This is a genomic window from Pseudoalteromonas luteoviolacea (assembly GCF_018100925.1).
GTDB lineage: Bacteria > Pseudomonadota > Gammaproteobacteria > Enterobacterales > Alteromonadaceae > Pseudoalteromonas > Pseudoalteromonas obscura.
In genome coordinates, this window is the sequence record NZ_JAGJEH010000007.1 from 346028 (window position 1) to 436240 (window position 90213).

Consider the following 90213-nt stretch of genomic DNA (forward strand, 5'->3'; position numbering starts at 1 on the left):
CCAGCGAACACAATGCCTACTTATAGAGCAGGACGGACAAGAGGTCCTTATTGAGATGGACTCAATATTAACGCTCACATCCTTAACCCAAAACCCTTTTTTTAAATCGATTAACTTTAAAACTGAAAATTAATCAGGCTGTAGTGACAAAGACATGAATACACTGAGCGGGTTGTCCCTGTATAAACCAAATCGCTCACACCTTTCAAACCCAAGTGATTCATATAACTTAATTGACTCTTCTTGTTTCACCCCAGTTTCCAGACGGATCAAGGGGATTTGAGCATCGCCAGCATAGTGTAAAAGGATCTGCATAATACGTTTTGACAAGCCTTTACCACGAAAGCTTGGTTTAACATACAAACGCTTTATTTCACCATATAAAGTTTTATCAAACTGTTTGACAATGGCACCACATGCCACAATCTCTGATTCATTTTTCAAACCCACCGCTCGAACATTAGGCTGGTTTAACTCCGCAAGTGCCAGCGACTGATCGCTCGCGATTGGATAAAGGGTATTCATTAAGCGATCTATTTCTGAAAATAAATCTTGTACGTTAGGATCATCAGACGTTAGCTCTACTAGCTGCATAGGGTCCCTTTTACATTGTTATTTTGTCGCTCGCAAACTTTGCGAATACACCATTATTGGCTGCATACATTATTATCACAACAAGTCATGAGTCGAGCTCTGTGGTATTCCAGCCCCGATAAAATTAAAGGCCGTCGCTCATGTAAACAATTCAGTGTAATCTAATTTGACGCAAGTATAACGGAAAATAGTTTAAATGTTATTAAAATGCGATTTATCGCGGGAAATGGGTACAAAACAACTCAAAACGTCCAAAAAGTCGCCTTAGTTAGATAGGCAGATTTTGGCTATGTTTAGTCAACTGAATAGGCTGCATTGCTCTGGCATATTTTAACCCTGCTTGCACAAAGGCATTTCTATCCTGCTCACTGTGGTAATGATAAGCCCACAACCTGTTAAGCTGTGAGTAAGAGTACTCTCGTATTAAATCTTCTATCCCGCTATGACTGGGATTACCTTTTACAGCACAATCATGCAAGATGACTTCGCCGTCAGAACTGACATGCGTTAATAACTCTGGAATAGGACGAGTGTCTCCTGAATAGAATACAATGCTAGGTATATGCAGTGCAAAAGCAGAGTTTGGCGCGTGGTGGCGAACAGGGTAGGTCCAGAGCTTAACCCCCAGATGCCAAAAAGATTCAGACACCGGGTGTAAAACAAAGGTATGCCATACGTCGACTTTGGCTTCTGCTAACTTTGTGTATCTGAGCATCGCACACAGCTGCTGCACTAAAAATACTGGCACATATAGTCTGACTTTGTGCTCAGAAATGGCTGCCTTAAAATATAGTTGCTCTAAACCACCAATATGGTCGTAATGTAAGTGAGTGATAAAAACAGCGCTTGGCAAGCTATCTGGAAATGCCTTTTCATATCGACATAATGTATCGTGGCCACAGTCTATTAGCAGCCAAGGCACTGAGCGACATTGCAACACACAAGCAGAATTCCCCAGCTCTGCAGAGCTTGCGTCACCCACTCCTAAAAATAATGCAGTATCTGGAAAACTCTGTGTATCAAAGGGCTGTGCTAAGGGCGGTGAAACGGGCATGTCTTGCAACATTCTCAACCTCTTTTGTCTGCAGCTCTTACCCAAAGCTACTCGCACATATTGACAATGTCATGACATCAAATTGGCGAATTTGTTAAATTAAAAACTAAAAAGTGGTCAAAAATACAATTTAGTCATTACTTTATAAATAAAAAGCACTAAAAATCATATAGTTAAAATTATTGAATTTCTGGCCCTATCTTTGCTCTCTATACTGCTCAATTTACAATTAAAAGACTCATCAGATGAAAAGAATCATTACTCCTATCGTGGCCGGTTTGCTACTCAGCGGTTGTGTTGTGCATGTTAGCGGCAATGCGCATGACGATTTAGTACAGCAAACCCAAACGCTTTCACTCCCTGCTCATAAATTAAGCCGCATAGCCATTGATAACAATGCGGGAAATATTGTAGTTAAGGGTGTTAAAAGCGCGACATCCATTTCATTAACAGCCAATATTTTCACTACATCTGATAGAAGCTACACGTTATCTTTGGATAAACAGGGTGATGCTGCAAAACTGATTGCCAAACATGACGCTAAGATAAAAGTGTTTTGGTATACAGAGCACAGCCCAAAAATCGACATCGAAGTCACTGTACCTGAACATTTCCTCGTCAATGTACAAGATGACTCGGGCCATATCTCGATTTCTAATGTTGAGGCTGTGACAATCGATGATAACTCAGGTCACATTGAGTTAACCAAAATCCGAGGCCAAATTGAGATTGATGATGACTCAGGCAGTATTTCAATTTCGAACGTACTTGGTAACATCCGAATTGAAGACCAATCAGGCGACATTGCCATCGATTCAGGAAAATCCGTAGAAATTGAGGATGACTCAGGCGATATCACTCTTCACAATATTCTTGGCGCAATACAATTAAAAGATGGTTCCGGTAAAATTGAAATACGTGGTGGCAAGTCTGTAAAAATTGAAGATAATTCAGGTGATATCACGCTTAGTGATGTTGTGGGTGCCATTACGGTAAACGATGGCTCAGGTGAAATTGAGATCAACGGTGGCTTATCGGTTGACCTAAATGATGACTCTGGTGATATTCGAGTAGCCAATATTGCAGGAGATGTAAACATCATTGATGGATCGGGTGATATTTCAGTAGCCCGAACACAGGGCCAAGTTGTTATTGAAGACGACTCAGGCGATATCGAAGTACGCGATGCTCACCAATTGGATATTAAAGAAGATGGTGCTGGTGAAGTAAAAATTTCCAATGTAAAGCAAGTGCACAATATCAATAGCAATGGTTGAGCCAATACCTATCTAGACAGCTGTGCTAGCTGTATGCTCGTATAAGAAGCATACAGCTCACTGACAATATAAAAAATTCTTATATCGAAACAACAGTCCAATAAATTGATATGAGTGCTTATGCAAAAGGTGCCAAAAGCATGCAAAAAATGCATATCAATTACGCGTTGTTAATAATAATTACCTATATCCCCACTCTTCAAGTTCTCATAATATAGCTCTTTTGCTTTTTAGTCCTATGGGATCACGGTGTTTAAGCTTCTTATATCTACGTGTTTATTTTCTCTTTCAATTGCCAGCTTTGATACACAATCATCGGAGCACTTTGAGCAATATAAGTCTCAAGCAGAAGCCAAAGGCAGGAAAGATAGACATGCATTGCTTGAACAGGCGTATACATTACTTGCAGATCCCAATTTAACAGCAGAACAGCGCACCTATGTACTGCACCGCAGCGCACTTCACTTTGTCAGAACCAATCAATTTTCAAAAGCAGCAGCCCGCCTCGAAGAGTTTTCGGCTCATTTGGCGCAATTTCCCAATACCGTTTTTCTTGGGAAATACCACTGGGTAGCAGGGGACCTAGCCGTCCTTGTGGGAAATAGTAAGGACGCTAAGTATCACTTTGAACAAGCGATATCTCAGTTTTCCCAAACCAAAGACGTGCGCATGCAAAGCCATACTCATCGAATGCTCGCCAATGTTTTATCTGAGCAACGAGATTATTTCCAAGCCTTATCTCACGTGTTTCAGGCAAAAGATAAAGCCAACCGTATTAATAACGTACATTTATTTAGCGCCGCCCTAAGCACAGAGGCGCGTATATATCGTGACTTTAATCAATTCGACAAAGCACTGGATGTATTAAATCAACAACTAGAGTTTCAAACAGGGCAACCTAATGTCAGTTTGACACACATTTCATCAACCTATTACAGCCTCGCACGTATCTACGAAAAGCTATTTGATCACCCAGCAGCAATCGACGCATTAAATAAAGCCTACGATATCGACACCAAACTTGATGACAAAAACTATATGGGTGTCGCAAAACTGCACATTGCAGAGCAATACATTGCCCTCAAAGATCTGGCCGCTGCCCGCAAAGCTATCAATGAAGCAAGCACGCTTTTCGAACAAGTTGAAAATGCCAAGAACATAGCTAAGACAAATGCCATAAAGGGCCAAATTGCACTGGCTGATAACAACTATACCAAGGCAATAAAATTGATAACACAGTCGCTTGCACAATTAAATGAGCAAGACAACGTGAGCGTATTCAAAAGATATCAAGTATATCTAGGTCAAGCATTGGCACATGTTCGGCCCAAAGAAGCTATCGAGTTGCTGCTAAAGCTACACGATACGACTAACAATGAAGTTAACTTGCAAATACTGCAGAGCCTTGCTGTTGCGCATAAGTATCTGGGCGAGTTTGAACAAGCGTTGTCTTATCAAGAACGTGCTTTCACAATGAAAACACAGATTGATAAAATCGCCATTTCCACTCGCTTGGAAGCCAAAAAACTCAACAGCGAAATAGGTCTAAAGCGACTTGAAGTCAACGAGTTGCAAGCAGGGCTTGCCAAACAACAAGAAGATACAAAAACACGTACAGTTGTTCTTGCTGCCGCAATTATTGTATTGATTAACTTTATATTGCTGTTTTACCTATATCACTTGAAACGTCGTCGAGTAATGGAAAAAGAAGCTGAGTTACTGAGTCAAAGTTTAAGCCTCAAGCAACAGCTACTTGCTGATGTATCCCATGAATTGCGCACACCTTTAACAGTTTTAAAGCTGAATATTGAAGCGCTGGAATACAACCTAACCGAAGACCCAAAAACCACCTATCAGGTGTTACAACGTAGGTTAGATATGCTCAATACGCTGATTGCAGATATTTACGAATTAGCCCAAGCAGATACCAATAACTTACGCCTTGAGTTTGAAACTTGCCAAGCACGTTCACTGTTCGATGACCTTGCCGTTGCCATAGCGCCTATTTTGGACAACTCTGATATCAATGTCGTATATGTCAACCAGTTACCTGACTCCTTACACATTGACTGTGACACGAGTCGATTAAATCAAGTTTTCAATAACCTAGCGAGAAACAGCGTACACTATACAGACCAGCCTGGAGAGATTAAAATCAGTGTTTTCCAGCAGCAGCAAACTGTGGTTTGTCACTTCGAAGACAGTGCACCGGGCGTAAGCACAGAAGCACTTGGCAAGCTGTTTGATCGCTTGTATCGCTGTGACAAGTCTCGCAGTCGAGACCTAGGAGGTTCTGGTCTTGGTTTGTCCATCTGTGAAAAAATCATCGAATTACACCAAGGCAGCATTGAAGCCAAACACAGTGAGTTGGGTGGCATCATCATTCAATTTACCTTACCTATAAAATCATAACTCGCTCACAGGCCGCCAAACTAATTTTTATCATCTCTATTGCCTGTAATTCAGGCCCGCAGAACGACGTTGACTGCTTGTCAACGTTAGGCACGGCTAATCAATTTGTCATTTAACGTCTATATTTTGAATATGCTTTGATTTGACCGGCACCAACCAATCATTTTTTTTGATTGGTCTGATTAATTCAATCAAATATACAAATCACCAATCCGACGACATAATAGCTCCATCAACTTTCGAGGAGAATATAAAATGCTAAATAATATTGAAGGCCAAAACGTTCCAACTGTCACTTTTCCTGTTCGTGTAGGTGAAGAGTTTCAGCAAATTACATCAGATGAATTATTCAAAGGCAAAACTGTTATTGTCTTTTCACTACCTGGTGCGTTCACGCCAACATGTTCTTCAACCCACTTGCCTAGATATAATGAACTGGCAAATGTATTTAAACAAAATGGCGTAGACGACATTGTATGTATGTCAGTAAACGACACTTTTGTAATGAATGCTTGGGCAAAAGACCAAGAAGCTGACAATGTCACTCTTATTCCTGATGGCAATGGTGAGTTTACAGATGGTATGGGCATGCTAGTCGATAAAAGCGACCTTGGCTTCGGTAAGCGTAGCTGGAGATACTCTATGCTTGTTAAAAATGGCGTAATCGAAAAAATGTTCATCGAACCTGATTTGCCGGGCGACCCATTTGAAGTATCTGATGCAGACACCATGCTTGAATATATTAACCCTGAACAAAAAAAACCTGAGCCAGTTTCAATTATCACAAAGCCAGGTTGTCCATTCTGTGCTAAAGCAAAGGCATTGCTCAGTGAAAAGGGTTTAGCGTACGAAGAGCTAGTGCTTGGTCAACAGGCGAGCTTAACCAGCCTAAAAGCTTTGTCCGGTCGTGAAACTGTGCCTCAAGTATTTATTGGCGGAGCACATATTGGCGGCTCAGATGACTTAACAGCCTATTTTGAAAATAACTAACAACCAGCACTGTAAAGGGGCATGACAGCCCCTGAATACTACTTTTCCAATCTTTAGTGAGGTAATAATGAAACAGCTTGAAACAGATGTCGTTGTGATTGGTGCAGGTACAGCTGGCCTTAGTGCTTATCGGAATGCTAAGCAATTTACACCCAATGTGCTGATGATTGAATCAGGTAAGTATGGGACAACTTGCGCACGTGTTGGTTGTATGCCAAGTAAACTGTTAATAGCTGCAGCGGAAGCTGCCCACAACATAGAACAAGCCCCGCAATTTGGTGTAATGAGCGAGCCTGCCAAAATTGACGGCCGAGCCGTGATGGCACGAGTACGTAGTGAAAGAGATAGATTTGTTGGCTTTGTTGTGGACGCAGTCGAAGAGTTACCCGCTGAAGATCGGATTATTGGACATGCCAAATTCTTAGATGATCAGCGTGTTCAAATTGACGACCACACAGTGATCACTGCAAAACGCTTTGTTGTTGCTACAGGCTCCCGACCCAATATCCCGAAGCCTTTTTTAGCTTTTGGCGACCGACTTATCATTAATGATGACGTTTTTGATTGGCAGGACTTACCTGAGTCAGTCGCAGTATTTGGACCCGGTGTTATAGGCTTAGAACTCGGCCAAGCACTTCATAGACTAGGCGTAAAAGTGAAGCTATTTGGAGTTGGTGGAAATATAGGCCCGCTTACTGATCCCGTGATCCGAGACTATGCAAACACAGTGTTTGCAGAAGAGTTCTACGTAGATACTGATGCTAAAGTATCGGATATGAAAGTAGTCAATAACAAAGCACAACTCACTTATATAGATAGACAAGACCAAGCGCAAACGGAGCAATTTGACTATGTGCTAGCGGCAACGGGTAGAGTACCCAATGTAGATTTACTAGGCCTTGAAAATACATCTTTAGAATTAGAAGATCATGGCGTGCCCCTAGCAGATCCGCATACCATGCAATGTGGAAGTAGCCATATATTCATCGCCGGAGATGCAAGCGATCAAATCCCACTGTTACACGAAGCAGCCGATCAAGGTACGATTGCAGGTGTTAACGCTGGGCGTTATCCAGATATACGTAACGGTTTAAGACGTACACCAATTGCGGCAGTATTTAGCGACCCACAAATAGGAATGGTAGGTGATAACTATGCACAACTTACTGCTAATTACGGCGAGTGTGGATGTTACGAAATAGGTGAAGTCAGCTTTGAAAACCAAGGCCGAAGCCGCGTTATGTTGAAAAATAAAGGCCATATGCGGGTCTATGCAGAGCAGGGGACCGGCCTATTTTTAGGTGCCGAGTTTGTAGGACCTGCGGCAGAGCACATCGCCCATTTACTTGCGTGGGCTATTCAGAACAAGATGACCGTACCACAGATGCTCGATATGCCATACTATCATCCAGTGATCGAAGAGGGAGTCCGAACAGCATTGCGTAACGTCAATGCAAAATTGAAATTTGGCCCAGACATAATTAAACACTGTTTAGAGTGTGGTCCGGGTGCATAGACACATATAGTTGTAACAGCAGAGTGAGTGAAAACTCACTCTGCTTTGCTGTAGAAGTATTCTGGATCGAAAATTTCTGGCTGGCGGCGCTTAATGGTTTTAAGTGCGTCATTCATTTTATCTACAACATGTTGATCTACCGCTTTGTTACACGCAAACCCTAAATAAGACGAGCTCAAAGGCATCACTATTCGATAGTGTTTTGGATTAATGCCAGCTCGCTTAAATTGGTATCTCGCAATGACGTCTCCATAAGCAATGAGATCTATGCGTTTTAATTTTAGCATTTGCACCAACTCGAACCCCGACGCCAAAAACACTAAACTTTCCTTATCAATACCAGCTTGGCGTAACAATTGGTGACCAATATCATTTTTCACTACGCCTATTTTTAAATTGCCAATATTTTTTAAGTTTGAGAGCTTATAGCTAGTCTCTTTATGACCAATGATTGCAACATGATTGTCCATTGTCGGACCAATAAACTGAAATAGCTTGGCACGCTCTTCTGTATACGTCATAGAAAATATGCAGGCATTGCGATTTGACAGAGTCATTTGGTATGCCCTCGGCCAAGGTAATAACATCACTTCATTGTCGTCAAATTTCCATCCTAAATCTTGGTAAATAAGCTTGAGCGCCTTAATTGAGATCCCTTCAACTTGACCATTCACATGGTAGTTGAATGGAGGATAGTCTTCTGTAAACCAAACAAGTTTCGGCTCTTTAGCCAATGCGCCGTGCGCCAACATCACTACAAATAAAGTAAAAGCGAATCTAAACATCATATGGTTTCCTAATTCTACTTTAAGTGTAGATGCTAACGCTCAGTTTGTAAGGCAAGAGTAATTTGATTATTCCCCTCATGGAACAATATGGTTGGTCTATGGATGCGTGTTGGCTGTGTAATTGCGATGTACTTTTCTTAACAAGTTTTTGTATGATTGCGATTTAATGACGCTGCTTACCCGCTAAAAAAAACTCTACTTTTCCACAGCGCTTACATGCAAACATATCAAGTTGCTCTTTGTTGATGAAGAACTCAGCAAGATTGCCTAACAAGCCCCCAACTCATACTCTAATATTTAAAACCTAACCCTGACAAATGGACTCTAGAGAATATAGCAAAAAGAGATTAATCACTAATACTTTCAAACACTTGGCTTTACCTGTATTGACTACTCAAAGCTTAATCCTAGATTGACGTACACAGATAAAAAAAGCAGCTTACGCTGCTTATATAATATTAAACTTCAATTATGCTTTCTTAATCGCTTTTTTCAGCTTTTTGATTTTTGCTTCATGCTTAGCAATTTTTTTAATACGCTGCTGCACTTCTTTCTTTAGCTTTTTAACTTCAACTTTTTTCGCCATTATTATCTCCTTTAAGTGTTTTTTGCTTAACTTTGTGTTTGCTCACAAACCTTTTAATGAACTTTCTTATTTCACGAGATGAGCTCGTTTCAAGCTCATTACAAAGCGCGACAAACTCATCTCGCTGGGCTTTGTTTATTCGCACAAGTAACTGCGCATCTTTATTTTTTGCCATACCCGAACCTTTTTTGTATATACAAACGTATATACAAATCCAAATAGTGTCAATGAATATATTGGATAAAAAAACACCCAACCTGCGCCATGTCCTAATATGACCTAATCTTGTCGAAAACACGTATCTACGCCTGATTTCAAAACCTTTATATTTTTAGGAGTTCCAATAATCAACACAGATAAAAACCATGACAAAAGCACTTATTATTATTGATACTCAAGACTCGTTTTATGAAACAGATTACTGGCAAGACAAAGACTTTGACGCATTTAAAAACAACCTAACGTGTTTAATCAACCACTTCACCGCTACAGAGCAACCAATTGTCAAAGTCCTGCACAGCAGAGAAGATGCGATAGGTAGCCCGTTCAACCCAAGCTCTGGGCTTGTAAAACCAATGGATTTTCTACCACAACAATTTTCTAAGGTTTTTTATAAATCGGTTCACAACGCTTTTACAGACACTGGGCTTGAAAATTGGCTGAGACGCAATCAGATTGATACGCTCGTCATTACTGGGATCAGAACTGAGCAATGTTGTGAGACCACAACCAGAGTAGCATTTGATTTAGGGTTCAAAGTGGAATTTGTCACTGATGCAACACTGACATTTGACATGATCTGTCCTACAACTGATATTCAGTACTCCTCTTCTGATATACAGGCAAAGACAAACTTAGTGCTAGCCAATCGATTTGCATCGATCCGCAAACACAGTGACTATTAACTGTTTTCTTGTACAAAACAAGTAAATTCCATGCTTGTTTTTATCACATATTTCTTATCACGCCGATACGCTTTATGATACGGCGTGACTTTAAGCAATGGTGAACAACCGTGAATATCTATTTTGTTTTCGTAGCAGACACACTCCCTCTCGATTTTGCTGGGCCCTTGCAAGCATTTCTAGAAGCTCGGCGATTAGGTGTATCCTTTGATATAAAATATGTCAGCGCTTCAGACCAACTGGTGTGTGATGGCGGATTGCAACTACAAAACTTAGCACCTCTACCTGAACAACTAGAAGCTGACGACATTATAGTCATTCCGGGTTGCCACCATGCTTTTGAGGCATACTCTACAGAATCGTCACTTCAAACCATACAATGGTTGAAAAATACAATAACTCATCAAGCAATTTTAACAATATGCTCCGGCGCAGTGCTTGTAGCCAAAGCTGGGTTATTATCGCATCGTACTTATACCACTCACTTTCACCTCATAGATAAAATGCGCCAAGCATTTCCTGAATGTGTCGCGCTCGAAAACCGCATTTTTGTTGAAGACAGTAATATTATCAGCAGTGCGGGGATCAGTTCAGGTATTGATATGGCTATCTATTTTATTTCGACTCGATTCGGTGAGCATATTGGCGCACAGGTAGCACAGGAAATGCTTGTGTACTTTCGTCGCACAGGCCAAGACCCACAATTGAGTAGTTGGCTGCAATATCGTAACCATATGCACCGAAGCATCCACAAAGTCCAAGATGCCATTTGCAGCAACGTAGACAGACATTACTCTCTTGAACAACTTGCTACGATTGCCAGCCTATCTCAACGACAATTAAGCCGCTTATTCTCACTCCATTTAGGGATCACACCACGAGAGTACTTACTGCACATCAAAGTCGGGCATGCGAAACAACTATTAAAGCACAGTAATCAAAGTATTGAAGTTGTTGCACAACATTGCGGCTACTCAAGTGGCAGGCAGTTTAGACGTGCGTTTACGCAGGTTACACACCTTAGCCCACAGCAATTTCGTCAACAACATGCTTGTTGAGCTGCCTTCAAGTTTGTGAGTAAAAAACAACCATGCAATGACGAGTGGACCATAAATAGGATTTATATTATCTTTATGAGCGTCTAGACTCAAAGAAACTGTAACCTACGGAGTGTGTATGAGTGATTTATTACTCTATATCCAATTACGTTTAGAACCTGGCTGCATGGGGCCACAAGGTAAAGACCATATTGAAGCTTTTTGTCAAAAAGAAAACGCAGGCCCGTGGCAAAACCAGTTTGCGACTGTCTGTGTAGTGCCTAGGTATGATAAAACCTTACCCGAATGGGAATATAGAGTAAAAAACAAACTGTTAAGTGCAGAGCAAGCATCCAAGTTTATCTCCATGCATGCTACTACTAAATCTGAGCTGGAAGATAACATCGAATCGTATATGGCTGAAGAAATAGATGCGTATATGGATGGAAAGTTATAGTACCCAGTAGCCTCTCGAATTCCGCTAGAAGGGGTGTATTACACAGGGCTCAGGGTTACTATCTTACATTATTTTTTCCAACATATTTGGTATACATGTTAAATACTTCAGCATCCATGCGCACACTGAGCACTTCTAAACAGGTTATCTTTTTATCCACCGCAATGTACAGGCTCGCTAGTAGTAGTGTGGCGGTAAATAACTGATTTTGCCAACCATTAAGCAACCATTGCTGTGCCCATACTAAGGTAAACTCACTTGATAACGGATATAAATAATAAATAGGCCACTGAAAGCCGTCAGGTCCCTTTGACCCCATCACATCACACAATATGTGTAGGTGAAAACAAATAAATGATAGTGTCCAAACCACATGCTTTTGTGCGCTCGCAAGCCATGCACATATCGAAGCCAAAACAATACTTGTAGCCAAGTTATGCGTTACAACATGATGTAATTGACCATACCAATTAGAGGTACCGGTGAGCAGATCAACCGCAAGCCCTAAACCATCCACATCGGCTACAACCCCAGAAACAGTAACTAAAGTACGCTCTCTTCGGTATTTCAGTAATGTTGTAGAAATGGTCCAACTTAGTAAGAAATGTGTTCCTGGTGCCACGCTGCGCTCTCAAATTTAAATGCTACATGTGCTCAGCTAGAGGAATGCAGCAAAGGTCACTGATATTTTCCTCAGTAACCTTACTCACTCAAATTGAATGCTCGCTTAACAACTTTAATAGCCAAAGAAAACCGCGTTTCAACACTTTGCGTTACATGCAAATACGCCCTAACGCGATTAAATTCGAGCTTTAATAAGATGCTTGTAGGCTACCATGTAATCAGTGTAAACCCCCTGTACAGCCTCGCTTAGAATCCATATTTTGCATAAAAATTGTTACTTCAGCTACAACAAAACCAAACTTTTTGATATATGAACGGTTCATCAAACTGCAATTGTCAAAGGCCCACATCCAGTCATCAAAGACAACTCGATATGTCGTGTCATCAACTGGTAAGTCCATTTCGTATTGCCATCTTAAAGCATTTCCATAAATAGTGCCCATCGCGGTAGTCGCGATATCAGGTGCACTTCCTATATAGCCATTGCCACTTTTACTAATAGTCCAAACTCGGTGTTTGACTCCGTCCCCATATCCATAGTTAAACCTCTCATCTAGTACCAAACGGCCATCACCATCAACAGAGCCGTTTATATCGACTTTAAATCGCTGCACCAATTCGCCGTTACGATTTTGCACTATGCCCCACGCATGGACTCGACCATCAAAAAAATTGTACACATCTATTTTGGGGGTCATACTTTGATATTCATCACTTTGTACTGCACTTTGACACCCAGACAACAACAGTACCGAAATTAGTAAAAAGACCTTATTCATGATTTCCCTCCAATCAGTTTTGCACGCATGGCAGGCTCAGATGTTTTTTCTCCCAGCCAAATATCAAAAAACCACTTAGTAAAATTCTGATCTTTTATTTCACCCAATAGTTTGTTGTTATCGTAAAACAGTGTAGAGCCGTCCTCCCTCCTTACGCCAAAGAGTGAGTAATTATCTGAGACATTGGGAAATATTTGCTCCATTTGGCCTAGCCACTGTTGTCCAAGTTGTTTGTTATCAAACCCTTGTTTTTCCATCTCTTGTAATGACCTTTTGGCAATCTCATGGCCATTTAAGTCTCGTAAATAGGTGAGCTTCAATACAAATGGTTGCTGGCTGTCAAACCGCCCGGTAGCGGAGTAAAGTCGAATATCATAAATGTCCCAAAACAAATAAGTCATTCGTGCAGTTTTACCAACTTGCTTCATATTCTTAGTTAAATTTAACGCATCCACTTCATTGCTGTTAGCAATACCGCACACAAGTAGTAACAAAGCCATTAGGCCATATCTAAACTGTTTCATTTTTAATCCATCATTGTTGTTCAACAGTTTGTACGTTTGTGGCGAGCAGATTGTTCACAAAACCCTTTTTATAGTGAACGCGCTTTATCTCAAATTGGGATCAGGTTTTTACTAATTGCGGGAAAGGTGCATACCGTATAAGCGTGTGATCAAGTAGAGTTGCTCAAACTATAAAATTGGCAAAACTGGGTGACAAACCACTGTAACTTTGGGTCACATTGACGCGTTTTATGCCAGTATAATTTGACTCGGTAATTTGGGATCTCTACTGGTGGTTTATGAATCGTCAAACCACTCGCTTTGGCCACATGTTCTGCGTATTTCGCAGGTAGCGTCAATAGCCAATCAGTGTCAGCTAATAGCGAAGGGGTATTTAACATATGCGGCGTAGCGAGTACCACTTTGCGAGACTTTTTGGACTGTGCCAATGTGTGATCCACAATGCCTCGAGTTTCGTTCCACGGAGCAATTAAGACATGAGGCTTAGACATGAATGTTGCCAAAGGAAGCTTCTGAGGCAAAGACTGTGAGGCGCAACTTAACGTCACGTACTCCCCCTCAAACCATTTCAACTGAGCAAGGCTTTCAGATGTCTCTTGTTGATGCTCAAAACCACATACAATATCTAGCTTTTGTTCTTTGAGCGCTTGAACTGGAATACGCTCTTCGAGTTGGATGATCTGTATCGACAGGTGACGAAACTGATTGAGTAAGTTGCGCAAAAATGGTTTTAGGCACCAAGCAGTATAATCTGTCGCTGCGAGCGTTATGCGCTCGACTAAGTGTGGTTCAAAAGGCTTTGCGTCTTGTAGCCCTAGAGTGATGGCTTCAAATGCAGGCATAACATCTGCTGCCAATCTATTGGCATACTCTGTCGCAAGCATTTTATTGTTTTCTCGAACAAATAAATCGTCTTTTAGGCGTGCCCTGAGTCGGGTCAACGCATGGCTACACGCTGACTGACTCATATGCAAAATATTTGCGGTTTCTGTAACCGAGCCTGTTTCATAAAGTACAACAAACAGCTTCAACAAGTTTAAATCTATATTTGGTATATTACTCATGCATTTAATACATACATCAAGTGCAAACTATGCACTTTATTCATGTGTAACTTAACAGTACACTTCTGTATATCTAAGTCAAACAGGAATTACCAAAGATGAGCCTAACTATTCGCCCCGCTCAGATCCAAGACGCAGCAACCATCTTGCACTTTATCAATGAGCTAGCTATCTACGAAAAAGAACCGGATGCTGTCAAAAACACTGTTCAAGACATTGAAAAAAAGCTGTTTGGTGATGATGTCCGAGCACATGCTGTAATTTGTGAACAAGGCGATGAAGCGATTGGTTTCGCGGTTTACTTCTTCAATTATTCAACCTGGTTAGGTAAATATGGCCTCTACCTTGAAGATTTGTACGTCGCCCAAGATAAACGTGGTGCAGGTGCCGGAAAAGCGCTTATGAAACACTTAGCTAAACTGGCTGTGCAAAAAGAGTGTGGACGCTTCGAATGGGTTGTACTTGACTGGAATAAGCCAGCCATCGACTTTTATCAAAGCATTGGCGCAGAGCCACAAGATGAATGGATCATTTACCGCTTAACCGGTCAAGCGTTAAAAGACTTTGCTGAGCAACCGTAAACACCAATTAATCAATATATTTATTTTGCATTGCTTTGAGCTCCGGTGGCAAAGCAATGCCTTCACGCTCAGCAATCGTGAACATGGCTCGCTGAATAAAACCGCCATAAATATTCCCGGCATTATCGGTGATCTGCCAATCTTCAATGTCGTCTATCTGGCAAACATAATTGTGTGCCATCTTACCGGTATGGGTGATCGGTGGTGTTACCAAAAATACGCTGACCTCATCACCTTTGATCCCCTCAACATGTGCACCTAAGTGCTCAACAACGCCTCCATCGCTTTCAAAGCCCAATTTTACAAACGCGTCATTGGGATATCTTAAAAATAATGCTCTAAATTCGTCTAACGACGCTTTTGCCAGCGCAATAGCCTCTAGTACAAGGGGATCATTTGGATCGGTCTCGAGTGGCGGAAAGTCCTGAGACTCTGAACTGTACCGATTGTGTAACCAAAAACCTGCGAGTATAATGACAATTATTAAACCCCAGTACATATTTTCTCCTAGCCACCTCATGTCCATATATTAAGTGCGAATTTTTAACACAAACTAAGACAAATCATAGACCAATAACACCTAACTTGGATTAAATTTGCAGCAAATAGGGGGGAGGGTGGTGATGATTAAGCTAAATAACTCACTACGTTTTGCTATCAAAAACACATTACACCCGGTTCAAACGGGTACAGAACGAAAAGACCTGAATGTATAGAAACAATTGGTCAACATCCCATATGTAAACAAATGCAAAAAACAGAATTTTCACAGTCATTTACAATAAAAATATTAATTATATTAAAAACGCCTTAGGCTGTTCTTTTTTGTTCTCGTTTAGCTTGCTTTCGGCGCATACTATTGCCAAGTAAATCTTCTCTGCTCACCAAAAATCCACAAATACTACTTACTACAATGTAAATACCATACATGGACCCTATGTAAACCCAATCATTTTCACTGGTCAAAAGTGATAGATTAGTACCATCATTCACAAACATCACATTAATAATAGAAAATACAAAAACAGCGCGATAGTACAATGCGTGCCCTAAATGGCTGGCAAAAGCAGCTACAAGCAAGGAAAATAAGGCTAAATAGAAACCAATAACCGAATTGGCACCAGGTTGATAACTTGGGTAGAGGGCAATTATCGAAATCAATACCGAGATCCATCCCGATAGGTGATAAATCATTTTCAGTTCCTTTGAATTAAAATGTTATTTTTTGTAAACCAAGGTATTTGGCGATTATGGTAGATGTAATGCAAATTCGCAACTCCTTTGAGGTGACATACATGTTGGTTAATTCATTAAAATTTCTGATACACGACTTTTTAATGCAGGAATTGCATTTATCTCAAACCATGGGTTTTGCTTTAACCAATATAAATTACGTGGACTCGGATGCGGTATCGGCATTTGCTCAGGCATGTAACTCGCCCACTCTCTAACTGTGTCTGTTACATTGGTAAAGCCTTCTAAATGGTATGCTTGCGCATACTGTCCAATCACTATCGAAAACTCAATATTGTGAAACTCAGCGAGTAATCTTTTTCGCCATGTTATTGCACAGATTTTAGGTGGAGCTTTATCTCCAGATTTGCCTTTCCCCGGATAGCAGAACGCCATCGGGACAATAGCAAACACGGACGGATCATAAAATTGCAGCTCGCTTACGCCCAGCCATGCCCGCAGCTTTTTACCACTGGCATCATTAAACGGCTTTCCAGTTTTATGGACACTCATACTTGGGGCTTGGCCTGCAATGAGTATTTTTGCTCTCGCATTTCCCTGCACGACAGGCGAGGGATCATGTTCAAACTGTTCAGTGCACAAGCGGCATTGCGCTATTTCGTTTAATAAGCTCATAAAAATATCTTGTGATGCTACGGGTCTAGACTCAATTCAATCGTCAGTAAAAATAGACCGATAGAACCAAATAAAAATTCACCGAATTAAAAAACTTTTTTAAATACAAAGCTTCCGCTGCCAATATAGAATAAATTAGTTTTCAAAACAAAGACTGTATTACCAATAAATTAATTTCACTTCTTTTTTGTAGCCAAAGTTTTAACAGTTTTCTTTCGAACCTAGATAGTTGTACATTAGACGCATTTAGCAATGATAACTACTGTCATTTACAACACTATTCGTAGATAATCATCGATCTGATAAAAAACTTTAGGAACATTATGTCACAAGCCGATAATGCTTTGACTTTTCAGTACAGGCTGAGTGTTTTGTCCCGATTTTGCGCGGCAATTTTGGGCGGTTACTTTTTTACTGCTTACAGTATTTCTTTGTTAAGTCTGCTACTTCCCACAAGCAAAGTAGATGCCGTTTTGTACAGCGTATGCTTGAGCATCTTAATTTACAGCTGTGTATTCATCGCCGTATTTTCCGTCCGCTCACTCATACATATCTGGACTGCACTTGTTGTTAGCATAGGTACTATAGCATTGCTCATCGGCTATATTCAGGGGGGATCATGAAAGATAGTTTTTTCCGATCAATGACTTGGCTACATACATGGGTTGGCCTTTTGATGTGCTGGTTGTTATTTTTAATATTTTTTGCTGGCACGATTAGTTTTTTCCGCCATGAAATTAGCCTGTGGAATCAACCAGCTGTGCACAATATCGAAAATAACAAAGTACAGCAAAGTGCATTGATCGATGCGGGGTTAGAATATTTAGGGAAAACAGCACCTGATGCCAACCGTTGGTGGATTGGTCTACCATCACCTAGGCAACCTGAAGTGCAAGTGTCACATAGACATAGTCAACCAGATGGTCAGCGTGATAAATGGATCGATGAACGGTTAGATCCAAATACGCTTAATCAAGTTGATGGCCTCGTCGATACCCGAGGTGGTAACTTCTTTTACCGGTTACACTTTGACTTACACTATATGGACCGTAAATTGGCACGCTGGCTAGTATGTCTTGCTTCCTTATTTATGCTAATAGCGCTTATTTCAGGCATTGTCATTCACAAGCGTATCTTTAAAGATATGTTCCAGTTTAGGCCTCAAAAAGGCGTCAGAGCATGGCTAGATGCACACAACTTATCTTCTGTTCTTGCACTTCCTTTTCATCTCATGATCACCTATACGGGACTAGTGACATTAATATTCATGCTCTTTCCCGACCCTGCAAACACCTTATATGAAGATGGTGTTAAAGGGTTCAGAGCTGATTTTTACCCTGAGCGTCAGCGCACAGAAGCGACAGAGCAACAGTTATCCACTCCAGCCTTTGACAGTGCTTTCGCGCATTTTCATCTTAATTGGCCAGAGCAAAAAATTAAGCGCGTCATCGTTGACCATCCAAGTAATATGAGCGCAACTATCAAAATATATGGCGACAATGGTACTCTGATCCGCGATGAACACCCATACTGGCAATACTCTGGTACAACAGGAGAACTGCTAAAAACGGCACGACTAGACCCCAGTAGTGGGGAAGTTTTATACGGTGGCATGATTGCAGTTCATAGCGGGAGACTTGCTCACCCTGGCTTGCGGTGGCTTTACTTCATCTGTGGTATCGCTGGCTGCATTATGATTGCATCTGGCTGTATTATGTGGGCAAAACGCATCAGAGAACGTCTAAAACCAGAGCAATCTCCCAGCTTTGGTCTAAAGCTTGTCGAAGCTCTAAATCTTGGTACCATCATGGGATTGCCTTTAGCTACTGCTGGTTTCTTTTATGCAAATAGACTCTTGCCATCAGGCATTTCAGATCGTGCGGAAAAAGAAATACTGGTCTTCTTTATCGTGTGGCTAGCATCTGCAATTGTTGCGGGGATCCGAAGAAATAAACTTGCCTGGCAAGGCTTCGCATATCTTAATGCCGTAACTTGGCTACTACTGCCTATTTGTAATGCCCTCACCACTGATGGAAATTTAATGACGTACATCGTGGAGGATAAATGGATCCTAGCGAGCTTTGATCTAGCATTTTTGGCTACCGCTGCAGCTTTTGCTCTACAAGGTAAAAAGCTCTCATCTAAATCATCTAAAGCAAGTGCAGTGAAGGTAAAGCCAGTTCAAAAGCATACTTTAAATAGGGAGCAAAAAGCATGATTTATGGCTTGGCGACACTATTATGTTTCGGTGCGTTTTACGCATTTGCAATGGCCAAAACCCCTCATTACAAAAGCGTATTTGGCTCTAGGCCAAGCCAAAAACAAACTCAACAGTTTAAGTTTGCTGCCTGGATCATTATTTTACTAAGTTTTCTGGTCAATTTAACCCAAGCTATTGGGTACGGTAGCTTAATGTTTTGTGGACAAATGGCGCTTTCAGTTTTGCTTATTGCGCTGTGTGTTACGTACAAACCACTTTGGCTGAGATCACTTTTATACGTACTTCCTACTACAACGGGTGCTTTGGCAATTCTCATTGCTGTTCTGTAACCTATTTCAGCGGCTGCAGCATGGAGCTGACAGCCGCAGAGATCACTATTTTACTAGCTCACCCGCCAATTAGAGATAAAATACCACTTGCGCTCGACTCCAATTGCCTTTTAAGTTAGTAAAAAACTGATCTGGCATAATAAACAAGTCCACTAAGCTAGTAAAATTCTGATCTCTAAGCAGTCTTCACCTCCTTGCTGTTAGTAAAAATGTGATCTGTGGCTGTTCTCTTAGTAAAAACATGATCTATCTTCGGCAATTGCTCACTGCATGTTGGTAAAAATATGATCTCGATATGCGTTTAATCGAATCTAGTTCGCTGAAATGCATAACTTTTATAGCTACAGGTAAGAATTTTGATTAAATAACGACCATGAGTTAGTAAAAAATTGATCTATGAGATATCAGCTCACTTTTTTACTAAGTATTGCCCTATAAGTTAGTTAAACTCTGATCTCATCGAGCTCAACTTAGTAAAAAATTGATCTCTTCAATATGATCCATACATCATAGAGGTGCGAGCAACGTTATTAGAGGACGATAATAACGCTTGATAGTAACGTGATAACAAAATTTACAGTAATCAAATTCAGTGCGTAAAATAATGATCTGAGCTGAGTATACTCAAAGAGGTGTCATAGCTACAATTAATGTAAATACGACACCTTTCCTGCGGTCAGTCCTCGTTTTTAGACCAATCCAACTGCATATCCCACTTAAATTGCTTATCTTCTCGCAGAGGAGCCTGTGAATCATCCACTTGCTCGAGTACATTTTTCGCTTTCACCATGGTTGCATCACGGCCAAATAGAAAGCTCTGCTCTTTGACTATTGTTAGATATGCTTTATTTAATGCCAATGCTCGCTCCTTTGAGGGAGTGATAAGTTCGTATAAGTTAACTGCTTTTTGCACTTTTTCTTTATCAACTTTACCACCTGTAAACCACTTTTTGAGCATTTCTTGGTTTTGTCGGAATTCATCACCCCCTCCTACGCGAGACATATAAGTGAGAAACTCACCTTGCTCTTCGCCAATGTTGGGAACATCTTGTTGTGTTTTTAAGTTGATGTAGCCCCACCCAGCAGCTCCTTCAACTTTACGTGCAAATGAAAATGTTTGGTCATAAGTTGAACCAACAGTCTTATGGCATCCATTGCAAAAAGCCAACTCCTGAGCATGTTGAGGACGCAGCTCACCTTGGCTGTCTTCAATATACCCATTGATCGTCCAGCCAAACGTATTGTTCACGCCCTTGTCACCCAAATATAGCGTGATAGGTAACTTTTCAAACTCTTTTTCTTTTGCTTCTCGATAATATGAGGCAGCAATCTCTTGATTCGTTTTAAAGTTATGCTTTTTCATATAGCGCAACTCTTTTAACCTCGGCGCATTATAAATATTACCTCGTTTATCAACCCCTAAGTACCGAACCGTATGCAACAATTCCGTGCCTTCGGGATAGAGCATGTGCGCCAATGGCGCGTCTGCATCTCCAACATAGTGAGCTTGTTTTTTTATTAGAACTATCTCTGTCAACTGCCCATCATTATTAAGGTCTTGTCCAATATGCTGTTCTGAAATAGCAGGGACAGAGATCTCATTAAGACCTTTTAGTGCCAGCTCGGTTAAGCTTAGGTTTGCCAAGTATACATCTTTGTTATATTGGCCTTTTAAGGTTTGAAAATTACGAGGCAGCCGTATCATTACGTCGCCAGTAGACCCATTTGTAGGCCAAAATGTACTGGGAAAAGGCTTATAGTTAAACGCAACCCAACCGCTGCCGTCACGCGCAAAGCCAAGCTCATCAAATGCTTTTTCTGGAAATGCCAAATTTTCAAGAGGTGTAATTTCACCGCGCCAATCACTACGCTTAGCCATTTTTTCGATAAATGGCGTATAGTTGTCTTGTTCAATCCAGTTAGTAATTTCTTGATCTGAGATAGTTTTGATAAGGTCTGAACGATCGATAAATAAGTTTTTCCAGTGGTTTGTTAAACCCAGATCTGAAAATTCGTAATCTCCTTGCAGATCACCATCATTCATAACATTTGGGCGCTGTTTTTGTCCGTGATATGACTGATGACAGGCGTAACACGGGTTATTTACACCCTCTGTTTTGGTATAGCACTGCGGTGGGATCACAGATTCCGGATTGTATACTTCATCGTGTTCAATATACGCCATCGCCGGAATATCATCACCCGGCTGGTATGGAGCACCTTGGCTCGCTAACACATCTTCTGTTGGTAAAATTTTGCTCTGCTCAGGTGCGTCAGTACACCCAGCTAATAAAACTAAGGTTGCCAGTGTTGAAATAAGTAATGGGTATTGCATTTGTATGACTTCCATTTTTAATGCTAAAAAAAGCGGTGCGCAGCACCGCCTCAGTAACTAATTGTTATTTTGATTTAGGGTCATACATCCACAATGTGTTGTTGTACTTCCAAGATGAACTGTGATCTTCTCCGATAAGAATACGACCGTCACGCATAACAACAACATTGTCAGGCTGCGCTAATTGACTTGCATCACAACGCTCAGAAGCATCCAGCGATGAACGATAAGTTGAGCCCATCACAACAGGTTCAATACGGGTTAAGCTATAGTTGTTATCAATGTGCGCGCGATATACACCACCGCAATCTTTTACACGAGCAGACAATTGAATGTCGCCTTGGCCATCAATCATGGTGTTATCGATATCTGCGATACCTATATATAAGTAGGCTTTTTCTACTACTTCACCTGCGATCACATCTTGACCAGTCACAGCTTCAAGCACACGATCATGGTTTATTGCCAAACCTTCAAGCTTACGCCATTCTGCGGTTGCGCCCTTAAGACGTGCCGCTTGGCGTGACTCTAAAAATGCCACACGGTCATCCATAGGTTTACCGGCTGTTACAGGTGATCCGCCTAGCGCTTCAGTAGGGTAGGTTGCATTGCCATTCGCCCAAGCCTCTACATCTTCCATGGAAATATAGTTGGTTTTACCATCTACATAGCTTTCAGGCGTAATGCCATCATACTCAACTATCCAATCTAAAATAGCTGCGTTAGTACCCGTTGCAATCTCTATCCACTCAATGTCAAACCCTGTAACAGCTGGATCTGATAAGCCTTTATCTTGCATAAGCTTTGCGCCATATAAAGTACCAGAGCTAAGATCTTCAGCGGTATCGGCAACAAATTTGAACAGCACACCACCGGTATCATCTTGAGAGGAGTAAACAGTGCGTCTATCAGGCATGACAACTGCATTTTCATGCTCATATCGCCCAATCGTATAATGTTTTTCAACAACAGGCTTATCTGCCATCGGAGATTTTACTTCTGCAATGTAGCCATAACGATATGGGTTCGGTGATTCAGGTGCTAAAAACTCTCTAAATTGAGTCAAACGGGTGCTTACAACCGGTGCATTCCACTCTGGAGCTGTGGTTGTATCAACAGCCGAATTGACAATCCACTCTTCTGAGGTCAGCGGAGTTCCCCAAGGAGATACTGAGCCAAAACAGTTTGCCGCTGTGCCTTTTACTGAGTCGAAGTCGATCATCATGGCCTGCTCAACGCTCCATTGGCCATTTTCGCTCTTGCTCATTTTCAAACGGCTCATGCCGCCTGGGTAATCTTCCCAGTTGGTGAACAAATAACCTGAGTTTTCTGATTCATAGATAAAACCATTAAAATCTGGCATGTCATTTTTAATGATTTCGTTGCCTGAGGTCATACCGTAGATTACACCGAGTCCACCCGCTAAACTGTTTGTTCCTAGGTCATTAAATGTGTCACCACTTTGACCTAAGATTTGGTATTGGCCTATTGCAGTTACAACTGTTTGTTCCTCAAATTCAGTTGCATGAAGTGGAGCATCAACTAAATTGCGAGGCAGTTTATTGAAGTTAACACCAGTAAGTACGCCCACTGTTCCTGTATTAAATGGACGATTGTTAAAGCTATCTACCGCCGTGTTTTCATCGCTAGGGTGTTGCGCGTTAAAAAATAGGTCACCTTGCTCAGTTAAGAAAATCCCCGTTACTTCCGAGCCTCTAGGTACAGTCGCGATCCGCACTAGACCGGTACCGCCATTGATACCATCAGCACCATTAACGCCGTCAATTCCATCTACGCCGTCTGTGCCTTTTTCTCCATCAGCACCGTCAGTGCCATTGGCTCCATCAACGCCATTCTCGCCATTAATACCATTAGTGCCATCCTTACCATTAGTGCCATCAGCTCCATTGATCCCGTTTGAACCATTTTCACCAGCAGGCCCTGCGGTCCCTTGTTCACCTTGAATACCTTGTTGACCTTGAACTCCTGGTGCACCATCATCTCCACTACATGCCGTTAGTGCCAAAGTGACGGCTGAGGCAATTAACGAATAGGCTATGCGCTTCATTTTTATTACTCCGATTTATTTGTTGCTACATTGGGTTTTTAATAGGCGCACATAGCCTGACCGGAAGTAATGACATTTAAGTTGATGAAAGATGAAACTTTTTGGTCATAAACAAGACAATATCAAGATTACTGTAAAGGGGCTTTACACTGTCAAACATCCTCATGCTGCATAAATATTAACTCATCAATCGCATAGCCAGAGTCTTTGGCAGTCTTTTTAAAGTCCTCCAAAACCCTTTGAGGTACATGAGGTGTACGCGACAATAACCATAGATACTCCCTATCATAACTAGTTACATAAGCGTACTGATAGTGAGCGTGGTCTAGCTTAAATACAATATAGCTACCATAGAAAGGCCCCCAAAATGATACTTTCAGATGACCGATGTCTTGTGAAGATACAAACTTGGCTACCCCTTTAGCTTGTTTCCAAGTACTTGTATCCGTGACATAGCCTCGGTTAATAACCGCTACGCTGCCATCTTCATTTAACGTATAGGTTGCAGTCACATTTTGCATTCCTCGCTCAAAACGATGATCGAGCCTAGCAATTTCATACCATGTACCTTGGTAACGCAGTAGATCAAAATTATTGACGGGCGTGATACCTTTGGGGACACCCGTACAAGCCGTCAATATTAGTAATAAACCAATAACACCTATTTTCGACAATTGAGTTAATTTCAAAGCGCTATCCTCCTAAATTGTTGAGTGGGCTGATACAATCCCTACCTTGGTCAATACGGCCATTTAGCGCCGGGCGATCTGCTGGCTGGTAAAATTTTAAGTCTTTGAAATAACGTTACAGTCCATGAAAATACTAACTCACGGTTTTGGGGCAGCAAAAGGGGTTTTGGCCGTCTATGTTGAACGCCGTCCAAACCTAGAAAAATACATAAATCTACAGGATGTCATTCCACTACAGCAGGGGGAGATAGACTATATCAATCAAGAATGCGGTAATGGTTGGCGCAAGCTATTCAATGTTTACGGCAAGTTTATTGCCCAGTTGCAGCATCCAGATCATCATTTTACTAACCAGAGCAAAGGTACTGGAACATGGCAACATTATCGTGACAATGCCTTGTTACAAAGCCATAGCCAAGAGGCATTACTGTTTTCTCCCCCAAATTTAGAGCGAAACAGCTATCAATGGCATATTATCGCAGGCCGAACTTACGCCAAGCGGTTATTAAGAGATCACGATTTTACCCACTCAATGGTATGGATAGACGAAGAGTTTGCGATTGACCGCATAAATAAAGTTATCGTATGTCCGTATTTTGACTATCGTCAGCTTAGCAACATAAAAATCACCAAGCTGGTTGAGCTTATTCAAGACCATTCAAGCTGAACAATCACGCTTATTAAGGATGAAAGCGCTAAAGCCTAGCGCTTTAAAGTACGATATAGGCGAATCAAAACCGGCATATTTAGCAAGCTCGTCCAGGCGCGCTGTATCTATTGGATAAAACTCATTTATAAAATTGCTGCGCATAGTAGTAACACCTACTTCAGATAACCCCAAGTGCTTTTGGCAGTAATTTAGCTGTGCTTCTCGCTCGAATGAGGTCTCCGGCAACGTAAGATCGGCCAAAAAAAGTGCTCCGGCAGTGCCCAAGTTTGCACATATTTGCTCGAACAAATTCATTTTACTACCGTCGTCTTTAACAAAGTGCATAACCAATAAACACAGAGCCACATCCGCTTGGTACTGGCCTTGCAACAAAGGGCCATGATGGATGGTGACTCTGTCGCTCAGTCCTAAGTTGGTAAAATGCTGATCTGCGATGGCCAACATATCGGCCGAAACATCTTGTACAATAAAATGCCAAGTGGGATTGTATTGAGCCAGCTCAATTACTTCTTTACCTGTGCCCGCGCCCACAATCAAGATAGTTGCATTTTGCTCAAGCATTACGCCCAGCTGTGCCGCAGTCGTGTGATGCAGTAATTCATACCCAGGCACCAGCTTTCCAATTCGTTGATCATAACTCAGTGCTTCATCACCGGTAAATGTCGGCATCTCTTTCCCCTTTAACTTTCCTTAGTGCTGACGGTTGAATATCCGCCCGATTGTTTTTTAATTCGAATTTGCGTAGCAACACGCTCCGTCATTTGTGCAACATGGGATATCACGCCAACTTTTCGCCCTTGAGATTGCAACGCATCTAATGCATCCAAAGCGACACTCAGAGTTTCCGGATCAAGTGTGCCAAACCCTTCATCGATAAACAAAGAGTTAATTTGCACTTGATTGGAGGACAGCGAAGCCAGACCCAACGCTAAGGCCAAAGACACCAAAAATGATTCCCCCCCTGACAATGTGTTCACACTGCGTTGCTCATCAGCCATATCTCTGTCAATAATCGCTATTTCAAGTGATTGTCCAATCACAGTGAGGCGATAGCGACGTGATAGGCTAGTTAAATGGTGATTTGCATAATGTAAGAGTATTTTCAGGGTTTGGGTTTGCGCTAAGTTACGCATTGTCTTACCAGTCGCGTCACCGAGCAAGCGATTGAGTAAATGCCAGTGCTCATAATCAGTTTGCATTTGATTCAAGGTGCTTTGCTGCGCCTGTAATTTATCTATGTTGTCTTGGTGTGTTTGTAAAGCCACAGAAACAGTCACAATATGCGCTTGCAACTCAGTTTGCTGACCATTTAATTTCTCTACGGCAGCGGTCAAATCAACCTCTGTTAGACTCGGTTGTGCTTGCTCTGCATGCTCACTCAAGTTTTGTCTTACGTGATCTAACTGGGAACGAGTGCCATTTCGTTGCTGTTCTAATTGTTGTGATTGGGTTAGTAACGCTTGCCATTGTAATGACTGCCACCCAAGCAATTCATCAACCAATGCAATATCCAATATTGGATATTGGTTTTGTGTCTCTTTGAGCCACTCATCAAAGCGGGCCTGATTTTTTTCAAGTTCGACTTGATACTCTTCGCACTGCTGCTGTAAATGCTTTATTCGCAGTGCCTGCTCATCATGTCGCTTGTTCATAGCACTTAGCATGTCTTTTTGTGCCTGAACTTGTTGTTGTGCCTGTGTCATACCATCTTGCAGTTGCTGACGCCACTGATCCGAAGTCACTTCAAGGACCAATAATTGACTTCTACTACTTCGCGCCGCTTCAGCCTGTTGTTGGTGTTTAGTGATCTCGGTATTTAAGCCCTGCAACTGAGTTGTAACCTTGTCCAGCAACGTTTGCGTTGTGGTCAGTTGTGGCGCGCATTGCTCTATTGATTTAACAATTTTCGCAGCCTTATCTTGCAGTTCAATAAACGCTGTGACTTGTTCAGACAAAACCTTGATTGCTTCAACAGGCCCCTCTTTGAACTGAGCCAACCAATCAGTATGGTCATATACCTGCGTAACACGTTTGGCTAGTTGCGAACTCAAATCAATCAGTTCGGCCTCTCGCTGCTTCAATGCCGAGTACGATTGCTCAAACGCCTGAAGTTGTTGTTGATGTTGCGTTAAGGTTTCGCGCTGCGTTTGCAATTGCTGTGAACTGCTTTGCAACACTTGCCATTTTTGTTGCTGGACTTTGCTTAGTTCGCTATATAAAGACAGGTTTTTGTCTATATCCTGCAATTGCTCTGCATGGCTATTAAAATCTCTAAGCGACTCGGGAAGTTCGCTTAACAAAGTTTGATTAATCTGCTGCTTTTTGACCAATTGTGCCTTTTGTTGCAGCGCAGCTTGAAGCTGACCATTAACTTGTTCTAGCTGAGAAACAACATCATGGTAACGTGCCTGTGTTTGCTGCCTAGCTTGCTCTGCAGCTTGAAACTGTCCTTCAAAGTCACGGATCAATTGTTGCCAGTGACTATCAATATGATCTACCCGGTAGGGATGCTCTGTGGCACCACAGACCATACACTCTTTTCCGTGCTCAAGCTGACTGCGCAGCGCACTGATATTATCACTGGCACGTAACTTAACCTGATGTAAGTTTTCTTGAGTTAACATCAGCTGTTGCCGTGTTAGTTCATCTTGGTGCTCAGCATCTTTGCGCTGCGTATCCGCACTGTGTTGTTGATGACGCAATCCATCAATTTGAGCCTGTAATTGCAGCGAATCATTATTGAGCTCTGTCTGCTGTGCAAATGCTTGCTGAGCCTTAATCAGTTGAGATTTGTGGAATTGTAACTTTTCATAATCCAACTCATTCAGACGGTGTTGCAACTGATTGACTTCGGCCTGCATTCCCTCAACTTGATTTTCTAACTCAGCACATTGAGGTTGAGATTGCATAACCGCTTGGTTTGCATCTTGGCACTTAGCTTCAAGTGTGCACTTCTCATTCGCTATCGCTTTTAAGTCATCATGAGCACGAAGCGTTTGCTGCAATACTTCGCGAGTTTCAGGCCAAGATGAAGCCAATGTGCCCATTTTTGGAGACTGAGAAATCAAACTCTCTACTAAGGCTTGCTCATGCTCAAGTGCGGTCAATTGTGTTCGCAGCCCGTTTAATTCATTTACATATTGATGTTCTAGCGTAGCTTGCTGAGTAACTTGCGTGCGAAACTGTGCCGCGAGTTTAATATGTTCATTATAGGTTTGATCATATTCAGCCACCTTAGCGATATCTGGCTGGTGCTTCTGCCACAGCGCTTGTGCCTGCGAAAGCTTCTCTGTACACGCGTCAAGTAGGTCATTCTGCGCATTAATTTCACTTTGAATATCAACTGCTGTCAAAGAGACGATGTCGTCCTGCATACGTTGTATGCTCGTTGTCAACTGCACAGCTTGTGCCCGGTTATCTGAAACCTGCTGAGATAACTCCGCCAAATGCGCCCGCTTGAACGATTCACTGTGCTCAGAAATCACAGCCTCTTGTTCAAGCAGTGTTTTATTGAGTGCATCTAATTGCTGCTCTAGTTTTGCCTTGGTTACATACCAAGCTAGTTGCTGTTCAAGGCTTTTTGTCTCTTGGTGTAACTGACCTTGCTTTTCTTTGAACTCACTTAACTGAAGCTGCTTTTGTTGAAGCTCATCATCACTGAGTAATTCAATATCACCTAACTTTTGTTTAAACAAAGATAGTGCTTCAGACTTTTGTTTGTGAAACTCAAAAATCGTTTTCCCCACGCGACTAAACTGCTCAGTCGCGGTGAGACACTCTAATAACTGTGCTCGCTCATCGGCATTGGCCTTTAAAAATGCAGCAAAATCATGCTGCGCCAACAACACCGCGCGCGTAAACTGCTCAAAGCTCAAGCCGATTAATTGCAGCAACTTTTGCTTGGCCACAGATTTTTGTGCAAGTACTTGTTCGCCCGTTGCATCTAATAAAAGCAATTCTGCTTCTTTTATACGGCCATCGACTTTATTGCGTGCCCGAGCAACTTGCCAACGAGCTGTATATTGCTCTGCATCTTGACCGATAAAACCCACTTGAGCAAACCCCGACACAGTTCCTCGGCGTAATAAGTGTCTTGGATCGCTGAGTTTTATTTCGTCCCCATTAAATGACACTTTATTTTTGGAGTCAGACTTTAAGCGCGCTGTTTTACCGTAAAATGCCAAGCAAATGGCATCCAATAAGGTGCTTTTCCCTGCTCCGGTCTCTCCGGTAATGGCAAATAGCCCTGTGTCTTTAAGGGGTGGCGCTGTAAAGTCAATAGAAGCTTCAGGCAGTGAAGCAAGGTTTTTTACCTGTATTGTCAGTATTTTCATGATCCCTCTTGCTCATTGATTGCCACTAACACCGTTTCTAGACATTTTTTTAACTCAACTGGGAGCGATGATTTCCCATCGATCTGCTCTTTATAAGCCAGCTCTAATAAGGTCAAAGGCGCAAGTTCATTCACCTTACTTAAATCTTCAAACAGTAAATCCGCTTCACCTTCCACTGCATTTGAAACACGTTCAATACCACAAAAGTGTACTCGTTTATCAGCAAGAGCCTGCTCAATCTTGAAACGGAACTGGCTGTCCGTTTCATTCGCATTTAAACGCAGTCGCAAATACGGTTTTGGTATTTCACCGTCTTGCGGTAACTCCAAGTTCTGGAGTGCATCGCACAATTCATCTAGCGTTGCCCCTCCTTTTTCAGGTAATAAGATCACTTCTTTGTGCCTTGGCACAAACCGAGAAGTAATACTGCTGATTTGTTTGCCGCTAAACTCAATCAATACGACTTGATGTTTATAGTTTCGCTCGGCAAAGGACATCGGGAATGGGGTACCGCTGTAGCGAATTGTCTCATCATTTGCGACTTTTTGAGCTTTGTGCAAGTGCCCCAATGCAACATAATCAGGTGTGTCGCCAAATACATCCGCATGAATTGAATCAAATCCACCTATGGTAATGTTGCGCTCAGAATCAGAGGAAATATCGCCGCCTTTGGCATGTAGGTGTCCCATTGCTATCACAGGTAGTGTTACATCTTTAAGCTGTTTGTAGGCAGAATCATAGGCGTGTTTTACAGCACGTGCATACCCATTGTCTTCACTGTCAGCCTGTGCCATGTCAGCACTGCGTAGAAATGGCATAGCAACTATATTGACTAGGCCATGGCGTGTTTCAATTAACTTCACAACATTCTGTGGTTGATTTTTGTCAAATCGACCAACCACATAGGTGTCAAATTGCTGTAACAAAGGTTTGGCAGTCTCAATACGGTTAGCGGAGTCGTGATTGCCGGCAATGATCACAATATGCAGATGAGGTAAGCTCAACTTGGCCTGTTTGATAAACGCATACAACTGCTGCTCGGCAGATGCTGGGGGAGTTGCTGTATGATAAATATCACCACTGACTATCAATAGATCAGCGTCGACTTGCACTAGCTCTTGAACAAGCCAGTCTAAAAAAGCCTGATGTTCTTCATATCTATTATGTTCGAAAAATTGTTGGCCGAGGTGCCAGTCTGATGTGTGTACAACCTTCATACAGCGTTCCTTTCCTATTTAGGAACGCTAATATAACATTGCTTGGGGCTAATTATTAATAGCTCAATCGCCACCAAGCAAAAATTAATAGTGGCAACGCCAATAATAGTAACATTGGTGCTCTGTAAAGCTTACTTTGTTTTGCTTCCAATCGTTTTATGGCTGCTCGCTCGTTGCACGCAGCCACCTTGTCTACATAACAATAGCCGTTTTCAATATACGCTTTACAATTTTGTTCGTCAGCAGGTATCGCTACTAACTTCTCTTGTTTTTTTAGTATGTAAAAGTCCATACCGCTCACCACATTTTTTCTATAAACGGGTATTAATCAATGAGCAAAACTAACGCCAGTTTTACCCAAAATAAGGAAGAGCGCGATTTTAATGATAAATAATGCCAAATATCAACAGTAAATCTGGGGTTTTTAAATTTTTTTTCAAAATAGAGACAATAAATATGAAAAATGAGCACTTGGCATACAATAAAAATTGTCATTTTCTCATCACTCTCGACTACTCATCTAGCCTAATAGAAAGAGCTGAACAATTTCTGAACCTAAAGCTCACTCATACAATTTATTACATTTGATCCTAAATATGATGAAGATTATGTGGTTAACCCAACACAAAGCAAAAACGTGATATTATCTCAACAAACCAAAGAGGTCAAAAAGTCGACAAACCACTTGCTAGAATCGACAAAAAATCACAATAATCCTCTTCAACAATTGCAAAATAAAGTAGACTATACGTAAGTGAGTAAACACTATCACTTTAAAGTTAAGGAGTGAGATTTATGAGAACTTGGCTTTTTGCCGGGCTCAGCTTGATTTGGGCTCTGCCAAGTCAAGCACACAAGTTAAAAGTTTCCCTAGCAACGGCAAAAGTATTGCCTGACAGTGGGTACATAAAAATTGAGTATCGATTTCATTTACATGATTTAGAGCATGCTGTTGTTCATTTGTTTAATGACACAAGGAGCATCCATCAGGACAAAAAAATACAACAGCAATTCATTGACTATGTGTACACTCAAACGTCGCTTAGGCGACTAAGCGGACAAGCACTGGCCTTGTCCAAGCCCACATACGAAATAGATAACAAATACTTATGGGTGTATCAAGATGCACAATACACTAAAAGTATTCCATTGAAAGGCTTACAAATGCGCCACGGCGTATTAAGAGACATTTGGCCTCAGCAAATTAACCTAGTTAACTTTAGAGGTATGGGGGCCGTAAAGACGATGTACTTTGATAAAAACGATAATTGGTTAACCGTGCAATTTGAAGGTAAAAAAGATAACAAGAAGTAAAACTGATTCAACGCTATAAATTATGCTGCGTACTCAGATGCCTAAGAACACATCAACTTAAATTTCAGTGCCAATCAATACAAAGCGTTTTTTCGCTTAATATTAGAACGTTCTTAATCAATCACGATTTATCAATAATATGCCTCAATTCAAGGTATTCAGCAGGGGCCGCCCACTCGTCAAAAGGGATAGTGATGTGGCTGTTTGGCTCGAACAATTGTTCATACACAAAATACCACATCAAACATTTACCTTATGCGCTCAATTGCAGCTCACTCACTGACATACTTGCTCATCACGCGCAGCAAATTGAGAATCGCAGCGCAAGAACGCTTCGCCTTGTTGGTCAAAAAATCGTCCATACCAACCAGAGTAGCGGTCCAGTTCAAGCTCTAAAAAACCAAATTTGGCCTGCTCATTTCCGTTGGCTTCAAGCCCATCAATGACAGCTTCAAAGCTTGTATAAGGCAATTCCTCACTCAGGCTCACACCACTATTTCCAACCACAATTTGCGGTGGTCGCCTATATTGTTTGTCAAAACTCAAAGATTGATAGATATGCATATGACCAGATAAAGCGAGCGTAACCTGCTCTGGTAAACGCCCCAAAGGCGTATCTGCTAACGCTCGCTGCAACATAATATTCAACGTATTGTCAGTTGCGACATTGTTGACGCCCCAAAGCGGCCTATGCGTCACTGTCCAAATAGGTTTATTGGGATATTTGCTGGCAAATTTTTGCAGTGATTCATATTGGCTTTGATACTGAGCTGTAAGCGCATTTGAAAACCTGTCGTCACAAGCGTTGGCCGAGTCTTGAACCCAAATATTGTGCTTATCAAGCTTGAGCATATAGGGATCTATCATGGTTATCGCAGAAACCGCTGAACTTAAAGGTTGAGCAAAGTCCCCCTGTGCGGGGCAAGCGCTTTGTACAATACCTTCTTTTAATTCTGAACCTGGACCGAAAAAGTAAAACCAGCCTAGACCCGCGCGACTGCAAAGCTCATGGTTTCCTCTAGCGAACACCCATGGCGCTTTGGTCAAAATAGCCTCAGCAGCACTAAAAAAGTCTGCACGCCAAGCGCGCCAAGTATCCGGTTTCGGACTCCCCTGTGCATTTTGGCTATAGTAGGTTTCTTCTAAACCGCAGGTTTTCCCGCCATATCCACCATCGCCAGCATCGTAGGCATAGACACCTTTACTGATACTGCCACTGGTACCTCGATAATTGTAATCCCCCATATGCAAAATAAGATCAACGTCACGTTTTGCACCTTCTGTTATCAAGGTTTTAAACGGCTCTGCGGGTCCATTTCCATTGCACACATGTGCTTTACACCCTGAATCTCCATACACTTGAATATACTTGGGGTTCAAAGTTATTGCGTCAAACTTTAGCTCTGTGCCACCCACCATATATGCAATGCCTGCCTTCGCGGTTGCTTCACATACAGTGACAGGAAAGTTATCACCTGGATGCAAACCTCGAATGCGCATTTGACTTCGCTCACCACTTTCACTTTCCAATACTGGACAAACCTGATGCTTGGTGTGAATACCCGGTATGATGGCCCGAATATAAATCAAGGTGTCGCCTTGACTACTCGGCGCAAGCATTGAGTACGCCGTGATCACTTCCGCTTTTTTAAGGGGCTTTGGGCTACTACAGCTGGCCAGTATCAACAGCCCACATAATATACTTACGACTCGCATGTTCGTTTTCCTTCTAATTTGCGTCACTAATTCCTTGTTTAGTGTAGTAAAAGTTCTGTAAATGGGTATTACAGATGTTTACCTACACAGGCTATGTGCTACTTTGCTGCTGCAATATCTCGCCACTTAATACCAAACTTTGCCAAGTACTTTTGCAATCGACTGGAATCATTCGCCGTGGATTTTTGAGTCCTGCTCACATCAAATAACACGCGCCCTGCAGCTGCCATACTCGGGCTTTGCAAACAAACGGTGACTACATATTCTAACTGCTGACGGTCAAACGCATCTAAACTGGCAATTTGCCCATCGCTCAAAATATGAATTAAGCAAGATCCGTGCAGAGTAGCGTTGGTCGATTGCCAATCTCTTTGTAATCGACTTATTTCATCGTCTACATCATCTTTACTGATCCTTGAACCGTCAGCGAGTGTGGCAAGACGGATCATCGATGATCCTAGATCTCTAAAATTGCCTTGCCATGTTGCACGTTCACTGTGGGCAAAGTTTAAATACGCCATACGTGCTTCTTTGTTAAATCTGACTCGACGCCCTTGCTCTTGGCTATATTTGTCCAGCTCAAAGTCAATATTGGCATCAATATCTTCACGACGGTCTTTCAATGCTGGTAGCTGGTATGTCCATAAATTTATCCGTGCCAATAAATCTTCTCGAAACGTGCCGCGCTCTACATTTGCTTTTAAATCCCGGTTTGTGCCCGCTATTAATTGAAATTGACTGCTCACTTCTCTATCGCTACCAACAGGGTGAAATTGCTTATTTTCTATTGCCCGTAATAGCATTGCTTGCTCTTCAAGCCCTAGCTCACCGACCTCGTCAAGAAAGAGTAGGCCATTGTCTGCTGCCATTAAAAAACCGTCTCGTGCTTGCTGTGCGCCAGTAAATGCGCCTTTGGTATGCCCAAATAAAGCAGCCATGGCATTCTCTCCCTTAAGCGTTGCACAATTCACCACGACCAAATCACCCCGCAAAGTATTGCGCTGCTTTTTTAGTTGGTAAATTCTTGCTGCCAGTTGGCTTTTCCCAGCACCTGTGGGGCCGGTTAATAAGATAGGCGCACTAGAGCGAATAGCCACTTTTTCAATTTGCGTAATGAGGCGATTAAAAGCAGGGTTTTTTGTCTCTATTCCCCCTTTGAGAAAGCTTTCACCCTGCTGATGCTCAATATCAAAACGCTGAGCTAATTGATCATACTTAGACAAGTCCAAATCAATTGTATGAACCTGGCCAACTGATTTATTTTCATTATTAGGATCTGGGGACGTTTGTACTAATCGTCCGGGAAATTGACGGCTTTCAGTTAATAAATAGCTACAAATTTGCGCAACATGCGTACCGGTAGTAATGTGAAACAAATACTCTCGACTATCTAGGTCAAAGTCGATGGTCTGGCAAAAGTCATAGAGCTTGGCATATACCTCCCCAAAATCCCAAGGATCTTCAAAGTTAGTTTCAACCAGTTGTACCGATGTTTCTGGTGATACGGTCTCAATATCAACAGCAATATTGTTGGCAAGTCGAAAACTCCGTTCACCATGTAATAGGTACAGCTTATTGATAATGAGGTCTTCTTGACTGACTAACGAAATATTAGGCCGCCAGCGTTGCCACCTATCCACTCGCTTACCGACGAAATCTAACTGGGTCCCAAGCAGACTTACCGCTACTACTCCCTTCAAATCACATATCCAAATAGATAAATTAATACCTAAATAGAAACATTAAAACAAAATAAGCACAAGCCTTATTCCAGTTAAAAACTTAATTAAAACAAATTTAAACATTAAAAATCATAAACTTAAAAAAATACCACCGTATTTTTCATATGCTTGGCACACCATTTGATATATCTAGTCTGTAGCTTGATAGCGTGTTTCTAAATAACACCACGGTGCGACTTACTCTGTAAGCACGTATTCCGATATTAACTACTCAAAATGGAAAACACTTAGGTGCGGGGTTCGACTCCCCATTTTTGATAGATAGCTCAATGGTAGAGCCGCGAACATAGTTTTCGTTTGTTGCGGGTTCGAGTCCCGCTCTAATCACCATAAATAAAATACAAATCATCTTTGATTGATACAAATTTACTGGGCTGTAAAGCTCAAAACTTTGCACGTAGCCGCCGCTAACACTCAGGCAAAACTCGCAAGGTAACTCCCGTCGTTGGCAAGCTGGATGCTCCCCAAAGACGCAGTTATCAAGCCAATTAGGTCATAGCTAGCAGGCCGCTACCATGCAGTATAAGGATTAAAAATATGAAATTTATAAAACAACAAATTGTCGCTGAGACGAAACGCGTACTGGTATATAGGAATAAACATTTTGACCGTGTACTTACACCCGGAAAGCACCGTTTTTGGGACTTTAAAAACGAACTAGAGTTTGTAACTTTCAATATCGACACACTTTACTTTACAGCACCTGATGCTGTACGTATGTACCACACATACCCAGCACTACAATCACATATAAGCCACTTTAAACTCACAGAACAAGAAGTTGGCCTACTGTATTTAAATGACACGCTAAAAGGGGTCGTAGCACCGGGCGAAGATCTATATTTTTGGAAAGATGCAGGGGATATCCGGTTAGAGAAAATTGATCTCACAACTCAATTTTACGTCGCAGACAGTACATTAAAACTCATTGAAAAAGCGGGACTAAACCTCGCCTCTAAACTTATTAAAAGCGCTAAAACCAGCGCCTGTAAGCCTATTTACGAGATGACGGTAAAACGCGACCATGTTGGCTTTTTGTTTGCCGATAATCAACTTGTTAAAGAGCTGCCACCAGGTCGCTATGGTGTATGGCAATTTAATCGCGACTATGAATTTAAAAGCTTTGACTGTCGCACAATAACAGCGCGTGACGGTGCAGATATATATGACAAAAATAAAACAATTAAGAGTATGTCACATCAAGTTATTGGAGCGCAGGAAGTAGGGCTGCTGTATGTAAATCAGGTTTTAAAAGGCATCGTCCCTCCCGGCGAACACCTGTACTTATGGAAAGACGCTGGAGATATCCATTTGGAGAGAGTGGATATCAGCGAAAATATATATGTCAATGCAGCCACAATGGCAAACGTAAATAGATTGGGTCTCAATTGCGCAGCAAAACTCTTTAAGAGCGAGACGGCTGTGAGCTGTAACCCTATTGTCGATGTATCAATTGAGAGTGAGCATATCGGGTTGCTCTATGTCGACAATGTGCTAGTTAGAAAGCTGCCGCCTGGTCACTATGGTATGTGGCAGTTTAATCGAGACATTGAACTAAAAGTATTCGACTGTCGTGCCCAAATGCTTGAGGTATCTGGTCAAGAAATCTTAAGCAAAGACAGGGTGAGTCTACGTATAAATCTAACTGCGAGTATACAAGTCACTGATGCAGTTATCGCCTCACAAAGCACTGAGGACGTTATGTCGTTCGCCTACAACATATTGCAGTTGGCACTGAGAGAAGCTGTAGGAACGCAAAACCTAGATGACTTGTTACTCGACAAACTATACATAAACGAAACCCTAAGAGACATTGTTGGAACTCAATTGCAAGCCGTAGGCGTCAAGCTAGTTAATGTTGGCATGAAGGACATCATCTTACCCGGTGAGATGAAATCGATATTAAACCAGGTTGTAGAAGCACAAAAAGCGGCCGAAGCCAATGTTATTAAACGGCGCGAAGAAACAGCAGCGACCCGAAGTTTACACAACACAGCAAAAGTGATGGAGAACAACCCAACATTAATGCGTCTAAAAGAGCTCGAAGCACTTGAAAAGATCGCTGACAAAATAGATAGCCTAACTGTCTATGGCGGGCTGGAAGGGCTGATGAATAACGCCGTGAAACTAAGTCACCAATAAGGGAAAACCAATGTGTAAAGAACAATACGAAGTAATAAAGAACGACAATAATTACCCGATTAAAGCGTGGACAAAAGGCGTGCCATTTGAACCAGCAGCACAACAACAACTAGAAAATATTGCAGCTATGGACATTGTGCATAGCCACATTGCCGTCATGCCTGACGTTCACTTAGGAAAAGGAGCAACCATAGGCAGTGTTATCCCCTCAATTGATGCAGTGATCCCCGCAGCGGTAGGTGTTGATATCGGTTGCGGTATGGTCGCAACGAGAACAACCTTAAAAGCCAGCGACCTACCTGACAATCTCAAGTCGATACGCAGCGCTTTTGAAGCCGCAGTGCCTCATGGTCGCACAGCCAATCGCGGTAAGCGAGACAAAGGTGCATGGGGAAATATCCCCAAACTGGTGGCGAAAGAATGGCAAACGTTGGAAACTCGATTCGACAGAATTTGTCATAAACATCCAGCAATTGCTAAAAGCAACCATGTTAACCACTTGGGTACAATGGGCACAGGTAATCACTTTTTAGAACTCTGTATAGATGAGCATCAATCTGTTTGGATCATGCTGCATTCCGGCAGCCGTGGCGTAGGCAATCGTATTGGTACTTACTTTATTGAACTCGCAAAAAAAGAAATGCAACGTCATCAACAACATTTGCCAGATTTGGATCTTGCTTACTTAAAAGAGGGCAGTGCCTATTTTGATGATTACGTTGAAGCCGTAGAATGGGCACAAGATTTCGCAGCCAAAAACCGCGAGATAATGATGTTTAACGCTCTAAAAGCATTGCGCGAAGAACTACCAATTCCATTTGAGACCATAGATGTTGCAGTTAACTGCCACCACAATTACATTTCCCGCGAGGAACACTTTGGAAAACAATGTTATGTCACTCGTAAAGGGGCTTTACGCGCAGAAAGAGGCGAAATGGGGATAATCCCTGGCAATATGGGGGCACGCTCATACATAGTTAGGGGGCTTGGCAATCCAGATAGCTTCAATAGTTGCAGCCATGGAGCAGGTCGCGTTATGTCACGTACCAAGGCTAAAAAGACCTACAACATCGCAGATCAGGTAGCGGCAACAAAAGGCGTGGAGTGCCGCAAAGACCAAGCGGTCATCGACGAGATCCCGCACGCTTATAAAGATATAGACAAGGTAATGGCTGCACAACAAGATTTAGTAGAAGTCGTGCACACATTAAAACAAGTAGTATGTGTAAAAGGTTAATAATGACTCATAAAAAAACAATAATCATAGACGGTTCAAAAGGCGAGGGCGGTGGGCAAGTTTTAAGAACTTCACTGAGCTTATCTATGTTAAACAATCAGCCCATCGAAATTCGTAACATTCGTGCAGGCCGTAAAAAGCCTGGACTGATGCGACAGCATTTGACCTGTGTACTTGCGGCACAACAGATCAGTAATGCGGCTGTTGAAGGCGCAGAGCTAAATTCACAATATATTAAATTTACCCCAAATGCAGTCGAACCAGGCGAGTATGAATTCAAAATTGGCACAGCGGGCAGTACCGTGCTGGTATGTCAAACCATATTGCTTCCCTTGGTATTAGCAGGAAGGGCATCAAGCTTAAAACTGCATGGCGGCACGCACAATGGCATGTCTCCTTCTTTGACCTTTTTTGAGCATTCATTTTTGCCAGCACTTCAAACTATGGGCATCTCTTGCCAAGTAAAAACCACCAAGTTGGGGTTTTTCCCTGCTGGTGGCGGCTGTTGGCAAATAGATATCGACCCTACAGATACATTATCACCCTGTCTGTTTGAGCAACCCGGATTAGAGTTAGAACAACAACAAAGTCACTGTAAAGCGATGTCAATTGTTGCCGGGGTAAAAAACTCTGTCGCAAAAAGAGAGATCGAAGAAGCGAAAAAGCGACTTGGTTGGAATGCGCCCCATACAGAGATATTAAATTGCGCAGCACACGGGCAAGGCAATAGCTTTCACTTAAGTGTTGGCCATCAAAATCAAGTAGCCATGTTCGAACAAATGGGTGAACTTGGTCTAAGCGCAGAAAAAGTAGCCGAGAGAACCGTCGACGCTCTAAAAGCTTATTTGAACTCGGGCGCCGCAATTGAAGAGCACTTGGCGGATCAATTACTTCTGCCCATGGTACTGGCTGGAAAAGGCAGCTTTACCACCACGCAGCTAAGTAGCCACACCACTACCAATATTGATGTGATCAGCCAAATAACGGGGACCTGTATCAAAACACAACAACTTAACGACAAGCTTTGGAAAGTTTTTTTGGATTAGCTATGAACGTACCAGAATATAGCATCGCACCAGAGATACACCATGACATAATGACACGCATCAAAAGCACTGAACAAGAGCATAACGTAAAGGTCCTTTACGCCATTGAGTCTGGTAGCCGCGCTTGGGGGTTTGCATCTCCTAATAGTGACTATGATGTCCGCTTTATCTATGCCCATCCCAAAGATTGGTATTTGTCAGTGATGCTAGAAGACCAAAGAGACGTGATTGAATACCCCATTGTCGACGATATTGATATTAATGGCTGGGATTTAAGAAAAGCACTAAAACTACTGCGCGTCTCAAACCCAGCGATTGGTGAATGGCTTCAATCACCCATTGTTTATATCAACCATAACCACTTTCAAACACAGGTGATGGCACTTTTTAAACAGTACTATAAAACAGAACGAGGGTTGTATCATTATTTCAATATGGCTAAAAACAACTATCGAGGTTATTTGAAAAATGAATATGTTCCGCGTAAAAAATATCTCTATGTTTTGCGTGCACTATGTGCAGCAAGGTGGATAGAGCGCTTTAAAAGCCCACCCCCCATCGAGTTTACAGCCTTGGTGACAGCTGTTGTAGATGACAGTGCCTTGTTTGACGAGATCCAGAAACTGGTGGTAGAAAAACAGCACACTACAGAAAAAGCACTAGGGCCGCAAATTCCGATACTTAATCAGTTTATTGAAGCCGAGCTCAATCATTTCAATTATCAATTCGATAAGTCAGATGTAGACCAAAACACAGCGGCACTGGATAAGGTCTTTTTGCACATGTTAGATTTTATATAATTGATTAAACCGCACGTTGAGTATGTAATTTTCTACTCAACACTCTGCACTGCATATCCACTTTTAACCACAATGCACCAACAAAATGACACGTTACCACTTTGATGTAGCTCTTTGAAGTATAATAATATTCATCAAATTTAGTTCTGCACACATTAAATCTATCTACACGATACATTTGCATTTAAAATAGGGACTCACGTAAGAGCTCCCTCTTCCATTTACTAAAATAAACAAAATATACGAGTAACAAAAAAATGAAAAAAATAGCACTATTTGCCTTTTTGGCACTGTCGTTTAATGCAAGTGCAGCTTGGTCAGGGCTAAAAGAGATCCACACAATCAAAGCACAAAGCAATGGTGTTTATGTTCAACTGAAAAGCTTCACAAACACAGATAACAGTGTTCAGTGCACATATAACAATGGCTTTTTTTTGGAGTTCAAATCAGCTGAAGAGTATCAAACACGCGTTTCAATGTTATTGGCTGCGTATATGGCTGGTAAACCGGTAAATATTAGCTACAACAGCTGCGCACTTGGCTATCTGAGTGTAGGCAGTGTTTCTTTGAACTAACATTAAGAAAGCAAACGAGCTTGCAAGGATGCCGCTCGCTATCTCACACATAAGAAAACGCCAAGTAATACTAAGTTGTCAGCTAAACTTTTTTACCCTCGTCAAAAATACCTGCCAACAAATTAGTGTGCGCGTCCCACCAGCTGAAACTCCAATCTGATAGTCAATAGGCTTTAAATTAATTTAATAAAAGCAGTAAATTTACCAGCTCGTAATACGACTCATAGTAATGAACTCTATTAATTGAAAGAAAAGTTACGATGAGCGGAATGAATAACTGGCCAGCAGATGCAGACGGCGATGTACTGCGCATATTAGAAGAAAGAGATTTTGACTTCGATAAAACACACAACATTGAGTTTTATATTGAATTTAATAACTGGCCTCTCACTGACAAGCAACAGCGAGAAATCACCGAAAACTTACCAAGTGCAAGCTTTTTAGACTCTGACCAAGAATCAATTGCTGATGGAGACGCGCCCGGATATGTATTGTACACGGCTAACAATATCGTCACTCACGAATTTGTCGGCCAGGAGCAAGCGAGGCTAAGTCGTCTTGTCGAACACTTAAATGGAGTTTGTAATTCATGGGCTGTTTGTAGCCCTTGTAGCTAATTAAAGTAACTCCTTTTTGCACTGACCAATCGCCGCAATTGAACAGATAGGGTGGGTTGGTGCAATTTAATCCCAATAACTGCTTATTCTCGCCCATGTCAGTAAACAACTAACTGTCATTCTATGAGTGCTTTTCAACTATTAAATTACCGACGTCCCGATCTAAACATAGTGTACTACATTCTCCTGACGACACTTTATCTATAAAACTTGACCCAAAAAATAGCAGGCTGTAGAAAAAGTATCTAACTTAACATGAGCGTGAATTCCTCTGTATCTAACTCCACAGTATTTGACTCTGCTCAAACATCGCCACTTAAGGAGTAAAATGACTACCTCAAACATTGTTTTAAAACAGCAAGCACCAATAGTCGAAGAATTCGCAGCGATCAGAGCATTGATTGGCTGGTCTAATCCGCAGCTGAGCACCCTAGCAAACAGTATGCGTGCAACATTATTTTGGGTTTCTGCGTATCGTGACAAGAAGCTAATAGGCACGGGCCGCGTTATCGGTGATGGCTCCATGTACTTCTACATTCAAGACATCATTGTTCACCCCGAACATCAAAATATTGGGCTAGGTTCTCAAATTATGGGGAAAATCGGTACTTATCTGGATAAAAACTGCCAGTCTGGTGCAACGATTGGTTTGCTAGCAGCCCAAGGGAAGGAAGCATTTTACGAAAAGTTTGGCTTTACCGCTCGTGATGGCACAAAACTCGGCTTAGGCATGTGTAAGTTTATATGACGTGGACCCGTCAATTTCAGGGGACAATCACAAGTTAAGTGACGTAGCTGTACAACTTAAAAAAGGAACATTGGGGCTGAACAACAGCCTCCAAAATGAAAAAGCGTTAGCTATTTCATAAACTCTTTGTAAGTTTTACCAATAAACAAATCCTTTTGCTTTAAATTGACTAGATGCTTACATGTTGAAGTAAATATTGGCAACTGGACTACCCCCGTTTCTTGTCCAGTCGGTACTAGAGCCATAAAAGCATTGCGTTTATATGCTTTGCTCGGTTGCCTTTGACGCTTGTTCACAATGGCCTTTGCCAAATATTTGCCTTGCTCTACGGCAAGATAACCAAGCTTTGCTTCTCCGACTTCGGCAATATCACCGAGTGCATAAAAATTGTCTTGTCCAACCACTTCTAAGCGTTCATTGACAACAACAAGCCCTTTATCGTTTAGCAGATGCTTAAAGTGCGGCTGTAAAAATGCATTGTTTGGTTTAGTGCCTGTGGCCATGTATACGACATCCGGCGTTATTTCATGCCCACTGCGTTCATCTTTATAGCTATTCCCACTTTGTTGATAGTTACTTTTCAATTTAATGTGCACACCTAAATTGGCCAATTGCTGGTGGGCTTTACGTTGTGCTTTTTCACTAAAGCCATCGAGAACAGCATGACCTTTGTGCACCAATGTCACATTGACGCCTTCGATCGCATATGCAATTTCACCAGCAAGCTCGACTCCGACAACACCGCCACCTATGATTAAAACCTCTGATGCACTTTTGAGCTTGTCATAGTGGCGTTTTAGCTCACCTTCTCTATCACGTAAAGTAGACGCATCAATGGATTTTGCCAGAGGCAGTGTTGGGTATTTGGATCCTGTTGCAATTACAACTTGTTCAAAACTAATAATTTCGCCGTTTTCAAGTAAAGCAGTGTTATCGCGCAGCACTTGTACTGCGCTTTGCACAAAACTCCCCGCTAAAATATCCCGATAATACCTGCGTGCTAACCCTTTCGCTTTATCTGGGTCAGCCACCTCTCTTAACACTGCATAGGTCACCTCAAAGTAATCTTTTCTATCGACTAATGTTGTTTTGATCCCATTTTTTTGTAACTTTTGCGCTACCGTGACGCCACCAAAGCCTCCACCTATGATCAATACTTGGGTTTTCATATTTACTTTCTCCACTCACTAGACGAGCGATAGCATATACCGTTGCAAATTTGTTTTTAATGCGTAATTAAAATACCCTTATGTGCATATTTGCAACGCAATACTGACTATGGATAAATGGACCGAATTTAAAACAGCGTATCGATTAGCAAAATTGAGAACGCTCAGTGCCACGGCAGAAGACTTAGGCATACATCGCTCGACGGTGATGCGCCACATTGACGCCTTAGAAGCACACATTGGCGTAAAGTTATTCCAACGTAATGACAAAGGCTATATTCCCACTGAGGCGGGGTTGGAGGTAATGCGTTTAGGGGAAATCACCGATGTACAGTTTAAGCAATTTATCGATAAAACAACCAACCCAAGTGCACTGATGGAAGGCGTTCTTAAGATCACCTGTGTCAGTGAACTGTCTGTTTTACTTTTTCCTGTGATCCGGCAATTCCAGACACGATATCCGAATGTGCGCTTTGAAATCCTCGGTGATATTCGCAAATATGATCTAGAGTACGGGGAAGCGGACCTAGCGATCCGAATGGGAGAAAAGCCACAAACACTCGACAATATTGTCATTCCATTTCAGCGGATTGACGTAATTCTATGTGCACACCAAACGTATATCGAAAAACATGGTCTACCAACACCAGGTAATGTATCCCAGCATCAGTTTCTAGCAAACTCAGAACGCATTGCGCACTTGCCATGGAATGAGTGGATCCATACCCACATTCCACACAGTAACATAGTCACCACCAGCAACTCTTATCAAGTACTGGACCATGCACTCCATGCTGGGTGCGGGATCTCCATCGCCACCAAACAAGCTGTGCAAAGTAACAATCTACTCCATGAACTCGCAATCGGCGACCACTGGCAAGTCAACAGCTGGATATTAGTTCACCGTGACATTATTCATATACCTAAGGTAAGAAAGTTCATAGATATGTTGAAATGCGCTTCCCCCTTCGGTGAGACTTAAGTTATACTGATGGGTTGAAGAGACTTTCAAAAACAATTAACTGCGCCTATGTTATTCGTCACCTTCATCTATTTCTTGTAAGAAACCTGCGAGCACATGCCTGTTGTGTGCTAGCTGAGCGACTTTTTCATCCACCTCTCGCAATTGGGCGTTTAGAAGCACTCTCAACTCATCACAAGGCTCAAAAATAGGCCGCTCCCCACGCACACAAGGTAGAAATACTTGGATGGTGCTCAAGGTCATGCCTGCAGAATTTAGTAACTTAACTCTCTCTAATGTTTGCACTTCTCGTTGATCATAATCACGGTATCCGGAAGCGGACCGCCGTGGCTTTAAAAGCCCTTGCTCCTCATAATAGCGTAGCATTCGTATACTCACGCCGGTTAGTTTGGATAACTCACCAATTTTCATACATGGCTCTTGACTCTAACAGCACTGTGAGGGTTTATATTATTGGCTTCCAAAAGCAAATTCAACGGAAGTAAAGTATGAAAAATCAAGATGTTGTACAACAAGTCTTTATCAACGGCCGACGTCAGCCCAATTCAGAAACTAACCCATTAGTATTTGCAGGCTTTGCACACTTCAGTGCCATGCAAGTACGAAATGGCAAGGTTAAAGGGGTGGATTTACACTTAGAACGATTGCGCCTAGCTTCACTGACCCTTTTTGGTAAATCAGTGAGTGACGCTCAACTTCTATCTTACATTCGTGAAGCAATTGCAAATTCCTCCGATGATTGCTCGCTGAGCGTGACCCTTTACTCTGCTCATGGTGAATTTACTACTCGTAGTATGAATACTCATCCCAATGTACTGGTGAACACCAGTGCACCATCAAATGGGCCTCAAGGCCCTTTAAGGCTAACTACTATTCCACACGAAAGACATTTACCAGAAATAAAACATGTAGGGGAAATTGGTAAAACTTACTACCTGCATCAAGCTAAATCGCTCGGATTTGATGATGCATTATTTATCGATAAGCAAGGTCGCATAAGCGAAGGGACAATTTGGAATGTCGCTTTTTGGGATGGCAATCACGTTATTTGGCCAAGCGCCGCAATGCTAAAAGGCACCATGATGAGTATGTTACAACGTCAATTGACCAAGTTAAATGTGCCACAACGCACCACGCAATTAACACTCGATGAGCTCAGTTCATTCACAGGGGCGGTTGTTATGAATTCATGGACACCCGCAGTGAGTGTAAAGGGCATTGACAGTGAATCGTTTGAGCAATCGGATACACTCAAGAACCTGCTACACCGAGCCTACGAAACTGAAATGGCAAAAGCAGTTTAAATATTTATGGGATAATTGCGGTACTAGTGTGTACCGTTTTGCAGCACTTAACATCTGAGCCGTTAGTCTGTCACTTTTTGCCACACTTCTCGATACGCTCGCTCATTCGACAATATCATTTGATTTTGGGTCAACTTGTCGACGTTCACTGTCCACCTATGCACCTTATCTGGTGCATAGGTGGGCGCCTCTATCACCGTCAACTGAGTTACGTGTATGCGCCAACTGCCTGTTGTTTTGTGAAAATGCGCGTCGCCAAACCCGTTTGCAAAACCGCTTTGCTCAACATCGCACTCAATCTTTCCAGACTCTTTAAATAAACATGTTTTTCTATCATGGTGACTCGTACCACGATCAGAATAATGCCAAATGCCCACCAACCGCTCGGCAAGGCTCAACTGCGTATAGTTTGTGTGGGTACACCCAGACAAAACAACGACCATAATTAAACAAAGAGATTTCATTTCAACCCCTTGGCTTTGCCAGCCTATTACCCTCTTATCTCTGTTACCTAAGTTAATTTAGCCTGAGTAGCTAGATAATACCGATGAACCTTTAAACTTATTGGTTAGTTCTTTTTCTATGCCACTCGTTTGTTGGTTCAGCTTCGATTTATTTTTGTACTCGAAATAGTGCTATACGAAAACTCTTTTACAAAGAGTAACAAGCTTGCACAGCCATTTGCACCTTAGGTCATGATTGCAACAGTAGCTATAGATATACTTTTCCCTGTTGAGTAAGCGCATATACACACCTTCAACTTTAGTAGATATGTCTAATGCAGTTATTTAACATGTTGATTTCCCTGTCTTAATAAGACTTTTGGCGCGCCCATGGCGCGCTTTTTTTTACGCTATGCATGACTCTTACCCTTGCCACCTCCTTCTTTTTAAAAAACGCGTCTGTTTATCTTATATCGAACATGTACTCAAGTGGCACTTATACATTTTTCTACTATATTTCTGACTAATAGTAACGATTATCAACTAGGTGGACTATGTTATTTTCATCAAGGACAGAGCGTCAAAAATTACAATCTTTAGAAGCCAAACTTAACGTCTTTTTTGAAAAACAATCTGTATTAGAGCTCAATGACGAGGGGAAAATTACGCAAGTCAGTGAGCATTTTTTGACAGAACTTGGCTGTAAGCAAGCCGATTTAATCGGTCAACATTACAGTCGAATTATAAAGACAAAGCTTGATTTAGATAACCATATTGCTCAGCCAGACCAAGAGCTGCAAGTCCAATATCAACACAATTCCGTATTTTGGTTTCGCGTCTCTGTACACAGCACATTTGATCAGCAAACTCACAATAAACTCACGCTATTGCTGCTGCACAATGTGACTGACTATAAGCGCACCAACATTGAACATTTAGGCCAAATTGAGGCCATTAGTAAATCACAAGCTGTCATCGAGTTTAATATGGACGGTACAATCGTTCATGCCAATGACAACTTCCTACAAGCAATGGGATACACACTGTCAGAAATAGTCGGGCAGCACCACAGTATGTTTGCAGAACCTGAGTACGCCAAAAGTGAGGAGTATCAGTTATTTTGGCAAGCGTTGAATCAAGGTCAATTTAGTACAGGAGAATATAAAAGGCTCGCCAAAGGCGGGAGGGAAGTTTGGATCCACGCATCCTATAACCCCATTTTTGATGCTAATGGTCGCCCATACAAAGTAGTAAAGTACGCTTCAGATATAACACAAACTAAATTGCAAGCGTCGGATTATCAAGGTCAGCTTGAAGCCATCAGAAAGTCCCAAGCTGTTATCGAGTTCAATATGGATGGCACTATCATCTATGCCAATGAAAACTTTTTATCGGCCATGGGGTATACGCTAGATGAAATAAAAGGCCGGCATCACAGTATGTTTGCAGATCCAGAGTATGCTGCAAGTGCCGAATATGCGAATTTTTGGGCTGAATTAAATGCCGGGCGATACTCCGCAGGGGAGTACTTACGCAAAGCTAAGCACGGAAAAGAAATTTGGATTCAGGCATCTTACAACCCGATATTAGATTTAAATGGCCGCCCATTTAAGGTGGTTAAATACGCGTCTGATATCACGGAGCAAAAGCTTCAAGCCGCCAACTATGAAGGACAATTGCAAGCCATTGGCAAATCACAGGCAGTGATTGAATTTAACATGGACGGCACCATAATCAATGCCAATGAAAACTTCTTAAAAACGACTGGCTACACACTGGACGAAATTCAAGGCCAACACCATAGCATGTTTGCTGATCCAGACTACGCCAACAGTCAGGCATATAAACAGTTTTGGCAACAACTCAATCAGGGAAAATTTGACTCAGGTGAGTACCAAAGAGTTGGTAAAAATGGCAAAAAAATCTGGATACAGGCGACTTACAACCCCATATTTGACTCTAATGGCAAGCCCTTCAAAGTTGTTAAATTTGCGACGGATATTACTGCGCAAAAGTTACAAAGTGCCGATTTTGCAGGGCAGTTGGCTGCAATTCACAAGTCACAAGCGGTGATTGAGTTCAATTTAGACGGCACTATCCTTGATGCTAACGAGAATTTTCTTGCAACAACTGGGTACTCCCTAGCAGAGATAAAAGGTAAGCATCACAAAATATTTGCCGAGGCCGAATATGCACGCAGCCAGGAGTATCAAGATTTTTGGCAGCGCCTGCGCCTTGGACAATTTGATAGTGGCGAGTACAAACGTATTGATAAAAATGGTCAGGCTATCTGGATCCAAGCATCCTATAACCCCATTTTTGATGCCGAAGGCAATCCCTTTAAGGTGGTAAAATACGCTACGGATATCACAGCTAGAAAGCGCGCGATTTCGAGTATCAAACACGCCATCATGGCGCTAGCTGAGGGTGAGTTAATGCATACCATAGAGGAAGATTTAGGCACTGAGTTTAATATTTTAAAAAACGCTATGAACGCCCTCATGAATAATTTAAATAGCATGGTGCAAGAAATCACTGAAGCTTCAAATAGCGTATACCAAGGCGCACAGAGTATTGCCAATAGTAACGAAGAATTGAACAAACGTACTGAAAACCAAGGCGCAAGCATCGAAGAAACAGCTTCTACCATGGAAGAGCTAACCGTGACCGTGCAGCAAAACGCCAAAAGCGCCAAAGATGTGTCTGATCACGCCGATGAAGTTATGGTCAAAGCCCAGCAGGGCGGCAGTACTGTTTCAGATGCAGTTGCAGCGATGAATGAGATAGAAGCGTGCAGTAAAAGCATCTCAGATATCATTGGAGTTATTGATGAGATTGCTTTTCAAACTAACCTATTAGCACTCAATGCCTCAGTAGAAGCGGCCAGAGCAGGAGAGGCTGGTAGAGGGTTTGCGGTGGTCGCCAGTGAAGTCCGTAATCTTGCGCAGCGCAGTGCATCCGCAGCCAAAGAAATTAAAGGCCTTATACAAGATAGCTCTCAAGCGGTATCTAAAGGTAGCCAGCTGGTATCGGCATCAGGGGATACTTTTGAGCAGCTGATCCAAGTGGTCAAAGAAGTCAATGTGATGATCACTGAAATAACCGAGGCCAGTCAAGAGCAATCAGAGGGCGTCGCTGCAGTGTCATCTACGATTGCGCAAATGGATAACGAGACGCAGAAAAATATGCATTTAGTCGAACAATCCACGCATTCAAGCCAAGTTATGAGGCAACAAGCTCAAAACTTGTTGCAACAAGTCGCTAGCTTTAAAACACAAGCGACAACTCAGCAAGAGTTGCTCCCAGCGCCAGAGGCTGTAGGAATGCTGCGGCTTGGTGTAGGGAATTGAAACACGTATGAAAATCACAACAGCTTGTTAGGTAATAATGTTTTTATATCAATACTTAACAAGCGGTGGTTTTAAATAGAGCACTCGCGCCCATTTCAGTTAAAATCCACACTGGAGCATTGGGCTGCCACCTATGAAAATCACAGGAACAGCGATAGTTAATTAATATCTGAAAAACCATTTTGGATAAGTTAAAACCACTTAACTTCTATGGCAATAGATTATTTCTTAAGATTAATCCCGACAAAAAGAGGTTGCTCACACTATTACACCTGTGGAACTGATAAAAGCTAATTCGCTAATTCAGATTCAAAATAGCTGGCGATAAAGTCGACAAACGCTCTAATTCTATAAGGTAAATAGTCTGAATTTTTATACACTGCGTACATTGGTAGAGAACTTTTTTGATGGTCTGCGAACAATTCTGTCAACTGATTCATTTTAAAGGACTCTTGAACCATCCATTTCGGCATAGCGGCTATACCACATCCCAATATCGCCATTTTCACTAACATTTCTGGACTATCGCTAGTAACCAACTCTCGTACCACGAATTTCTTTTTATTTATTTGCCAAACATTTGAGGTGGTACTTAAAGAGTAAGTTAGGCAAGTGTGCTTTGATAACTCTTCGGGAACAACAGGAGTACCATTATTTTTTAGATAGTCAGGTGATGCAAAATAACAAACGTCGTGATCCAGCAGCTTTTTGGCTTTCAACCCTGAATCCTTGAGGTAAGAGGCTCGAATAGCGATATCAATATCGTCACGATATAAGTCTACATGCTTGTCGTCGACTGAAATATCTATTTTCACTTCAGGGTTTGCTATCAAGAATTTTCGTATAGGAACCGCTAGTCGCTGAGTAGCAAATGCTGACGGGGCTGATATCTTAAGTGTACCTACAGCAAGGCTTAGCTGTTTGTTAATCAATTGCTCAGTCAGGGTCATTTTCTCAATAAGTTCGTGGCAAAAGCCAAGGTACTGTTTACCAGCACTTGTTAAACTAATCTTACGTGAGTTCCTATGAAATAGAGTAAAACCTAAATCCCCTTCCAACCAAGCTATCTTTTTACTCACGGCTCCTTGTGTCGTATTGAGTTCGATTGCTGTAGCCGTAAAACTCTCTAACCGAGCGACGTGCCGAAACACTTTTATACACGCTAACTTGTCCATCACCATTCCAAATTGGAATATCAGATATCGTAAAACTATCATTTATCTGGCTATTAAGGAATGCTTAAATGCCATTGAAAAATTTATTGGGAGTTTTACATGACGTATATTACTGCTGTTCTTGGCGTTTTTTTCACCTTTGCAAGTTCAATTAAAATATTAGGCTGGCAGAAGTACATATTTGAAACACAGCTGGCTTTCTTTCGAAAGTATGGGTTAACTCGTATACATATGTTTTTGGTTGGTATTATCGAACTGACGGCTGCACTATCATTGTTAGGTTCGTTGGCATACGAACATGCAATATTAAATTGCATTGGCGCTCTATGTATTACTTTAGCGTCAGTTGGCGCGATTTTTTTCCACTTAAAATTCGATACACTGAAAGATGCTATTCCAGCAATGGTAACTTTGTTGCTATCTTCTGCATTAGTTATATCCAACCAAACTCTGCTGTCACAATTTCTCAGTAGCAATTGAAACGATGGCGTTTACTCATGACCAACTATGGGATAATAGATAGGAGGCAGGCTTCTATACATTGAAAAAGAGCGCACAATTGCGCTCTATATAAAGGAGTTTGCTTGCTAACAAATCAGATTAATTAAACAAGCAGCTTTTCTCATCCAGATTTCACTTTGATGCCTTGTTCCGTTACTCGGATTGGAATTTATCACTGGCACTTGCAAATTTATTCAGGTAGGTTATCGCCGCTTTCAAGGCAAGATCTGCATTTTCCGCGTTCTTAACATGGTCTATTTGAATGTCAGGCAAAAACAGCTCTCTTGCACTGCCATCGACATGAAATAGCTTTTCAACCGGGATCACCACATCAAGCTTTGAATTGGGTAATGTATGTCCGGAAATAGCACCTAGTAACTGAGCCATCTGAGTCCCTATCACTGTGGCACGGTTCATACCATGAAGCCCAATCGTTAACCCTTCCCCCATACTACCAGTCCAGCGATTACTCAAAACCACCAAAGGCTTGCCATAAGTAAAGTCACCTCTTGGATAGACAAACTCTTGCCAACGCCTTTTAACGCCATATTGGCGTTCTACAGCAATCAATTCATGCTCTTGATAGGGAAGTCGCTGCGCGATAAACCTGCTCATTATGCCTCTAGCAACATCGCTATTCCCACCACTGGGGGTATTGCGCAAGTCCAATATCAAACCGGCTGATTGTTTGTACTGTGATATTGCCTCATCAAAAGCGCCGATCAATGCATTGTTGTCCAAACTGTTTTCAGGTCTGATATACGCAAACTCGCCTATTAGCTTACTGGTTAATAGTGGCTTTTCCTTCAAAATGCCCGCAACAACCTGCCCAGTGTCTATTGTCAACGTTTGCAAACGTCCTTGCCAGTTCACATCAACAGAGATCTGCTGCTCCCTTGTTCCCGTTAACAATCGATTGAGAACCCAGGTTTGAGCCGCTTTTTGACCTGATACATTGGCTTGTCTGACAGCTTCAAGAACCGGCTTGTTGTCTATTTTCTCTATAATCATACCCGGCCTAAATCCCACTTTATGCGCATAACCAGTATGCGGTAGTGAAGTGATAATTGCTTTGCCGTTACGTAGCTCAGCCCACATTGTCAATGCGGTGGGCATCGGTAGGTAATAGTCACGAGGCCTAGGTCTTATTTCACTATGTTGATCATAGAAAAACTCAAAACAATGGTTAAGCTTCCTCGACAAATCATTGCGTGTTTTTATCTTATTAGTATCTTTTTGCAAACAGGCATTGAACAGCTCTTTATCAACTTGCTTCTTATCGAAATAAGCATAGCGCTCATTTAGCAATGAAATAAATGAGGTTATGTCTTCGTCGATCGCTACTGGCGACAAGTCCTGCTTAGTCGCCTGTGAAAATGCCCCGCAGCTGGACATCAATGAGATAAAAAATACACTGGCTTTAGCGCAAGCTCCCTTGTTAGAAAACAGAATGTTCAATTTAGTTTTTTCCTTCTTCTAGCTGTCTCTCTTTCTCGCTTAAACGCCGCTCCAATTCCATCATCGATATTTTTCCTTCTTGAAAGAGTCTTTCCTGATCTAAAACATAAAGAGCAAACGTCAAATTGGAGATAAACAATCTTGGCCTATAGATTTTTGCTCGTTTCATGACAATCAGTGATTCACTCAACTCCGTCAAAGATTCTTGCGAGAGATTTTTAATGAATAGCTGTTGCGACATCAATGCATCTAGGTAATCGGGGTAGGGCAATGGGTTATTTTTGAAGAAACGAGCCTTTGATTCTTTTGTTTCCTCACCCGCTTCATTACTCTTATAGTAATCCATTACCGCATGACTATAATCAAGACTTTCAGATGCAACAGCCTTAGCCGCATAAAGCAGTTTAATTAGGTCACGACGTTCCCTTTCATCTTCATCGTAATTGCTTATGGCAATCGCCAACAAAACACCAACAAGCGTTGCCACCAGCGTAAGTACAAAATTACTTGCAAGCTCGTTATTCTTTGTAAACTGTTTAAATTTAGGAATGAAAAAAACCGAGCAACACGCAATCAAAATAACCGTTGTGATCAAATACGCCATTTTTTACATCTTTTATAGTTGTTATATTTCCATCTTACATTTGGTACTTTAGCAGCTACAAGTATCAATTTTAAGATAAATCATAAAGATTCCAATTCCTTATGAAGCCACTGACTAAACAGCTCAATACGCTTTAAGCGTGGAGACTGAGGGTCATACATCAGTCGATACTGCGTGCCCGGCATCAGCCCGAACTCATAGGGCTGTACCAGCATACCTTCATTTATATAGTGCGCTGCTTGTTTTGCTGAGCCCAAACACACTCCGTGACCTGCAAGTACAGCGCTCATTGCAACATCAATATTGTTCACTTGTAGTACTTGGCAGGCGCTAATGTCTGGATCAATACCAATATGCTCAAACCACTTAGGCCAATAAGAGATACCAGAATAATCAATTAGCCAACTTTGCTTTAAGCTGGCAGGGCGGCTTGGATCGAGCACGTCAGCAACAGCGGGAGAACATAGAGGAACAATAGGGTCGTTGATTAAAACCTCACAGTGATAATCAGGATATTCACTGTAGCCATAGCGAATCGCGATGTCTATCTCACCTTGGCGTAAATCTTCTACTTCCTTTGAAGTCACAATGCGTAGATCAATATCAGGATATGCAGATGAGAACTTCCACATTCTAGGCACCAATACTAATGACGCAAAAGATTGTGTTGTTGTGATGGTCAACTTACCTGGCAATGGCTCATATTGGATCTTTTTCAGGCCCTCTACAATTAATTCAAAGCCGTTCTGTATCGCTTCGGTTAAAACAGCGCCTTGATAAGTTAGCTGCATACAGCGACCTTGGCGGTAAAACAGTTTGCAACCAATCTGCGCTTCAATTTTACGAATTTGTTGGCTCACAGCAGCCTGTGTCACATTTAATTCCTCGGCTGCTTTGCTATAACTTTGTAGCCTTGCCGCCGCCTCTATCATGCGAAATCCAGATATATTTAGCAACTCTTTATACATAACCTTAACTTATATATATGTTTAGTATTTATCGTTCGTAATAGACAAATTTATAACACATAATTTTTATACCCCACTATAAAAAGCAACAAAAACAATGGAAAAAACAGCAAAAAGTTCAGAATTAAAAACTAACTTGATATCAATATGGTTAAGTAAAATAGGTAAATCACTCCAATTAGAGCACTTATGCAACCACAAATAAAATAACTTTAAATTATGTTAGTGGTAAAATCAGGTACAACCACAAATGATTCATGTGACTTTTTGGTCGGTCCACTATGATCAACTGGATAATTTTTTGCTGTGATCTTTGCAACCTCAATTGACGTACTCTATGTTTAAAGCAGGCAGAGTGTCTTGCTACGGAATACGAGGTAAGAAACGCATGATTAAAGGAATTATTTTTGACTTGGATGGCACATTAGTCACCTCCAACCTAGACTTCGCCATGATGAAAGCGCAGCTGGGTTGCCCTAGAGAAAATGACTTGTTGGAATTCGTCGATACACTGCCCTCACCCTACATGCGTGAAGAAGCAATGGCGCTTATTCATCAACACGAAATGCAAGATGCGCATCAAGCGGAGTTTATTCCCGGTGCGGCGCAGGTCGTTGAGCAGTTGCATCATAGAGGGTTTCCTATGGCCATCGTGACACGTAACTTTGCCAAAGCAGCACAAACAAAATTAGCGCGGTGCAACCTGCCTATAGATATCATTTTAACCCGCGACGATGCGCCAGCGAAACCAGACCCTACAGCATTGAATATGATTGCTCAAAAATGGGGCCTGCCAAGTACAGCCTGTATGTATGTTGGCGATTACCTGTACGATATTGAAGCAGCGCATAATGCGCAGATGATATCCTGCCTTTATATTCCCAATGCGACGCCGGAATATTCTTCAAAAGCAGACATCACGTTCAACAATTGGGAAACACTACTGATGCTGATAGAGCAAAAAAATCTCAAATTCCAGCATCAACTCGCCTAAGATTGTGATTTGCACCGATAATCAAGCCTTTCATATGGACTGAGACCCATTAGGGTATAGCCCAAAGCGTCGAGTCTTGTTAGAATCTTGTGCAATTGAATTTCAAATAACGAGAATTAAGATGGGTAGAGCATTTGAAGTCCGCAAAAACGCCATGGCAAAAACGGCAGCGGCAAAAACTAAGGTAAACTCTAAGTACGGTAAAGAGATCTATGTAGTTGCTAAAAACGGTGGCGCAGATCCTGAAACAAATCTATCCCTTCGTCGTTTGATCGAAAAAGCAAAGAAAGATCAAGTTCCAGCACACGTTATTGAAAAAGCAGTCGAAAAAGCTGCTGGTGGTGCTGGTGAAGACTACTCACCGGCACGTTATGAAGGTTATGGTCCAGGTAACTGTATGGTTATCGTTGACTGCTTAACTGATAACCCTAACCGTACAATCAAAGATGTGCGTCTTCCGTTCACTAAAACAGACTCAAAAATTGGTAGCCCAGGCTGTGTAGCCCACATGTTTGATCACTTCGCCATTTTAGGCTTTGCAGGTGACGACGACGAGGCTGTACTTGAAGCCTTAATGATGGCAGATGTTGACGTGACAGACGTTGAAGTTGAAGATGGGAAAGTATCAGTATTTGCACCAAACACTGAGTACTTCAAAGCAAAAACAGCTCTAACAGAAGCATTTGATGGCATCACTTTTGAAGTTGATGAAATCACTTGGATCCCACAAACTCACGTTGAAATCGAAAACGAAGATGACATTGCTAACTTCGAAAAGTTTATGGGTATGCTAGAAGATTGTGACGACGTGCAAAACGTTTATCACAACGCAATCGTTAAAAAATAAACGACCATAAAATATTTATATATAAGCCGGGTAACTTCCCGGCTTTTTTACGTCTATAAATTATAAGTCAAAGGTACGAGATACTGAAAACGCGATGCGCTCATCAGAAGTGTCTGAGTCTATTGATGTATCCTCAGCCGCAATCGACAAATCGAAGCCCGATAAGCTGGTTGAATAAGCGATTTCATAATGATGGTAGGAGCTATTTGTCTCGTCCCATTTTACGTCCCCGCCCACATAATTAGAAACAGTATAACTTACTGAAATATCGTGGTTTTCAGCAACCTCAAAAGTGTGTGATAACGTAGTAATGGTGTGTTTTTCATCTTGACCAGCGTAGTCCCAGCTGTACCAAAAGTTAAATTCAGTCGTGCCCAGCGCATTGTCAAATCCAAACTTAGTGTAAGCTTCTGGGTAATTTAAATCGCTGGAGTCGTCACCGCCATAATAGCTATAATATGCGATGCCGACATCTAGGCTCACAGCGTCAGTCAATGAGAAGGTACGCCCAAAGTAGACATCAACTTCCGTGTCTGTACCATCGCTAAAGTCGACGTTTGAAGCCCATGAACCTGCATACCAATTCGTCTTTGAATTGCTGTAGTCTAAGCTAGCCTGTAGCGCAAAATCGTTATCCGTTTGGCTGATACCATTGAATGTATAATCGGAAGCACCAGTGATGGTTGAAGACCAATCACCTGCAATAACTGAATTAGAGGCAAACAATACAGACAGCGTACACAATGTGAGTCGCAGATTTTTTTTCATAATTTTTATTTCGAAGTTAATCAAACCCCGAACCTTGTTAGTTTAAAAGTAAAAATGCGCTATCTAGATACTTCATATGCACCAAGTTTAGTGTAACTCACTGGTTAAACAAGCGAATACCCCAAGACAAGATCAGTAAATTAATATTTAAACAGCTAAAATTACCATTACCACAATAAGCAGAAACGACATTTGTGCTTTAATGACGTAATCAACGAGTAAAAAATAACTCGTAAAAAAGCATCATTTTAGTAGGTAACATGTTATTTTTGCTAATTTAATCTTAATATTAGCTCTATTTCAATAGTACCTAATTACCAAACATTACAAAGTTTGTTTAGCAAATATACTATTTTGATATTTACACTTATAAATACACTCCATTTTTAATCTCACACACCATAAATAAAAATTTAACGTCAAAAGTGTTCAGTGTATGAACTGCATTCATATCGCAATAGCACTTATACATATGTCCCACGCTCGCCGTAACTTTTTGCCAAGCCGAGTCGGCCACAAGTTTGGTTATAGGCAAAAGGAACATTGTTTATTTGCTTATGGGAGAAAGGATAAAACCTACCTGAAAGGCCTTAAAAACGGCGTTTTTAATTTTTTTTAAATTTTTCCTTGAAAACAAATTGCCCCGTCCATAGATAGTATTGTGAGGACGCCGACAGGGTCCCAACCAATACAAAATATTATTTATTACGTTTGTTTATCGGTTCAATTGAAAGGTGAACAAACCTTATCGCTCTAAGAGGATATTATTATGAGAAACGTAGATCTTACTCCACTATACCGTTCATTCATTGGCTTTGACCACTTAGCGTCACTGATGGACAGAGCTGCACATAATGGCAAGCAAACTAGCTACCCTCCATACAATATAGAGGCGCTAGACCAAGACAAATATCAAATTACAATGGCTGTTGCAGGCTTTAGCGAAGATGAGCTGCATATAGAATCAGAGAACAACACGCTAAGAATTAAAGGTCAAAAAGCCAATAAAGAAGACCAAACTCAACGCAAATTTATTCACCAAGGTATTGCTGAGCGCAATTTTGAACAAAGCTTTCAGCTCGGTGACCACGTTAGAGTGATTGGCGCAGAATTAGAAAATGGTTTGCTGGTAGTCAGCCTAGAGCGAAAAGTACCGGAAGCCTTAAAACCAAGAAAAATTGAAATAGGTAAAGGCAATCTGATCGAAAACGCCAGTTAAGCTTTACCCAAAAAAACCTATTTGATTATCCCTGATAAAGTCGCTTTATGCGGCTTTTTCTGTATATGTAAACCCCCTTTACAAACCAGTAGACTAGCTACTTCGTTCTTTCTATTTCACACAATTCGTTGCCACTGCATGTATCTTCAGGTTCAGTTTTAATTGCTCCATGCCTATTTGAGTGCTGAGTATCCTTACAATTTTGCTTGTACGCTATAGAATCTTGTGCATTGTCGTAAATATAAACAGCCGATGAAAACGCCGCAGTTGTCGCAGCAACCGCAACGGGAATAAAGAGATCTCCAGGAACAATGGGACTGCGATTAGCAGGATCGTCGCCAAAGATCTGTATGTCAATTTCTGTTTTTTCTCTGACAAAATCACAATGCTCATCAAAGTGCATTGTCTTTTTGGGCGCAACTATGCAGCCAGATAGTCCTATTAGGGCAATCAAACTTATCAAATGCCTACTGTTTTTCACACTTACCTCGATACCAATCAATGTACCCCTAATCTAGCACATTGATTTTTAGTAACTTGTAACAAAGTGTAGGCGAGTTTATGAGCAGGTAACGATCTTGATGGGGTAACTGGTATTTAGTGCAAAAATATGAAATGGCAGGCTAAAACTAAACTCGTAGGTAATGAGAGGCATACATCTACTTACTTTCCATCGGAAAAGCTCTCATAGCCGTCACTGAAAGTTGTTTTTACAATTCAAGTTTATGGCTAATGGCTGTGACTTCTATCACTGTTCTAAGTTGAAAAGCGCTCTGTCATTTGGCTTTAGGTATTGATTCCGGTTTACACAATGTTCATGTGGTTGTGATGTATCTCTATTTCTATTAGTGTATGACTTACGATAGTTTTTTGAAGCTTTATTAGTTGTTCTTTACGTAGGCTATCACCTACCTTATAAGATATCATTAATAAGCGGTTAGTTGTTTACAGTCAACTTATGTAAACGCCTAAAACGTTAATCAAGTAATGTAAACTCGGTATGCAGATTCCTACTTTTACAAATGAAAATATAGAACCAGCATTGCGTAGCAACAAACCCGGTGATAGCTTTCAGCAATTTATAGGTGAACTCTTCGGAAAAGAAAGTCCGGAATTTACATTTTCTTTTAGTACAAGTGGAAAAGATGGTTGTATTGACCATACTATTCTACCTAAAGGAAAACGCGTAGTCATCGAATGTAAAGATACACAGGGAGGTATTAAAGAAATTTCAAGGCACTGGAAAGAATTATCGGATAAGTTAAGCAAATACTTAACTGCGAATGAAAGTGCTAAAAAAGGCCAGTCCCAGTATGAACCTTGGTTTGATCTGGAAAATCCTATAACGGACTTCTATTTCTGCTCATCCTCTGAAGTAGTCAACGATTCCAATCTAAAAAGACTCGAATACGAAATAAGTAGTTTTTTCGGGAGATTGCCCTTAAGGCATCTTCACAAGGTTAAAGTAAAACTTCTTACGTGGAATAATTTGCGCCATCGTATTGAAGCCAACTCAGCCTTGGCATTTCGTTGGTTCCCAAGTTGCCGACCAAATGGGCTTCGTCCGTTTACAACGACTACCAAACAAAGTAACAGCAAAAGTTTTCGCAGCTACCTTGAAGAACATACGCTTCCTTATCTTAAGGCAGAGGATGAGCAGTATCAGCCAAAACATACTCTTAGCAAGTTAGAAGATAGCAATTCTTTCTATGGCTGTATCATCACTGGTGTAGGTGGAGTAGGGAAAACTCGCTACGTATTGGAAGTAGGGCGTTGTGCATTAGATAATGGGTGGGTTGTATTACAAGCAAACAACATAAGTCGCACAAACCCTATTCCTAAATTGCTCCAGAGGATTGATAAAAAAGAAAAAGTTCTAATTTTATTTGACTATATAGAATCGCAAACGTCATTTCGTGACATGATTTCAGATATAAACGAGGCAAATGATCATTATCAACGTTATATTCGTTATGCAGCAAATTGTCGTAGCAACTACTACAGCTCTATTCGTGACCTAGACTATCATCTAAAAATCAATTTAAGCTCTGGAAAGCAAGAAAAGCGATTACAGGATTTCAACAAAAAAATCGTTCGTCATATTCTTAGAATAAATAATATAGAAATCAACCCTGATTTTATTCGTATTTGTAATGAAACTCCTATATTAGCAACATTCCTCGCGTATCTAAAAAACAATGAGCGTTATTTGGACATTAGTGAATTGCGTAAAGATATGAGTTTTACAAGCTGGTTCATAAAACGGATTTCTTGCACGTTTACAAACCAAGAGGTCGAAACGCTTCCATTCTTTATGGCGCAATACCCATTAGATAAATCAAACATCAATAGTATGGTAGAGCAAGATTCACTCAGTCGGTATTTGCGATTACATAAGCAACTGCAAAATGATGGCTGGGCGATACAAACTGAAGATAACGAACACCAAATAGTACATGATTTGTTTGTAGATAAATACCTAAGTATCCAGCTAGATGAAGAAAAAGATCACACGCTATATATTCAACAAACACTTCGACTAGCAGAAACACTCAATACTATAACCTCAGCACTTCAGTCACTGCAACGAATTAGCAGTGAATTAAACAGCACAATTAATTGGCACGAGATAATCGGTAACCGCATGGTCAAAAATCCAGACCAGTGGTATGGCGTTAGAAGACAAATAGCAATAACCCCCCTAATTCCCGCAAATCAAAAAATAGTTTTATTTCTCTATTACGAAGAACATTGGGAGGATGTCTTGCAAGAGGTTGAAGTTCAAAATGGATTAGGGTATCTAGCAGAGCAAATAGTAAAAAATGAACTCGAGTTTAATGAGCTGAATCAAAGAAGAACTTTCGTTTCGATGCTGGAAAAGGCAACTACAAATATCAGCCACAGCAACTATATTTTGAATTGGTCACTTAGACTTGAACCAGAAATATTTAAAGAAAAGGCACAAGAATGGATCAATAAACACCCCACTCGCTTTCAAAGCCACTATCTAATGGTTGCTTGGCTCGCAGTAAACTTACCTGTTGGCGAGATCGTTTCTAGCTTGCAAAAATGGTGTGATGCACATGTTTCCTCCTCAACACAAAGTTTTGTCTTAGATGCTTGGATGATGGCTACGAACAACTTGCATGATGTTAAGAAATACGTTCACAATTGGCTTGAATATCAGAACCACTACCTACTCTCTGAGGCAATGTATATCTATAAGGCTTGGCTTAATGCTGGAGGCGAATTGTCTTTTGTTAAAAAACATTTGCGATGCTGGGTAAATTATGAAGATGAAATTTCTTCACCGCAGCGAATCAAGTTGTTTATTCCCTTAGTGAACGCATATCCAAATTTACTAACTAAATTAGAGCTCCGTGATTATTATCACCATGCCTATTTATGGTTTATACGTCACATTAAACACCCAGAATCAATTCAAATATGGCATTTTATAATTGAAAAGCAACACATTCTTGAAGGATATATCGATAAACAAAAGATGATTGAAGCTGGTCTGGATTACCTGAAAGATAAAAAAAACTTCGAAGATGTCAACTGGGTATATTATTGGGTTTCGGTTATCAATTTTATTCTACATTCACAGATAGGTGACTATCGTTCTAGGCTGGATTACCTCCATAGTACAGGGTTCGAATGGATAGCTGATCCAAGGCGGATGTTTATTGGGGATTGGCCGTCTTTATATATTTACTTGTCAAAAAATACAGATGCGCTTAAAAAAAGCTGGTTTCGTGAACTCGGGTTCAAATATATTATAGGTGTAGACTCAGCTGAATCGCATAAAATAGCAATCTTCTTGTTGCAAAGTTTCAATACGGACGCTCCGAACGATGAATTTGTCGAATGGCTGGACAGCTGGTTTTCTAATAAAAAGCAAGTAAAGACCGGATTTCGATTTTGGATACTAGCTCATAAAGTTTCGCAAGAGGCTCAAAGTAAATCCTCATCATTACAGTGGATTAAGATTCAGCGAGTTTTACGTAAACATAAACCCACACAGCTAGATACGTGGGATTATATTTCAAGCCGTTACCCAGAAAATAAAACCGTGAATGGGCGCATATTGAAGTACCACACAATAAAAGGCGGGCTTAATAGGCCAAAACGAAAAGGGTATATTGTTGACATTGGTGTAAATGCTTTTCTATCTGAAGAGGAAGCTAGTCTTAAACCTCTTTCAAGAACTGAGTCAAAAAGGCTGTTAGGGGAGACTTTGGAGTTCGAAATTATTCGGTTATGCGAGAATACTTTCCAGATAGATCTGTCTAGACGAACAATTATTGAGCGCAACAACAAAAAGCATATTTCAGCGTTGTCTGTGGGAGAACATCTTACTGGCACTGTCAAGGTTTTACTGCCTTATGGAGTAATTATTGAGCTTGGGTTTGTCGATGCGTTGCTACACATTAGCGAAATTCCTCATTTAGGAACTAAAAATGAGTTAGATAAAATATATAAAGCAGGGCAAGAAATCGAGGTGGAGGTGATAAACGTGCAAGCCGACCAGAACCGAGTTGGTGTTTCTACGAGATTTGTAAAACCTCAGTACAAAGGATGAAATAACAGCCAAAAAAGCACAGCTAGCTCATACTACGAGGTTTAGATAGACCGTTCACCGCGGACTATATACGAAAAAGTCGAAAATTTCCTAAATTATGTGTTTTCATTTGATATTGAATGGTATTTTTTATTGAAGACTTACTCCCTCTTTAACATGAAAAAAATAATAACAAAGGACATCAATGAGCCCAAAAACATTAGCGGCATTCTTATTACTCTTCGTAGCACCTAGTAATGCAGCAATCACTCTCTCCATGTCTGTCAATAAAGAGTCAGTTTGTAAAGTCTATGAAGAAGCATACACCTCCAAACTATCTGCTGGCACGAGGCCTACATTCAATACCGATGAAATTCCTTCACATAGCGACGGCAGCACATATACTTCTGACGGCTCAGATGTAATCCCCATTGAATTTTCAAAACCATTCACACATGAAGAAGTAAAGTGGCTAGAGTGGCTTCCTATAACTGATTTTGATCACAGCTTTAAGTGGGGAGGTGTATCAACAAATGTTACGGCAATAGGTAGCATAAAGCCTTCATCAGGTAAGTCCCTAGTTTTCCAAGCCAATACCATCGGTTGGCGCGGGCCATTCCATAGGGTTTGGTTGATTGACGATAATAAACTGTCATCTCTCCTAAAAAGCACACCAAGCAATACTGAAGAAATTCCGATTGAAGGAACCGGGGCCAAGCTAATTTTTCCAAACTTCGAAACAAGGTCCCGTTCTAATCTGACCAATGTATTTAAATTTAAAAAAGACTTCTATACCGTAACCAATGAGCAAGTAGTTAAAGTGACAACTGGTAATCCTGAAGTTGTTTGTCAAGTTGGCTTAGAATCAGAATTCTCTTCAGCTCAGCTTAGTGCTTTAGTAAAAGCAGCCAACTCAGCATTAATGACAAAAGGAATCACGCATATTCCGATGTACTATGGCACGATGGGGAATCCACATCAATATGTTGAAGATGGATTTGAAGAAGCAACCAATAAGCCTTGGCTGATACAGGTTGCTGAAAATGGCAAATGCTTGGCGAACGATAAGATTAATAACTGCGAAAAGAACAGAAAAGTCGAAGCTGTACTGGAAAGTTTCGCAGAAATAGACCCTTGGAGCTTCAGAGAGATCAAAGCTATCCGTCATCACATTGATGGCACAAAACTAGTACTATCACAGTACTACATCGACAAATTTAAAGTTGATGAAGTAATCTCGAAAGGCATGGCAACTCAAGCGATTTACAACTTTTTAGAAAAAACAGTCCTTCTTCATCCATATATTCAAAACGAAGTAGGTAAAGTCAAAGAAGCCCCCAATTCTTACACCTTGGACGAAGACGATGGCACAATACCACGCAATTGGTTCAACAAAACTAATTTAATGTGGGCTGCACACTTTAACGACTATGATGCTGTCATGCGCTTGTTGTCGCAAGGCGAAAGCTTAGCTGATGTTACTAATACCAATGATCACTATCCTTCAATTCAGCTTCTAAATCGCTCAGCCCTAACATACGCTGCAGAAAATGGCAGCATTCCTTTAATTCAGGCCCTTATAAGCAGAGGCGCCGACACTAATATCAAAGACTCAAAAGGGAATGAGATAAAAAGTTATTTCCAAAAAAATAAGCTCTTGGACATAACATGGGAGGAATTAACAAGCTTACCAAAAGCGCCTATCAAAGCCAGTTTTGACTGTAAATTGGCGAGAAGTAAACAAGAGAAAGCAATTTGCAATAGTAAAGGGCTATCACTGTATGACCGACAACTCGGCTTGTTATACAAAAAGGTGAGAGCTTCTAAGCTCTACCCCGAAATCAAAACATTACAGCGAACTTGGCTTAAATCGTTGCGAACAGAGTGCTCAGGTTCGGGCGTTAAATTGCAAAACTGTATGAAAGAAAAGTACCGTTCTCGAATTAAATATCTTGCCAATTTACTTTAGGTAACGAGGTTGTATTTGGCTCTTTTTTGGTTTCATGAAGAGAGCTTCTTTTATTAAGCTGAATATTTCCTAACTTTCAGCCATCTTTGAACGTCCGATTTCACTTTTAAAGCATTTGATTATAGCTAAACTCATATGGCACAAATGGTGAGCCCTTTTGACTCACCATCACGCAACTTCAATTACAGTACTTCTTTACTGCACAGATCCATATTCGCTTGATCTTTTAGCTTCAAGCAATACATAGATGTCTCGTTCACTTCGATCCCATTGATCATAAAGCTTGAGAACCAACCAAAAACCAATGCCAATGCAACAAGTGCATATTTTTTATAGGGAGGGATTGTTGTCATGTTAAATACCTTACTACTTTCTTATCAGCTATCTTTGCTGACCAATAAATCTCTAAATTAGATGTCTATCATCTGAACACAGATTATCTGTGTACAAAGAACCTGTTTGTAGATAGATAAACATCCTAAAAATTAACGATATACGCGTACGTTTCTTACTTGGCCTTTAAACGGGTATGTGTTCTTTGGCGTAGAGCCTATGCTCAATGGCACATCATTTTGATTTGGTAGCACAATGCTTTTGCTACCCATTGACTGACCGTCAATGCTCAACGATAACGTGCTGCCATCTAACTGCATTTCTAGTTTGTGCCATTTGCCATCAGCAAAATTGCCTGCATTGACCCCTTTGCCATTAATACGCGCACTGATCACGCCTTCTTTGTTGACCTGAATGTAATAAGCGTTTTGCGTACCGTAATTGCCTTTAGATAACATGAAACCCGTTTTGGTCGTGCTGAAGTTTTGATATTTGAACTCCAGTTCAATTTTGCTGAATTGGTCAATGTCACCAAGCTCAACGCGCTGATCAACACCATTAAACGTGCCCCGATATTCACCGAAAACCTTGCCGTCTTGGCCGTGACCAGACAGGTCACACACACTGCCTTGAAGTGACCATGCACCAATTAGGCCTTCATCCGTTACTTTTTTCGCACAGCGACGTTGCTGCAACTGACTTGCATACAAGCTTTCAATCTCTGTTTGCTGTTGCACATAGGCCTGTGGCAGGTCAGCAAGACTTGCATCATACCTTTGCTGGCTTTCAAAACCATTGAATCCAGCACCTTTTAGGCCGACTACATAGGGCATAATTACTCGACCATATTTGCTGTCATGGCGCATAAATGCCCATTTATCAATCGCTTCATTTTGCGCTGTATTGGTCACATTCCAAAATACTAAATGCTTGAGGTGGTTAGGCTGTGCGCCGACTGAGCCGCCCATATACCCATAATTCCAGCCGCCTTTGCTGTTTTCTATCAGGTTGCTGTAGGGCATGTTTGCATGCAAATTATGAAAACGTTTTGACGAATGGGTAGAGCCAGAAATTACATTGCCAGCCGCTTTATGCGAAAAGCCAGCGGCATGCCAATGCTCAGCTTGGTCATCAATATTTTGAGCAAGTACATGCGTTGAGGCATTGATATCTAAACTAATGTGGCCCGGGTTACCGGTAAATGCGACGTCTTTTATGGTCATCGCCGCACTATTTACTACAGATACACCTTGGTTCAAGTCGATGAACTCAACGTCTCTTAACCATGCATTGGCGACTCTAGAGAAGCGAATAGCACTCCAGCCGCCGTCATGTACACCGCTTTTATGGTGTTTGAACGCTTCTTGCCAATTACCTTGAATCGTCAAGTTTTCAACACCAATATTTTGTAATAATGGCGCTTTTTTCAACCCCCAGTAGCCATCGCTTGAAACATCATGGTGGATCACCGCCGCAAACGTAACCATATTGCCTTCTAAGGCTGTTATTTGATGAAACTCCTGTGAGCGAAGACCTTTTTTGATCATGCCCCAGTTGCCGTCTAGCTTGTAAGGGGAAAGCGCTTTTGCAATTGTTTCAGGACGAGGGTCGAAACGAGACAACTGAACCCACTGACCAACCTTAAGTAAAGATGCATCACGAACCTGCACTGAGCGCGTAGACTGTCTCGGGTGACTAGAAATAACATCGGTAATAAAACGTTCGCCGCTTGGGGAGGTCACTGCTTCACGTACACCTTTTACTTTAGGATCACGATTTGAATAGTTGTAACCAATTTCAAGTAGGTATGGACTTGTCCACATTTTGTTTGGGTATACCAAATCCAAATGCTGGTCCATTTTTAAAATACTTTGCTTGCTCTCACCACGTAATACCATATTTCCGCGAGATACTTTAATGGTTGCACTATCGCGACTTATTCGACCATTTGCAGTATCGGACTTATCAATACCATCAACGTCGGACAGAGTGTTGAGGTCATAAGTCCCGTTGGGGAAATAAATGACGGCACCTTTACCTCCTTGATCAATATGCTGTTCAGCGGCGGCAATTGCATCACGCACAGCTTGTTTGTCTGAACGACCAGGCGCGACATCGGCACCAAAACCTGTGACGTCAAAAACACGGTAGCCCAGTTCATTCACTTGAGGAATTGACTGATTCGAAAATTGATATCCAGCGTAAGAGAAATTAGCAATGATCTGATCATCTGCCACTTGGCTGTGTGGATCTCTTAGATCTGACTGAGTTGATCTCGAGTCTAAATAGCTATGCCAGAAATCGCTTGCATAACTTTGAAATGGTAGCCAGCTTGTTGCAGCACATAGTGCTAACAATAAGGGCTTATTGGAAAAGTGTTTCATCTCTAACCTCAAATAACTACATTGTGTAGTGGTATTGAGTAGATCTGGCAGTCACATCCCTAATGAATATTCATAGTATTCCTAACTATGAAGCAACCCCGCTATCATGTGCTCTGCATATAGAAACAGTGCCTTTAGACCGGAAGCTTTGCGTCCTAGGCTTTCACCTAGTTTGCCAGTAACTACAGTTTGTATAAAATTCAGGTGGAATTTATAGGAAGGTTCCAAATAGGTCAAACATAAATTAGAGCTAAAATCCTAATCTGTTGTTCAATCAGGAATTATAATTTATTAAACTTTTAACACAGATAGATTATTCCCACTTAAAGGGACTGCCATCAACATCATATATGTTTATTTTCTGACACTTGCCTACGTAGAAAAGCAATGAGTGAAAGCAGCGGCCTTTTTCAGACAACTTATTGGGATATTAAAACTGCTTACTTACAATTAATTACGCCTGTGCTTATGGGCTTCATACAATGGGAAAACGGAGCGTAAATCGTGCACCTCCCAATTCAGGACAAGTATCTACCGCGATAGTGCCATGATAGCGAGAGATGATTTTGGCGCTAAAAGCTAACCCGATCCCAAAGCCTGCGCACTGTTGTCTATCCAGCCTGACAAAAGGCTTAAATACAGTCGCTCTTTTTTCTGCCTCAATCCCTAGACCGTCATCACTTATACTCACCACAACATGGTTACTTTCATGCAATACTGCGACTGTACACTTGCTATGCCCATATTTAATCGCATTATCAATGATGTTTGACACAGCCATATTCAAATATCGTAAATCGGCATTGATACATACACTCTGCGATGGCAAGTTAAGTTCAACAGATCCATGATAGGTATTGGAGATTAAGCTCGATAGCATTTGAGTCACATCCACTCGGTGTGGTTTTATTTCATCTAAGCTGTGCTGCAGCCTAGCAAAATCAAGCATATGTATGAGTAACCCTTCCATATCATCTAGTTGCTGATTTACCCGAGATTCATACTTGGCTCGCAACTGCTCATCTTGCGCTTCAACGAGCGTATCCAGCCCCATCCGTACCCGCGCTAACGGGGTCCTCAACTCATGAGATAACCCGCCTGCCAGCAACTTAATATCATCCATTAAGAGACTAATTTTACTAGCCATTTGATTAAACGATAATTCAATATCACGGATGTACCAAAGCGTACCAACCTGTAACCTGACATCAAGTTGGCCCTCTCCGAGTTTGGAAGCAGCCGTACTTAATCGCATCAAACGTCTCACAAAGGGTGCTAAAAAAATGACGATAACAATGACCAAAAGTAGATAAAAAGACAGCGTTAAAGGCAGGCGATAATCTTCTTTTTCAACTTGTTTATCATACTGGTAAATTAATATATCGTGCGTACTGGTCAATAGGTGAACCATCACGTGCTCTTGCGTCTCTAAATAAACGGGCTCTTGTCTTTTCAATTGCTCCTGTAATAGAGCCGGTAGCGGATACTCGTCCATTGCACGCGTGTACAATATGGCGTTACGTTGGTTATGCTCATCTTCAATGAAATCAGAGTCAAAATCAGGTATCTCACCTGATGCCATTAGCTTTAAAAGCGGCAAGGTGAGTGATAATTGCTCGCTCACAAAAGGCTCGCTCGTATCCTCTGACGAATATAATTTATCGAATATTTGTCCTAACAAGATACTTGCAATCAATAAAACACTCACGAGCGCAACAACAAACCGCCACATATTGTTTTTGTTCCTTTAATTTATCGACTTACCAAGTATCTTTAGCTAATTGATACCCTTTACCCCACACAGTCGCTATTTTGTAAGGTGCTTGTGTGTCGCCCAGCTTCTTGCGCAAACGAGATATACGCAAGTCGATAGTACGGTCAAATCCATCGTATTCAAAGCCGCGTAATTCCTGCACCAGATCCTGTCGTGTCACAACACTTCCAGCGCGACTAGCCAGTACCCAAAGCACATCAAACTCATTACTTGAGACTTGGATATTGTTGCCATTGAGAGTTACTTGGCGATTGTCAGAATCGACTTCAAGTGCACCAAGCACCAGTCGTTCACTTACCGCAGTTTGCGAAACAGCAGAGCGCCGCAATAGGGTTCTCATTCTCGCCTCAAGCAACCTGCCTCTTACTGGCTTGGTCAAGTAGTCATCGGCCCCCATCTCTAGACCCAATATTTCGTCAACTTCCTCATCTCTGGCTGTTAACATCAAAATCGGTATTTGCATTGACTGCCGAAGCGCTTTGCACACATCTAATCCATCCATGCCAGGTAACATGCCATCCAAAATAACCAAGTCCGGCGGTGTTTTTTTTATACCTTCGAGGCCTGCTAGCCCGTCATGATATACGGATACCTGATACTGTTTTGCTTCGAGGTAATCAGCTATCCACTGTGCCAATTCCACATCATCCTCAACCAACGCAATCTTGCACTCATTCATCCTAAATTCCTTAAAACATTCGCCATCGAACAGCTTTGCTTTTACGCTTTTTATAGATCCAAGCATATTTAACTTTGTCGCTAAATATCACTTTGTCACTGCTGTTTTTCAAACTGATCACGACATCATCAGTCATAATCAGTTCGCTTTTCCACTGACCTCGATTAGTGCCCTGCCAGCAGTGCAGCCGTTTTTCATTGGCAAATAAACAAAAATTGTCTGCATCGCTTATTTGCCAATTGACCGAAACATCAATAAAGCAATCTTGGCCTTGCTCTAGTGCAACACATTGTTGTGGTTTAACGATAAAGTTGGGGTTATTGGGCGCAGCAAGAGTTAACGTCGGGGCAAATAAAAATCCAATAAGATACTTGTTCACATCGCCCCCTAAAACACATAACTCAGAGTGATGTTGACATTGCGGCCTAGCTTACTGCGGTTAGATACATATTTTAGTGCATCAATAGAGTAGGGGCTTTTATCTATACTACTTGCATAATCTGTAAAACCGATAGAACCATCAACCACCCAGCTTTCACTGATTGGTTTAGTAAAACCGAACTTAAGTAATGTATTCACACCACCAGATGCCTCATATGGTGCCACCCGAGAAGACTTATAAGGCACGCCGTAATAGTAGTTCAACATATTACTGTTACGATATTGAAACCCGATTGAGGCGTAATAGTTCCAATTTTTAATTTGCCAAGATCTGGCAACCCAAAGAGAAGCGTAAGCACCACCATCGTATTCGCTGTTGTCCGCTTTAGGCGCTAAAATGGATTGTATTTGGTATTGGCCAAGTGCACCAGTAACGCGTAAACCAATATACCCGGTCAAATCCCTATCGTCATAATTGCCCTCAAAATATCCATAATAAGTCATGTGGGAATGTGCAGAAGAGAAGATGAGATCAAATTCCCATTCATTGGTATTGTATAGGTTGTAGCCCATAGCCCAATCAGGCTCAAACTTACTATCACTGCCTGGGACTTCAATAAACAGCCCATTTTCGAAGTAATAGTTACCATTGATATTTATCAATGGACGAGTCGCGATATTGGAAAGTAGCCCACCGCCGTATGACGCACCAAAACCTAATGACAAAAAGCCACCAGCTTCTCGTTTATTGGTAAACCCATCCCAAAAGCTAGGAGCTGTTGTCCCGTAAGCAGTAGGCAACCAGCCCAAACTCACCACAGCAAGGCAAGAAGATAGCCATTTAAAATTAGAGTACATAGCAATTTCTTATCTTTGTTATTTGCTAATTAATATATTGAAAAAATGAAAAAAATATCGTGTCGGATTATACCAAAGTGTATCAAATTGTACCTAATTACAAATTACCAAAAATAGGGAATAGCAGACATTACTGGAAAGGGGGTTTACAAGTGAGCGCTAAGATTAAATCATAGCGCTCACTTTTAGCTGTTAATGTGACTGTAGCTTATAGAGCCTCCGATAGTAATGTAGCAAGGGCTCTGTATATCCATTAGGCTGTTGCTTACCTTCAAAAACAAGTGCCAACGCAGCTTTATAAGCCAAACTATCCGCTTTTGGGTGGCCCAGTTCACACATTGCAATATAGTGAGGGTCACTGCTGTTTTGGCTATCTACCACACTGGCCATTTTAGCAAATGTTGCCAATACCTGTTCTTCACCACACACCTTATGTTCTAACCAGTTTGCAATATGCTGACTTGATATCCTCAATGTTGCTCTGTCTTCCATTAAACCCACATGAGCAATATCAGGCACTTTTGAGCAACCTACACCTTGGTTTATCCAACGTACAACATAGCCCAAAATTCCCTGAATATTATTGTCCAACTCAGCTTGAATATCTGACGTGGAAAGAGAGGTGCCGTCATGCGACAAAGGCGGTGTCAACAAATCTTCTAAACTCGCTTGTTGAAAACGAGAGATTTTGTCCTGTTGAGCCTGAACATCAACCTCGTGGTAGTGGATAGCATGTAGCGTTGCGGCTGTGGGAGAGGGAACCCACGCTGTATTTGCCCCCGCTTCTAAATGTGCTGCTTTTAAGGCCATCATTTGCGCCATATTATCTGGTTTTGGCCACATACCTTTCCCTATTTGCGCTTTACCTTTGAAGCCAGTCTCCAAACCAACCTCAACATTCTGGTGTTCATAGGCCGAGATCCATGGCTGAGATTTGATCGCTTCTTTTGGCCTAACAGCTCCGGCAAGCATAGATGTATGGATCTCATCTCCGGTGCGATCTAAAAATCCCGTATTAATGAATACAACGCGAGATCTAGCAGCGGCAATACACGCTTTTAAGTTGACAGATGTACGTCGCTCTTCATCCATGATCCCCATTTTAATTGTATTTTCCGGCAGCCCCAATGCACACTCTACAGCGCTAAATAACTCAGTTGTAAAAGCAACTTCCTCGGGGCCATGCATTTTGGGTTTTACAATATTTATACTGGCAGATTTGCTATTACGATAAGGGCTATTGCCGCTCAGGTCATGCATGGCGGCTACCGACGTCACCATGGCATCAAGTATTCCTTCAAAGATTTCTCGACCTTCAGAGTCAAGCACCGCTGGGGTTGTCATCAAATGACCCACATTGCGAACAAACATCATTGCTCTGCCACTTAAGTTAAAAACCTCGCCATCTAGTGAATTATAACTTCTGTCATTCGCTAAACATCTTTTAACTGGCTGGCCATTTTTTACAAACTCTTCAACTAAATTGCCTTTATTCAAACCGAGCCAGTTTCGATAAACCACGATTTTATCTTCAGCATCCACAGCAGCTACAGAGTCTTCGCAATCCATGATCGTCGTTAAAGCAGACTCCAAGATCACGTCTTTGATCCCCGCCTTATCAACCTTTCCAATAGGATCATCATGATCAATACAGATCTCAATATGAAGGCCATGATGTTTTACTAAGATCGCAGCAGGATTCTGCATTTGCCCACAATATCCAATCAATTGATCCGGATCTGCAAGGGTCACCTGGCGACTATCATTCAATGTCACAATTAAACGATTATTAACAATACCATAGTGGGTGCTTTCAATATGTGAACCTGCATTCAGTGGCAGTACTTTATCCAATAGTTGCCTTGCATACGCCATGACCTTAAACCCACGTACAGGGTTGTATTCTTTACCTTTTTCAGCACCTTCGTCTTCGCTTATGACGTCTGTACCATACAGGGCATCATAAAGAGAGCCCCAACGCGCATTAGCTGCATTGAGTGCAAAACGTGCATTGTTCACCGGTACCACCAATTGTGGTGCAGCGACCTGAGCTATTTCTGGCTCAGAGTGTTTAGTCACAATTTTGAAATCTGGTGGTGGTGGCAGCAGATAACCAATAGATTCCAAAAATGTCCGATATTTTTTAGCATCCCAACTGGCATTTTGCCGATGATAATCATCAATCTTAGCTTGTAAGCTATTTCGCTTTGCGAGTAAGGCACGATTTACGGGTGAGAGTGTATCGACAAGATTGGCCAAACCACCCCAAAATGATTCAGAACTAAGGGATAGACCATCGAGCAATTCTTGATTCACAAAATCAAAAAAGTCAGCATCAATAGTGAGCCCAGCGTTTGTCACAGTTGCATTCATAGCAGAGTTCCTAGTGCGAATTAATTTTGAACGGGTTATTCAAAAATAAAGCAAATTGTACAAAAACAAACCCCTTTTACCATTCACAATAAATATACTCACAATAACAACTATAAATTTAAAAAATTATAAAAGCCGTTCTAGTGTTTAATTAAGCCACAGCAACTCTCACACATAACGCTTAGGCAAAATCAGATTCATTTAGTGTACAACTCGTTCGAAGGATATTAATCATGAGCAATTACCAGTCTCAAATTGACCGCTTCACTACCTTATGCGCTACAAAAACACACAATTGGCAATCAATTAACCCTGAATATGCAAGCAGAATGCACTTACAAAATCGCTTTAAAACAGGATTAGATATCGCGAAGTACACTGCGAAAATTATGCGCGAGGATATGGCTCGTTACGATGCAGATCCCACACAATACACCCAATCACTGGGGTGTTGGCATGGCTTTACCGCTCAACAAATGATGATGGCAATTAAAAGACACCAAAAAACAACCAAAGGTGCTTATGTTTACTTGAGCGGATGGATGGTAGCAGCTTTGCGCTCTGAATTTGGCCCACTACCAGACCAAAGCATGCACGAAAAAACAGCTGTCCCTAAGCTTATTGAAGAAATATACACCTTCTTAAAACAGGCTGACGCGAGAGAATTGGATCATTTGTATAAGGCACTCGATACCGCGAAGTTAAAAGGTCAAGATACGACTCAACTTCAATTAGAAATCGATAACTTTGAAACACATATAGTGCCAATCATCGCTGATATTGATGCTGGTTTTGGCAATGAAGAAGCCACTTACTTGCTTGCAAAACAAATGATCGAAGCCGGAGCCTGCGCCATTCAAATTGAAAACCAAGTATCAGATGCGAAACAGTGCGGACACCAAGCAGGTAAAGTAACAGTACCTCATGAAGACTTCCTTGCAAAAATTAATGCTGTTCGATATGCATTTTTAGAATTAGGCATTGAAGACGGGATCATTGTAGCCCGTACAGACTCTCTCGGCGCAAGTTTGACACAAAAAATTCCGGTTTCTAAACAACCCGGAGATATAGCCAGCCAATATACCGCATTTTTAGACACCCAGCCGATTGTCGACCTTGATCAGCTTACAGATGGAGAAATGGCTATCAAGCTAGAAGGCAAGCTACAAAAGCCAGTGCGCTTAGACAATGGACTTTATCAATTTAAAGAGGGAACTGAAAAGGATAGAGTTGTATTGGACTGCGTAACAAGTTTACAAGCAGGCGCTGATTTATTATGGATTGAAACAGAAAAACCCAACGTTGACCAAATTGCTGAGCTGGTTAACCGCATCAGGGAACAAGTACCTAATGCCAAGCTGGTTTATAATAATTCGCCATCATTCAATTGGACATTAAAATTCAGGGAACAGGCATACGAAACGCTAAAGGCACAAGGCAAAGATATTTCAGTCTACCCAGATCCAACACTTGACCCTAAAGCACTTATGGCCCCAGAACTTGATACTACGGAACTTGCTCAAATCGCAGATGAAAAAGTAAAAAGCTTTCAACTTGATGGTGCAACACAAGCAGGTATCTTTCACCACCTGATCACCTTGCCAACCTATCATACTGTCGCATTGAGTACCGACATATTAGCCGAGGGCTATTTTGGTGAACTTGGTATGCTCGCATATGTAAGAGATGTTCAAAGGCAAGAAATCCGCCGTGAGCAAGCTTCAGTAAAACACCAAGATTTAGCAGGCTCTAACATTGGTGACACGCACAAAGAGTACTTTAGTGGAGACAATGCGCTGAAGGCAGGTGGTGAAGCCAATACCATGAATCAATTTTAGTATTGTAAATCCCAACTTGGGCCCATTGGGCCCTTTTTCTATTTCACGATGTACCTGCCAATATCATCATCTGAGTTTTGAGATCACGATTTTACGCACACTAATTTAAACAGATCAAAAAAATACTAGCTGAGTTATGCCAATAGAATAACCGCATTCAAATTCAGGTTAAACACTACTTTTTGGCTCAAAATGGCGTCTAGGAGTCGCATATATTGTCTAAGTTGCAACAATTACTTCTCTATGTCGCTTTAAGTAAAAGGCAGAGCACTTTTTTACTAACTAATTTAGCAGACTTGGATCCACATTTTACTAAGTATTTTTAGACACAAATCATAATTTTACTAACGCATTCTACTTCAGAACAAAATTTTACGTACTACCAAGCTGTAAACCCCCTTTACATGATCCATATTTGTCACACATTTGTTGCCTAGCATGCAAGCGTTTTGATTTAATATGAAAAAATATGAAAAAAATATTTGTCCCAGCGCTATTTACTTGCATACTTTCTACTAATTCGGCAGTTGCGAGTATTGATATTGAAGAACTTAAGCAACTTGAGAAACAAGGAAAATATCAAATCGCGTTGGACTTAATCGAGCCATGGCGTCTAGAAAATTTAAATCAAGAAAAAGCGCTAGATGTTCTCTTGATCCAAGCAGAAATTTACCGCAAACAAGGGTTGTTCAAAAAAGCGCTCTCGACACTTAATCATATAGAACAACATCACTACTTAAATACAGAACTAGTTCGTACTATAAATAATGAAAAAGGCATCAACTATAGACGCATGTCTCGCCTTGTAGAAGCAGAAGAGCACTACTACAAAGCCCTAAAAGCAGCGCAAGAACTTGAAGACAATACACTCATAGGTTTAGCTTACAGCAACTTGGGCACACTTTATGACCATAAAAGCCAAATTGCGCAAGCCATGCAGTTTCATTTAAAGGCACAAAATTACTTAAAGGGCAGTAGTAACCATAGTGTCAAAGCGAGTAACTTTTATAACTTGGGTGATATTTCCGTCAGACTGGATGATTATGAACAAGCTGAGACCTTTTTCCGCTGGGCACTCAGTGAAGACAAAAAAGATGGCAATATTGTCGCTATCGCAGACAGTGCTTTACGCCTGTCTCAAGTTTCGTATAAACAAGATCATCACCAACTTGCTATTGATAACATATATGAGGCCCTAAAATATCTAAAACAAACCAATGCCAATGAGAGCCTATCTCGTGCATACCATATGCTTGCCAGTAGTTATATGAAGCTTGATAAAGGCGATGAGGCACTTATAAATGCGCACCTTAGTTTAGATTTTGCAAAAAAGGCACAAAGCCAAATACAACTAATTTACGCACATATCAGCGTATCGCAGGCATATTTACACCTGAAACAACCCCATGTGGCAGAAAATTATATTAGAGATCTTGAGGTATTAGTCAAAGAGGAAAAAGACAGCCCTTTAACAATACATTACTACGAGGTTTCAGCTAATTTAGCAAAACAAGTTGGAGAACCAGCACTCGCGTATAGTTATATTCGTGATGCATTCAATTTGCATAAAACACACGATGAACAATTTAATAATCAAAAAGCACAAACCTATCGCAACAGTATTAGTAACTTAGTACAGCGCCAGCAGCTCGAAGTATCTGAGAAGGAAAAAGCCCTAGCACAAAGTGAATTGAAACATACCAAGTTGATGCAAAAATCTTGGCTCATTGCTGGGCTTTCTGCGCTATTTATATTTTCACTGCTTACCTACATTTATTTCATCAAGCACCGTGCAGCTAACTTAGCAGCCAAATTATATCAGCAAAATTTAAAGCAAAAAGAAAAGATGCTTGCTGATATTTCTCATGAATTACGCACACCTTTGAGTGTCTTAAAACTGCATATAGAAGCCTTAGAACACGGCTTATTCGAGGACAACAATAAGGCGTACAGTAAGATCAACGAAAAAATCTCTCAACTCAATTCTCTTATCACGGATGTATATCAGCTATCTCAGGCAGAAAATAATGCCATCGCACTGAATGAACAGACCCAATGTCTGCAAACTATGTCACAAAACTACAGCTACGATATTAAGCGCATGACGGAAAGTCATTCGCTGTCTTTTAGCAGTGAAATAAATATCCCTGAAGGCTCAACCATAACAGTCGACAAACCCAAATTAGATCGAGTCGTTGATAATTTATGTAAAAATGCTTGCCTATATACAGACAGTCCAGGGCGGGTCGTTTTTAAAATGTATCAGGACAAGAACTACTTAAATATACAACTGCAAGACTCCTCACCAACGGTCACCGATGAAGAGCTGCCAAAGTTATTTGAACGCTTGTATCGTGTAGAGAGTTCTCGAAGTAGAGCCACTGGCGGTTCAGGTCTGGGCTTGTCAATTTGCAAAAGCTTAATAGAACTCATGTCTGGAAGTATTGATATTAAACGCAGTAATTTAGGCGGACTCGATATTTCAATTGCTTTGCCACTTAAATAAGCTAGAGCTTACAAAATGCCACTTTATTCATTCAGTGGTGGAAGTATAGATAATTAATACAAAAGCATTGGATCAGAAATTGATAAGGAAATTTTCTACCCAACTGATCCGATCACCTTACACCTCCACAATACTTCATTTTTCATCCACATTACCTTGTTTTAATGAGCAGCATGAACGGGAGGAAACTACTTATGACACAGCGTACAATGAAACACAATGATTGGGTTAAAACTGTCGAGCGGAAAAGACATCAGTCAAAAGTGCGATCTAAAAAGAAGGGGGCATTGCCTTTTTGGTCTATGCTACTAGCTGGCTTTTTAATTTTAGCCTCAGCATGGAACTACTGGATGGACACGCGATCGAATGACATTGTACATGCTGAGATAAGTCATGATGCCCAAATGCGTATTGATCGCTATTTTGCTAAGCAATACATGATGGGAAGCTGGAAATTAAGCAGAGTTAGCTACAACCAAGGCGAATTAAACGTTTTTGTTCAAATACCTACGCCCTTAGCAATGAGTAGCAGTGAAATAAAAGGTTATATCAAACAATCTTTATGCCCACACCCGAAGAGCACTGTATGGAACGATGTAAAGAATAACTCACTGTATATTTACTTATATTCCGACAAGCCAAGAAATGGCGACTACGCACTGTGTACTAAATAAAAAAGGGCTTTAAGCCCTTTTTTACTGATGAAACTATTTCAATTCTAATTTTGCCTTTTCAAGCAATTCTTCTGGTAGGTCTTTAGTCACCGAAACACCCAACTCCTTAAACTCGGATGCTTGTTTAATTAAATTCCCTTTGCCAGAATAAAGCTGCCCAAGCGCTTTATCATAGGTTTCTTGTGCCTTGTCCAGCTGCTTGCCAACCCCCTCTAAACTATGTAGAAAACTATTCAACTTGTTGTAAAACTTCTCTGCACGCAAGGCCAACTCTTTACTGTGCTTACTTTGCTCTTCAAAGCGCCATAATTGTTTAACGATGTTTAAGCTTGTAAGCAGTGTGGTAGGCGTAGCTACCAATACTTTGTTTTCCAGTGCATATTGATAGATATCAGGTGAATACTTAATCGCTTCAACGAACGCGGACTCAACTGGTATAAACATAATCACCACTTCAGGAGAGTTGAGGCCAGGTAAGCGCTCATAGGACTTATCTCCTAACTCCTTTACTCGCGCTTTAACTGCAGTCACGTGTTCTTTTAAAGCTTGTTGCGCAGATATCTCATCTTGTGCATTCACATAACGTGTATAAGCATTTAATGAAGTCTTTGCATCCACAACTAAATGACGACTCTGAGGGAGGTAAACAATGACATCAGGTCGATATTTCCCTTCCGCAGTCGTAAAGCTCACTTCTCGTTTATAATCATACCCCGGTCGAAGTCCGGCGCTATCTAATACATTTTCAAGCATCAACTCGCCCCAATTTCCTTGAGTTTTGGTCTGCCCCTGCAATGCCGTAGTTAACTTGCTAGCTTGATCAGTCATAGCCTGATTGTTCGCTTGCAAGTGAAGCAACTCCGTTTTAAGCGCTGCGCGCTGTTTTAGTTCCTCACTGTGGATGGCTTCCATTTTGTCCCTAAAACCTTTAATTTCCCCCTGTACTGGGCTTAAAATCGTTTGAATTTTTTCCTGGCTATGACGAGCAAATTGCTGACTTTTTTCTTCAAATAGTTTACTTGCGACATTTTCAAACTCTTGCTTTAAGGTATTTTTGGCTTGCTCCAATTGCGAAATTTGCGCATCAAAAGCCAATTGCTTTTCAGCCAGTTTGGTTTCCATATCTGTTAACTGTAACGCCAGCTGATGCGCCCGCTCTTGCTCGTTCTGCGCTTTTGTCTGTGCTTGCTGCCACAAACCATAATACTCTTTAACCTGGGCATGCTTTTCAGCTAATCTAGCTTGATATTGCTGCGCTTCACCGTGGGTTTTTAATTGCAGCTGCTGTGCCACATTCAATTGCTCTTTCAATTCATCATGTGCGTGTTGCAGCGAATCTATCTGATTTTGTGCCATGGCCTGCAATGAGCGTGCTTTTTGCTTAGATAAATAAGAAAAAACCAACCAGCCTAAACCTGAAATGGCGGCACCAGACCCTAAAAGCACAATAGTGACTTGCCAAGGTAGCGAAGAAAAACTAGTCCAAAACATAGGGTAACCCTAACAATTAAATCTAGTTAAATCATACCTTAGAGCAGTTGATCAATCACTTACAAGTGAGGTTTATCTGTAAATATAAATAGTGTGCCAACCATTTTAATTGGCACGGAGTAGTAGGGAGGTTAGCTGTTTATATGCTGTTCATTGAACCGGTATCCTGCGCCATACACAGATTCAACTATTTTTGGAGAAATATCGATATTTTTAATTTTCTTGCGGATATTTTTTATGTGACTATCGATTACGCGATCTGATATATCAAAATTGTCAGGTTGAATATGATCCAATATTTGTTGTCGCGAAAACACTCTGTTAGGCGCATTGTAAAGCATGGCAAACACATCAAATTCAACTTTAGTTAAACTTAATGACTGTCCTTTTAAAGACACCAATAGCTGTGATTCGTTAACTTCTATATCAGGCGTGTCCGATACGACAGGCGCACTACAGCGACGTAATATCGCCTTGATACGCATTACAAGCTCGGCCGCGCTAAATGGCTTACAGACATAATCATCTGCTCCAAATTCAAGCCCTTTAAGTCTATCTGACTCAGATACCTTTGCAGTTAACATCACAATAGGTACCATTGAAAACTCTCTAATTTGTTGCATGCACACAACACCATCTTGGTTTGGTAACATGATATCCATTAGAATGGCATCTGGGCCGTTTTCTCTGACCCAACTAACCACTTCTGCACCGTCGGCTATATGCGTTATTTTAAAGCCTGAAGCCTTAAAAAAAAGCATGACTTGTTCAGCAATATCAAAATCATCTTCGACGATCAAAATGTGGTTTTTTTCTTCCATTAGTTTCTCTTACTGGCTTTTAATACTCGCAGCTGTTGCTTTATCTGTTTTTTAAGATTTGAAGAAAGCGTATCGTCAAAAAGCAGTGTCGTTAAGATACTTGCTAAATCTTCAGAGCTTGCAACTTCATTTATAAGATCATAGTCGCACAGCGATTGTGGTTCAATAAAGTTTAACTGCGAAATCGTATTTTCATAGCACAACATAATAACCCACCTTAAGTCCAATTCATTTGGTTTTGTTTTCCTATGTGTGTATTAAAGTGAAAGATTGTGGAGCAAATGTGGAACAAGGCAAGAAATGACGCGTAATACCATTACACGCCATTACAGCAGGTAAGATTTAAGTATTTAGGAGCCAAAAAAGAAAAACCAGCTCAAATGAGCTGGTTATTACAAATACGTTATGTAATTAATAGGGGGAAATCAACATGTGCTCACTGCTGTAAGTAATCTCACAATGTGCATAAAGATAGACAGCCCCTAATTTAATTAGTTCAAAAATAATTTAATTTTTTATCAACTCAAGCATTTGCGCTTCATTAAACTCACTTAGATTAACCCCTGTATCTGCAAATAAGGCATCCACCAGCGCTTGTTTATCTTTTTGCATTTGATAGACCTTCTGCTCAATGGAGTTCGCTACAATCAGCTTATAAACAAATACAGGCTTATCCTGGCCTATACGATAAGCACGGTCAGTTGCCTGATTCTCTACAGCAGGATTCCACCACGGATCAAAATGAATAACGGTATCAGCTTGAGTCAGGTTTAAACCTGTACCACCAGCTTTTAAAGAAATTAGAAACACGTCGACATCACCTTCGGTAAAACGCGCAATGGCTTTGTCTCGATGCCTTGTTTGCCCTGTTAGCATCGCAAATGGTATTTCAATCTCGTCGCATAAATTAGCAATCATATCCAGTACAGACGTAAATTGACTGAAAATAATGATTTTTCTGCCTTCTTTCAACAAGATTGGTAAGTGTGCTCCTAACCATTTAAATTTAGCACTTTGCTGATATTCTCCCTCTTTGTCTACAAGCTCTGGATGACAACAAATCTGCCTTAATTTCAACAAAGCATCCAAAAATGCTAATTTGCTACTTTCAACTCCTTGCTCTTTAAACAGGTCTATCAGACTCGTTTCAATTTGGCCTTGTACATGCTGATATAGTGACGCCTGCTCTGGCGTAAACTCAAGCTTTTTGATCAGTTCCGTTTTCGCCGGTAGCTCTCGCACCACTTCAGATTTCGTTCGACGCAATATAAATGGCGCAATCAGTGATTGTAACTCTTTTGCTCTTTTGCTATCGCGCTCTTTTTCAATTGGTTGCTGGAAGTTTTGCTTAAACTGTTGCTTAGTTCCAAGTACATCTGGCATCACAAAATCAAGTAGCGACTTAAGCTCCATAAGGTTGTTTTCTACAGGCGTACCACTCATACAAAGTTTAAATTCGGCTGATAGCTGTTTTACACACTTCGAAATTTGTGCCGTTTCGTTCTTTATGTATTGTGCTTCGTCAAGGACTATCGAATCAAACTGTAATTCGGAGTAGTGTGCTAAATCACGCTTTAACAGTGGGTAAGTCGTGATAATAAAACGAGCTTGCGCTACCTGATTAAGTTGTTTGTCACGATTACTGCCATGCACAGTAAGCACAGGCAGGTGTGGCGCAAACTTTTTAAATTCATTTTGCCAATTACCAACCAGAGAAGTCGGGCAGACAATAAGAGACGGTTTGGTCACTAATGTGTTGTGTTGAGATATGAAGTAAGCAATAACTTGAAGTGTTTTACCTAGTCCCATATCATCCGCTAAAATCCCACCAAGCTGATGACGATTCAAAAACTTTAACCAATTGACCCCTTGCAATTGATAATCTCGCAAAGTGAACCGCTCTTGACTATCACCTAACAAAGATTCATTGACATCTACGGGCTTATTTAGCTCTGCCAAATAATCTAACAATCGTGCGTCATCGGATACACTTTCTACAGCATCAAGTTCAAATAACTTCTTAGCATAAGAGAGCGGAAACTTGAATTGCGAGCTCGAAAGATAATAGCTAAAGCGAGATTTTAGTAGTAATAACTCTTCATAAATAGCTTTCGAAATAGCATAGTGCTGCTGTGCAATTTGTACATATTGAAACACGTTTGCGATGGAGTTGACTTCGTGGCTAGGCGCCTTATCCCAATCAAGCAAAATTTGTTTATCATCAAACATAACCTTGCCAATAACATGGTGCTTTTTATCTCGCTTTAGTTGCAGTGTGACCCTTGGTACCAGCACTTTTTTTGCTTGCTGAATTTCTTCAACCTGCCACATTTTGCGCTGCAAGTAAGGTCGAACTTCACAGTTGTACCAGTGATAAGAAACCTCGTCCTCGACAGGCAGTTTAAAACCGCCGCCTTGCGCCTCAAAACCTAACCCAAGTAACATTTTTTCACAGCGATTAAGCTGTTTCTCTGTGGAATACTTTTTCTTGGAATCAAACAAGGAGATCGCGAGGTGAGTATACTCCCCCTCGCTGGCCGACAGCTTGGCAACCAGTTTATCTTTGTTTATTAACCTTTCGTACCCTTGAGGAGGGGGAATTACATTGTCAGCAAAGATATCTTGAAAGCGTTTGATCACCGCCTCTATCTTGTCTTTTTGAATACTAGGCATGGTTTGTAAATGTGCAATTTCTTGCGCACTTAATTCAGATTCAATACGGCCAAGCAACATATTCTCAGTGTCTAGGTAAACAGGTGGATCTGATTTAATCAGTAACCACTGCTCTACATCTGAGAGGTGGCTGACGAGCTTAAAGCTGTCATTTTCCGCTTGCCAAAAGAAATCCAAATGTTGCATGTGACCAAACTGTAGTGGCTTGCGGCTATTTCCAAAGAAACAGCGCTTGGTGGCAGCAAGCTGTTGCAGCGCAGCAAACCCCCACTTACCAGCCAACTCAAAATGACCAGGCGTATTTTGTGAGCGAACCCAGCTAAATAAACGATAGTCACTTTCTAGAATATCCTTTGGCGGAACATGTGCATTGAGCTGCTTCTCTGTTAACACACGGCCAAGGGGGTAATGCCCATCTGGTTTATGGGGTGACATTTTTGGGTTTAATAATACTTCATTTCCGCGATGCTCAAGAACAAACAGCAACACGTTGGACGTGTTCAGCCCCGAGGATTGCTGTAGTAGTGAAAGTTCATTAAACCAGTCATTGACAAGGAAAGACTCTCCAAAACCGCCTGAGTGGTCTATTTTAAGCTTTAGTAAAACAGCGGCAATATGGCGACATTTTGGATTATGAGAGCAAGAGCATTGAGCCTCAACTGAAGGCGCACCTTTTACCTGCTCAATTTTTATATGTTGCGTAAAGGTATTGCCAAAATTACCAAGTACTTGAGCATCTATTCTCGAAAAATCCTCACTGTGCTCAAGAAAGCAAATTTGATCGTCGTTAAGGTACTCCTTGGCCTTCGCTAACATCGCAGAATTAAAATACTGCTTAAGAAAGCGGTCAGATAAGGGGAACTGAGAAGACTGTTCCTGTTTAATTTCTTCAAATAAAGCTAATAGCTGCTCTTTAGATAACTGCGAGGACATTTTTTAACAAGCAATAAAACGTAAAAGACCAGTATATGAAATTACGGTTTTGAGCTAAAGAGCCAAATGGGACTAAATCATGAAAAATTGACTGGTTGGATGTGAAAAGATATAAAAAAGGCCTAGATGATCTAGGCCGCAACATACTAATTAAAACTACTTAACAGTTTTTGCAATTGCTCTAAGCGCTTATCTGTTAATACCTTGTCGTCAATTTTGACGGTAATTGCGCCAGAATTAAGGCTTCGTTGCACTTTGATATACTGACTATCAACTAAAGCTTCAGAGCGAGTTGCTGAACTACTCTCAAATGAAGTCAGATACTTAGTTATGGCCAGTGCACGTTTTTCATCACTCATCTGGTCATCAAATAGTGACACATCTGAGATCTGTTCTAGTTTGTTCTGAAATTGTTCTGGCTGCTCCTTGCGTGCGTTGATAAGCTTTTTGGCAACCTCACGCCCTAAATGGTTTGGCGTAGGATAGAGCAAAACAACTTCACGCTGGATATGTTGAAACGCTTTTACGGCATCGGCAACAGCGGTATGAGACACACCTTCTATAGCTGCGATCTCTCTATATGAACCTTTGTTGCCACTTTCCTGCAGCCTTGCCTTGGTTTGTTCATACGCTTTACCAAGTTCCCATAAACTTGGTGCAATATACTGATCTGACGAAACAGCAAGCGCCTTCGCATCGTCGTTGGTAAAATCACTTGAAGACAAGACAACATAATCTGCACCACTTAATAAGCATGCTTTTCGTCTTCTCGATCCAGACAAAACTTGCAGCTTGCCCTCTTTTACCCAGCACAAAGCCGGATGCATATTCCTGCCATCTTCTTTTATGGCTGGTAAAATATCAGCAACAGACTTCTCATTTAGAAGTGATTGCTCACGCCGATTTTGACCAAATACAACGGTTCTGTTTTCAATGTCAGCGAATGATATTACTTCACACTTTAATTCGATTAACCGATTTGGATCGCTTGGCGATGGCATCGTTACGACGTCACCTTGACTCGCTTGCCCTAAGAGATCATCCAAGCTGCTTTTTTCAACAGGAGTAGCAAAAGGGTCTAATCGTGTATCATTTTTACGTTTTCTAGCCATTATCTAACCTGTATTTAATCTAAACTGGATTGTGTGGAAGCCCAATTTGAGCGTATTAACATTTCTAGTTCGTCGACAACATCTTTGATATTTTCTTGTGCTCTGAGTAAAGATTCTCGACTTGCCAATGAGTCCGATGTTTTTTGATCAAAGATGGTGTTAAAAGAAGATGAACTAGCAGTTATTGCAGAACTATGATTAATAGGATAACTCATTACTTGTCTGCCAAATGCAGTACGTACATCTTTAACTATATCGCGCTGAGAGTGATTTCCCTTTACATAGTTGGTCACCAAGAATTGCATAAAATCCCAGCCTTCATGACCTAGTGCTGCAACTGTATGGTAAATTTCACCGAGTCTTTTTAGATACTTATTGTTCGCATCAAAATCGACTGCTTCTGGATGTACAGGGATTAGCATAGCCGTAGAGGCCATCAGCGCGTTGTAGAACATGAAATTAAGAGATGGTGCCGTATCTATCAAAATGATATCAAACTCGTCTTTAACAGGCTCTATGACGCGTTCTTTTAGTTTATGGTAATGGCGAGTTTGCTCATAACTACTTGATTCTTTCAACTCTGTTGCAGTTTCGTGCTCAAAGTAAAAATCGTCCATACCTGACGGCAAAATACGAATATTTGGAATGTGTGTTTTTTGGAATGAATCAGCAACAAGTTGTTCCCAAGTTTCATTCTCTTCAAGTTCAATGCAATCTCTCATTAGATCACCAACGGTGATCGGATCATGCTCGCTTGAGGGGAAAAAACTTGAAGAAGATCCTTGAGGATCCAAATCAATAATACCAATGCGATATCTCTTTATATTTGTTGTGGCAAGCGCCGCCGCCAAATTGACAAGAGATGTTGTTTTACCGCAACCCCCCTTAAGACTATTTATCACAATTACTTGCAATTTATCTGAATGATCTCTGTGATCAGCATTGATCCCAAGAATTTCCGCCATAGCGAAAATATTGCTCAGAGTATATGCGTAATGGCCATTTGCGCCTTTTTGAATATGTAAATGATCAAAGTCTCCTTGATCATGACGACGTTTTAATGTTCTGTTATTAACGCCTAACAGATCCGCGGCAGCCTTTTGTGTATACGTTCGAAGTTCTTTATCCTCAGACTTAAGGTGCGCCCTGTAATGCTGAATGCGGCCCTCAAGGGATTGTTCTGCTACTTCTGCTGTTGCTTTCAACAATTTATAAGTAGAAAGTGCATTGCTATTGATAGACATACGTATATTCCTTAATTTTATGCCTAATATTATAATGTCCATCAAATAAAAGGTAAACCACTAAATTAAGAGACATCTAAAAAATATGGGATTTAAAATTTTTTTAAAGAATAAATAAGGAGTTTAGAAATGGTTAAATATATAGGTATATAAGTATAGTAGTACAGTTATTTAATCTAAGTGTTTGTTACAATTAGAGTTTTATTAAATGTGCAGATCATAAAAATACGTAGTAAAGATCAGATCTTTATTTACTGCGAGATCAAGAAAATACTAACTTAATTTCTGTATCTCCTTATAATAACAGTTTATCCACAGTGTTATAAACAAATTAGGTGCTTGAGATCAAAATTGTACTAAGCTAAAACAATGACTTATCAACAAAATGATTGATAACATCTAGATTAAGTAAATAAAGATCTGATCTATACTATGAACAGATCAGATCTTTACTAAATCAGATCGATGTTATACACAGCTCTGTATCAAAAACTGCTCTAAACAGCCTTTCTAGCGTGAATTTGACCAAAATAGTAGGGGATTTCTTACTATGTTGGTAAAAATATGATCTCTAAATATAAAGCAGTGGGTAAAATTGTGATCTCTAAAAAAACTTGAACACAGATCAGTTTTTTACTAACTTTAATTATTAACTTTTTGCCTTGAATGTGTTGTTATTAGCTGTCGAAAGAATCAGGAAGTAAAAAAATGAGCCGCAAGGTAAACATCTCTGTTGACAATCTACCAGACTCACTTAGAGGTCAAATTCATGGAGTAGAAAGTGCAATTGATAATGAAAGTTTAGCACTTTTTACTGACAACAAAGATGTGCGAATTTCATTAGAAAACACCAACCATGGCTTGAGAGCGTATTCAAACACATTTAATCACTATGATTTATGGGGGAGATTTGTACGTTCCGGACATAAAAAGCTTCCTTTAGAGGAAGCGCCCAAAAAAACGATCATAACAAGAAGAATATCAGAAAAAGTTGATGGTATTTTGTACGATGGCGAAATTAAAATTACGCCAGCTGTTGTCAGTAGCAAAAAAGATGGTGAAGAAACTGAGTTTTTAGTTTGGCCTTCAGATCGAGAAGAAAAAGTTGAAAGAGCACTCATTCGACTTGCTTCAAAAGGGAAAATTGTAAAAATAAATTTTAAGTCCGGTATTCAATATGCTGTTATTTTTTCGATGAATGAATTGGCTCAAGAGCTAAAAGCTGTTGGTCAATCAATGCCTTATCCACAGATCAAGGAGTCTTTGGAAGCTTTACAAGGCTCAAAACTTTCGTTTAAATATCGCGCAACTGATACTAAAAATAGCGATGTAGATGATTCTTTTTACGAATCTAATATGAACTTCTTATCCTCACTACATTTTAGTGGCAAGAAGGGGCAAGGTGGAAATATCAAATGTGTTGCTTGTTTAAATGCATTTGTTCATAACATGATCGATAATCTTGAGTACAAAGGTTACTATTTCAATAGTGCTCAAGAGCTAAAGCGCGGTTTATCCCGTTGGATGATGTTAAGGCTTTATCATTTGTGGCGGTACGCAGCTCCTGGTAAAACGTATCATTTCAGACTGCTATCAATAATGGAAAAGTATGGGTCTATTTATTCAACGGATGAAATTACAGACAATAAACTGAAAGCGTTGCGTAGAGATATGACTACGACAATGAAAGACTTGATAGAAAAAGGCGCTATTTCTGAATATAACATTTCGAATGTAAAAGATGATGAAACTGGTCGAATTATAGACTATGTGTATGAGATGCATCCATCTACACAATTTTGTGAAGAAATTCTAGCTTTGAATAAGCACAACAAGAGAATTGAGATTCAAGGTGGTAAAAGATTAGTAGAAACTGCTGAAATTATCGACGAAGATATTCTAGAGGCGATTGTAAAAAAGTAGATAGTTAAGCCAATTATGTTAAATTGGCTTTAAGGTTTATTTAAGTAAGCACATTACTCTAAATTTTCTAGATATATACGCTCAATTAGGTAGCTATAGTCTTTTTTTCTGACATCCTCATTTTTAGAGCTAAAATTATTTAGGCTACCTATTTTTGTTTCCTTTTGTGGATTTAATAGAATAAATGGCAGCGCTCCACTGACGTGATATCTATTTTTGGCTGTAAATCTAACGTTAACTTCTGGTGTAACACGAGTAGGCCTTTTTATCCTTAATTTAGTTTTTTCTCCTAAACTAGACAATCTAACTTTTTCTAATTCAACGATTTGCTGCCAGCTTTGTTGATCTATAACTCTAGGGTTGGAGTAACCTGATGATTTATTGAGCATTTCTAATGCAACTTTTTTTGACAGCGTGGTGGTAGAATGTTTTTTCATCCATGTAAATCTAACCGAATAGGGTATAGCATCTTCAAAGTGTATTTTTCTATAAGCTGCTAATGTAATTAAATTCGGTATTGCATTATGTACAGCTTCGAACCTGGCATCATTATTATTAATTTCAAGTACGGTATTTTTAAACTGTTCCTTAGATTTGTTTACTTCAATAAGCCTAGACTTAATTTTTCCATCTATATCATCGATAGCAATTAAACCTGGATGACGAGTTAGTATTTTACTACTCTTTTTTTGACCAACAAAAACATCTGTAAATCCACTTAAACATTTCTCGAATGCTTCGTTACCCAATATTTTAGTAACTTGAATCTCTTCAGGTGCTTTTTTTTCGTCTTCGGATTTGATTTCAGGTAATTGATAATAACTAGAGTAGCTAATCTCTTTTTCTTTTAGCTCTTCGCAAAGGAGATTGAGTTGATCAAATAAGTAATCGAAACTACTTCTCAATATTAATTTTGTAGTCATATTTTATATATGTATGATGTGTTCCTATTATTATAGCTAAAAACCCTGTTTTATTCCAATCTAAAGTATCAGAAATCGGAGTATCAGAAATCGGAGTATCAGAAATCGGAGTATCAGAAAT

At 40.9% G+C, this 90213-nt stretch carries 76 protein-coding genes, 1 tRNA gene and 1 riboswitch (1 of these 78 running past the window's edge); of the genes, 34 read left to right on the plus strand and 43 right to left on the minus strand.

All coding sequences use genetic code 11. The features are described from left to right. Nucleotides 1–133, plus strand: partial view of a Rho-binding antiterminator gene (locus tag J8M00_RS17035; RefSeq protein WP_211011731.1) — the 3' portion only. Its footprint begins 116 nt before the window's first position; 133 of the gene's 249 nt are visible here — the last part of the coding sequence; its start codon lies beyond the left edge, outside the window; it ends in the stop codon at nucleotides 131–133. Here J8M00_RS17035 and J8M00_RS17040 read toward each other — a convergent pair. Continuing rightward, nucleotides 130–594, minus strand: coding sequence for a GNAT family N-acetyltransferase (locus tag J8M00_RS17040; protein WP_211011732.1), 465 nt, complete (start codon nucleotides 592–594; stop codon nucleotides 130–132). The two genes, J8M00_RS17035 and J8M00_RS17040, sit on opposite strands and share 4 nt — an antisense overlap. Nucleotides 595–862: 268 nt before the next feature. Beyond that, complete coding sequence (locus J8M00_RS17045; protein WP_211011733.1) at nucleotides 863–1660, minus strand: MBL fold metallo-hydrolase; 798 nt, start codon at nucleotides 1658–1660, stop codon at nucleotides 863–865. Nucleotides 1661–1893: 233 nt separating this feature from the next. On the opposite strand from J8M00_RS17045, the gene J8M00_RS17050 reads away from it, so the two are divergent. From J8M00_RS17050 to J8M00_RS17065, 4 genes are all read left to right on the plus strand, one after another. Continuing rightward, complete coding sequence (locus J8M00_RS17050) at nucleotides 1894–2925, plus strand: DUF4097 family beta strand repeat-containing protein (protein ID WP_211011734.1); 1032 nt, start codon at nucleotides 1894–1896, stop codon at nucleotides 2923–2925. A 249-nt stretch (nucleotides 2926–3174) separates the two neighbouring features. Then, nucleotides 3175–5337: an ATP-binding protein gene (locus tag J8M00_RS17055; protein WP_211011735.1), complete on the plus strand. Its 2163-nt coding sequence runs from the start codon at nucleotides 3175–3177 to the stop codon at nucleotides 5335–5337. Between the two features lie 255 nt (nucleotides 5338–5592). Next, nucleotides 5593–6327 (plus strand): glutathione peroxidase, encoded by a 735-nt coding sequence (locus J8M00_RS17060; RefSeq protein WP_211011736.1) that lies wholly within the window; start codon nucleotides 5593–5595, stop codon nucleotides 6325–6327. Nucleotides 6328–6394: 67 nt separating this feature from the next. Continuing rightward, nucleotides 6395–7843 carry a dihydrolipoyl dehydrogenase gene (locus J8M00_RS17065; RefSeq protein ID WP_211011737.1) on the plus strand — a complete coding sequence of 483 codons (1449 nt, stop codon included), beginning with the start codon at nucleotides 6395–6397 and terminating at the stop codon, nucleotides 7841–7843. Between the two features lie 35 nt (nucleotides 7844–7878). Here the strand turns inward: J8M00_RS17065 and J8M00_RS17070 are convergent, their stop codons facing one another. Next, nucleotides 7879–8631: a substrate-binding periplasmic protein gene (locus J8M00_RS17070; RefSeq protein WP_247687432.1), complete on the minus strand. Its 753-nt coding sequence runs from the start codon at nucleotides 8629–8631 to the stop codon at nucleotides 7879–7881. A gap of 569 nt (nucleotides 8632–9200) precedes the next feature. Next, complete coding sequence (locus J8M00_RS17075) at nucleotides 9201–9392, minus strand: hypothetical protein (RefSeq protein ID WP_211011738.1); 192 nt, start codon at nucleotides 9390–9392, stop codon at nucleotides 9201–9203. A 190-nt stretch (nucleotides 9393–9582) separates the two neighbouring features. On the opposite strand from J8M00_RS17075, the gene J8M00_RS17080 reads away from it, so the two are divergent. The 3 genes from J8M00_RS17080 to J8M00_RS17090 all read left to right on the plus strand — a co-directional run bounded on the left by J8M00_RS17080 (nucleotide 9583) and on the right by J8M00_RS17090 (nucleotide 11616). After that, nucleotides 9583–10122: an isochorismatase family protein gene (locus J8M00_RS17080; RefSeq protein ID WP_211011739.1), complete on the plus strand. Its 540-nt coding sequence runs from the start codon at nucleotides 9583–9585 to the stop codon at nucleotides 10120–10122. Between the two features lie 110 nt (nucleotides 10123–10232). Continuing rightward, the gene (locus J8M00_RS28620) at nucleotides 10233–11180 is read left to right on the plus strand and encodes a GlxA family transcriptional regulator (RefSeq protein WP_211011740.1); all 948 of its coding nucleotides are present in this window, start codon (nucleotides 10233–10235) and stop codon (nucleotides 11178–11180) included. A gap of 118 nt (nucleotides 11181–11298) precedes the next feature. Then, on the plus strand, nucleotides 11299–11616 hold the full coding sequence (locus J8M00_RS17090; protein WP_211011741.1) for a hypothetical protein: 318 nt from the start codon (nucleotides 11299–11301) through the stop codon (nucleotides 11614–11616). A 58-nt stretch (nucleotides 11617–11674) separates the two neighbouring features. Here J8M00_RS17090 and J8M00_RS17095 read toward each other — a convergent pair whose 3' ends face one another. From J8M00_RS17095 to J8M00_RS17110, 4 genes are all read right to left on the minus strand, one after another. Further along, on the minus strand, nucleotides 11675–12238 hold the full coding sequence (locus J8M00_RS17095; protein ID WP_211011742.1) for a metal-dependent hydrolase: 564 nt from the start codon (nucleotides 12236–12238) through the stop codon (nucleotides 11675–11677). A gap of 220 nt (nucleotides 12239–12458) precedes the next feature. Next, nucleotides 12459–13019, minus strand: coding sequence for a DUF3833 domain-containing protein (locus J8M00_RS17100; RefSeq protein WP_211011743.1), 561 nt, complete (start codon nucleotides 13017–13019; stop codon nucleotides 12459–12461). Beyond that, nucleotides 13016–13543: a chalcone isomerase family protein gene (locus tag J8M00_RS17105; RefSeq protein ID WP_211011744.1), complete on the minus strand. Its 528-nt coding sequence runs from the start codon at nucleotides 13541–13543 to the stop codon at nucleotides 13016–13018. Before J8M00_RS17105 ends, J8M00_RS17100 begins: the two co-directional genes overlap by 4 nt. A gap of 149 nt (nucleotides 13544–13692) precedes the next feature. Then, nucleotides 13693–14607 carry a LysR family transcriptional regulator gene (locus J8M00_RS17110; protein ID WP_211011745.1) on the minus strand — a complete coding sequence of 305 codons (915 nt, stop codon included), beginning with the start codon at nucleotides 14605–14607 and terminating at the stop codon, nucleotides 13693–13695. 98 nt (nucleotides 14608–14705) lie between these two features. Between J8M00_RS17110 and J8M00_RS17115 the strand changes: the two genes are divergently transcribed. Continuing rightward, nucleotides 14706–15188, plus strand: coding sequence for a GNAT family N-acetyltransferase (locus J8M00_RS17115; RefSeq protein ID WP_211011746.1), 483 nt, complete (start codon nucleotides 14706–14708; stop codon nucleotides 15186–15188). Nucleotides 15189–15195: 7 nt separating this feature from the next. Here J8M00_RS17115 and J8M00_RS17120 read toward each other — a convergent pair whose 3' ends face one another. From J8M00_RS17120 to J8M00_RS17130, 3 genes are all read right to left on the minus strand, one after another. Further along, on the minus strand, nucleotides 15196–15687 hold the full coding sequence (locus tag J8M00_RS17120; protein ID WP_211011747.1) for a DUF2314 domain-containing protein: 492 nt from the start codon (nucleotides 15685–15687) through the stop codon (nucleotides 15196–15198). Between the two features lie 311 nt (nucleotides 15688–15998). Next, complete coding sequence (locus J8M00_RS17125; RefSeq protein ID WP_211011748.1) at nucleotides 15999–16382, minus strand: hypothetical protein; 384 nt, start codon at nucleotides 16380–16382, stop codon at nucleotides 15999–16001. A 108-nt stretch (nucleotides 16383–16490) separates the two neighbouring features. Further along, nucleotides 16491–17057 (minus strand): uracil-DNA glycosylase family protein, encoded by a 567-nt coding sequence (locus J8M00_RS17130; RefSeq protein ID WP_211011749.1) that lies wholly within the window; start codon nucleotides 17055–17057, stop codon nucleotides 16491–16493. 619 nt (nucleotides 17058–17676) lie between these two features. On the opposite strand from J8M00_RS17130, the gene J8M00_RS17135 reads away from it, so the two are divergent. Continuing rightward, on the plus strand, nucleotides 17677–19275 hold the full coding sequence (locus tag J8M00_RS17135) for a PepSY-associated TM helix domain-containing protein (protein WP_211011750.1): 1599 nt from the start codon (nucleotides 17677–17679) through the stop codon (nucleotides 19273–19275). Then, on the plus strand, nucleotides 19272–19607 hold the full coding sequence (locus J8M00_RS17140; RefSeq protein WP_211011751.1) for a DUF3325 domain-containing protein: 336 nt from the start codon (nucleotides 19272–19274) through the stop codon (nucleotides 19605–19607). The genes J8M00_RS17135 and J8M00_RS17140 overlap by 4 nt, the downstream gene beginning before the upstream one ends. A 676-nt stretch (nucleotides 19608–20283) precedes the next feature. Here J8M00_RS17140 and J8M00_RS17145 read toward each other — a convergent pair. From J8M00_RS17145 to J8M00_RS17155, 3 genes are all read right to left on the minus strand, one after another. After that, on the minus strand, nucleotides 20284–21942 hold the full coding sequence (locus J8M00_RS17145) for a hypothetical protein (protein WP_211011816.1): 1659 nt from the start codon (nucleotides 21940–21942) through the stop codon (nucleotides 20284–20286). A 64-nt stretch (nucleotides 21943–22006) separates the two neighbouring features. Beyond that, nucleotides 22007–24010 carry an alkaline phosphatase PhoX gene (locus tag J8M00_RS17150; RefSeq protein WP_211011752.1) on the minus strand — a complete coding sequence of 668 codons (2004 nt, stop codon included), beginning with the start codon at nucleotides 24008–24010 and terminating at the stop codon, nucleotides 22007–22009. Between the two features lie 152 nt (nucleotides 24011–24162). Further along, entirely contained in the window at nucleotides 24163–24699 is a 537-nt protein-coding gene (locus J8M00_RS17155; RefSeq protein WP_247687434.1) for a lipocalin family protein, read from the minus strand. 124 nt (nucleotides 24700–24823) lie between these two features. On the opposite strand from J8M00_RS17155, the gene J8M00_RS17160 reads away from it, so the two are divergent. Beyond that, nucleotides 24824–25366: a DUF6942 family protein gene (locus J8M00_RS17160; RefSeq protein WP_211011753.1), complete on the plus strand. Its 543-nt coding sequence runs from the start codon at nucleotides 24824–24826 to the stop codon at nucleotides 25364–25366. Here the strand turns inward: J8M00_RS17160 and J8M00_RS17165 are convergent. From J8M00_RS17165 to J8M00_RS17180, 4 genes are read right to left on the minus strand one after another with little or no spacing between them, the layout of a single operon-like run. Then, nucleotides 25358–26038 (minus strand): class I SAM-dependent methyltransferase, encoded by a 681-nt coding sequence (locus J8M00_RS17165; RefSeq protein ID WP_211011754.1) that lies wholly within the window; start codon nucleotides 26036–26038, stop codon nucleotides 25358–25360. The two genes, J8M00_RS17160 and J8M00_RS17165, sit on opposite strands and share 9 nt — an antisense overlap. Nucleotides 26039–26049: 11 nt before the next feature. Further along, nucleotides 26050–29703 carry an AAA family ATPase gene (locus J8M00_RS17170; RefSeq protein ID WP_211011755.1) on the minus strand — a complete coding sequence of 1218 codons (3654 nt, stop codon included), beginning with the start codon at nucleotides 29701–29703 and terminating at the stop codon, nucleotides 26050–26052. Then, nucleotides 29700–30920, minus strand: coding sequence for an exonuclease SbcCD subunit D (locus tag J8M00_RS17175; RefSeq protein WP_211011756.1), 1221 nt, complete (start codon nucleotides 30918–30920; stop codon nucleotides 29700–29702). The genes J8M00_RS17170 and J8M00_RS17175 overlap by 4 nt, the downstream gene beginning before the upstream one ends. A 55-nt stretch (nucleotides 30921–30975) precedes the next feature. After that, nucleotides 30976–31212, minus strand: coding sequence for a hypothetical protein (locus tag J8M00_RS17180; RefSeq protein WP_023400100.1), 237 nt, complete (start codon nucleotides 31210–31212; stop codon nucleotides 30976–30978). Between the two features lie 503 nt (nucleotides 31213–31715). Between J8M00_RS17180 and J8M00_RS17185 the strand changes: the two genes are divergently transcribed. Continuing rightward, nucleotides 31716–32234, plus strand: coding sequence for a DUF6702 family protein (locus J8M00_RS17185; protein ID WP_211011757.1), 519 nt, complete (start codon nucleotides 31716–31718; stop codon nucleotides 32232–32234). A gap of 276 nt (nucleotides 32235–32510) precedes the next feature. Here J8M00_RS17185 and J8M00_RS17190 read toward each other — a convergent pair whose 3' ends face one another. Continuing rightward, entirely contained in the window at nucleotides 32511–33950 is a 1440-nt protein-coding gene (locus J8M00_RS17190) for a metallophosphoesterase (protein ID WP_211011758.1), read from the minus strand. Between the two features lie 98 nt (nucleotides 33951–34048). Further along, nucleotides 34049–35650, minus strand: a complete 1602-nt coding sequence (gene rtcR / locus J8M00_RS17195; RefSeq protein ID WP_211011759.1) for an RNA repair transcriptional activator RtcR — start codon at nucleotides 35648–35650, stop codon at nucleotides 34049–34051. Nucleotides 35651–35948: 298 nt separating this feature from the next. Between rtcR and J8M00_RS17200 the strand changes: the two genes are divergently transcribed. From J8M00_RS17200 to J8M00_RS17235, 8 genes are all read left to right on the plus strand, one after another. Beyond that, nucleotides 35949–36022 (plus strand) — tRNA-Leu (locus J8M00_RS17200). A 207-nt stretch (nucleotides 36023–36229) separates the two neighbouring features. After that, complete coding sequence (locus tag J8M00_RS17205; RefSeq protein WP_211011760.1) at nucleotides 36230–37834, plus strand: slipin family protein; 1605 nt, start codon at nucleotides 36230–36232, stop codon at nucleotides 37832–37834. A 10-nt stretch (nucleotides 37835–37844) separates the two neighbouring features. Then, nucleotides 37845–39071: an RtcB family protein gene (locus tag J8M00_RS17210; RefSeq protein ID WP_211011761.1), complete on the plus strand. Its 1227-nt coding sequence runs from the start codon at nucleotides 37845–37847 to the stop codon at nucleotides 39069–39071. A 2-nt stretch (nucleotides 39072–39073) separates the two neighbouring features. Then, complete coding sequence (gene rtcA, locus J8M00_RS17215) at nucleotides 39074–40117, plus strand: RNA 3'-terminal phosphate cyclase (protein ID WP_211011762.1); 1044 nt, start codon at nucleotides 39074–39076, stop codon at nucleotides 40115–40117. A 2-nt stretch (nucleotides 40118–40119) separates the two neighbouring features. Beyond that, a complete protein-coding gene (locus tag J8M00_RS17220; RefSeq protein WP_211011763.1) occupies nucleotides 40120–40917 on the plus strand; it encodes a nucleotidyltransferase domain-containing protein in 798 nt (265 codons plus the stop codon). A gap of 257 nt (nucleotides 40918–41174) precedes the next feature. Next, nucleotides 41175–41492 carry a hypothetical protein gene (locus tag J8M00_RS17225; RefSeq protein ID WP_211011764.1) on the plus strand — a complete coding sequence of 106 codons (318 nt, stop codon included), beginning with the start codon at nucleotides 41175–41177 and terminating at the stop codon, nucleotides 41490–41492. Between the two features lie 269 nt (nucleotides 41493–41761). Then, complete coding sequence (locus tag J8M00_RS17230) at nucleotides 41762–42109, plus strand: ribonuclease E inhibitor RraB (RefSeq protein WP_211011765.1); 348 nt, start codon at nucleotides 41762–41764, stop codon at nucleotides 42107–42109. Nucleotides 42110–42437: 328 nt separating this feature from the next. After that, nucleotides 42438–42857, plus strand: coding sequence for a GNAT family N-acetyltransferase (locus J8M00_RS17235; RefSeq protein ID WP_211011766.1), 420 nt, complete (start codon nucleotides 42438–42440; stop codon nucleotides 42855–42857). A gap of 110 nt (nucleotides 42858–42967) precedes the next feature. Here J8M00_RS17235 and J8M00_RS17240 read toward each other — a convergent pair whose 3' ends face one another. After that, nucleotides 42968–44026 carry an NAD(P)/FAD-dependent oxidoreductase gene (locus tag J8M00_RS17240; protein ID WP_211011767.1) on the minus strand — a complete coding sequence of 353 codons (1059 nt, stop codon included), beginning with the start codon at nucleotides 44024–44026 and terminating at the stop codon, nucleotides 42968–42970. Between the two features lie 109 nt (nucleotides 44027–44135). Here J8M00_RS17240 and J8M00_RS17245 point away from each other — a divergent pair, with 109 nt between their 5' ends. Next, on the plus strand, nucleotides 44136–45008 hold the full coding sequence (locus J8M00_RS17245) for a LysR family transcriptional regulator (protein ID WP_211011768.1): 873 nt from the start codon (nucleotides 44136–44138) through the stop codon (nucleotides 45006–45008). A 51-nt stretch (nucleotides 45009–45059) separates the two neighbouring features. Here the strand turns inward: J8M00_RS17245 and J8M00_RS17250 are convergent, their stop codons facing one another. Beyond that, nucleotides 45060–45419, minus strand: a complete 360-nt coding sequence (locus tag J8M00_RS17250) for a MerR family transcriptional regulator (RefSeq protein ID WP_211011769.1) — start codon at nucleotides 45417–45419, stop codon at nucleotides 45060–45062. A 77-nt stretch (nucleotides 45420–45496) separates the two neighbouring features. Here J8M00_RS17250 and J8M00_RS17255 point away from each other — a divergent pair, with 77 nt between their 5' ends. Further along, nucleotides 45497–46312: an aminotransferase class IV family protein gene (locus J8M00_RS17255; protein WP_211011770.1), complete on the plus strand. Its 816-nt coding sequence runs from the start codon at nucleotides 45497–45499 to the stop codon at nucleotides 46310–46312. Between the two features lie 62 nt (nucleotides 46313–46374). On the opposite strand, the gene J8M00_RS17260 is transcribed toward J8M00_RS17255, so the two are convergent. Then, on the minus strand, nucleotides 46375–46776 hold the full coding sequence (locus tag J8M00_RS17260) for a hypothetical protein (RefSeq protein ID WP_211011771.1): 402 nt from the start codon (nucleotides 46774–46776) through the stop codon (nucleotides 46375–46377). A gap of 533 nt (nucleotides 46777–47309) precedes the next feature. Between J8M00_RS17260 and J8M00_RS17265 the strand changes: the two genes are divergently transcribed. Continuing rightward, entirely contained in the window at nucleotides 47310–50105 is a 2796-nt protein-coding gene (locus J8M00_RS17265) for a methyl-accepting chemotaxis protein (protein ID WP_211011772.1), read from the plus strand. Between the two features lie 290 nt (nucleotides 50106–50395). Here J8M00_RS17265 and J8M00_RS17270 read toward each other — a convergent pair whose 3' ends face one another. Further along, complete coding sequence (locus J8M00_RS17270; RefSeq protein ID WP_211011773.1) at nucleotides 50396–51280, minus strand: LysR family transcriptional regulator; 885 nt, start codon at nucleotides 51278–51280, stop codon at nucleotides 50396–50398. Between the two features lie 99 nt (nucleotides 51281–51379). On the opposite strand from J8M00_RS17270, the gene J8M00_RS17275 reads away from it, so the two are divergent. Then, complete coding sequence (locus tag J8M00_RS17275; RefSeq protein WP_211011774.1) at nucleotides 51380–51760, plus strand: DoxX family protein; 381 nt, start codon at nucleotides 51380–51382, stop codon at nucleotides 51758–51760. Nucleotides 51761–51934: 174 nt separating this feature from the next. On the opposite strand, the gene J8M00_RS17280 is transcribed toward J8M00_RS17275, so the two are convergent. From J8M00_RS17280 to J8M00_RS17290, 3 genes are all read right to left on the minus strand, one after another. After that, nucleotides 51935–53239 carry a S41 family peptidase gene (locus tag J8M00_RS17280; RefSeq protein ID WP_211011775.1) on the minus strand — a complete coding sequence of 435 codons (1305 nt, stop codon included), beginning with the start codon at nucleotides 53237–53239 and terminating at the stop codon, nucleotides 51935–51937. Between the two features lies 1 nt (nucleotide 53240). After that, entirely contained in the window at nucleotides 53241–53843 is a 603-nt protein-coding gene (locus J8M00_RS17285; protein ID WP_211011776.1) for a hypothetical protein, read from the minus strand. 80 nt (nucleotides 53844–53923) lie between these two features. Further along, on the minus strand, nucleotides 53924–54811 hold the full coding sequence (locus tag J8M00_RS17290; protein ID WP_211011777.1) for a LysR substrate-binding domain-containing protein: 888 nt from the start codon (nucleotides 54809–54811) through the stop codon (nucleotides 53924–53926). Nucleotides 54812–55199: 388 nt separating this feature from the next. Between J8M00_RS17290 and J8M00_RS17295 the strand changes: the two genes are divergently transcribed. Together J8M00_RS17295 and J8M00_RS17300 are read left to right on the plus strand one after the other, a co-directional pair. Then, nucleotides 55200–55805 (plus strand): HAD family hydrolase, encoded by a 606-nt coding sequence (locus J8M00_RS17295; protein ID WP_211011778.1) that lies wholly within the window; start codon nucleotides 55200–55202, stop codon nucleotides 55803–55805. A 121-nt stretch (nucleotides 55806–55926) separates the two neighbouring features. Next, nucleotides 55927–56652 carry a YebC/PmpR family DNA-binding transcriptional regulator gene (locus tag J8M00_RS17300; protein ID WP_023400123.1) on the plus strand — a complete coding sequence of 242 codons (726 nt, stop codon included), beginning with the start codon at nucleotides 55927–55929 and terminating at the stop codon, nucleotides 56650–56652. Nucleotides 56653–56712: 60 nt separating this feature from the next. Here the strand turns inward: J8M00_RS17300 and J8M00_RS17305 are convergent, their stop codons facing one another. Beyond that, entirely contained in the window at nucleotides 56713–57420 is a 708-nt protein-coding gene (locus J8M00_RS17305) for a TorF family putative porin (protein ID WP_211011779.1), read from the minus strand. Nucleotides 57421–58189: 769 nt separating this feature from the next. Between J8M00_RS17305 and J8M00_RS17310 the strand changes: the two genes are divergently transcribed. Continuing rightward, the gene (locus J8M00_RS17310) at nucleotides 58190–58639 is read left to right on the plus strand and encodes an Hsp20 family protein (protein WP_211011780.1); all 450 of its coding nucleotides are present in this window, start codon (nucleotides 58190–58192) and stop codon (nucleotides 58637–58639) included. A 97-nt stretch (nucleotides 58640–58736) separates the two neighbouring features. Here the strand turns inward: J8M00_RS17310 and J8M00_RS17315 are convergent, their stop codons facing one another. After that, nucleotides 58737–59120: a hypothetical protein gene (locus J8M00_RS17315; protein ID WP_211011781.1), complete on the minus strand. Its 384-nt coding sequence runs from the start codon at nucleotides 59118–59120 to the stop codon at nucleotides 58737–58739. A 519-nt stretch (nucleotides 59121–59639) separates the two neighbouring features. On the opposite strand from J8M00_RS17315, the gene J8M00_RS17320 reads away from it, so the two are divergent. Both J8M00_RS17320 and J8M00_RS17325 read left to right on the plus strand, forming a co-directional pair. Then, nucleotides 59640–63224, plus strand: a complete 3585-nt coding sequence (locus J8M00_RS17320; RefSeq protein WP_211011782.1) for a S1 RNA-binding domain-containing protein — start codon at nucleotides 59640–59642, stop codon at nucleotides 63222–63224. Nucleotides 63225–63408: 184 nt separating this feature from the next. After that, nucleotides 63409–65172 (plus strand): ankyrin repeat domain-containing protein, encoded by a 1764-nt coding sequence (locus J8M00_RS17325; RefSeq protein ID WP_211011783.1) that lies wholly within the window; start codon nucleotides 63409–63411, stop codon nucleotides 65170–65172. 182 nt (nucleotides 65173–65354) lie between these two features. Here the strand turns inward: J8M00_RS17325 and J8M00_RS17330 are convergent, their stop codons facing one another. The 7 genes from J8M00_RS17330 to J8M00_RS17360 all read right to left on the minus strand — a co-directional run bounded on the left by J8M00_RS17330 (nucleotide 65355) and on the right by J8M00_RS17360 (nucleotide 73954). Then, nucleotides 65355–65525 carry a hypothetical protein gene (locus J8M00_RS17330; protein WP_211011784.1) on the minus strand — a complete coding sequence of 57 codons (171 nt, stop codon included), beginning with the start codon at nucleotides 65523–65525 and terminating at the stop codon, nucleotides 65355–65357. A 132-nt stretch (nucleotides 65526–65657) separates the two neighbouring features. Further along, entirely contained in the window at nucleotides 65658–67889 is a 2232-nt protein-coding gene (locus J8M00_RS17335) for a DUF4955 domain-containing protein (RefSeq protein WP_211011785.1), read from the minus strand. 88 nt (nucleotides 67890–67977) lie between these two features. Continuing rightward, nucleotides 67978–68076: riboswitch (cyclic di-GMP riboswitch) on the minus strand. Nucleotides 68077–68364: 288 nt separating this feature from the next. Further along, nucleotides 68365–69621, minus strand: coding sequence for an ATP-binding protein (locus J8M00_RS17340; RefSeq protein WP_211011786.1), 1257 nt, complete (start codon nucleotides 69619–69621; stop codon nucleotides 68365–68367). A gap of 28 nt (nucleotides 69622–69649) precedes the next feature. Next, the gene (locus tag J8M00_RS17345; protein WP_211011787.1) at nucleotides 69650–70342 is read right to left on the minus strand and encodes a response regulator transcription factor; all 693 of its coding nucleotides are present in this window, start codon (nucleotides 70340–70342) and stop codon (nucleotides 69650–69652) included. A gap of 10 nt (nucleotides 70343–70352) precedes the next feature. Next, nucleotides 70353–70721, minus strand: coding sequence for a DUF3019 domain-containing protein (locus J8M00_RS28330; protein WP_211011788.1), 369 nt, complete (start codon nucleotides 70719–70721; stop codon nucleotides 70353–70355). An 8-nt stretch (nucleotides 70722–70729) separates the two neighbouring features. Further along, entirely contained in the window at nucleotides 70730–71581 is an 852-nt protein-coding gene (locus tag J8M00_RS17355; RefSeq protein ID WP_211011789.1) for a MipA/OmpV family protein, read from the minus strand. Between the two features lie 192 nt (nucleotides 71582–71773). Further along, nucleotides 71774–73954 carry a malate synthase G gene (locus tag J8M00_RS17360; protein ID WP_211011790.1) on the minus strand — a complete coding sequence of 727 codons (2181 nt, stop codon included), beginning with the start codon at nucleotides 73952–73954 and terminating at the stop codon, nucleotides 71774–71776. 233 nt (nucleotides 73955–74187) lie between these two features. Here J8M00_RS17360 and J8M00_RS17365 point away from each other — a divergent pair, with 233 nt between their 5' ends. The 3 genes from J8M00_RS17365 to J8M00_RS17375 all read left to right on the plus strand — a co-directional run bounded on the left by J8M00_RS17365 (nucleotide 74188) and on the right by J8M00_RS17375 (nucleotide 78972). After that, the gene (locus tag J8M00_RS17365) at nucleotides 74188–75792 is read left to right on the plus strand and encodes an isocitrate lyase (protein ID WP_211011791.1); all 1605 of its coding nucleotides are present in this window, start codon (nucleotides 74188–74190) and stop codon (nucleotides 75790–75792) included. A gap of 469 nt (nucleotides 75793–76261) precedes the next feature. Further along, a complete protein-coding gene (locus J8M00_RS17370) occupies nucleotides 76262–78298 on the plus strand; it encodes an ATP-binding protein (RefSeq protein WP_211011792.1) in 2037 nt (678 codons plus the stop codon). Nucleotides 78299–78492: 194 nt separating this feature from the next. Next, on the plus strand, nucleotides 78493–78972 hold the full coding sequence (locus J8M00_RS17375) for a hypothetical protein (protein WP_211011793.1): 480 nt from the start codon (nucleotides 78493–78495) through the stop codon (nucleotides 78970–78972). Nucleotides 78973–79005: 33 nt separating this feature from the next. Here J8M00_RS17375 and rmuC read toward each other — a convergent pair whose 3' ends face one another. The 6 genes from rmuC to J8M00_RS17405 form a co-directional block, all read right to left on the minus strand. After that, nucleotides 79006–80463 carry a DNA recombination protein RmuC gene (gene rmuC, locus J8M00_RS17380; RefSeq protein WP_211011794.1) on the minus strand — a complete coding sequence of 486 codons (1458 nt, stop codon included), beginning with the start codon at nucleotides 80461–80463 and terminating at the stop codon, nucleotides 79006–79008. Between the two features lie 131 nt (nucleotides 80464–80594). Further along, nucleotides 80595–81284 (minus strand): response regulator, encoded by a 690-nt coding sequence (locus J8M00_RS17385; protein ID WP_211011795.1) that lies wholly within the window; start codon nucleotides 81282–81284, stop codon nucleotides 80595–80597. Further along, complete coding sequence (locus J8M00_RS17390; RefSeq protein WP_023400156.1) at nucleotides 81284–81490, minus strand: hypothetical protein; 207 nt, start codon at nucleotides 81488–81490, stop codon at nucleotides 81284–81286. The genes J8M00_RS17385 and J8M00_RS17390 overlap by 1 nt, the downstream gene beginning before the upstream one ends. A 301-nt stretch (nucleotides 81491–81791) precedes the next feature. Then, nucleotides 81792–84890: a DEAD/DEAH box helicase gene (locus tag J8M00_RS17395; protein WP_211011796.1), complete on the minus strand. Its 3099-nt coding sequence runs from the start codon at nucleotides 84888–84890 to the stop codon at nucleotides 81792–81794. Nucleotides 84891–85036: 146 nt separating this feature from the next. Next, entirely contained in the window at nucleotides 85037–86002 is a 966-nt protein-coding gene (locus tag J8M00_RS17400) for a ParB N-terminal domain-containing protein (RefSeq protein ID WP_211011797.1), read from the minus strand. A 14-nt stretch (nucleotides 86003–86016) separates the two neighbouring features. After that, complete coding sequence (locus tag J8M00_RS17405; protein WP_211011798.1) at nucleotides 86017–87246, minus strand: AAA family ATPase; 1230 nt, start codon at nucleotides 87244–87246, stop codon at nucleotides 86017–86019. 708 nt (nucleotides 87247–87954) lie between these two features. On the opposite strand from J8M00_RS17405, the gene J8M00_RS17410 reads away from it, so the two are divergent. Next, a complete protein-coding gene (locus J8M00_RS17410; RefSeq protein WP_211011799.1) occupies nucleotides 87955–89169 on the plus strand; it encodes a replication protein A in 1215 nt (404 codons plus the stop codon). Nucleotides 89170–89222: 53 nt separating this feature from the next. Here J8M00_RS17410 and J8M00_RS17415 read toward each other — a convergent pair whose 3' ends face one another. Then, nucleotides 89223–90092: a DNA replication terminus site-binding protein gene (locus tag J8M00_RS17415; RefSeq protein ID WP_211011800.1), complete on the minus strand. Its 870-nt coding sequence runs from the start codon at nucleotides 90090–90092 to the stop codon at nucleotides 89223–89225. Nucleotides 90093–90213 lie beyond the last annotated feature (121 nt).

Bases quoted from the DNA above. Each gene is read 5' to 3' on its own strand.
- J8M00_RS17105 (WP_211011744.1), bottom strand. From the start codon at position 13,543: ATGAAACAGTTTAGATATGGCCTAATGGCTTTGTTACTACTTGTGTGC.
- J8M00_RS17390 (WP_023400156.1), bottom strand. From the start codon at position 81,490: ATGTTGTGCTATGAAAATACGATTTCGCAGTTAAACTTTATTGAACCA.
- J8M00_RS17120 (WP_211011747.1), bottom strand. From the start codon at position 15,687: ATGTACTGGGGTTTAATAATTGTCATTATACTCGCAGGTTTTTGGTTA.
- J8M00_RS17330 (WP_211011784.1), bottom strand. From the start codon at position 65,525: ATGACAACAATCCCTCCCTATAAAAAATATGCACTTGTTGCATTGGCA.
- J8M00_RS17245 (WP_211011768.1), top strand. From the start codon at position 44,136: ATGGATAAATGGACCGAATTTAAAACAGCGTATCGATTAGCAAAATTG.
- J8M00_RS17255 (WP_211011770.1), top strand. From the start codon at position 45,497: ATGAAAAATCAAGATGTTGTACAACAAGTCTTTATCAACGGCCGACGT.
- J8M00_RS17065 (WP_211011737.1), top strand. From the start codon at position 6,395: ATGAAACAGCTTGAAACAGATGTCGTTGTGATTGGTGCAGGTACAGCT.
- J8M00_RS17400 (WP_211011797.1), bottom strand. From the start codon at position 86,002: ATGGCTAGAAAACGTAAAAATGATACACGATTAGACCCTTTTGCTACT.
- J8M00_RS17320 (WP_211011782.1), top strand. From the start codon at position 59,640: ATGCAGATTCCTACTTTTACAAATGAAAATATAGAACCAGCATTGCGT.
- rtcA (WP_211011762.1), top strand. From the start codon at position 39,074: ATGACTCATAAAAAAACAATAATCATAGACGGTTCAAAAGGCGAGGGC.
- J8M00_RS17300 (WP_023400123.1), top strand. From the start codon at position 55,927: ATGGGTAGAGCATTTGAAGTCCGCAAAAACGCCATGGCAAAAACGGCA.
- J8M00_RS17040 (WP_211011732.1), bottom strand. From the start codon at position 594: ATGCAGCTAGTAGAGCTAACGTCTGATGATCCTAACGTACAAGATTTA.
- J8M00_RS17250 (WP_211011769.1), bottom strand. From the start codon at position 45,419: ATGAAAATTGGTGAGTTATCCAAACTAACCGGCGTGAGTATACGAATG.
- J8M00_RS17180 (WP_023400100.1), bottom strand. From the start codon at position 31,212: ATGGACTTTTACATACTAAAAAAACAAGAGAAGTTAGTAGCGATACCT.
- J8M00_RS17165 (WP_211011754.1), bottom strand. From the start codon at position 26,038: ATGCCGACATTTACCGGTGATGAAGCACTGAGTTATGATCAACGAATT.
- J8M00_RS17185 (WP_211011757.1), top strand. From the start codon at position 31,716: ATGAGAACTTGGCTTTTTGCCGGGCTCAGCTTGATTTGGGCTCTGCCA.
- rmuC (WP_211011794.1), bottom strand. From the start codon at position 80,463: ATGTTTTGGACTAGTTTTTCTTCGCTACCTTGGCAAGTCACTATTGTG.
- J8M00_RS17345 (WP_211011787.1), bottom strand. From the start codon at position 70,342: ATGAATGAGTGCAAGATTGCGTTGGTTGAGGATGATGTGGAATTGGCA.
- J8M00_RS17410 (WP_211011799.1), top strand. From the start codon at position 87,955: ATGAGCCGCAAGGTAAACATCTCTGTTGACAATCTACCAGACTCACTT.
- J8M00_RS17295 (WP_211011778.1), top strand. From the start codon at position 55,200: ATGATTAAAGGAATTATTTTTGACTTGGATGGCACATTAGTCACCTCC.
- J8M00_RS17080 (WP_211011739.1), top strand. From the start codon at position 9,583: ATGACAAAAGCACTTATTATTATTGATACTCAAGACTCGTTTTATGAA.
- J8M00_RS17205 (WP_211011760.1), top strand. From the start codon at position 36,230: ATGAAATTTATAAAACAACAAATTGTCGCTGAGACGAAACGCGTACTG.
- J8M00_RS17150 (WP_211011752.1), bottom strand. From the start codon at position 24,010: ATGAAGCGCATAGCCTATTCGTTAATTGCCTCAGCCGTCACTTTGGCA.
- J8M00_RS17275 (WP_211011774.1), top strand. From the start codon at position 51,380: ATGACGTATATTACTGCTGTTCTTGGCGTTTTTTTCACCTTTGCAAGT.
- J8M00_RS17115 (WP_211011746.1), top strand. From the start codon at position 14,706: ATGAGCCTAACTATTCGCCCCGCTCAGATCCAAGACGCAGCAACCATC.
- J8M00_RS17335 (WP_211011785.1), bottom strand. From the start codon at position 67,889: ATGAAACACTTTTCCAATAAGCCCTTATTGTTAGCACTATGTGCTGCA.
- J8M00_RS17265 (WP_211011772.1), top strand. From the start codon at position 47,310: ATGTTATTTTCATCAAGGACAGAGCGTCAAAAATTACAATCTTTAGAA.
- J8M00_RS17230 (WP_211011765.1), top strand. From the start codon at position 41,762: ATGAATAACTGGCCAGCAGATGCAGACGGCGATGTACTGCGCATATTA.
- J8M00_RS17130 (WP_211011749.1), bottom strand. From the start codon at position 17,057: ATGAGCTTATTAAACGAAATAGCGCAATGCCGCTTGTGCACTGAACAG.
- J8M00_RS17220 (WP_211011763.1), top strand. From the start codon at position 40,120: ATGAACGTACCAGAATATAGCATCGCACCAGAGATACACCATGACATA.
- J8M00_RS17190 (WP_211011758.1), bottom strand. From the start codon at position 33,950: ATGCGAGTCGTAAGTATATTATGTGGGCTGTTGATACTGGCCAGCTGT.
- J8M00_RS17135 (WP_211011750.1), top strand. From the start codon at position 17,677: ATGAAAGATAGTTTTTTCCGATCAATGACTTGGCTACATACATGGGTT.
- J8M00_RS17395 (WP_211011796.1), bottom strand. From the start codon at position 84,890: ATGTCCTCGCAGTTATCTAAAGAGCAGCTATTAGCTTTATTTGAAGAA.
- J8M00_RS17370 (WP_211011792.1), top strand. From the start codon at position 76,262: ATGAAAAAAATATTTGTCCCAGCGCTATTTACTTGCATACTTTCTACT.
- J8M00_RS17405 (WP_211011798.1), bottom strand. From the start codon at position 87,246: ATGTCTATCAATAGCAATGCACTTTCTACTTATAAATTGTTGAAAGCA.
- J8M00_RS17365 (WP_211011791.1), top strand. From the start codon at position 74,188: ATGAGCAATTACCAGTCTCAAATTGACCGCTTCACTACCTTATGCGCT.
- J8M00_RS17290 (WP_211011777.1), bottom strand. From the start codon at position 54,811: ATGTATAAAGAGTTGCTAAATATATCTGGATTTCGCATGATAGAGGCG.
- J8M00_RS17100 (WP_211011743.1), bottom strand. From the start codon at position 13,019: ATGAATAAGGTCTTTTTACTAATTTCGGTACTGTTGTTGTCTGGGTGT.
- J8M00_RS17110 (WP_211011745.1), bottom strand. From the start codon at position 14,607: ATGAGTAATATACCAAATATAGATTTAAACTTGTTGAAGCTGTTTGTT.
- J8M00_RS17050 (WP_211011734.1), top strand. From the start codon at position 1,894: ATGAAAAGAATCATTACTCCTATCGTGGCCGGTTTGCTACTCAGCGGT.
- J8M00_RS17340 (WP_211011786.1), bottom strand. From the start codon at position 69,621: ATGTGGCGGTTTGTTGTTGCGCTCGTGAGTGTTTTATTGATTGCAAGT.
- J8M00_RS17355 (WP_211011789.1), bottom strand. From the start codon at position 71,581: ATGTACTCTAATTTTAAATGGCTATCTTCTTGCCTTGCTGTGGTGAGT.
- J8M00_RS17240 (WP_211011767.1), bottom strand. From the start codon at position 44,026: ATGAAAACCCAAGTATTGATCATAGGTGGAGGCTTTGGTGGCGTCACG.
- J8M00_RS17260 (WP_211011771.1), bottom strand. From the start codon at position 46,776: ATGAAATCTCTTTGTTTAATTATGGTCGTTGTTTTGTCTGGGTGTACC.
- J8M00_RS17070 (WP_247687432.1), bottom strand. From the start codon at position 8,631: ATGATGTTTAGATTCGCTTTTACTTTATTTGTAGTGATGTTGGCGCAC.
- J8M00_RS17125 (WP_211011748.1), bottom strand. From the start codon at position 16,382: ATGATTTATCACCTATCGGGATGGATCTCGGTATTGATTTCGATAATT.
- J8M00_RS17145 (WP_211011816.1), bottom strand. From the start codon at position 21,942: ATGCAATACCCATTACTTATTTCAACACTGGCAACCTTAGTTTTATTA.
- J8M00_RS17225 (WP_211011764.1), top strand. From the start codon at position 41,175: ATGAAAAAAATAGCACTATTTGCCTTTTTGGCACTGTCGTTTAATGCA.
- J8M00_RS17415 (WP_211011800.1), bottom strand. From the start codon at position 90,092: ATGACTACAAAATTAATATTGAGAAGTAGTTTCGATTACTTATTTGAT.
- J8M00_RS17375 (WP_211011793.1), top strand. From the start codon at position 78,493: ATGACACAGCGTACAATGAAACACAATGATTGGGTTAAAACTGTCGAG.
- J8M00_RS17160 (WP_211011753.1), top strand. From the start codon at position 24,824: ATGAAAATACTAACTCACGGTTTTGGGGCAGCAAAAGGGGTTTTGGCC.
- J8M00_RS17060 (WP_211011736.1), top strand. From the start codon at position 5,593: ATGCTAAATAATATTGAAGGCCAAAACGTTCCAACTGTCACTTTTCCT.
- J8M00_RS17210 (WP_211011761.1), top strand. From the start codon at position 37,845: ATGTGTAAAGAACAATACGAAGTAATAAAGAACGACAATAATTACCCG.
- J8M00_RS17305 (WP_211011779.1), bottom strand. From the start codon at position 57,420: ATGAAAAAAAATCTGCGACTCACATTGTGTACGCTGTCTGTATTGTTT.
- J8M00_RS17325 (WP_211011783.1), top strand. From the start codon at position 63,409: ATGAGCCCAAAAACATTAGCGGCATTCTTATTACTCTTCGTAGCACCT.
- J8M00_RS17090 (WP_211011741.1), top strand. From the start codon at position 11,299: ATGAGTGATTTATTACTCTATATCCAATTACGTTTAGAACCTGGCTGC.
- J8M00_RS17175 (WP_211011756.1), bottom strand. From the start codon at position 30,920: ATGAAGGTTGTACACACATCAGACTGGCACCTCGGCCAACAATTTTTC.
- J8M00_RS17235 (WP_211011766.1), top strand. From the start codon at position 42,438: ATGACTACCTCAAACATTGTTTTAAAACAGCAAGCACCAATAGTCGAA.
- J8M00_RS17310 (WP_211011780.1), top strand. From the start codon at position 58,190: ATGAGAAACGTAGATCTTACTCCACTATACCGTTCATTCATTGGCTTT.
- J8M00_RS17045 (WP_211011733.1), bottom strand. From the start codon at position 1,660: ATGTTGCAAGACATGCCCGTTTCACCGCCCTTAGCACAGCCCTTTGAT.
- J8M00_RS17140 (WP_211011751.1), top strand. From the start codon at position 19,272: ATGATTTATGGCTTGGCGACACTATTATGTTTCGGTGCGTTTTACGCA.
- J8M00_RS17385 (WP_211011795.1), bottom strand. From the start codon at position 81,284: ATGGAAGAAAAAAACCACATTTTGATCGTCGAAGATGATTTTGATATT.
- J8M00_RS17075 (WP_211011738.1), bottom strand. From the start codon at position 9,392: ATGGCAAAAAATAAAGATGCGCAGTTACTTGTGCGAATAAACAAAGCC.
- J8M00_RS17285 (WP_211011776.1), bottom strand. From the start codon at position 53,843: ATGGCGTATTTGATCACAACGGTTATTTTGATTGCGTGTTGCTCGGTT.
- J8M00_RS17360 (WP_211011790.1), bottom strand. From the start codon at position 73,954: ATGAATGCAACTGTGACAAACGCTGGGCTCACTATTGATGCTGACTTT.
- J8M00_RS17170 (WP_211011755.1), bottom strand. From the start codon at position 29,703: ATGAAAATACTGACAATACAGGTAAAAAACCTTGCTTCACTGCCTGAA.
- J8M00_RS17270 (WP_211011773.1), bottom strand. From the start codon at position 51,280: ATGGACAAGTTAGCGTGTATAAAAGTGTTTCGGCACGTCGCTCGGTTA.